This is a genomic window from Streptomyces sp. V4I2, assembly GCF_030817655.1.
Taxonomy (GTDB): Bacteria; Actinomycetota; Actinomycetes; order Streptomycetales; family Streptomycetaceae; genus Streptomyces; species Streptomyces plumbiresistens.
Genome location: NZ_JAUSZM010000003.1, coordinates 6,491,519 through 6,606,861, shown reverse-complemented (window position 1 = coordinate 6,606,861; position 115,343 = coordinate 6,491,519). Strand labels below are relative to the sequence as shown.

Below are 115,343 nucleotides of genomic sequence, written 5' to 3'. Positions count from 1 at the left end.
CGCCACCGCGTTCCCGGCGACCGGCTGGACCCCGTCGACGGCGGCGGTCGCCACGGGCGGGACGACCGCGGTCGCCGTCTGCCCGACAACCGCGGTGACCGTGCCGGGGACGCTCGCGACCGTGCCGACGACGTGCTGCTCGACGCCGCCGACCGTGCCTGTGATGTGGCTCGGGACGGAGGAGACGGTGGCGTCGGCGGCGGTCGTGACGGTGGTGGCCTCGCCGTGGGCGGTGGCGGCCGCGCCGGTGACCCGGCTCTCGGCGCCGGTGACCGTGGCGTGCGCGGCGTGGGTCACGCCTGCCGCGGTGCGGCCGGCACCGGCGACCGTGTGCTGCGCCTTCGTCCGGACGACGCCGTCGACGCCCTGCGCCTGGGAGCGCGCCGCGGACTGCACGCCCTGCAGCCGCGTCTGGGCCGCGGCCAGGGCCTGCTCCAGCTCGGGTGCGAACGCGGTGAGGGCGCCGAAGAGGTAGTCGATCTCGGGTTGGGGGGCGCTGGGGGCGCCGGGAGTGTTGGGAGCGCCTGCGTCGGAGACTGTGGCCCGGATGGTGGCGGCGGCGGTGGTGGCGGCGGTGGCCTGGGCCGCGCGAGCGGCCTTCGCGCCCTGGATGGCCGCGGCACCCTTGATCTTGGACGCCTTCGGGGCGGTGACCTTCGCGTCGACGTAGCGGCGGGCCTGGTCCGCGGTGTCCGCGGTGTCCGCGGTGTCCGCGGTGTCCGCGGTGTTATTGGCTTCGGCCGTGACACCGGAGACGGTGTTCTGCACGCCGGAGACGACGCCGTCGAGCGTGCCGGTGACGGTGCCGAGGGTGTCGGTGAGGCCGGTCGTCGCCTCGGTCGTGGCGTCCGTGGTGGCGTCCGCGGTGGCGTCCGGCGCGGAGAGGGCGGACGCGGGCAGTTCGTCCGCGCTGGCGACGGTGGAACCGAGCGCCCACGCGCCGGTGACGCCGGCGGCTATGACGATGGAACGGCGGATGTTCTTGTTCATGCGTACGTCAGATCCTTAGATCCTCGGGCGTGCCGAGGCGGGCGCGAGAGCTCGTTCGGAGAGCTCTCGGAGCCTCGGGACTTAGGGCAGGCGGCTTTGGGGACATTCCGGCGCCGGATGAGGCTTCCGGGGACTTCCGGGGCTTCCGTCAGGACATCGGAGGGGTGTCCGGACGGCCTGCTCTAGCCGGGGAATACGGGAATGTCCCGGTACCTGTCCCGAGTACCGTCCGCCACGGCGCGGGCGGCGACGCCGGCCACGAGCCGCAGCGGTGCCCGGCTGTTGTCGGTGACGGCGTGGGCGTCGCCGTGCCGCGGCGTGCCGTTGTCGACCGCCGACTTGTCGCTCAGGGCGCCGCCCGGATCGCCGGGGGGCGGCGCGTGATGCACGGGGGCCTGCCCGGTCTCTCCGAGCTGACCGGCCCGATGCGCCGAGGTGTGTGCCACTCCCGCACCGCCGCTCATGGCGGCGCCGACGTCGAACCGCGGTCCGTACGTCAGGGGCACCGCCGCCGCGGAACGCCCCTCCGTGCCCTGTCCGCTCGTCGCCGACGGCGTGCCCGGCGAGCCCGACTCCGGCGCGGACGTGACCGGCGCCGGCAAGGTCTGCCCCGGAAGCGCGGGCAGACCGGGCGGGCCGGGCAGCTCGGAGAGGCCGGGCAGGTCCGAGAGATCCGGGGGACTCGGCAGCTCGGAGGACTCGGGCGGCGACGGCAGCTTCGCCTCCGCCTCCGCCTCGGCCAGCCCTGTGACCACGGTGCCCACGAGCCGACCGACCGGCTGTGCGACGCGAACGTCCACGCTCCGGACGACCTGACTCTTCGCCAACGACCGGACGCCCTGCGCCGAATCCGACGACACGACGTCGTCCGAGGGCGCGGAGGTCGTCGAAGCCGCGGAAGCCGTCGGAGCCACGGAGGCGGTTGAGGCCGCCGAAGCCGGAGAAGCCGTCGAGGTCACGGACCGCGTCACGGAACTCGTCGATGTCGTCGACAGCACACCGTCCGCCGCATGCGCCTGCTCCCCGCAGAGGAGCCCGAGCGCGAACAACCCGCCCACCAGGAGGACCACTTGCAGCGCACGCCGCCCGGCCGCCGTACGCATCATGCGCAGGGCGGCACCAGGAAGAACGGCCGGCAAGGTCAAGAGGGGGAAGGTCCTCCCGTGCGGAACAAGCGGAGCGCGACGCACCGCCGACGGGCGCGTCGATACTCGCACGGGACTCCCGAGGTTGCGCAAGCCCCCTGTTACCGATGGACAGTCATGTCCGGTTTGCCTGTCCAAGTAACTCGACATTGCAGGTCAACGGGTCGACAAATCACCAGCGAGCCACCACGCTCCCCGCCCCCTCACGCACTCTCCGGTATCGGCAACGGCCGCTTCTCGATCGCCGCCGCCATCACCTCCGGGAACAGATCCGGTGTACAGGCGAAGGCCGGCGCCCCCAGCCCGGCGAGCGCGGCAGCGTGTTCCCGGTCGTACGCGGGCGCCCCCTCGTCCGACAGCGCCAGCAGCGTCACGAACTGCACCCCCGACGCCTTCATCGCCGCGACCCGCTTGAGCATCTCGTTCCGTATGCCCCCTTCGTAGAGGTCGCTGATCAGCACGACCACCGTCTCGGCGGGCCGCGTGATCTGCGACTGGCAGTACGCCAGCGCCCGGTTGATGTCGGTGCCGCCGCCGAGCTGGGTGCCGAAGAGGACGTCGACCGGGTCGTCGAGCTGGTCGGTGAGGTCGACGACCGCCGTGTCGAAGACGACGAGCCGCGTGCTGATCGACCGCATGGACGCCAGCACCGCCCCGAACACGGACGCGTAGACGACGGATGCCGCCATCGACCCCGACTGGTCGATGCAGAGGATGACTTCCTTCTTCACGGACTGGGACGCCCGCCCGTACCCGATGAGCCGCTCGGGCACGATCGTCCCGTACTCCGGCAGGTAGTGCTTGAGGTTGGCCGCGATCGTGCGGTTCCAGTCGATGTCGTGGTGGCGGGGCCGGTTGATCCGCGCACTGCGGTCGAGGGCGCCGGTGAGCGTGGCCCGGGTACGGCTGGCCAGCCGCTTCTCCAGGTCCTCGACGACCTTGCGCACGACCGCCCGTGCCGTCTCCTTCGTGGTCTCCGGCATCGCCTTGTTGAGGGAGAGCAGCGTGCCGACGAGGTGCACGTCGGCCTCCACCGCCTCCAGCATCTCCGGTTCCAGCAGCAGCGTGGACAGGCCGAGCCGGTCGATGGCGTCGCGCTGCATGATCTGTACGACGGAGGAGGGGAAGTACGTCCGGATGTCCCCGAGCCAGCGGGCCACGGCCGGCGCCGACGCCCCGAGCCCGGCCGAACGATCCCGCCCCGCGGGCCCCTTGTCCGCCTTGCCGTAGAGCGCGGCCAGCGCCCCGTCCATCGCGGCGTCCTGCCCGGACAGCGCGCATCCGGTGCCGTCGGCCGCGTCGCCCCCGAGGACGAGCCGCCAGCGCCGCAGCCGCTCCTGCGCCGAGTCGGTCAGCTCCGTCAGCTCCGTCAGCTCGGTCGTCATTCCGCCACTCCCCTGTGCTCGCAGACCCGTTCCACCGACCCGTTCGTCATCCGCGCGCTCCCGTACGAAGCCGTTCCCAGAGCGGCATCACCGGCACGGTCGTCGCCGGACGGCTCTCCCCCCGGCACCCGTGGCCGTCCCTGACGGCCTCCACCGCTTCGGCACTGTCCCTCGCCCTCGCCCTCGCCATCGTCATCGTCATCGTCGTCGGCTCGCTCAGCCGGTCGGTCGTCATGGTCGCCATCACGCCACCCTCACCAGGTCGTTGTCGTCGGCGCTCGCCGCGTCGCCGTCCAGCCCCAGCAGCAGCCGCACCACCGGCAGCACCGCGTCCGCGCGCTCGCTGTCGAGGTCGGCCGCGAAGCCGGGTATGCCGACCCCGGCAGCGGCCCCGCTCCCTCGCTGCCCCGGCCCGCGCCGGACCAGCTCGCCCAGGGTCCGACGCACTCCCGGTTCATACGCCGAGAAGGTCCGCCGCAGCAGGGGCAGCACGTCCGTGAACGCCTCCGCCGGCACGCCCGTCAGCCACGCGTCGACCAGCCCGAGCAGCCGCTCGTCGTGCACGAGCAGCATTCCGCCCCCGGAGCCCCCGCCGACGAAGCCCTCGATCCACGCGGCCGCGTCCCCCGGCGGCGTCCCCGGCGACAGCACGAGCCCCATGAGCCGAGCCGCCTCGTCCTGCGCCAACTTCCCCTCGTCCAGCAGCAACCGCACGGCCCGCCCCCGTACGACGCCCGGCACGGTGTCCCGCCCGGACAACACCCGAAGCACGCGGCACCAGCGCTCGCGCAGATCGCCGTGGGCGGGGGCGACCGCTGAGGCGGAGCCGGAGTCGTCAGCTCCACCGTCAGCCCGGGCGGCGCCCTGCGCGGACACCACCGCATCCCCCAGCAACCCCACCGCCCCGTGCACCGCGTCGACATGGCGTCGCATGTCCTCCGCCGCGTCGGCGTCGAGTGCGGCGCAGGCCGGGGGCAGGCCGACGAAGATCCGTTCGGCGAGGCCCGCGGCGACCTCCGTCAGCGCGCCGGTGTCCGTGCCGCGTACGTCGCCGTAGCGGAGGGAGCGGACCAGGGCCGGCAGGGCCTGGGCGAGGTGGCCGACGTCGGCGTCGAGCGCCGCACGGTCGGCGAGGACGCGCATCACCACGGGCAGCGCGTCCGGCAGTTCGGCCAGCAGGCAGCGCTCGGCCAGGGCGGTGACGTCGGCGAGGCCCTGCGCGGAGACGGCGTCGGTCTCGGCCTTGGCGGTCGCGGCGCCGAGCACGGTCGTACCCCACACCCCCGCCTCCGTGACCCGCACCGACAGCTCCGGCTCCCACCGCAGCCGCCACGTCTCCCGGAACGTGCCCGTGCTCCCGCGTGAGGCCATCGGCTCGCCCCACCCGATGCCCAGCAGCCGCAGCCGGTGCAGCAGCCTGCTGCGCTCCGCGTCGTTGTCCTTGCGGAGGTCGAGCTCCAACTCCCGCTCCAGCGCCTCCGGCTTGAGCCGCAGTCTGCGCTGGATCCGGTCGAGGTCCCGCTGCAACGGCACCGCGGGCGCCGCCCGCGGCACCTCCCCCAGCAGGTCCCCCACGACCAGCCGGTCGTGCACCAACGCCAATGGCACGTCCGAGCCCTCGCACATCACCGCCCGCACGGCGTCGGTCGTCTCGCTCAGGCCGGGCAGCGGGCGCCCACGCATCGCGGCGAGCGTTTCCGCCAGCCGCACCGCCTCGATGACGTGCGCCGAGGACACGAGCCGGTCCTCGGCCCGCAGCAGGCCCGCCACCTTCGTCAGCCACCGCTCGACCGGCCGGTCCGGCGCGCCGAACAGATGCCCGTACCAGCCCGGCGAGTCGATGCCCGCGCCGTACCCGCTGTGGCGCGACAACCTGCGGTACGTCCACGGCACCCACGTCATGTCCGCCTTGACCTTGGGCAGCCCCTTCAGCAGCGCCCGATCGGCGGCGACGGCGCTCTTCTGCCGCAGCGCCGGCACGTGCCAGGCCCCGCACACCACGGCCACACCGTCCCCGAACTCCCGCTGCGCCGCCCGTACCTGGAGCCGCATGTACGCCTCCCGCACGAGATCCCGGTCGTGGCCCCCGCTCCCGTAGGTCTCCCGCAGCGCCCCCATGGCCTCTTCGAGCGCGACGAAGGGTGCGAACGCGTCTCCCTCGCCCACCCCGCGGTGCTCGACGACGTCCTCCCACCAGCGCTCCGGATCGTCATAACCGGCAGCCTCGGCAAGCACCGCGAGCGGATCCACCCGAACGTCGACGCCGTCGGCAGCCTGACCGGCCGCGTCACTGCCGGAGTCACCGTCCCCTTCAGGCGGAAGCTCGCCGCCTCCCCCGGCCGAGAGCTCGCCGTCTCTCCCGGCCGGAAGCTCGTCCGCGTCCCCCTCCGAGGGCCTACCGCCTCCCCTGCCCGGCAACTCGCCGCCTCCCCCGACCGGAAGCTCGACCGCGTCCCCCTCCGGGGGCTTACCGTCTCCCCCGGCCGGCAACTCGCCCGCCGTCCCCTCCGAGGGCTCGTCCTCTTTCCCTCCCGAGGGCCCGCCGGACGCCCGTGCCGAGGGCTCACCGTCACCCCCGCCGACGGGCTCCTGCGCCCCCTCTCCCGGCTCGTCCCGCCCCCACGCCAAGGTGTGCGTGGCCGGCAGGTCGATGAAGCGGGCCGGGACGTCGTGCTCCAGGGCCCAGCGGATCGCGACCCACTCCGGGGAGAACTCGGCCAGCGGCCAGAACGCCGAGCGGCCGGGCTCGTCCACGGCGTGGGCGAGGAGCGCGACCGGCGGCCGCATGTCCTCGTCCGCGGCGAGCGGGATCAGCGCGTCGGCCTCGGGCGGCCCCTCGATCAGCACGACCCGCGGCCGGGCCGCGGCCAGCGCCGCCCGCACGGCCCGCGCGGACCCGGGCCCGTGATGCCGCACCCCGAGCAGCAACGGCCCCGCCCCGGGCCCCCTGCGCCCGTCCCCCTCAGTGCCTGTCACACCGTCCCCCTCGCCTCCGGGTCCACCCCGAATCGTCGTCGCCCCGGTGTCCTCGCCCCATGCCGCTCACGCGCTCACCTCCCGGCAGGCCCGGTAGAAGTCCTTCCAGCCGTCGCGCTCGCGGACGACCGCCTCCAGGTACTCCTGCCAGATGACCCGGTCGGCCGCGGGATCGCGGACGACGGCGCCGAGGATGCCCGCGGCGACGTCACCGGCCCGCAGCACGCCGTCGCCGAAGTGGGCGGCCAGCGCGAGGCCGTTGGTGACGACGGAGATCGCCTCGGCCGTCGAGAGGGTGCCGCTCGGCGACTTCAGCTTCGTACGGCCGTCGGCCGTGACGCCGTCGCGCAGTTCGCGGAAGACGGTCACGACGCGGCGGATCTCGTCCGTGCCGTCGGGTGCGGCGGGCAGGTCGAGGGAGCGGCCGAGCTGGTCGACGCGGCGCGAGACGATGTCGACCTCGGCCTCGACGCTCTCCGGCAGTGGCAGCACGACCGTGTTGAAGCGGCGGCGCAGGGCGCTGGACAGGTCGTTGACCCCGCGGTCGCGGTCGTTGGCGGTCGCGATCAGGTTGAAGCCGCGGACCGCCTGCACCTCCTGGCCCAGTTCCGGTATCGGCAGGGTCTTCTCCGACAGGATGGTGATGAGCGTGTCCTGCACGTCGGCCGGGATGCGGGTCAGTTCCTCGACCCGGGCCGTCATCCCCTCCGCCATGGCCCGCATGACCGGGCTGGGCACGAGGGCGTCGCGGCTGGGGCCGTGCGCGAGCAACTGCGCGTAGTTCCAGCCGTACCTGATCGCCTCCTCCGGTGTGCCGGCCGTGCCCTGGACCAGCAGCGTCGAGTCGCCGCTGACCGCCGCCGCCAGGTGCTCGGACACCCAGGTCTTGGCGGTTCCGGGCACGCCGAGCAGGAGCAGGGCACGGTCGGTGGCGAGGGTGGTGACGGCGACCTCGACGAGCCGGCGCGGGCCGACGTACTTCGGTGTGATCACCGTGCCGTCGGGCAGGGTGCCACCGAGCAGATACGTGGCGACGGCCCACGGCGACAGCTTCCAGCGGGTCGGGCGCGGCCGGTCGTCCTGTGCGGCGAGCGCGGCGAGTTCATGGGCGAAGGCGTCCTCGGCGTGCGGCCGCAACGCGACGGCAGGTGCCTCGCCAGATACTTCGACAGACATCGGTTCCACGGACACAGACATGGCTGAGGCCCCCTCCAGCTCGGCCGGTTCGGATCTGGTACCCACCGTGCACCACGGCACTGACAACGCGATCTGACCTGCGCAAACGTGCTGGCGAAGGCGCTCGCCGGACCGATTGTCAGTGGGGGGATCTACCTTCGATGTCATGACTCAGCAGGGGGTGCGCTGGAGCGCGGATCAGGTGCTGGCACTGGCGCCTGACGCCTCATCACGCAAAGCGGGAAGCAAACTCGGTGCGGCCGGGCCGTGGTCCGGGGCGGGGAGTTCCGGCGAGGGGATGGTGTGGGGGCTGTGCAAGGGCAGTGGCAGCAAGCCGTATCAGACGGTCGTCGACATCGCGGACGCGTCCGGCCCGGCGTACAAGTGCAGTTGTCCGAGCCGCAAGTTCCCGTGCAAGCACGCGCTCGGGCTGCTGCTGCTCTGGGCGGGCGAGGACGGCGTGGTGCCGCCCTCGCAGCCGCCGGACTGGGCCGGGGAGTGGATAGAGGGGAGAAGGCAGCGCGCGACGGAGAAGCGGGCGGCGGGTGCGGCCGGTTCCTCGTCGGGTTCCGCTGATCCGGAGGCGGCGCGGCGCAGGGCGGAGCGCCGGGCCGAGCGGATCACCGCGGGCGCCACGGAGTTGGAGCAGCGGCTGGCTGACCTGCTGCGCGACGGCCTCGCGGGCGCGGAGCAGGCGGGGTACGGGCTGTGGGAGGAGATGGCGGCCCGGATGGTGGACGCCCAGGCCTCCGGACTGGCCGCGCGGGTGCGGGAGTTGGGGGCGATCCCGTCGTCCGGTCCCGGCTGGCCGGTGCGGCTGCTGGAGGAGTGCGCTCTCCTCCACCTCCTCGACCAGGGCTGGCTGCGCCGGGAGCGGCTGCCGGACGGCCTGGCGGCGACGGTCCGTTCACGCATCGGCCTGCCCGCCTCGGCGGACGGCCCGCCGGTGCGGGACCGCTGGCTGGTCCTCGCGCAGTACGACACGGCGGATGCCCGTCTGACGACCCGCCGGATATGGCTGTACGGCGCCGAGTCGGCCCGTACGGCGCTGCTCCTCTCTTATGGTGCCGCCGGCCGCGCGCCCGAGCTCGCGCTGCCGGTGGGTCTGGCCCTGGATGCGGAGGTCTCCGCCTACCCGGGCGCCGGGCAGCTGCGAGCGGCCCTGGGCGAGCAGTTCACCCCGCCCGCTCCCGCGGCGACCCGGCCGCCGGGAGTGACACCGGCCCAGGCGGCCGACCGTTACGGCGAGGCCCTCAGGGACGATCCCTGGCTGGACTCGGTCCCGGTGACGCTGGACCGGGTCGTCCCGGCCCCGGACGGCGAATCCTGGCAGCTGGCGGACGCCGACGGGGACGAGGCGCTGCCGCTCACCCCCGCGGCGCGCTCCCGTCCGGGCCTGTGGCGCCTCGTCGCCCTCTCGGGCGGGGCACCCGTCAAGGTCTTCGGCGAGTGCGGCCACCGTGGCTTCACCCCGCTGACGGCCTGGCCGGAAAGGCCGGGCGAGGCGGTGTCCCTGTGCTGACCCGAAGGAACCACGACCGGCGGGCCCACGACCGACGGGACCACGACCGCCGCACGACACCCACCGTCACCGGTTGCACACTCGGCGCAACGACCTTCGCATCACCGCTCCCGGCAGACGCACACCACGCACCCGCCTCCGACAATCCACCCGTTCTCACCCGATCCAGGCATGCGGTCCGCCCCGTGGGACACCCGCATCAAGTGAGGCTTCAACCACTTCCAGGCACCGCACGGAAAGGAACCGAATGAACAGGACCTCCGCTCCTGCGGACTCGCCCGCGCCGGGCGCCTGGGAGGAACTCGTCACGGCGGCGCTGCTCGGCACGGAGCGGCGCACACCGCCGGGCTCGGCGCCGGGCCGCGAGGCGCCGGTGACGCTGCTGGACGCGGCGGCCGCGGAGACCGTGCGACGCCGGGCCGGCCTGCGGCCCGGCCGGGCGGCGCAGCGTCCTGAACCGGCGGCCCGGGACCCGCGTCCGCCCCTGCCCGCCCCGGCGGCCCGCAGGCTGGCGATGCTCCTGGCCGACCGCTCCGGTACCGGCGGCGGTGGCCGCAGAGGTACCGCACCGGACCTGATGGAGCTGCTGCCGCAGTGGCTGGCGGCGGCGGACACCCGCGGTTTCGCCGCACCCCCCGAGTTGCTACCCGCCCTCCTGGACGCGGCCCGGGGACGTACGGACCTGCGCCCGGCGGCGCTGGCCTTCGCGGGACCGCGTGCCATGTGGCTGGCCCGGCTGAACCCGGACTGGCGGTTCGCTCTGCGCGCGACACCGGGCGGAGGCATGGCACTGCCGGCCTCCGAGGACACCGACAAGATCCACCAGCTCTGGCAGGAGGGACTGTTCGCCGAGCGGGTCGCCCTCCTCTCCGCGATACGCGCCCGCGAGCCCGCCGCGGCACGCGAGCTGCTCGCGACGACCTGGGCGACGGAGCGGGCCGAGGACCGGCTGATGTTCCTCGACTCGCTGCGCACGGGCCTGGCCGCGGAGGACGAGCCGTTCCTGGAGCAGGCGCTGTCCGACCGGAGCCGCAATGTACGGGCCACGGCGGCCGAGTTGCTGTCGGCGCTGCCGGGTTCCGCGCTCGCGGCCCGGATGGCGGTGCGGGCCGGGGCCTGCGTGGCCGTCGATCACACGGGCGACGCACCGACCCTCGTGGTCGAGGCGCCGCACGAGTGCGACCCGAGCATGGAGCGCGACGGCGTCGTGGCCAAGGCTCCGGCGGGTCGGGGTGAACGGTCGTGGTGGTTCGGCCAGTTGGTGGAAGCGACGCCGCTCACCACGTGGTCGGCGCGACTGGGCGGCCGTACCCCCCGGGAGATCGTGGCGCTGCCGGTCGCGGACGACTGGCAGGCCGAGCTGCACGCGGCGTGGTGCCGGGCGGCGGTGCGGCAGCGGGACGCCGAGTGGGCACGGGCCCTGCTCGGGGCGCCCGCGGCACCCGAGGCCGGCGGCCCCGGCGCGGTGTCACTGGCCGAACGCGCCAAGCTGCTCGGCACGTTGGGCTCGGCGGAGCGGGCCGAGTGGGTGGCCGGATTCATCTCGACCCACGGTCTGACCGAGGCGTTCCAGCTGCTCGGGGTGTGCGCCGTGCCGTGGGCCGTGCCGCTGGGCCGGGCCGTGGTGGACGCGCTGAACATCGCACGGGATGCGGGGAGTTACCCATGGAGTTTCAGTGGAGTGATGGGGCTGGCGGAACGCTGCCTCGACCCCTCCGAGGCGAGCCGTCTCGACGGGCTGCTGGCGGTGCCGGACGAACCGGAGGACGCCAGTCCAGGGGCCGGTGGGTACTGGGCGGAAGCCTTCCAGCGACTGATGACCACCTTGCGGTTGCGGGCCGCGATGGCCGAGGAGCTGGGGGCGGCCTAGGGGACGGGCGACGTGAGGCCGACGGGGGTCTGGGGGCGAAGCCCCCAGAGAAGGTCACCCTGGACCACCCGCGGCGGAAACACGGCTCAGCCGCCGGAGGCCTACGCCCCTGCCGGCTGCCGCACGTTCGCCCGGACCCAGTCCACGATCGACTGCGTCGTCGCCCCCGGCGTGAAGATCTCCGCGACGCCCTTCTCCTTCAGCGGAGCGATGTCCGCCTCGGGGATGATCCCGCCGCCGAAGACCTGAATGTCCTCCGCCTCCCGCTCCTTGAGGAGCGCGATCACGGCCGCGAAGAGCGTGTTGTGCGCCCCGGACAGGATCGAGAGGCCGATCGCGTCGGCGTCCTCCTGGATCGCGGTGTCGACGATCTGCTCCGGGGTCTGGTGGAGCCCCGTGTAGATCACTTCCATTCCGGCGTCGCGCAACGCCCGCGCGATGACCTTGGCCCCACGATCGTGGCCGTCGAGCCCCGGCTTGGCCACCACCACGCGGATCGGACCGGCTGCCACACCCATCACTGCCTCCATGAAGCGACTACATCCATCCGTACCGATAAGTACCGCACCGGCCGGGAAAGTGAACGAACGTTATCGCCAGGATCCCGCAACCGGCGGTTTCGCGGTGGATACCGAGGGGGAAATCACATGGTGGGACACGTTCGGGAGCCGCGACGAGGTCGCCTCACCGTCGCGCCGCAGGCCGCGCGCCGCGGCGGTGAGGCGTTTCGGCGAGGGCACGAAGGGCACGCAGGGCAGGTAAGGCACGACAGCGGGGAGCCTCGTCGCCACACCGACAGGGAATCTCGTCAGGTCATCGGCGCAACATCAGCACCACCACCGGCAGCAGCCCCCTCGGCAACTCCGGAAACAGGCGCCGCGCACCATCCTCACCCCACGTGCCCCACTCGCGCTCCGTCGAGGACCTCCCCCGCGCCTCCCCATGAGGGCACACGGGGGACAGAGCCGTCCCCCTGCGTGCCGACAGGAGGTCGGCCATGAAGGTCACCAAGGCAGTGCTGCCCTTTCTTCCGCTCTGCCAGCGGCTCCTCCCGGACATGCTCCCGGGCAAGCTGGCGGGCCTCTCCCTGGCACTCCTGAAGGCGACCGCCCTGGAGATCGCGATCCTCGCGGGCCACCTGCTCCTCTATCCCTCCGGCATCGCCCAGGAGCGCCGGGCCGCCATGTCCCCGCTTCCGTCACCGGACGACGCCGGCACGCCCCAACTGCCCAGGGAGGCCAAGCCCCCGGTCGTCCTGCTGCACGGCTTCATAGACAACCGCTCGGTCTTCGTCCTGCTGCGCCGCAGTCTCGCCCAGCACGGCAGGCAGCAGATCGAGTCGCTCAACTACTCACCGCTGACCTGCGACATCCGCACCGCGGCGGAGCTGCTCGGCCGGCACATAGAGGAGATCTGCGAGCGCACGGGCAGCGAGCAGGTCGACATCGTCGGGCACAGCCTCGGCGGGCTGATCGGGCGGTACTACGTGCAGCGGCTCGGTGGCGACCTCCGCGTCCGGACGCTGGTGACACTCGGCACGCCGCACTCCGGCACCCGCGTGGTGCCACTGGCGAACGCGCACCCGATCGTGCGCCAGATGCGCCCCGGCTCGCAGCTGCTCGAGGAGCTGACCCGGCCCGCACCCGGCTGCCGTACGCACTTCGTCAGCTTCTGGAGCGACCTCGACCACCTGATGGACCCGCTGGAGACCGCCTGCATCGACCACCCCGACCTGACCGTGCAGAACGTCCGGGTGAGCGGCGTCGGGCATCTCGCCCTGCCCGTGCACCCCGCCGTCGCGAACGGAATACGGGATGTGCTCGACACGGCACGCACAGCGACCGAGACACAGGCGCACACCGGGGGCCTGACCGTGGCGTAAGGCGGCGGACACAGCCCGCGGACAGCCTCCCGACAAGCCGCGGACAGCCCGACCGGAGCCGGTCCCCGTCGAACACTCTTCGAACACAGGGCCAAACCCACGCCCGCCGTCCCCCGAAACACGGCCGAATGCCCGTTTCCTGCGTGCCCGAAACCAGACGAAGATTGTCGTGCCCGCATACCGCCGGGTACAGTCACCGCACTGCTCTGGCAGCCCCTGTTGTCGAGGCGAAAGAGAAGTTGGTGAACGACCGTCACCCGTCGGGGACCATGACCACCCCGGCTCTTGCTTCCGAAGCCGCCTCGGCGCCCTACGCGTCGTACGGCACTCAGGAAGCCCAGTACGGCGACTTCACCACGTACGGCACCTATGACGCCACCGGTTTCGACCCGGCGTCGGGCACCGCTTTCGACACCGGCGCCCACGCCACCGCGTCCTTCGAGGCCGACCCCCTCTTCGGCTGCATGCCCGGCGACTCCACCGGCTCGTACGACTCCTCGGCCTGGTCGACGGGCGGTCACCAGACCCTGAACTACGACGCGTACGCGGCCCAGCACCACGCCGCCTACGACACCGGCGGGTACGACACCACCGCCTGGAACACCGGCCACCAGCAGCTCTCCTCGATTCCGCCGCAGGCCACCAGCCCCGACGCCAGCGGTCAGTGGGACGCGAGCGCCTGGCTCCAGCCCGACCATTCCGGCACCCCGGCCGACCAGACCCAGCACTGGGAATGGGGCTCGCAGGCCTGCGACACGGGCGCGTACGACGCAACGCAGTGGAACTCCGACGGCGGCGCCTCCGCGACCGGCCACGAAGAGTACGAGCAGCACGCGACGGCCACCTTCGAGCAGGTCACGCACAACGAGACGCACAGCGAGAGCTACAACGAGTCGTACGACAAGCTCTACGACGAAACCGCCTCGCACGACGCCGAGTCGACCGCCACCGGCACCATGCCCGCCGCAGCCGACGCGCTTCTCCTCGACGACCAGGAAGAAGTCACCCCGGCAGCCGCGGCCGCACCGGCCGGGTCACCCGCCCCCTCCTCGCGTGCCGCCGCCCGCGGCGCCTCCCGCTCCCGCCGCCGCCCGCCCCCCAAGCGCTCCGCGCTGCTGACGGTGGCCGTGCCCTCGGCCTGTGTGATGGGCGTCGCGGGAATCGCCGCCGCGTCCGTCAGCGCCCTGGCCGACGACAGCAGCGACACCTCGACGACCGCGTCGGACGCGACGGCCGTCAAGCCGTCCGCCGCGAACAACAAGCTGGACACCCAGCTGAAGAGCCTTTCCGCCGGCGCCGACGACTTCGCCGACCGGGCCAGCCGTACGCAGGAACGTATCGACCTCAAGGCCCAGCAGCTCGCGGAGAAGAAGAAGGCGGCCGCGGAGGCCGCGCGCAAGGAGCGGCTGCGGCCCAAGTACGCGCTGCCGGTCGCCGAGCACGGGCTCAGCGCCTACTTCGGCCAGTCCGGCATCAACTGGATGTCCGTGCACACCGGCATCGACTTCCCGGTCTCCTACGGCACGACCGTGATGGCCGCGACCGACGGCACCGTGCGGACGCAGTGGAACAGCGCGTACGGCAACATGATGATCGTGACCGAGAAGGACGGCACGGAGACGTGGTACTGCCACCTCTCCAGCTACCGCGTCGCCTCCGGTACGACCGTCAAGGCCGGCGACCCGATCGCGTACTCCGGCAACTCCGGCAACTCGACCGGCCCGCACCTGCACTTCGAGGTACGGCCCGCGGGTGGCTCGGCCATCGACCCGCTGCCGTGGCTGCGCAGCCACGGGATCGACCCCACCTGACCACCCCGCCTGACCTCGGTGAGCCCCTGCCGAGCAGGGGCTCACGGCATCGTCAGAGCTTCTCCACCGGCGCGTAGCGCAACAGCAACCGCTTCGGCTTCTCATCCCCGAAGTCGATCGTCGCCTCGGCGTTGCCGCCCGTGCCCTTCACTCCCACGACCGTGCCGAGCCCGAACTGGTCGTGGGTCACCCGGTCCCCGACCGCCAGCGACACGGTCGGCTTATCCGAGGTCCGGCGCGTGGCGAAGCCGGACGCACCCGAGGCCGACGAGCGGGAGCGGGACGAGGACAGCGAGGCCGCCACCCCGGACGCCGGACCGGAGGACACGGGCGCCATCGCCCCCGTCCGCTTCCAGTCCACGTGCTGTGCCGGAATCTCCTCCAGGAACCGCGACGGCGGGTTGTACGACGGCTGCCCCCACGCACTGCGCATCGAGGACCGCGTCAGATACAGCCGTTCCCGCGCGCGCGTGATGCCGACGTACGCCAGGCGCCGCTCCTCCTCCAGCTCCTTGGCCTGGCCGAGGGCGCGCATGTGCGGGAAGACGCCGTCCTCCATGCCGGTCAGGAAGACGACCGGGAACTCGAGGCCCTTGGCGGTGTGCAGGGTCATCAGGGTGATGACCCCGGAGCCGTCCTCGTCCTCGTCGGGGATCTGGTCGGAGTCGGCGACCAGGGCCACGCGCTCCAGGAAGTCGGAGAGCGAGCCGGACGCCTCGCCCTCCCCCGTCTCCTGCTCGAACTCCAGGGCCACGGCAGCGAGTTCCTGGAGGTTCTCGATCCGGGTCTCGTCCTGCGGGTCGGTGGAAGCCTGCAACTCGGCGAGGTAGCCGGTCCGTTCGAGCACCGCCTCCAGGACGGTCGCCGGGCTCGCGCCGGACTCGGCGATGGTACGGAGGTCCTCCATCAGCGTGTTGAACCGCTTCACGGCGTTCGTGGAACGCGCGGCCATGCCGTACGCCTCGTCGACGCGCTTGAGCGCCTGCGGAAAGCTGATCTTCTCGCGCTGGGACAGGGCGTCGATCATCGCCTCGGCGCGGTCGCCGATGCCGCGCTTGGGCACGTTCAGGATCCGGCGCAGCGGTACCGAGTCCTCCGGGTTGGACAGCACCCGCAGGTAGGCCAGGACGTCCCGGACCTCCTTGCGCTCGTAGAAGCGGACGCCGCCGACGACCTTGTAGGGCAGGCCGACACGGATGAAGATCTCTTCGAAGACACGGGACTGGGCGTTCGTGCGGTAGAAGACGGCGACGTCTCCCGCCTTCGCGTCGCCCGCGTCCGTGAGTCGGTCTATCTCGTCGGCGACGAACTGCGCCTCGTCGTGCTCGGTGTCGGCGACATAGCCGGTGATGCGGGCGCCCGCGCCCGCGTTGGTCCACAGGTTCTTGGGGCGGCGGGACTCGTTGCGCTCGATGACGGCGTTGGCGACGGTGAGGATCGTCTGGGTGGAGCGGTAGTTCTGCTCCAGGAGGATCGTCGTCGCGTCCGGGTAGTCCTCCTCGAACTGGAGGATGTTGCGGATGGTCGCGCCGCGGAAGGCGTAGATCGACTGGTCGGCGTCACCCACCACGCACAGTTCGGCGGGCTGGAGGTCGTCCTCGCTGGGCGGGACGTCCACCGGGTGATCGGAGGTGCCGACGAGTTCCCGGACCAGGGCGTACTGGGCGTGGTTGGTGTCCTGGTACTCGTCGACGAGGACGTGCCGGAAGCGGCGGCGGTAGTGCTCGGCGACGTCCGGGAACGCGCGCAGCAGGTTGACCGTCGTCATGATCAGGTCGTCGAAGTCGAGGGCGTTCGCCTCGCGCAGTCGTGACTGGTACATGGCGTAGGCCTGGGCGAGGGTCTTCTCGAAGCCGTCGGTGGCCTGGGCGGCGAAGTCCTCCTCGTCGATCAGCTCGTTCTTCAGGTTGCTGATCTTCGCGCTGAAGGACTTCGGCGGGAAGCGCTTGGGGTCGAGGTCCAGGTCGCGGCAGACCAGGGCCATCAGGCGCTTGGAGTCGGCGGCGTCGTAGATCGAGAAGGACGAGGTGAAGCCGAGCTTCTTGCTCTCGCGCCGCAGGATGCGCACGCACGCGCTGTGGAAGGTCATCACCCACATCGCGTTCGCGCGCGGTCCGACGAGGTGCTCGACGCGCTCCTTCATCTCGCCCGCGGCTTTGTTGGTGAAGGTGATCGCGAGGATCTGGCCCGGATGCACGTGCCGCTCGCCGAGCAGGTGGGCGATGCGGTGGGTGAGCACGCGGGTCTTGCCGGAGCCGGCGCCGGCCACGATGAGCAGCGGGGTGCCGTGGTGCACGACCGCGGCGCGCTGGTTCTCGTTCAGCCCGTCCAGGAGCGCGGCGGGGTCCACCGCCGGGCGCGGGGCGCCGTCGCGGTAGTACGCGTCCCGCTCCGGCGGCACGTCGAACTTCCCGCCGAACAGATCGTCCGGAACGGGCTCCGGTGCGTGATCGTCGTCGGGCGGCGGGGGTTCTTCCTCGTGGGCCCGGGGGCCCTGGAGGTTCGCCAGGAAGCTGTCATCAAAGAGGCTGCTCATCGCTCTCCGAGTCTAGGACGCCCCACTGACAGCCCGCCGCCACCCCAAGAACTTCGCCCCGTTCGAAGGGTTCTCCGCATGGGCTCCGGAAGGGCTCAGAAGCCGAGGATCTTCCAGAGCTGGCCGCCCGGCGTCTTCCTGCCCTCCAGCATCGTGCCGTCGCGGTCCGCGATCGACCAGGCCGAGACGTAGACCTTGCCGTCGTACGGGTCGACGGCCACGCCCGCCGGGAACGGCACCTTCACGCTCGTACGTTTGCCGTGCGAGACCTTTGTCACCCGGCCGGCGAAGAGCTGGCTGACGTACAGGTCGCCCTTGTCGTTGACGGCGATGCCTCCGATGGAGCCGAAGCCGGACTTCCAGCCGAGGATCCTGCCGGTCCGGGGATCGACCTTCCACACCCGCGCGGTGGGCTTGGCGGCCTCGCCGTTCAGCTCGCCGACGTAGAGCGTGCCGTCGGGGCCGAGGGCGAGGGAGGTGGGGACGGACTCGTTGCCGTCGTGGTCCGGGAAGACCGTGAAGGGGCGGGCCCTGCCGCCGGGCGAGACGACGACCAGGTCGTTTCCGGCCGCGTCCGCGACGATCTTGCGGCCGTCGGGGAGGACGAGGACGGCGTACGGGTTGGACTCCAGCGACGCCTTGTGCGGGTTGTGCCGGAACTCGACGGCCGAGATGTCCGCGGCGATCCTCGCCTTGCCGTGCTCGAGGTCCAGCAGCTTGCCGAGGGTGTTCCAGGGCGGGGCCGTCGGAACTCCGGCCTCCGGCGGGGCGTACGTCTCGACGCCCCAGACCTTGCCGTGCAGGGCGGAGACACCGTCGAGGCCGGTCGCGAAGCCGCCGTCCGGGGCGGCGCCCGAGGGCAGCCCCTTCACCACCCTGTGGTGCTTCCACGCGCCCCCGTCCCAGTAGACCTTGGTGAGCGCGGAGGTGAGGCCGACGCAGGTCTCGCCCTCGGGCCCCTCCCCGATGCACTTCTTGCCGCCCCGGCCGGCCTCGGCGACGTACAGCCGGCCGTGGTCGTAGGAGAGCTGGCGCGGGTTGTCGAGGCCGGTCGCGATCACCCGGACGACCGGTTTGCCGCCCGCCTGACCTCCCTGGCCCGCACTGGCGGGCGCGACGCCCGCGGTGGCGGCGAGTGCGACTCCTGTCGCGAGTCCCGTGGCGACGAGTGTCCTGCGTTTCGTCATGGCCGTGCCCCTCTTCCCCAGCCACGGCACCGGACCGCGGCTGGGTGGAAGCTAGCGCCCCGAAGCGGGCGGACGTCATCAGTCCGGCGAAAATAGGCACAAGTCGTGGCAGATCACTCCGGATTGACCACTGGACGCGACGCCCTGACCAGAGGTCACGAAAATGTATCGGGCATATCGAACATCAACCTTCACAGGGGCCACACCAGTTGGCTACCGTGCCGGACAGGCCGTACGACACCCACCGGCGAACGTCGCCGGGCCGCACGGCCTCCGCCGAGTCCGACGCGCCGCCGTGCGCCCGGAGCCGGGGACCCACCGACCTTGGGGTGAATCGGCCCGAACTCCCTTTCAGGGAAGGGCCGTAGGGCAAACCTTCCTAACCACCCGCCCGAACCCGACAGCTAACTCGGTAGGCGGAACGTGGAAGGAGTCGCCTCCCTTGGCGTCGCACCGCAAGTCGCGCCCTTCGGGCACGCGCGTAGCAGGCATACGGACCCCGGCCCTTGCCACGGCCGCCCTCACCTCCGTGGCCCTGCTGTCCCAGACGGCCAACGCCGCCCCGTCGGCCGACGACAAACCGAGCCTCGAAGAGGTCGAGAAGAAGGTCGACGACCTGTACCGGCAGGCGGAGTCGGCGACCGACAAGTACAACGCGGCCCAGGAGAAGACCGCGAAGCAGCGCAAGCGCGTCGACACCCTCCTCGACGACGTCGCGCAGCGCACCCAGAGCCTCAATGAGGCGCGGGAGGAACTCGGTACCTTCGCCGCCGCCCAGTACCGGACCGGCGCCTCCGCCCCCGACACGGCGACCTTCCTGCTCGCGGACTCCCCGCAGGACTACTTCGACCAGAACCAGCTGATGGGCCGGCTGACCAACCGCCAGAAGGGCGCGGTCGACGACTACGTCACCGAGCAGTCCGCGACGATGAAGAAGCGCCAGGAGGCCACCGAGAGCCTTCAGACGCTCACCAAGTCACAGGGCGAGCTCAAGACCGCCAAGGCCACGGTGCAGACGAAGCTCGCCGACGCCCGCGCGCTGCTGTCGCAGCTGACGGCCGAGGAGAAGGCCCGGCTCGCGGCGATCGAGCGGAAGAAGCAGCAGGAGGCCGCGGCCAAGGCGGCCGAGCTGGCGCGGCAGCAGGCGGCGGAGCAGAAGGCCCGGGAGGAGGCGGCGGCTCAGCAGGAGACGAGCAGCGGCTCGTCGAGCTCTTCCTCCTCCACCGACTCGTCCACCGCCACCGACTCGTCCACCGCCACGGACGCCTCGTACGCCACCAAGGCCGAGAAGGCGCTCGCCTTCGCCCGCGCCCAGATCGGCAAGCCGTACGTCTGGGGCGCCACCGGCCCCGAGTCCTACGACTGCTCCGGCCTCACCCAGGCCGCCTGGAAGGCCGCCGGCGTCGACATCCCGCGCGTCACCTACGACCAGGTCAAGGCCGGCACCACGGTCTCCGTCTCCGCCGCCCAGCCCGGTGACCTGGTCTTCTTCTACGACGACATCAGCCACGTCGGCCTCTACATCGGCAACGGCATGATGATCCACGCCCCGAAGCCGGGGGCGTACGTCCGCGAGGAGTCCATTTTCTACGACGGCGAGTCGTCGATCCACAGCGTGGTGCGGCCGGCCTGACCGGACGCCGCCCCGGACGCGGGCGCGGGCCCTGGTCAGTGACCTCCCCGGTTCTCGACGCAGGGCCCCGCTCCCGGCTGGGGCTCGGCGTAGACGCCGTGCACCTCGCCGGTCAGCTCGTCCTTCGTCACCCGCCCGGACACGCACACGACGCCCGTGTAGACGGCGTAGTACCCGTTCCCGACAAAGACGCCATGCTCCTCGCCGCAGCCGACCCGCCGCAGTGCCGCCGCCACGCGCTGGTCACTGAAGCGGCCGAACTCCCCGGAGCCGCCTTCCTTCCGGACCTTCGCCAGCTCCGTGAGGATGAGCTCGGCCGACGCCTGCCCACTGGCCTGCTGCTCCGCGCTCAGGGACGCCTGCATGCGGTAGGCGTGGTTGTCGGCGTAGTTGGGGGGCGCGTCGACGGGCCCGTCCGGCCGGCCTCCGTCCGGGCTCGACGTGCTCGACGTGCTCGGAACGGGTGAGGAAGGGAGCGCGGCGGGTGTCTCGGTCGACTGCGCGCACTTCGGCGGAGGCGGGTAGGAAGGCGTCGGGCTGCCCGACTGCGCGGAGCCGGCCTCATCGGCTGCCCCGCCCTTTTGGCTGCCGCACGCGGTCATGGTGATCGCCATGAGGGAAGCGGCTGCGGCCATGGCGGCTGATCGTCTGAAGGGCATGGGCAGAGTTTCCCCGCTCGGAGCGCGGGTCGTCATGAGCGGAACTACTCAGGCCGTCGCCGCGAAGGCCGTGACCTCGGCCCGGGCCGGCCTCTGGTCCCTCAGGTCCACAGCACCGCGATGAAGATGTTCGCCGTGGTCAGCGCGCCGACCAGCCCGAACAGCCGCTTGTCCACCGTCTCCTCGTCCCGCTGGACGTAGACGAGCCCCAGGATCACGATCAGCAGGGCCAGCTTCACGCCGATCTTGATGTTGTTGACGGACTGGTCGTCGGCCTGGTTGAGGCCGACCAGGATGACGCCGGTGACCAGCATCGTCAGCGCGCCGTGCAGCATCGCCGGGACGAAGCGGGCGGTGCCCTGGCCCATCGCCTTCATCTGGGTGAGGAAGCCGCCGAGCAGCGAGGCGATGCCGATGATGTGCAGGCCGACGAAGAGATGGATGAGTACGTCCATGAGGCCGGAGCCTAATCAGACCCCCGGGCACCCTCCGACACCGCCCCGTCCCAACCGCCCCTCCCGACCTCTCCCGACCTCTCCCGACCCCGACGCCTGCCTCGCCTCCCCCACCTCGCCTCGCCGCGGCAGATCTTGCATATATGCGACCCATAGCACCCGACCGCCCTCACTGGGCCGGATTCGGCACATCGGTCATCGCTCTGCGTGAAGTCGACGGGGCCGACCGCGGATCACGGTCACATACGGTCACCCGGTGGTCAGCTCGGAGAACTTCCGCACATCGCGTTACCCCCCGTCACGGTCAGGCTTAGCGTCCTCCCTCAGGTGACCGGCTCCCCACCGCCGCCCGGACCAGGGGCGGCAGTCGGCCACCACCGCCGAGAAGGTCCGGCGGCGGTCCGCTCCCCCTGTGCGGGTCGTCGCCGGACGCGTGACCGCCCCCGGGTGGCCGTACGTCCGCTCCGCTTGGCGTTCGTACGGACAGGGCGGTCGTACGAGTCGTACGAAAGGACGTGCAGTCCACGTGGCAGCGCACCGCAAGCCCCGGCAACGCTCGGTCAGCGGCACCAAGGCCCGGACGGCGGCGACGATCGCCCTCGCGGGCGCGGCGACCGCGACCGGCTTCGACGGGACCGGACACGCCGAGCCTCAGCTCACGCCGGCGCAGGTCAAGGCGAAGGTGGACAAGCTGTACCAGGAGGCGGAGGTCGCCACCGAGAAGTACAACGGCGCGAAGGAGAAGGCGGAGGCCGCCGAGTCGCGGCTGTCCAACCTGCGGGACGAGGCGGCACGCAGGACGGAAACCCTCAACTCGGCCCGGGACGCGCTGGGTTCCATGGCCGCCGCCCAGTACCGCGACGGCGGCCTCGACCCCGCCCTGCAACTCGTCCTCTCCGACGACCCCGACCAGTACCTGGACGGCGCCGAGTTCGCCGAACGGGCCGGCAGCCGCCAGGCCTCGTCCGTGGCCCGCGTCCGCGAACAGCTCCGGGAGATCGAGCAGCTGCGCGGCGCCGCACACATCGAGCTCGCCTCTTTGCAGTCCCGCCAGGCGGAGCTCAAACGCCACAAGAAGACGATCAACGGCAAGCTGGGCGCGGCCCGACAGCTGCTGTCCCAGCTGCCCACGGAGCAGCGCGCAGGGCTCGGCGAGGGGAACGCGGCCCGCGCCTCCCGCTCGTCGACGACCGCCCGGGACGGCCTGACGGCCCCCGGCTCAGCCACCGCTCAGGCCCCGAACTCCCGCGCCGCGGCCGCCGTCTCGTACGCCTACTCCAAGCTCGGCAGCCCTTACGTCTGGGGCGCGACCGGCCCGGACGCCTTCGACTGCTCGGGCCTCATGCAAGCCGCGTACCGCTCCGCCGGCATCTCCCTCCCCCGCACCACCTACGCCCAGATCGACACCGGCACTCGCGTCTCCCGCTCCGAACTGCTCCCCGGCGACCTGGTGTTCTTCTACTCCGCCATCAGCCACGTCGGCATGTACATCGGCAACGGCCAGATGGTCCACGCGCCCAACCCGTCGGCGCCGGTGCGGGTCGCTCCGATCAGCGAGATGCCGTTCGCGGGGGCTACTCGGGTGGTGTGAGGGGGCGGCCGGCCGGAAGGCTGTCTCACTCTCGCGTCACGGGCAACACCGGGACCCCGAGCCCGTGATACTCCTCGGGTTCCGTCGTGGCCACCTCCCAACCGGTCGTCATGCTCACCACCGCGGCATGCAGAGCCGTCCACCCCTGGCCGGGGAAGAACGTCGCGCCGATCCGCCCCATGGTGTCGGCGACGAGCCGGTCGACCGACGCCACCTCCACCGCGGGAAGTTGGGCAAGGTGGACCGAGATGCCCGGGCGACTCCTCGTCGCCTCGGCCAGGCAGAGTGCCGGAACGGTCACCGAGTACAGCGGATCCTCGTGTGCCGCCACGATGAACCCGGACAGCACGCGATGCCCTCGCCCCAGGGCAAGCAGGCCATGGTGATCGAGGACGACCCCGTCGCTCACGCGGCGGCGCCCTTGCGGCGAGCGTTGGTACGAGCCTTGTTCGCGGCCAGCATGCCGCGCGCTTCGACGAGTTCCTCGTCCGTCAACGCCTGCCCGCGCAGCAGGTTCTCCTCGATGTACTCCCGGGCCTGCTCGGCTCGCTGTCGGCGCTCGACGCGGCTTCGCATGGTCTCGTTGACCAGCGCCGAGAGCGACGGGGCCTCGCCCGTTTCGACGAGCCGCTGCAACTCTTCGAGCACATCGGGATCGAGGGTCACTGAGATGGGCTTCTTGACCGCCATGATATGAGGGTATCGCATACGCATATGAGGCTCTCCTATCGCAGTACGCCACAGACATGCACTGGGCGGCGAAGGGGCGCCGCCTCTGAGTTGTGAGACGTCGACGTCTTCAGGCGCGCTGTGGTGCACGCATGGCGGCACGCACCTGTGCCGCCCTGGCACGCACCGCCCCGGCCTGCATTCCGGTCGGCTCCCGGCCCGCGCCCCCCTCCCGGCCGTCGCACGCCCGGCAGAGGCCGCCGGGCAGGGCTTCCGGACGACCGGGTACACCGCAGTCGGTGCACTCCATCAGGGTGCGAGACCCACGGCTCGGCAGAGCGACAGCGGGCAGCTCGGGCGGCATCTTGTCGACGAGCCTGCGCCTGACGAACGCCCGAGGCGAGTGCACCTGTTCCGGCAGCCCGGCGACGAGGATCCGGGACAGCTGGTCGGAAGTCACACCCCGGGCCAGCCAGTCGGCGGCCAGCGACTCAAGGGAGGCGCAGTCGGCGGAGGACAGCGCCAAGCGCGGGTCCTGGAGACCGAGTTGGGCGAGGACGACGTAGGCGGTGGAGGGCCGGGCGTCCGCGACGGGCGGCGACGGTACGGCCTTGGGTACGTCCACAGGTGCCGCTTCGGCAGGCGACTCGTACGTCACGTCACCTTCGAGGAAGCAGGCCCACCATTCGTCGTCACGTGCGGTACGGGACCAGTAGGTGAGGAAGACCCACCGCGTGCCGGTCTCGCCCTCGGCAGGCGGGATACGACGCCGTACGCGCCGCAGGTGCCCGGCCCGGCCGAGTTCGTTGAGCCCCGAGCGGACGGCCTGCTGACCGTAGAGGGGCTGCGCCTTGGCGATGGTCTTGGCGTCCATGGCCGCGTGTTCGCAGAGCTGGTCGAGGAAGCTCGCGAGGTACGCCTCGCGGGGTGGGAGATGCTTGAAGTCGCCGGGGCGGGGCGGCAGCTGGTCCGGGGCGGAGCGTTTGCCGTAGCCGGGCTTGGCCATGGGATGGGCTGCGGGCGCGAGCACGGCAGCGTTAGAGTTTTCGTAAGCCACAGGATCGCCTCTGGATCTTGGGGTGAGACCCCGGCGGGTGTTGGTAGCACCCGACCGGGGTTGTTTGTTCTCGCGAACGCTAGAGGGTCGCGACGGTGTGTCGCAAGCCGATCACGAAAAGTCATGTGCGCAGGTGTGCGCGGCAGTTGGCACACGGGGAGGGCGGGAGGGTGGGTTCAGTCTTCCCGCCCATTCCTTGAAAACGGGGCTCGGATCTCGGCCCCCGAAGCCCGGGGCTCAAGCCTCGCGGGATGCGTACGCGACGAAGGCGGCCCAGGCGTCGGCGGGGACGTCGAAGCGAGCGCTTCGAGCTCCGAGCTTCGAGTCACGGACGTGGATGGTGTGGGGGCAGGCGGCGACTTCGAGGCAGGCGCCGCCTTGATCGTCGCTGTGGCTGGACTTGCGCCAGGCGTAGGCGACTTCGAGGCATTCACCGCCCTGGGAGTCGCTGTAACTGGACTTGAACCATGCCAGCGGTTCGCTCATAGCTCTTCCGCCACCTTCCTGATGAATGCGGCCGACTCCTCAACTCCGAGAGCGTGCATGCGGATCATGCCATGCACCTGCGCCAGGTCACTGACCTTGTCGGCGTCGGCATGGAGAACACTCGTCTCCGGACCCTCAACATAGGCGAAGCGTTCGTGGTCGACGGCCTCCAGCAGGACGAACGGCCCGTCGAGCGCCAACCCGCATGCACCTCCCGAACGGCAGCACCTGGATGGAGACGTTCCGCAGCGCACCGACGTCCGGCAGCTTGAGCAATTGCTGCCGCATGACTTCCCGCCCTCCCACCTCTGTGCGCAGCGCAGCCTCGTGAATCACAAAGCCGTACACCGTCTTGGTACGACGAGTCGGTGACGGACGCGAACGACACGCTGCCGACGCCCCGGGAAGCGTCCCTGGACGAGGAGTCCGGCCGGGGCCTCGCGCTGGTGACCGCGCTCGCGGCCATCTGGGGTGCGGAACCCCGGCCCCACGGGATCGGAAAGACGGTCTGGTTCGAGCTCCCGGTTCAGGGGCCGCCGCCTAAACCAGCCTCCGCGCCGTCGCCCACCGAGTCAGCTCATGCCGGTTCGACAGCTGGAGCTTCCTCAGCACCGCCGAGACATGGGATTCCACTGTCTTCACCGAGATGAAGAGCTGCTTGGCGATCTCCTTGTACGCGTACCCGCGTGCAATCAGCCGCAGCACCTCGCGCTCCCGCTGGGTGAGGCGGTCCAGGTCCTCGTCGACCGGGGGCGCGTCCGTCGACGCGAAGGCGTCCAGGACGAAACCGGCGAGTCTCGGGGAGAAGACCGCGTCGCCCTCCTGGACTCGGAAGATGGAGTTGATCAGGTCGGCGCCTGTGATCGTCTTCGTGACGTAGCCTCGCGCGCCGCCGCGGATCACGCCGATCACGTCCTCCGCCGCGTCCGACACGGACAGCGCGAGGAAGCGGACGGGCTGCTCGGCGTCGGACATCAACGGGGCGCAGCGGCGCAGGACTTCGACGCCGCCGCCGCCCGGGAGGTGGACGTCGAGGAGGACCACCTCGGGCCGGGTCGCGGTGATGACGGTGACCGCCTGGTCGACGTCCGCGGCCTCGCCGACGACCTCCACGCCGGTCTGCTCGGTCTGGCCGATCTCGGCCTGGACGCCCGTACGGAACATGCGGTGGTCGTCGACGAGGACCACGCGTACGTGGCGCCCGCCCTCACCACCGGAAGTCTCCGCCGTGCCGGTTCCCTCGGTCGGGTCGCTCATGACGTCTTCTCCGCCCTCTCCATCTCCAGCTCGACCTCCGTGCCGCCGTCCGGCACCGCGCGCAGTCGCGCCGTGCCGCCGTTGCGCTCCATGCGGCCGATGATCGATTCTCTGACGCCCATGCGGTCGGCGGGTATCGAGTCGAGGTCGAAGCCGGGGCCGCGGTCCCGGACGGACACGAAGACCGTCTTTCCCTCGACTTCGGCGAAGACCTGGACTGCGCCGCCCTCGCCACCGTACTTGGCGGCGTTCACCATCGCTTCGCGTGCGGCCTGCATCTGTGGCCCGATTCTCTCGTCGAGGGGGCAGTCGCCGACGACGACCACCTCTATGGGGACGCCGTGTTTGTCCTCGACCTCGGCGGCGTTGCGCCGCACCGCGTCGGCGAGGGTGGTGGGCTCGTCGGCCTCGTCCTTGCCGGTGCCCTCGGGCTTGTACAGCCAGGTGCGCAGGTCGCGCTCCTGGGCGCGGGCGAGGCGGCGCACCTCGGCCGCGCTCTCCGCGTTGCGCTGGATCAGGGTGAGGGTGTGCAGCACCGAGTCGTGGACATGGGCGGCGACTTCGGCGCGCTCCTGGGCACGGATGCGCATCAGGCGCTCCTCGGAGAGGTCCTGGGTCATGCGCACGAGGTAGGGACCGGCCAGGAGCGTTATGCCGACGAGGACCGCGAGGGCCGCCTGCAGGACCGAGCCGAGGTGGGCGGCGGAGCCCTGGAGGACGAAGATGCCGGAGACACCGGCGGTGACCAGCAGGACGCCGGCCACGGCACGCAGCAGGGTAAGTGTGCGCCGGCGGCGGCCGGCCTCGACCCAGCGGGCCCGGCGGGCGTTGTCCGCCTGGCGCCAGACGAGGGCGACGCCCGCGCCGACGAGGACGACCGGCCAGAGGTAGGCCTTGGCGCCGTTGCCGAGGTTCACATTGCCGACGAAGACCATGGCCACGACGACCATGAGGAGCAGGGCCACGATCTGGCCCTTGTCCGGCCGGCGCGTGACGAGTCTGCGGCGGCCGTCCGCCGAGGTCTCGGTGGCGACGAGGGACGGGGGCTTCTGGCCGCCGACGCCGCCGACGCCGAGCGGAACGAAGAACCAGAACGCGGCGTACAGCAGGGCGCCGAGGCCGTCCGCCAGGAACAGGCCGACGAACATGAGCCGCACCCAGATCACGGGCAGGCCGAGATGTCCGGCGAGCCCCCGCGCCACGCCACCGAGCCAGCGTCCGTCACTGCTGCGGTAGAGCTTGCGCGGCGGCCGCGGTTCGACGAGTGGCGCTGCTGCGGCTTCCGGCATGCCATCGATGTTCACACGGCGGCACGGCGCGGGCATCAGGGTTGTCCCCCAAGACTCCCCTGATCTTCGACGGGCGGGTCCGTCGAACGCTTCCCCGGCGCCGGCTCAGGGCAGATATCAGGGTCCGGCCAGGGTCGTTCCGACTGCCGCGGCGGCGGCGCGGCAGTCACCATGGAGCCATGACAGATCACGACCACGCCGCGACGGGTCCGGGACCCGGCTCCGGCCCGCGCCCCCGACCGGGCGCCGGGCCGCAGGATGCCGTGCCCGCCGCGGGGGCGGAGCCGCACGCGGGCGCCCAGGCCGGCCCGGGCGCGGCCTCGCGCGCGCATGTGCGGGCGGGCGCGGAGGGAGAAGGAGAGGCGGCCGCGGCGGAGGCGGGCGCGGCCGAGCTGCCCCACAAGTACCGGCGCGACCGGCAGTACAAGATGCTCGCCGGGGTGTGTGCCGGGCTGGGGCGGCAGTGCGACATGGATCCGGTGATCTTCCGGATCACCCTCGCGGTGCTGTCCGCGACCGGCGGCATAGGCCTCATCTTCTACGGCTTCGCGTGGCTCTTCGTCCCGTATGCCGACGAGGACGAGAACGAGGTGCGCAAGCTGCTGACGGGCCGCGTGGACGGCCAGGCGCTGACGGCCGTGCTGTTCGCGCTGGTCGGCTGCGGGGTGTTCCTGACGCTGCTGAACAACGGCGGGGTGCTGGCCTTCGCCGTCGTCCTCTCCCTGCTCCTCGCGGGCGCCGGGTACTGGTCGCGGCACCGCGGCGCCCCCGACACCGACCCACTGGCCGCCCAGGCCGTCGCCGACGCCCCGCCGGAGGCCCAGGCACCGCCGGTCCCCATCGCCTACCCGTCCTGGTGGCGCGACCCCATCGTCAAGGACGGCACACATGTGGGCGGCACCGGTTATCTCTGGGGCCCGGAGGACTCCCGGGTCCGGGACATCTCGGCGGCGGTCAACATCGGCCTGGGCGCCTCCTGGCGCGGCCGCGAGAGCATACGCACGCCGTACACCCCGCCGCCCAAGCCACGCGGCCCCCGCTGGATCGGCGGGTGGGTGTTCCTGCTCGCTCTGCTCGCGGGCGGTCTCGGCACCCGCCTGACGTGGGAGGAGCGCACCCTCGGCACCAGCCTGCAGACCGGGCTGGCCTGCGCGCTCATCGTCCTCGGCTTTGGGATAACGGTCAGCGCGTTCCTGGGACGCACGGGCGCGGGGTCGATCTTCCTGGCGATCGTCACGGCGGGGCTGCTCGCCGGGTCGGCGGCCCTGCCTGCGGACATCAACACCCACTGGGAGCGCAGGGACTGGCGGCCCGCCACGGTGGCGGGCGTCCAGCAGAACTACAACGTCGGCACCGGCGTCGGCACCCTGGACCTGAGCCGGCTGGACCTGAAGAAGGGGCAGACGGTGGCCACCGAGGCGGACGTGGGCATGGGCCGGCTGCTGATCATCGTGCCCGCGGACGTGACCGTGAAGCTGAGCATCGACGTGGGGGTGGGCGACATCCAGTTGCCGGGCGACGACGAGAAGGACGTGGACGTGGCACCGGGCAAGCACAAGGTACTGACCCTGGCACCGACGACCGGAGGCACCGGCACGCTGGACCTCGATCTCAGGGTCGGCATCGGACAGGCGGAGGTGAGCCGTGCTGCGTCATGAGTTCCAGCCGGGGAAGCTGGTCGCCGGGTCCTTCCTGATCCTCGCGGGCGTCATCTACGCCGGTGACGCGGGCGACGCCTGGGAGACCCCGTGGTTCGTGGTCATCCCGGTCGTCGTCGGCGGCCTCTGTCTGGCGGGTGCGGTCGGGGCCCTGACCCGGGCCATACGCAGACGCCGCGCGGTGGGCCGTACGAAGCCCGCCGGGCCGCAACCGGTGGAACGGGTGGAACGGGTGGAACGGGTGGAACCGAGCTGACGGGGGCCGCGCGGCAAGCGCCCCGCCCGCGTCCCCGCCCCGCCCCGCCCCGCCCGTCAGCAACAGCGCCCCGCGCCTGCCGGGGCTACCGGTACCTCACGACCCCACGCGCCGTACGGGGGGCTACCGGTAGTCCCCGAACCGCCGTCGTCGCCGTGCCCGTAGGGCCGCGTCCAGGGAGTAGACGGGGGCGCCGGCGAGGACGAGGGGGATCCAGGCCATGAGGTAGGCGAGGTCGTTGCCGTAGTAGTACGGGTCGCTGGCCCAGCTCACCGTGAGCCACAGGCTGAGCGAGATCAGTGCGCCGCCGACCGCGGCCAGCCGGGCGAGGAGCCCGATGAGGATGCCGATACCGACGGCGAGTTCACCGAAGGCGATGGCGTAGCCGAAGCCCACGGGGTTCTTCAGGGACAGGTCGACCAGTTCCGGGATGGCCGAGGAGTCGCGCACGGTGCGCATCAGGTCGCCGACCGAGCCGGAGCCGGAGTCCCTCATGAAGGCGCTGTCGGTGAGTTTGTCCAGGCCGGCGTAGATGAAGGTGACGCCGAGGAAGACGCGGAGCGGAATGAGTGCGTAGCGGGTGGCGGTGTCGCGCCAGTCCGGGCCGCCGTTCGCATAAGGGGAGTGCATGTCCGTACGAATGCCGTGAGTCATAGCTGCTAGCCGCCTCTCGCCCGCCGTGCCTGACCCCTCAGGTGACGATACGTACGACAGGGAGGCCCCGCTCAATCCCGACGCGACCGGTTGCGTCCCTGTCGCGACCAGTTTCTCCGACTTGACCGGCTTCGGCCATGCCCACGACACCGCCATGCTCGCGACACCGACACCGACACCGACACCGACACCGAAAGGACCACGGATGGCACACCCGCACGGATCAGTCCGTGACGTCGATCGCGTACCGGTTCGTCTCGACGCCCGCCGCCGTCACCACCTGCACCTCCACCCGGCCCGGCTCCACATCGGCCGGGACCGGCACGGTCAGTACGGCATCCGTGGGGTTGCTGAAGCCGCCGGTCACCGGGACCAGGGGGACGTGCACGTTGACCGGGCCGATGCGTACGACCATCCGGGACAGCCGGTCCGCGCCCTGCGCCCCCGGCGGCACGAAGCCGGCGCCCCGGATCTCGATGTCGTCGCCGGTGCGGATCGGCCCGTCCAGGTCGCCGGCCTCCCGGGCGCGCACGACGGAGAGGATCACCGGCCGCCCGCCCTCGGCGTACTTCCCGGCGACGTAGGTCGCGGCGGACACGAGGACCAGCACCGCGAGACCCCAGGGCAGGTCCGGCAGCTGGTCGGGGCGCCGGGCCAGCCGTACGGCGGCGAACAGGAGGGCGACGGTGCTGATGACGACGTACTGGGTGTCGGCGAAGGTGCCCCGACCCGCGTCGTCCGTGAGCAGGTCGGCCGCCCTCGGCCGGTCGGCCCGTACCTTCTGCAGCCGCTGGCCCAGCACCCGCAGCCCGACCACGCGCCGTACCAGGACGGCGATCCCGCACACCACGGCGAGGACGGTCACCACGCCCGCCGCCCGGGCGAGTTCGAACCCGGAGAGCAGCGCGTCGCGCTCCGTCTGCTCGGACGCCGCCGCGAGGCGGCCCACGAGCACGAGCACGGCGTAGGCGACGAACAGCACCCAGCCGACCGCGACCGCCCGGGAGGTGGACAGGCGGTTGTCCTCGCCGATCAGCGGCGCCAGCGCGCCGCCGCGTGCCCGGTGGAACCACGAGGCCGCCGTCAGCGCGCCGGCCACGACCAGGGCGGCGAGCAGTCCTGCGGTGCGGGCGGAGGTCCAGCCCGCGCCGATGGCCGTGAGCGACTGCACGAGGAGGAGCAGGACGACCAGCGCCCACACCACCACCGCCGTACGGCGCCACAGTCGCGCCAGCCAGGCCTCGCCCTCGGCCCGGCCGCGTTCGGCGACGAGGTCCGCGGACTGGGTCAGTTCCTCCGAGACCCACTGGCGGGAGGCGGAGGCCGAGTGGGCCACCGCCGCCGGCAGCCCCTGCCCGGCCGCGAACTCGTCCCGCTTCAGCAGGAATTCGGCGACCGCCCTACGGTGTCCCGCCCGCGCCCCGTGGGGACAGTCTCCGCAGGTGCAGCCACCTCCGTGGGTGCTCCCGTGCGCGCCCGAGTCCGCGCCCTGTCTCGCCTCCTGCACCGCCACGCCCGACGCCCGCCTTCCCCGCTTTTTTGTGCCTCACAACTCACGTGCGATGACAGCGAATTGTGCCCTACGCAACACGCCCCGTGCGGGGCAGGTCCGGTCAGGGCGGTGGAAGGCCGGTTCGCCGTGTTGACCCGGCTGCGAGAATTTCCCCATGGCCGAGATCATCCAGCGCGACGGGACCTGGGCCTTCGACGGGAGCACGGTCAGGATCACGCCGGGACTCCACCGCTCCGTGCCGCTGTTCCGGCAGACGTACGGCGAGATCGCCGTGCCCCTGGAGGCCATCTCGGGCGTCGCCTTCGAGCCCGAACGCAAGCGCGGCCGGCTGCGTATGCGGCTGCGCGAGGGCGCCGACCCGCTCCTGCACGCGACGGGCGGCCGCCTGCCCGACCCGGCCGATCCGTACCGGCTGCTGGTGGAGGTGGACCGGGCGGGAGTCGCGGAGTACGTGGCCGAGGAGATCCGCCGCTCGCTGCTCCTGGACCAGATCCCCACGGAGCCGACCAAGGCCTACCTCCTGCCCGGCCCGCCGGTCCCGGTCTCGGTCCGCTCCTCGGACGGCACGGTCTCCTTCGACGGCACCCGGGTGCGGATCGACTGGGCGGACACCTCGGACCGGGTCAAGCGGGCGACCGGCCCCCGCATCATCGGCCTCGGCGATCTCGTCCAGGTCGAGTGGTTGCCCAACTCCGGTTACGAGGACGGCTTCCTGCGCTTCGTGACCCGCGAGACGACCTTCTCCAAGCTGCCGCCCGAGAAGGACCCGTACGCCCTGGACCTGTGGGGCAGCGCCCGCCGCGACCTGCTCACGGCCCTCGTCGCCACCGCGGTCACGGCCCGCCTGCCGCACCCCTCCACCCGCGTCGCCGTCGAGAACGGCGAGCAGGCCGCCCGGCGCCCGCTGACGGCGGCCGTACCGCCCCAGGCCGACCATCACGACGTCCTCCTGAGGCGGCTGCGGGAGCTGGGCGAGCTGCACCGGGACGGGGTGCTCACGGACGAGGAGTTCGCGATGACGAAGGCCGCCGTCCTACGAGGATTCTGAGAGGTTTCCGGGAGGGTTCTGAGGCGTCAGCTCAGCAGATCGGGCTCGCTGCGGCTGATGTCCTGCCACATCGGCTGGTAGTTGATCCACGCCACCAGGTCGCCGCCCAGCTGCTCCCGGGTGGCCACGGCCGCCTTGTGGTCGATCAGGACAGGCCGTCCGGCCGCCTTCGCGGCGAGCTGGACCTGGCAGGACCGTTCCAGGGACAGGAACCACCAGGCCGCCGCGTCCACCGAGTCGCCGACCGTCAGCAGCCCGTGGTTGCGCAGCACGAGCGCCTTGCGGGTACCGAGGGCGGTGGCGATGCGCCGGCCCTCGTCGGCGTCGACGGCGACGCCGGTGTAGGCGTCGTAGAGAGCGTGGTCCTCGTAGAACGCGCAGCTCTCCTGCGTGATCGGGTCCAGGAAGTCGCCCAGGGCCGACAGGGCCCGGCCGTGCACCGAATGGCAGTGGGCGACCGCGACGACGTCGGGGCGGGCGGCGTGCACCTGGACGTGCACGGTGAAGGCCGCCTGGTTGACGTGGTAGCGGCCCTCGATCACCTGGCCCTCGGAGTTGGCGAGGACCAGGTCACTCACCGTGACGTGCTTGAACGGCATTCCGAACGGGTTGACCCAGAAACAGTCGCTGTACTCCGGATCACGGGCGGTGATGTGCCCCGAGACCCCGTCCTCGAAGCCGAGCCGCCCGAAGATCCGCAGCGCGCCCGCGAGCCGTTCCTTGCGGTGCCGGCGTTCGTCGTCGACCGATTCGTGCATCGGCGGCATGGCGAACCGGAGCCGGTCGGTGGGGAGCGGCTGGGGTGGAGTGGGCCCGGCTTCGGGCGTCCCGTGCATGTGTCGTCCTCCAGCACTGGGTGGGTGTACGGGGCGGAAGTTACCGTCGGTCAGCGCAGGAGAACAGCGCTGGTGGGTAAAGATGACGCACCCGGCCGATACTCGACAGAAGATGTCGGGTATCGGCGGAAGACTGGCTGATATGAACTGGGCAGCTTTCTCCTCCGCGGAACCCGACCTGGCGAAAACCGTCGAAGAACGCTTCGGCGCCTATACCCACCACATCCTCGCGACCCTCCGCAAGGACGGTTCGCCGCGCACCACCGGCCTCGAGGTGCGTTTCCTGAACGGTGAGCTGTGGCTGGGCATGATGCCGGATTCGCTCAAGGCGCTCGACCTGCGCCGCGACCCGCGGTTCGCACTTCAGGCGAACCCCGGGGACGGCACCGGCATGGGCGGCGGCGACGTCCGGATCAGCGGACGGGCGATCGAGGTGGACGATCCGGAAACCAAGGCCAGGTACGTCGAAGAGGTGGAACCGCCGGAGCCGCTCCACCTCTTCCGCACCGAGCTGACGGAGGTCGTACGGACCTACGTCGAGGACGACAGGTACCTGGTCGTCCAGGTCTGGAAGCCGGGAGCGCCGGTGCGCACGCTCAAGCGGACCTGACCTTCAAGAACGGGAGACTCACTCCCACTCGATGGTGCCCGGCGGCTTGCTCGTCACATCGAGCACGACGCGGTTGACGTCCGCGACCTCGTTCGTGATCCGCGTCGAGATCTTCGCGAGGACGTCGTACGGCAGTCGCGACCAGTCGGCCGTCATGGCGTCCTCGGAGGAGACGGGCCGCAGGACGATCGGGTGGCCGTAGGTACGGCCGTCGCCCTGGACGCCGACGCTGCGGACGTCCGCGAGCAGGACCACCGGGCACTGCCAGATGTCCCGGTCGAGGCCGGCCGCGGTGAGCTCCTCGCGGGCGATGGCGTCGGCGTCACGGAGCAGGTCGAGCCGCTCCTTGGTGACCTCGCCGACGATGCGGATGCCCAGGCCGGGGCCGGGGAACGGCTGGCGCTGGACGATCTCGTCGGGCAGGCCGAGCTCCTGGCCGACCATCCGGACCTCGTCCTTGAACAGCTTGCGCAGCGGCTCGATCAGCTGGAACTCGAGGTCCTCCGGCAGCCCGCCCACGTTGTGGTGGGACTTGATGTTGGCGGTGCCCGTACCGCCACCGGACTCGACCACGTCGGGGTAGAGCGTCCCCTGGACGAGGAACTCGACCGCCGGACCCTCGTCGGCGATGATCTCCGCCTGCGCCTGCTCGAAGACCCGGATGAACTCCCGGCCGATGATCTTCCGCTTCTCCTCGGGGTCGGAGACTCCCTTCAGAGCGGACAGGAACCGCTCCTCCGCGTCCACGACCTTCAGCTGGACGCCGGTCGCGGCCACGAAGTCCTTCTCGACCTGCTCGGTCTCGCCCCTGCGCATCAGGCCGTGGTCGACGTACACGCAGGTCAGCTGGGAGCCGATGGCCTTCTGGACGAGGGCGGCGGCGACGGCGGAGTCCACGCCGCCGGACAGACCGCAGATGGCACGCCGGTCGCCGACCTGCTCGCGGATGGCGGCGACCTGCTCCTCGATCACGTTGCCCGTGGTCCAGTTCGGAGTCAGGCCGGCGCCCCGGTACAGGAAGTGCTCCAGCACCAGCTGGCCGTGCGTGGAGTGCATGACCTCGGGGTGGTACTGGACGCCGTACAGCTTCTTCTCGTCGTTCTCGAAGGCCGCGACCGGGACGACGTCCGTGGAGGCCGTGACGGAGAAGCCCTCGGGGGCGGCGGAGCAGGCGTCGCCGTGCGACATCCACACCGACTGCTCGTCCGGGGTGCCCTCGAAGAGGGTGGAGGACGACCTGGAGACGTGCAGCTCCGTACGGCCGTACTCGCGGGCGCCGGTGTTGTCGACGGTGCCGCCGAGGGTCTGCGCCATCAGCTGGAAGCCGTAGCACATGCCGAAGACGGGGACGCCGGCCTCGAAGATCTCGCGGTCGAGGCGGGGGGCCTCGTCGGCGTACACCGAGGAGGGGCCGCCGGAGAGGACGATCGCCGCCGGGTTCTTGGCGAGCATCTCCGCCACCGGCATGGTGCTCGGCACGATCTCGCTGTAGACCCGGGCCTCGCGGACGCGACGGGCGATGAGCTGGGCGTACTGCGCGCCGAAGTCGACGACCAGGACGGTGTCGGGGACGGTGGCAGCGGGGGTCGCTGATGACACGGGGTGCCTTCCGGCGGTCGGGCGGGGTCTGTGGTTACCGATTCTAACGGGGTGGACGTGGGACCTCGGTCAGAGGAAAAGAAGCCGTGGCATACTGGGCCCATGCTCACGCACCCGACCTTCCTCTTTACCTATGGCACCCGGCCCGCCGGCTGCCATGGTCGTGCTGCTTGAGCTACTGACAAGCGACTTCCCAGGCGCCCCGGGCCGACAAGGCCCGGGGCGCCTGTCGTTTCCCGGGTCCTGTCGCTCCGGGGCACCTCGACCCGTCCCCACGCCATCCCACCGAATGAGGAGCCCCGACATGACCGCCACCGACGTGACCGGCGCCCGTACCCCCGAGGCCGCCGATGTGATCTCCGGCGCGCGTGAGCGCATCGACGCGCTGGACGACCGGATCATCGGTCTGATCCAGGAACGGATGGCCGTGTCCGCCGTCATCCAGGAGGCGCGGATCTCCTCCGGCGGCCGGCGCGTGAACCTCTCCCGCGAGATGGACGTCCTCAGCCACTACAGGGACGCGCTGGGAAAGCCCGGTACGTCCCTCGCGATGACGCTCCTCGAACTGTGCCGGGGTCGTATCTGAGTTCGGGCCACCTCTCACCCGTACGGCGCGTGACCGGGACGCGAAGCCCTTCGTTGGTGGTGGTGTCCGTGCCAGCCAGGGGCGGGCCCGAAAGAACCACGCGTGGCTCGCTGGAGCGATGAGACGTACGGATCGTGCTGTGCGTCGTGGGACCTCGTTCCGGACAAGTGACCGGACGGCAGGGGACAGCTGGTCCGGTCACCCAAGAGAACGGTCGGCTCCGGGGACGCCCGGAGCCGACCGGCGGGACGTCCACATCAAAATGTCCGAGTCAAAATGTCCAAGTCTGAGTCAAACGGTTGCGGCGGCGGCATCCATCCAGCACGATGCCTGAAAAGCCCCCAAGTCCCCCCGTAGACAACTGCATTACGTGCACTGCCGTACTGCCAAAGGTCGAGACCAACCGTGCGCCCCGCATGCGCCGGGGCGCCGACCCGGAGCACACAGGCAAGCGGCGCAACCCCCCGGCGCCGCTCCCCAGGCACCGACGCTGCCCTGACGTCGGTGCTGACGAGAGAAGGGCCCCGCGGCTTCGGCCTGCGGGGCCCTTCGCATGCCCGGCGCCGAGCGGACCGCCGTCGAGCGGACCGCCGTCGGCGCCCGGTGTCAGGTGCGGGACACCGTCCCGCACCCCCCGCCGGCCCCGATTTCGCGGCTGCGGTCGTACGGGTCCACCAGCGGCCCGTTCGACGGGTCGTCCGAGACGGCGTCCGAGGAGAACTGCGGGTGCAGATAGCCGTCGTGGATCTCGCAGGCCGTGTTGCCGACGTCCCGGTCGTAGCGCAGGACGTTCAGGCGGTCGGGGGTGGACACATAGCGGGTGGGGTCGAGGAGCTCGACTTCGAGGACGCGGCGCACGATGGTGCGGGTGACCTCGGTGGAACCGTCGGTGCGGACGACCGGGTAGACGAAGGTGTAGTCGGCGCGCACAGCCACCCCGTCCTGGTCGCCCTTCTCGAACGTCATCCGGCCGCGCGTCTTGATCACGTCGCCGACGAGTCGTACCTCGGCGGGGTCGAAGCGGGTGAGCAGGTCCAGCGGGTCGTGCTCCTGGTCGGGCGCGCGCAGGGACCGGTTCAGGTCGTCGACGAACTCCGGCTGCTTGGGGTCGAGGACCGCGAGGGCGGCGTCGGGGCGTTCGCCACGTACGGTCTTCGGGTCCAGGTTGGCTCCGACCAGCAGTTTCTTGGTCAGCCGGAGCGCTGTCCCGACCCGGTCCTTCGACATCCCGCCGACGGCCTTCGCCTCCGGCAGGACGATGCCGGCGGCCCCGTCGGCCCACTCCAGGGCCGGGGAACCGGCGAACGGCTCGTCCAGAGTGGGGATTTCGGCGTCCGCGGCGGCCGGGGGTGCGGTCGGGGCCGCGGTCTCCTCGCCCAGGGGTGAAGCGGCGGCGGTGTCCGGTGTCCCCGTGCCGAAGGGGTCGCCCGGGAGCAGGGACGGCTTCATCGCCACGACGGCCACCGCGACGGCGACGGGTATGCCGATGACCGCCCACAGCCGGCGGCGCCGGATGGTACGACCGTTCGTCTCCTGCCAGGCCGGACCCGTGCGCCAGCCCTCGGGCAGCTCACCCCGCGCCTCCTGCTGCCGCAGCCGCTCGGTCACCATGCGGGCGCGGGCGGACGGCTCCTTCGGGGCCTCGGCACGTATGCCGCGTTCGCTGTCCTGGACGAACTTCTCCCACACCTCGTCGGGTACGGAGGAGGAGTGGGTGGAGGCGTCATTGGAGTCGCCCCCCTCACCCGAACCGGATCTCGGCTCTTCGGACGATCTGTCGGCCACGGTGCCGGACGCCTTTCTGCGAGTGGAATTCCGAGCAGCTGAGCGTACGTCAGCTCCGATTCCGCCCGTCCGGTGATCCAGGTCACATAAAAATCCTGTGAGGGTGAGGGCAACCATTCACAGGCTTCGCGGATCACACCATGCGAACCAAGGGCCACACCCGCGCCCCACACGCGGAGGCCTCCCAAGCGTGTTGCCGCCCGCGGCACACCGGATTTTCGAGGTCTTCATGAAGCTTCGCCGCGCCATGGCCGCAGCGGCCGCGACGGCCGTCATAGCCCCGCTCGCCCTGCTCTCCGCCCCCACCGCGTTCGCGACGGACGGCGAGACCCCGGGCACGACGACGAGCAGCCCGGCCACGGACACCAGCAGCCCCGCTGCCGACACCAGCAGCCCGGCCACGGACACCAGCTCCCCCGCCGCGGACACCAGCAGCCCGGCCGCCGACACCAGCAGCCCGGCCGCGGACACCAGCTCCCCCGCCGCGGACACGAGCACCCCGGCCGGCAGCGAGAGCTCCCCGGCCGCCTCCCCCTCGCCGAGCGCCAGCGCCAGCGCGCCCGAGGACCCGGCGCTCTGTGTCGACGAGGACGGCAACAGCACCGCCGAGCTCAGCGAGGACGTCCGCAGCGGCCTGTCCGGGCTGCCCGAGACGATCGTCGCCGGCAGCGGGTGGACCGGCTTCGCGTTCAACGTGTCCAACCGCGGTGACGACGAGATCAAGGACATCAAGCCGCTCATCGGCGTCGCCGCGTTCGGCTGGGACGACGCGGCGGACTACTCCGGCGAGATCAAGGTCCAGGTCTTCAACAAGTCCACCGGTTCCTGGGACACGATCGCGGACGCCGCGGGCGAGGGCGGCACGTTCCCCTCGTTCTCGCTCGGCGCGGGCCAGTCGATCTCGTACAAGCTGCGGCTCAGTGTCAGCGGCAAGGTGCCGGACTCGCTCGGCCTGACCGGCGGTCTCGCCGAGTACGCGGACGACGAGGGCTGCTGGGTCGCCGACGACCCGAACGGCTGGGTCTACGTCTTCGACATCCTCGCCGCCGGCTCCGACGCCGGTGACCCGAACGACGCCAAGCCGCAGGGTGGCAAGACGGACCTCACGGACGTCAACGAGGTCTCCGCCACCGGCACCCTCGCCGAGACCGGTTCCAGCTCCACGCTGCCGATGATCGGCCTCCTGGGCGGCGTCGCGGTCGTCGCCGGTGCGGGCGCGGTGTTCGTGGTGCGCCGCCGGAAGGCCGGCGTCGAGGCGTAACCGCCCCACAGGGCCCAGCGAGGCTCATCACAAGAACAGAGAAGGACCTGCACTCGGAGGGGGGTGCAGGTCCTTCTCTTTGTGTACGGCGGTCCGCTCGGCGTTACTTCTTCGGCGGCACCGCCGGTATCCCCAGGAACGGCAGCTTCAGCGCGCCGAAGGCGTCCGCCGGGACCGCCGGGGACTTGGGCTCGACCGGCTTGAGGCGTTCGTACGTCTCGCCCTGCGCCGGACGCGGGTCCGCCTCGCCCTTGTTGGGCCAGTACGACATCGCGCGCTCGGCCTGGGCGGTGATGGTGAGCGAGGGGTTCACTCCCAGGTTGGCGGAGACCGCGGAGCCGTCGACGACCGAGATGCCGGGGTGGCCGTAGAGGCGGTGGTACGGGTCGATGACGCCGGTGTCGCGGGAGGCGCCGATCGGGCAGCCGCCGAGGAAGTGCGCGGTGAGCGGGGTGCCCATCAGTTCGCCCACGTTGGAGCCGGCGAAGCCGTTGATCTCGGCGGCGATCGCCGACGCGCCCTCCGAGGCGGCCCTGATCTGCTTGGGGTTCGGGGAGCCGTGACCCTGGCGGGCCGTGAGCAGGCCCTTCCCCACGCCGTCCGGTTTCAGGTACGTCGTCAGGGAGTTGTCCAGCGACTGCATCACCAGGCCGATGATGGTCTTCTCCGACCAGCGGCGGTTGGAGAGGGAACGCAGCACCAGGCCGGGGTGGCGGGCCGCGTTCCGCAGCCAGGCCAGGACCCGGGAGGAGCCCTCGGCGTACGGGACCTGGAGGATCGACAGGCCGCCCATCGAGTTGGAGCCCTTGCCGTAGCGGACCGGCTCGATGTGGGTGTTCTCGTCCGGGTGGATGGACGAGGTGATGGCCACCCCGCGCGTGAAGTCGACCTTCCGCTCGCCCGTCACCTTGCGGTAGCGGCGGTCGCTGGTCTGCGCGCCGACCAGCGCCTCGGAGTTGGTACGGGTCAGCTCGCCCAGCTTCTCGGACAGGTACGGCAGTTGGCCGCCCGCCTTCATCCGGTGCAGCAGGGTCTGCGTGCCGTAGGTGCCGGCCGCGAGGACCATCCGGCGGGCCCTGAAGGTCCGGCCCTTCGCCTTGCGGCGCGCGTCGGTCGGCAGGGTGGCTATCGCGTAGCCGCCCCGCGAGTCGTCCGTGACCGAGACGACCGTCGTCAGCGGGTGCACGACCGCGCCCGCCTTCTCGGCGAGGTACAGGTAGTTCTCGTTGAGGGTGTTCTTCGCGCCGTGCCGGCAGCCGGTCATGCACTCGCCGCACTCGTTGCAGGCCTTGCGGGCCGGTCCCGCGCCGCCGAAGTAGGGGTCGTCCACCTGCTCACCGGGTTTGGCCTTTGTGGCGCCGTCCGCGTCCTCACCGTCCCCGAAGAACACGCCGACCGGCGCCATGTGGAAGCTGTCGCCCACGCCCATCCGCTCGGCGGCCGCCTTGAGGTGGACGTCGGACGGGGTCATCGTCGGGTTGAGGCGTACGCCGAGCATGCGCCGCGCCTGGTCGTAGTACGGCGCCAGCTCCTCCTGCCAGTCGGTGATGTCCCGCCACTGCGCGTCCTCGAAGAACGGCTTCGGCGGTACGTAGAGGGTGTTGGCGTAGTTGAGGGAGCCACCGCCGACGCCTGCGCCCGCCAGGACCATGACGTTGCCCAGCAGGTGGATGCGCTGGATGCCGTACATGTTGAGCTTGGGCGCCCACAGGTAGTTCTTCAGGTCCCAGGAGTTCCTGGGGAGGGTTTCGCGGGTGAAGCGGCGGCCGGCCTCCAGGACGCCTACGGTGTAGCCCTTTTCCGTCAGGCGCAGGGCGGTCACCGAACCGCCGAAGCCGGATCCGACGACGATGACGTCGTAGTCGTAGGCGTCCTGGGGCACGTGCTCTCCTCGTTGAGAACGGGTGGTGTCTAGCGGAAGCGGAACGCCTTCATCAGGCGGAGGCTCCTGCTCATGAACTGCGCGTACTGCTCGTCGTCCATCCCCAGCGAGGGGGCCAGCGGCAGCAGCCGCTGCTGGGCCACCGTCTGGGCCTCGGTGTACTTGAGGAGGCCCTCGGAGCCGTGGCGGCGGCCGAGGCCGGAGTCCTTCATGCCGCCCATCGGGGACTGGAGGCTGCCGTAGGCGGCGGCGTAGCCCTCGTTGACGTTGACGGTGCCGGTGCGCAGGCGGGCGGCGATGGCGCGGCCGCGGCGGCCGTCCTTGGTCCAGACGGCGGAATTCAGGCCGTACGGCGTGGAGTTGGCGTGCTCGACCGCCTCGTCCTCCGTCTTGAAGCGGTAGATGGAGACGACCGGGCCGAAGGTCTCCTCCGCGCAGACGGCCATCGGGGCCTCGACGCCGTCGAGGATGGTCGGCTCGAAGAAGTACGGGCCGATGTCCGGGCGGGCCACCCCGCCGGCGACGACCTTCGCGCCCTTGGCGACGGCCTCCTCGACGTGCCGGGTGACGGTCTCCAACTGCCGGTCCCCGACCAGGGAGCCCATGTCGGCGCCGTACGCGAGGGACGTGCCGAGCCGCATCGCCTTCGTGCGGGCGGCGAAGCGCTCCAGGAAGGCGTCGGCGATCGACTCGTGGACGTACAGCCGCTCGATGGAGACGCAGAGTTGGCCGGCGGAGGAGAAGCAGGCGCGGACCGCGCCCGCGGCCGCCTTCTCGATGTCGGCGTCCTCCAGGACCAGCATGGCGTTCTTGCCGCCGAGTTCGAGGGAGACGCCGACCAGGCGGGCGGCGGCGGCCTGGGCGACCTCGCGGCCGGTGCGGGTGGAGCCGGTGAAGGAGACGTAGTCGGCGTGCTTGACGACCTCGGGGCCGACGACCGGGCCCTCTCCGAGGACGACCTGGAAGACCTCGGCGGGCAGACCGGCCTCGATGAGCAGGTCGCGGGCCCACAGCGCGGTGAGGCACGTCTCCGTGTCGGGCTTCATCACGACCGCGTTGCCCGCGACGAAGGCGGGCAGCGCGTCGCCGACGGAGAGTTCGAGGGGGTAGTTCCACGGGGCGATCTGGCCGACGACACCGCGCGGGTGACGCAGTTCGGTGACCTTGGTGAGGGTCGGGACGGCGCCGGTGTGCCGCTTCGGCTTCAGATACGCGGTGGCCCGGCGGCCGTAGTGCCGAGCCGCGACGGCTACGGCCTGCACCTCCTCGTGGGCGTGCAGCCGGGCCTTGCCGGTCTCCAGCTGGATCAGGTCGAGGACCTCGGCCTGGCGTTCGAGGACCAGGTCGTGGAAGCGGAGCAGAACGGCGGCACGCTGCCGTATCGGCGTCTGCGCCCACACCGCCTGCGCCCTGCGCGCGGCCTCGAAGGCCTTCTGTACGTCCTCGGGCGTGGACTCGGGCAGGTCCGCCAGCTTCTCGCCGGTGAACGGGGTGTGGTTCGCGGTCCGGCCGGAGCCGGCCACGCCCTTGGTGAGCTGGGCGACCAGCTCCGGGGTGACCACGTCCGCTGCGGTGCGGGCGCCCTCGGGGGCGGGGGCGATGGGGTTCGTACCGGTCTTGGCCGGGGCCTGCGCGTCGGTCATGAGCCGCAGAGTATGACGTGGGGAAGGCTTTGTGTACCCGTCGGTAATAGTGATTCACCGAGCGCTCACACGGTGCCAGTGGCCGCTGGCAGGGAATGCGCTGATCAGGGCGTTGGCCGGTGGCTGCCGCCGGGAGGTCAGCTGCTTCCGCCGCTTCCGTCGTTTCCGATCTCGAGACGGCCACGGGCCGACTTGAACACCGCCGTGCCCTTCTTCTCGTCCGCCGTTCCCTTGGGCATGTCCACGCGCAGCTCGTACATCCGGCTGTCGGGGGTGCGGATCATCAGCTGCATGACCCGGGTGGGGCGACCGTCCCGGTCGTACGTGGTGTCCGCGAGCGCCGCCTCGTAGCCGTGGAAGCTGGTGCGGGTCTTCTGCGTGCTCGCGTCCCCGTTGCGGCTGCCCCAGGTGTCCTGTGCCGCCTGCGCCTGGGCCATCGGGGAGCGGGGGGCCTTGTCCCACTGGGTGAGGCGGAGCTGGATGGTGTCGTCGAGGTCGTAGACGACGAAGCGGGAAGGGTCCTCGGCGCCGCCTTCGCGGGCGGTCTCCTCGTAGGCGGCGGGGAGGGCGAGGGTGGCGTTCATGGCCGGCTCGCGGTGGGTTGTCCAGGAGGCGGTGGGAGTGGGAGTGGGGGTGGGGGTGGAGATTGGAGTGCTTGGGCTGTGGCGGGGGGTCAGTTCAGCGGCTGAGCCGCTCTCGGTCTCCGTGAAGTAGGTGGACGTTCCCAGCCATATGCCGCCGACGAGGAGGGCGGCGAGCAGGGCGGCGGGGGCCGGGCGGCGGAGGAAGCGGCGCTTGGACTTCGAGGCCGGCTTCGGGGCAGCGGTGGTTTCCGGTGCGGGTGCGGGAGTTGTGAGAGCGGATACGGATGCGGGGGTTTCGGGTGCCGGTGGTTCGGGCGTCGGGTCGGGCGGCCGTACGGCCATCCCCAGCCCCATCGTCCCGGTGTCCTCCGCCAGCTCCCTGAGCCCCGACGCGTCCTGCTCCCCCACCCCGGAGGGACCCGGCACCGGCCACCCCTCCGCCACCGCCTCCAGCGCCACGGCGACCTCCGCCGCGCCCGGGCGCCGCTCGGGCTCCCTGTCCAGCAGCCGCACGATGAGCGGACCGAGCGGACCGGCCTGCTTGGGCTCAGGCGTGTCGGCGGCGAGGATCGCGGCGAGGGTGGACTCCAGGGTCGTACGGCGGAAGGGGGACCAGCCCTCCACGGCGGCGTACAGCAGTACGCCCAGCGACCACAGGTCGGAGGCGGGGCCGGCGGGGCCACCCCGGCCGGACATCCGCTCGGGTGCGATGAACTCCAGCGAGCCGACGAACTCGCCGCTGACGGTGAGGGATTCCTCGCCCTGGATGTGGGCGATGCCGAAGTCCGTGAGGACGACCCGGTGGTGCGGGCCGAGCAGGACGTTCGCGGGCTTGACGTCCCGGTGCACGATGCCGACGGAGTGCGCGGCGCGCAGGGCGCCGAGGACGGCGAGGCCGATGCGGGCGGACTCGGCAGGTTCGAGCGGCCCGCGCTGGAGCACTTCGTGGAGGGACTCGCCGCGGACCAACTCCATGACAATCCACGGGAGTCCGTCCTCTTCCTCCGCGACGACGTCATGAATGGTGACGGCGGAGGGATGGTCGACCCGGGCGGCGGCGCGGGCCTCGCGGTAGAGCCGGTGGGCCGCCCTCTGATGACTCTCGTCCTCGGGATCCCCGGGCAGCCGCGGCTGCTTGACGGCGACCTCCCGCCCGACCAGCTCGTCGACGGCCCGCCACACGGTGCCCATCCCACCGGATCCGATCCGCTCGACCAGCCGGTAACGCCCCCCGACTATCCGGCCCTTGCCGCCTCCGGAGTCACCGTCGTTGCTCATGCCCCATGAGTACCTTGCGGGGTGGCCGCTTGTCGACGTGGGTCAGGGGTGGGCGGACGCGGTGGGCTTTGGTGGAGCACACACCGCTACCGGAGCGTGAACACTCCTTGCACATCCACCTGCGCGTAGGGTTTCACATGATCCGGATGAACGGTCTCCGGTATGAACTCGACCAACTTTCGAACCGATGCAGCAATGTTTCGCATGAACTCCGACAGGTGCTGAATCTCAGTTGGGTCCGAGATGAGGTGCGGGCTGCACTGAAAATCAATCAGGTCCACCCCCACGAAATCCGTCGTCCACACCTGCGCGCCTACGGCAACCTCGAGCGAGTAGACACTGTCGAAGCTCTTACCGAAAGTGTCTGCGCCGAGATTGAGTGCGGCCGGTTTTCCATGAACCGAAAACTTCATGGGGTAGCCGGATGCGAGCAACCCGTCAACTGCCGCCTGCCAATCTCGGAGCGTAGTCGATTTCACACAAATTTCGACTACACCCCCTTCCTGGCCGAGTCGCTGAAGGAGTGCCGATTCCTTGTCCACGTCAAACACCTCCTCGAAGCAGTCCCGCTATCTGTAACTCGGATGATCAATGAACCCGATGAAGTCCCCACCGCTACTCCATCGCGCGCCCACATCGGGCAACGAAATCTCGATGACATCGCCATGGTCCGAGTGCGTATAGTCCCTCCTGGCCGACTTCGGATTGGTGAGAATATCCTCCACCAGATATTCGGACATATCCTTGCGGTCTTTACCGGAGTTCAGCGGAAGGAGCGTTGAATCGTCGCGGCCCGTCGCCTTCGTATGCTTCTGATAGGAACGGGAAGCCTCATGATCGCCTCCCGGTTTCCGGAAGGGCTTCAGGGCGCTGTTGTAAAGGTCGTCGCTGCTCGGACTGCAATTGTGTACAAGCAGTGGCGTGGCCCCCGCCAGCACATAGTACGTATGAACCTCGTCGACCGTGAGGTCATGCGTCCGCTGCCGCTTCGTGTAGTGCGCGACCGCCGTGATCTGGACGTGCGTGCCAGCGCTGGTGCGCAGGTACTGGCCGGGCTTCAGGTCGCCGGCGTTGACCCACTTCTTCAGGTCCGGGACCCAGAAGGGGTGGTGGTCCGTGGCCGTGAGGGTGGACGGGCCGTTCTTGGCCGCGACCGTGAGGGTGGTGAAGTGCTTGTCGTCCTCCGTGCTGATGGTGCGGACGATCTTGCGCTTGACCGTCCTGCCCGTCTCGGGGTCGGTGACGAGGACAACGTCACCCGTTTTCACGTCCTCGATGTTCTTGGTCGTGCCGTCGGCCAGCAGGACCTTCGTGCCCGGCAGGAAGCTGTGCTTGACCTCGCAGGACGCCGCCGATTCGAGGATGTCGTCGGCCCACTTCTGCTCCTTGCGCCACTTCTTCACCGCCCTGGCGATCTTCCACGCGCCCTTGATGAACTGGGCGCCCTTCTTGAACATCGCGGTGAACGGGATGGCCCCGATGAGCAGGTTGGCGCAGGACGAGATGCTGCCGCCCATGCAGCCCTTCGCGTCGTTCCAACCGATGTAGTCCTTGAACAGCTCCCAGCCGACCTTCTTGACGACCTCGATGACGGGCGTCTGCTTGATCGCGCGCGCCTTGCCGACGTTGACGGTCTGCTGGCTGGCGGTCGCCTGCTTGGTGACCGGGTTGTAGCCGACCGACTCCTGGACCTCCTTGGAGCAGTTGTCCAGGGAGTACTGACAGGAGTTGGGCCGGGAGCCGATCTCGGTTCCGGCGGGGTCGCTCAGGGTGACCGGGTTGTTGTTGCTGTAGGCGTAGCCGTTGAGGGACTGCGGGTCGTTCGTGTTCAGGAGCGGGTCGACGGACAGGAAGCGGCCCGCCGCCGGGTCGTACTCCCGCGCCCCGAGGTGGGTCAGGCCGGTCGTCGTGTCCTGGGTGCCGCCTACGAAGCCCTCTCACCGGGCCAGCCGGTCGGCGGGCTGCCACGGGTGCCGCCGAAGGGGGTGGAGCGGCGCTGCTGCATCGTCAAGTCGGTGGCGTTGACGGCGATCTCGGAGGTGGCGTGGTGGTCGCCGATGAGGAAGGCGAGCTTGTTGTCGTCGGTGCGGATGGCCTGGTTGCCGCCGCCGAGGTCGTAGTAGCGGGTGGCCTTGTCGGCGGTGGCGCCCTTGGTGAGGGTGAGCTCGGTGGCGCCGAGGTAGACGGTGGTCTCCGCGTCCGTACGGCGGATCAGGCGCTCGCCCTCGGCGTCGTACACGTACGACGTCGTCTTCGTGCCACCGCCGGCGGCCGGTTCGGTGACCTTGGCGAGGTGGCCCTCGGCGTCCCATTCGAGAGTCTGCTTGTTGCCGCCGATGGTGCGGGTCTCGGTGTCACCGGTGGCCGTGTAGGTGAAGCTGTCGGTCGCCGTGCCCGTGGGGCCGGTGGTGTCGATGCCGGTGACCGCGTGCGGGCGGGTGCCGCCGGCCGCCGGGTAGCGGTAGGTGCGCTTGACGTCCTTGGTGGTGTCGCCGGCCGTGTCGTGCCGGGTCTCGCCGGTGCGGTTGCCGCTCTTGTCGTAGGTGTACGAGTGCCAGTACGCGGCCGGGCCGCCGAGCACCGAGGCGCTCGGGGTGGCGGAGCAACTCGTCGTGCCCTGGGTCCACGCCTCCGTGAGGCGGGTCAGGTGGTCGTACTGGAAGCACTGGGTGTCGGTGCCCGAGCGGGACACGTCCGAGATGGAGGTGACGTTGCCGGCCTCGTCGTAGGCGTAGGTCGCGGACCGGTCGGTGCCGGCCACGTCCTCCCGGTCGAGACGGCTGTTGGACAGCCGCTGGGTGCCCCACTGGTAGTCGTTGGTGACCTGCGTCTTCTTCGCGCCGACCGCCTGGTAGGTGAACTGGAGCGGCTTGCCCGTGTAGCTGTAGGTGGTGTCGGTGACGTAAGTGACTCCACCGGCCGCACCCAGGGTCTTGGGACGCTGGATCTCGTCGTAGGTCGGGGTGAGGATCTCGGAGGCCAGGGAGCCGGCCGCCGGGTAGCTCTTGGACTGGACGGTGCCGTCGAGGTTGTAGGCGGTGCTCGACAGGTAGGTGCCCGCCAGGGCCTCCTCCCCCGTCACGGAGGGGATGGCGACCGCGGTGCGCTGGGGCCGGTACAGGTTGTCGTACATGCTGTACGTGGTCTTGTACGCGAGCCCGCCGGCACCGCCGACGAAGCGGGTGGAGGTGGCGAGCTGCCCCTCGAATCCGGTGGGGTCCCACACCTGCTGGGTCAGCAGCGGCCCGGTGGCCTCCCCGTCGTGGGTCTCGAGCTCGCGGCCGAGACCGTCGTAGACGTGGGTGATCTTCCGGCCACGGTGGTCGGTGGTGGAGACCAGCTGGCTGCGGTCGTCGTACACGGACTTGGTGTCGCCCTTGTCCGGGTCCGTGGCCAGCGTCTGGTTGCCGCGCTGGTCGTAGGTGTAGCTCCAGCTGTTGCCCGAGGGGTCCGTGAGCTTGGACAGCTTTCCGGTGGGCGTGTAGTCGTAGTGGGTCTGGTCGTACGCGCCCGTCGGGGTGGCGGCCTGGTACTGCAGCAGGTCGGTGACGTTGCCACGGGCGTCCGTGACGCTCGTGGTGGCAGTGGCGCCCTTCGGCGGGGTCACCGAGACCCGGTCGCCGCCGTAGTCGGTCGTCGTCGTCCCCAGGACCGTGCCGTGGTCGCCGTTGCCGGCGATCTGCTGGGACTTGGTGACGCGGCCCAGGCCGTCGAAGGTGTTCCAGGTCTGGGTCTCCACGGAGAGCGCGTTGTCCAGCTGGAGCAGGCCCGCGGAGGGTGCGGCGGTGTTGAAGTAGGGCGCGAACTGCTTGGCGACGAGACCGCGTTCGTCGTAGAAGATGTCCGCGACCAGGCGACCGCCGGACGGTCCGGGGGCCTGGGTCTGGCGCTCGCGCAGGAAGCCGTCGAGGAGCTGGTACGTCGTCTGCTGGGTGCCGTCCTTCCTCAGGGTCCGAGTGCCGACCGCGACCGGGCCGCTGCCGTCCATGGTGTACGTGAACTGGTAGTTCGGGGTGTCGTCGTTGGCCTTGGAGCGGTTGGGCAGCCAGATCTTCTGGTTGCGGCCCAGGGCGTCGAACGTGGTGTCGGTGCGCTTGTTGTTGGTGTCGAGCACGGTGGTCGGCAGGCCGCGCAGACCGTCGTAGGTGGTCGTGGTGATCTGCGCGGTGGACGCCGTGCCCGCGGTGGCAGGCGGGGTGGTGACCGTCGACGTGTTCGGGAAGCCGGTGGCGGGCGAGTAGACGGTGGTGGTGGTACGGCCGTCCGTGCGCGCGGTGCGGGCCGGTGCCGTGGTCTGGGTGGCCGTGACGGTGGCCGAGATGTCCTTGTCGGTCAGCTGCCGCCCGTAGGTGTCGTACGTGGACTCGGACTCCAGGTAGGTGGCGGTCGTGCCGTCGTGCTTGGTGAGGGTCGCCGTGCGGGTGGCGTCACCCTTGGTGGGCGCCGTGCCGTAGCCCTGGCCGTCGTAGGCGGTGCGGACGTCCGAGATGACGGCCTTGGTGCGGTCGGGGGTGTCGGCGCACTTGACCGCGACCGTCTCCGCGCGGGACGGGGCGTCGAGGATCCAGTCGGTGGTGTTGTCGACGTAGGTCGTGCGGGTGCACTGGTTGTCCTGCGAGGTGGTCTCGTCGCCGAAGTCGTCGGTCTGGGTGACCCGGCCGATGGTGGTCTCGAAGGTGTTGGTCTTGTACGTCGTACGCCACTTGCTGCCCGCCCCGTCGTCCAGGGAAGTCCAGGTGCGGGTGGCGGCGGTGCCGGTCAGGTTGGCGGTGGTGGTGCCCCAGGAGCGGACGCGCGACGCGGTCTGGTGGTGCCAGGGCGTGTTGACGGTCTTTTCCAGGACCTTGCCGCCGGGACCGCTGTAGCTCGCCGTCTTGTACTTGAAGCCGGCCGCGGAGGCGTGGTCGGTGATGGTGCCGCCGTTGTCGTCGGAGACGGTCACCGACTTGGTGCCGCCGGACGGGCCGGCCCGGTCGCCGTCCATGCCGCGCAGGAAGTAGTGGTCGGTCTGCGACTTCATGCCGACCGGGTCCTGGCCGCCGGTCTGCACGCGGACGTGGGCGTAGCCGCGCCAGGCGGACCAGGTCTTGTGCTTCTCCTTGGTCAGGCCGTCATCGTCGTCGTAGTGCCAGGCCGCCCCGTCGAGATAGCTGTAGCGGGTGACCATGTCCGGGGAGGACTTGGTGCGGTCGGACTGGGTGACCGCGTCGACGACGTACTTGTTGAACCACTGCCGGGTCGGGTTCTCGTCGCCCTCCTTCGTGAAGAACACCGGGAAGCAGCGCGTGGTGTTCGTCTCGGGGGTCGGCGGGTTCGACGCGTCGCAGACGGCCGTGGAGTAGGTGACGTCGGTCTGTCCGCCGGACTCGTCGGCGATCGTCGCCAGGCGTTCCTTGATGAAGGGAGCCGTGTCGTCGCCGGCGATGTCGAGGCGGTTGGAGCGCTGGTCGTAGCCGAAGGTGACCTTCGGCAGGGTGATCTCGGGGGTGACGGCCCTGCCGGTGTGCTCGACGGAGGTGAGCAGCAGCTGGTAGGCGATGTCGGCCTGGCCCCAGCGGTGGTCCATCTTCCAGGTGTCGACCGGCGCGTAGGTACCATCCGCCTTCAGGGTACTCGCGGTGACGCCGGTCAGCCGCTTGCGGGTCCAGAACGACGGCGAGGGCGAACTGGTGCAGTCCGTACCGGACTTGCAGTTCAGGTCCCAGGGAGTGTCGTACCAGTAGAAGGACTTGTCGTCGATCGTGGAGGCCGCGCAGGTCACGCCCGTCTCGGGCAGACACCGCTCGGCGGAGGTGAAGTCCACCCGGCCCAGCGCCTTGGCCGAGTAGGCGGTGGAGTTGCGCAGGCCGTAGTCGATGTGGTTCAGGGAGCCGCCGCGGACGTACGGAGTCTCGTCCTCCGGCTTGAGGTTGCGGCCGTAGTAGTTGGTTTCCTTGTCGTAGTAGTACGCGATGGAGTTGCCGCGCACGTCGACCGCGTAGTCGAGGTTCCAGCGCCAGCCCTGCTGGCACCACGAGTCGGCGAACGCGGACGCGTTGCACGGCTCGCCGCTGTTGTTGCCGAAGACCGGCGCGGTCCAGGCCGAGTTGGTCTCCGCGTTGCCGGAGGCCCAGCCCGGGAGGCGGTTGTAGCCGAAGTAGTAGCGGGTGCCGTCGGTGGTGGTGACGCGCCAGTACTCGTCGTTACGGGCGCCGTTGGCACGGACGTTGGTGTCGGAGCCGTAGATGCGGTCGACCTTGGTGCCGTCGTCGCCCTTGATCCGGAAGCTGTTCGTGCCGGTGGAGATCAGTTCCCCGGAGTGCCCGTTGAACGACAGCGTCGCGTTGTCGTACGCCCAGCACAGGTCGCCCACCTTGATGCCGGCGGAGTTCTTCACGCCTTCGTCGGCGCACGGCTTGTAGCTGCGCTCGATGAAGCCGGGCCACAGGTCGAAGCCGTCACCGGTCCAGGATGCCTGGTTGTTGCTGTTCGCGGTGCGGCCGTCGACGCCGCCGGACGAGTAGGCCAGGCCCAGCTGCGGGGTGAAGGAGCCGGGCACGTCGGGCACGGGCATGCCGTACGACCAGCTGAAGTCGCCCGTGTTCAGGTTGGTGTTCCACGTCGAGGACGCGGACAGCTGGGTGGCCTTGTAGTCGCCGTGGTCGCTGGAGGCGGCGGCGGTGGCCGCCAGGACCATGGGGGCGCTGTCGGTCGCGGGAAGCGCGAGGGAGGACGCGGTGAGGGTCTGCGCCTTGGGGTCGTTGTCCGTCGCGACCGGGACCGGGGTGGAGCACTTCGCGGCGCCGGGGTCGGTGGCCGCGCAGGCCGGCAGGCGGACCAGTTTCAGACGGGACGCGTAGGCGCCGCCGTACGCCTGGGCGAACTGGGAGTAGTCCACGCTGACGCCGACCCGGTCGCCGGTGGCTCCCGCCTGGCGCCGGACGGAGAAGAGCATGCCGTCGACGCCCGCGCGCTCGGCGGTCCGCTGGTCGAGGACCTGTACGACGGCCTTGCCGGTCAGCGGAGTCGAGGCGGCCTTGTTCTGCTGCGGCGCCGCGGTGAGGGAGACCGGCAGGTCACCCGCGCGCACCGGGGCGGACTTGGCCCCGGCCTTCGCACCGGACTTCGCATCGGCCTTCGCCGCGGCGGGCACGGTCACGGTCGCCGAACCAGCGCCCGGCCAGGCCTTCTTGGGCGCCTGCTCGGGAACCCTCGGCTCGCCGTCGCCCTTGCGGGGCAGCATCTTCACGCCGTGCCCGGACACCGGCTTCTCGGAGGCCGGCACCTTCGGGAGGCTGCCCGACGGCTCCGCGGCCTGGGTGACGGTCGCCTCCACCGTGGTGGCGACCATCACCGCGGCCACCACCAGGGCGATTCTCGCCCGTATGTATCTGCCCCGCCTGCGTGCTGTGGCCGTCATTCCCCGCCCTCACCCCGAAAACCACTGACTGAAACCACTGACTGAAACCATTGGCCCGAACCGCTGATGGAAACCGCCGGCTGAAACGCTGAACCGAATGCCGCTGGTGGGACCGCTGCTCACGGGCCGGGGATCGTGGGCAGGCCCGTGTCCCGGCTCGCGAGGGCAGCGATCTGCGTGTCGCTCGCCGCGCCCTGCAGGGCCCAGACGTCGTCGATGGCGCCGCTCCAGTACTCGCCCCACGAACTGGTGCCGGTCTTGGTGCGGCCCAGCTGGAGCCCCTTGCCCGCCGCGAACGGCAGCACCGCGGAGTCCCACGACACCTGCTCCGTGCAGTTCGGGTCGTCGGCGTCCCCGTCGTCGTTGTCGTCCGCGCATGGCCGGACCTGGGTGAGGCCGTTGATGTACAGCCGCATCTGACCTTCGAACGCGTCGTAGACGACGGCGATGTGGTCCCAGGCGTCCGTGCCCTGGAAGACGGAGTGCTCGGCCGTCGAGACCGTCGCCGACGTCGCGTCGGCGCCGGCCATGACCAGCTGCCAGCGGCCCGCGTTCGCGGGGTCGGAGGCGTCGGGCACGTACCGCACAGCGAACCCGTTGGCGTTCGTACCGGCCATGCTCATCACCGTGACGGCCTTCTGCGGCCGGGCGGGTGTGGTGACCCAGGCGGACACCGTGAAGCTCTTGGCGGTGTCGACGGGCGAGGCGCCGGTGGCGGCGTAGCCGGTGGCGGCGCCTTTCAGCAGCAGTCCGCCGTCGCCGACCATGTTGCTGCTGCCGGACTGGTCGATGCTCGCCCCGTCGCCCAGGGTCAGCGGGTGCGCGGTGTGGTCCTCGCGGACCAGGTCGTCCGGTGAGGCGGCCGGGCTACCCGAGGCGGCGTCCAGCTTCCAGCGACCCTCCACCGTCGGCCGGCTGTCGAACATCGCGGCGATCTCGGGGGCGGACAGGGCACGGTCGTACAGCTGGACGTCCGAGATCTGGCCGGGGAAGAAGCTGGTCGCGCCGGCACCGGAGCTGCTGGCCCCGATCCGCAGCGCGCCGCCGGCGTAGAACGGCGCTGTGACCTTGGTGGTCGCGACCCCCTTGCCCTGTACGTACAGCCGCAGGTCGTCGCTGACGCCGTCGTAGGAGCCCACGACGTACGTCCATTCACCGCCCGGGGCGAGCGCGATGTCGCCCTGGGTGGCCCGGAGGGGGGTGCCGTCAGCGGTGTCCGCGGAGTACTGGTTGAACGTCCAGCCGTAGGCCGCCGAGTAGTACAGCTCGAAGCCCGGTTTCACGGTGCCGGCCTGGCTCGCGATCACGGCGGCCTTCGTGGGTTTGGTCTTGGGCAGCTTCGCCCAGGCCGCCACGGAGAAGCTCCGCTGGTTGTTGAGGATCGGGCCGGCCGTGGCCGCGTGGTCGTCCACGCCGTCCAGGGTCAGCGCGGTGCCCGTGCGGCCCGGCTGGCCCGGCTTCGCCCCGCCCTTGAACACCGCGGGGTGCACGTCCGCGCGACCCGTCACCCGGGTCGTCGCGGCGCCGTCGACGCCGGTGGCCGGCTCGTCCAGCGGGAACACCGCGCGGGCCGGGCGGCCGTTGCCGATGTTGTTGGTGCTGTAGAGGCCGCTCACCTCGTTGGCCGACAGGGACTTCTCGAAGATGCGGACCTCGTCGATCGTGCCCGGGAAGTGGGTGATCACGGCGCCGTCCAGGTTGCCCGCCCCGATCTGCAGGCCGCGCCGGGCGTCCCACGGAGTGGAGTAGGTGGTCGACCCGGCCAGCGCGCCGTTGACGTAGAGGGACAGCAGGTCCGAGGTGGGGCTGTAGGTGCCGACCAGGTGCGCCCACTCACCCGCCTTGACTCCGCCGGCGGCCGCCTGCATCGCCCGTACCGGAGTGGCCGTGGTGGTGTCCGCCGAGTACTGGTTGAACACCCAGCGGTCGTACCCCTTCGAGTAGTACAGCTCGAACCCCGGCGAGTTGTTGCCCGGCTGGGACGCGATCACCGCCGCGTCGTCCGGCATCCGGTCCAGCTTCACCCAGGCCGCCACCGAGAAGCTGGCCGACGTGTCCACGGTCGGGATGTCCGACACCAGGTAGTCGTCCACGCCGTCGAACGACGCCGCGGTGCCCAGTTTGCCGGGGGCGCCGAGGGTCGCGCCGCCCATCACGTCCACGGTCCGGGTGCCGGCGCCGCCCTCGGCCTGGGTGGCGGTGGAGGCCTCGTCCAGGTTCCACTCGGCGCGGGTCGGCTGGCCCGACTTCACGCGGAACGCGTAGCGCGAGGGCTCGCTGACCCGGCCGGCCGAGTCGACGGCCTGCACGTACAGGAAGTTGGTGCCGGAGCGGGTGGGCCGGAAGCTGACCGTTCTGGCCGCGCCCGCGGAGGTGGCCACCTCGTTGGCCGAGGAGGCGTCCGCGTTGACGCCGTACCAGTACTTCACGACGTCCGTGTCCGGGGTGTCCACGGTGAAGGTGCCGTAGCGGCCCACTCCGTCGTAGACGGGATCGTTCGGGTCGGTGTCGTCGGCTGCGGGGTAGTCGCCCGAAGCGATGGAGGGGCCGACCGGCACGGTGGTGTCCCAGACGAAGTAGCAGCTCGTCGCCGATCCCGTGCTCGACCACGGCGAGGAGGCGTAGAACTTGCCCTCGTCGTGGTCGACGGCCCGGGCGACCCAGGCCACCGTCTTGTTCTTAGGGATCTTCTTGCCGTTGGGCAGCGTCTCGACCAGGGTCGTGCTGAAGTCCGATCCGGACGCCTTCGGTGTCATCCGCGCCGAGGTCCACTGGGCCTTGAGCCCGCTGCCCGCGTCCCACAGCACCTGCCACTGCACGCTGACCCGGTCGCCGTCGGGGTCCTTCACGTCATTGGCGGTGATCTTCGGGAGCGAACGGATCGACACCTTGTCCGCGGGCTTCTTGCAGAGGCCGCCGGGCTGCATCGACAGCTGCTTCATGGCGATCTGCTTCGGTGCCTGGTTGTACTTCACCCGCAGATAGGCGTCATCCGTGAACCGCTTCCAGGCGGACTTGTCGTCCTCGTTGGCGGCCCGCAGCCCGAACGAGGTGTACGCCGAGTCGTGCGAGGACGCGTACTTCACGGCGGCCGTGGCGTCGAACTCCACGTCCCCGCCGGGGCACGTGGAGTTGAAGCCCTTGGCCACGTCCCGGGAGTCGAGGTGGTCCAGCCAGTTGTCGTCCGAGCTGTTCCAGGTGGTGTCCGAGTTGAAGGACTTCGTCCGCCACAGCTGGACCGACCGCCCGTCGCAGGACCCGGACCACGTCTCACGCGCCACGAACGTCGCGCTGAGAATCGACTTGCCCGAGAACTTCGAGGTCGGGAACTTGTAGAACAGCCGCTTCACGTCGTACGGGGCGCAGTAGTCCCAGCCGCAGTAGCCCATGCCGGCGTCGGAGTCCCCGTTGAACCGCCACTGCGGCGAGGATGCCCAGTAGCGCGAGACCATCGTCCACTCCCCCGCCTTCGGGGTATAGGTCTGCGGGTCGATGTAGACCGGGAACGTGGTGTCCGGGTCGGTCAACATGCCCTGGTCGGGAGTCAGTCGCAGCTGACTGCCGTCCGCGGTGACGTCCACGTCGATGGGGGCGACCTTGGCGGCGTCGCCCGGGCCTTCGGCGTCGTCGTCCGTGGAGGGGGATGTGGCCGTAGATGCGGACGTCGACGCGGATGTGGACATGGCCGTGAGCGTGCGGGCGGTGGTGGACGAGGTCGTGGAATCCGGGGCCGTGGAAATCGCAGCCGTCGAGCTCGAAGCCGTGGAAGCCGAGGTCGTCGAGCCCGCCGCCGTCGAATCCGAGGCCGTCGAACCCGGCGCCGTGGAACCCGAGGCCGTGGAATTCGCGGCCAGCGAACCCGGCGCCGTGGAACCCGCAGCCGTCGAGTCCGCAGCCGTCGAACCCGGCGCCGTGGTACCCGAGGCCGTAGAGCCCGCCGCCGTCGAACCCGCGGCTGTGGATCCCTCAGCCGTGGATCCCTCAGCCGTCGCCGCCCGCGTCCCGGAGTCCCACATGACAGGCTGCGGCGCCTGGAACACCACCCCGCCCATGGCCTCGTCGACCGCCTCCAGGCCGCCGGAGCCCGTGGCCCGCAGATCCAGCCCCGGGGAGTCGACGGCCAGTTTCAGCTCGGCGAGCGCCGGGTTCTTCGCCGCTTCCGGTGTGTTCACCACCAGCAGCTGCGCGAACCCGTCCGCAGTCGCGCGCATCCTCAGGTCCACGTCCGGGAGGACATCGGCGTACGTCGCGGTGTCGCCGTCCAGCGTCGGGGCGGGCAGCGAGGCCGGCCAGGAGAACGACAGCTCCTTGCCGGTGCGTTCGAGGGTGACCAGCGGTCCCGCGCCCCCGCCGGAGAACGCGATGCCGACCGCGGAGGCGTTCGGCGTCACCGTGCCGTCGGACCGCTCGGCGAGGTTGTTGTCGATCGCCTTCCACTGCCCGTCGCTCCGGGTACGGACCGGCCTGAGGTGCTGCACCTCCTCCAACTGCCCGTCCGAGTGGCGTACACCTCGCCCGACTCGCTGCGCAGGGACGTGATCTCCACGTTCGAGCCACCGGCCTCGGCGGCCTCCTGCGCCGCCTGCGGCGTGGCGGCCGACCTGGGTGCGCCCTTGTCGGCCGGCACCGCGTCCTTGGCCGCCGCCACTCGGGCCGTCGGCTGCGCGGCGGCCGCGGACGGTGCGAAGGCGGCAGGCTGTACGACGCCTGCCAGCACGGCTCCTGCGACGGCCGCCAGCAACGGTCTGCGCGTCCGGCTCGATCTGCCGGAACGCCCCTTGGACGCACTCATTTCCCCCGCCCCCCGACTCCACAGTCCCCACCCAGGAGTCACACCCGTCACAGAAAGTGCGAGGGCCTTAAGCCGCCCTTAGCCGTACACGTCAAGAGTGGCTTGATCGCCGGGGGGGCCTGAGAGTGCTCGGTGGTACTGAATCAGCCACACACGGTGAGTAATTGAAGAACCGATCAAATCGGCACTCATCGGCAGCCGGTGAAGCGATGGTCGACGGAACGTGTACGCGGGGTGAACCCTCCCCGGCACCGATCACCGGCGGCCGGGGCGGGCTCTTGGCGCAAACGGCTTACAGGCCTACAGCTTGCCGACGTCCAGGTTGGCGATCGCCGTCTCGGCCACTTCGCGCCCGCGCTCCGTGAAGTCACCCCTGCCCGGGTAGCCGACGGAGAGCTTGTACATGTCGCCGGCGGTGGTCTTGTAGTAGAAGATCCGCAGCTCGCGCGGGCGGGGGTTCTGGGTGTCGTCGGTGGTGTAGACGACGGTGTTCTCCGCGGCCTTCTTGCCCTGGTACGTCGTCTCGTCGGGCTTGGTCTTCAGCTTCTCGGCGGGCATGTCCAGCGCGTAGCTGCCCGTCTGCTTGAACTCGCCGTCGTCGTCGTACATCTCGGCGGCCGCGGAGCCCGCGATCTCGCTGCTCGTGTCCTCGGCCTTCTTCTGGAGACTCAGGCTGATCCAGATGGCACCGCTCGCATCGGTGTACGTCACCCAGTGGCCCTTGTCGGTCTCCCGGTCGGGCACGGACTTCTTGTAGCCCTTGGGCACGGACAGCGTCGCGGCCACGTCCTTGACCTGCTCCGTCCTCCAGCCGTCCGGCAGCGGCCCGGCGAAGGGATCCGCGATCACCAGGTACGCCGCCACCGCCGCCGCGACGACCGCGGCACCGAGGCCGAGCAGGGTCTTGCGGCCGAGCCGGATGCCGCCCGCCGCCGTGGCCACGCCACCGGTGACCTGGACGACCTGAGTGGGAGCGGGAGCGGGCGGGTTCGCGGTGCGTTCCAGCAGGTCGCGGACCTGCGCGGCGGTCGGGCGGCGGGCCGGGTCCTTCTGGAGCAGGCCGTTGATGGCCTCGGCGAGCGGACCCTGCGCCGAGGCGGGCGGCGCGGGTGTCGCGTTGAGGACGGACTGCAGGGTCGCCGGGGTGTTGCTGCGGCGGAACGGGGAGACGCCCTCGGTCGCCGCGTACAGGACCACACCGAGGGACCACAGGTCACTGGACGGACCGGGGCGCTGGCCCAGCACCCGCTCCGGCGCGATGTATTCGGGCGAACCGACGAAGCCGCCGGTGTCGGTCAGATTGGTCTCGCCCTCGATCTGGGCGATGCCGAAGTCGGTGAGGACGACCCGGTCGTGCCGGCCGAGCAGGACGTTGTCGGGCTTGACGTCACGGTGCAGGATGCCGGCGGCGTGCGCGGCCTCCAGTGCGCCCAGCACCTCGAGGCCGATTCTCGCCGCGTCCCGGGCCCCGAGGGTGCCCTCCTGCAACGCGTCGCCCAGCGAACGGCCCCGCACCAGTTCCATGACGATCCACGGCTGGCCGTCCACCACCGCGACATCGTGCACATTCACGACAGAGGGGTGATCGAGCCGGGCCGCCGCACGCGCCTCCCTGCGCATCCGCTCGAAGGCGTTGGCGCGTTCGCGTTCGGGAAGATGGTCCGGAATTCGGGGCTCCTTGACGGCGACCTCGCGGTCCACCGTCTCGTCCTTGGCCCGCCACACCGTCCCCATGCCACCGTGCCCCAGCTTGGCGAGCAAACGGTAACGACCGGCGATCAGGCGACCGGTGCCGGGATCCTGGGCAGGCGAGGCCTGCGGCGGCACGACCTGCGTGGGTGCCGCGTACGGGTTGCCGGGGTGCGGCACCGCCGCCTGCGGGTTCGGCGGTTGCAGACCAAAACTCGTTGGCTCTTCGGACCCGTAAGGGGCTCCCCCGTTGCTGCTCATGGGTCCATCCATATCGCGCCAAGCGCTTCCGCTTCCACCTCTGATGCTTTCCGGTCACAGACCCGTGACGCAGATTGCTACTTATCTCCCCTTTATCCACGGTTCGTGGGCGTGGAGACGGTTGCGGAGACGGTTGCGGAGACGTCGGCGGAGCCGGAGCCGGAACGAGAGACGGAAGGGCTGGGCGAGAGGGACCTGCTACGCGTACCGCCAGAGGCCCCGGGCCCCTCCGGCGCCGAACTCGTAGGCACCACACCCCCGTCACCGCCCCCCTCCATCAGCAGCGCCGCCGCCGACACGCCCGCTCCCGCCATCGCGGTGACCAGCATCGCCGTGACCAGGACGCGGCGTATGGAGTACGCGGGGCGCTCCCCCGCGCCGCCCCCTTCCGGCGTACGGCCCGTGTCCAGGAAGTCCCGCAGCATCCGCTCCGCCTCTCCCGCACCGAGCCGCCGCCGGGGATCCCGCTCCAGCAGCCCTCGTACGACGGGCAGGATCGGCGCGGCCTGCGCGGGCGGCCGTATCTCCGCGGAGACCACGGCGTGCAGGATGCCGCCCAACGAGTCGCGCCGGAACGGCGATTCACCGCTGAGGGCGGTGCACAGCAGCGCGCCCAGCGACCACAGGTCGGACGCGGGCCCGGTCCCCGCCCCGGAGATCCGCTCGGGCGCGGTGTACTCGGGCGAGCCGACGAAGGTCCCGGTCTCGGTGAGCGTGCTGGCGCCGGCGACCTGGGCGACGCCGAAGTCGGTGAGGACGACCCGGCCGGGACGGGCGCGTCCGCTGCCGTCCTGCGCGAGGCCGTCCCGGGCCAGGCCGTCCTCCAGCAGGACGTTGGCCGGCTTGAGGTCACGGTGCAGGACCCCCGCCGCGTGCGCGGCGCGCAGCGCACCCAGCAGCGCGATGCCGATCCGGGCGGCCTCGGCGACGTCGACCGGGCCGTGCTCCGCGATCCGGTCGGCGAGCGAGACGCCGTCGATCAACTCCATGACGATGTACGGGCGTTGGTCGTCCTCGACCACGTCGTGGACGACGATGATGTGCGGGTGGCCCAGCCGCGCGACCGCACGCGCCTCGCGCAGGGTGCCTTCGCGCTGCCGACGGGCTTGGTCCTGGGAGAGCGTGTCGTCCAGAGGGAGTTCCTTGACCGCCACCTGCCGGCCGAGCAACCGGTCGGTCGCCCGCCAGACGACCCCCATGCCACCGCGCCCGAGCCGCTCCTCGAGCCGGTAACGGCCCGCGATCACACGGACGTTGTCCCCCTCGGTCCCCATGCGCCTCATGATGCCGCACCGGACGGGCCCCTTCCGGGTCGGCGACCGGCCATTCCTCAGGGGCGCACGTCAGCCGGTCCCCGGCCGCCACCCCTGCAGCACCGTCGTGAACTGCTTGCGTGTCTTCGCCCAATTCTTGGCCGGCGACGACATGTAGATGGCGTACTCGACGCCGTCCCGAGCGAAGTACGTCTCCTCGATCGCGCGGCGCGGCCCGGGGAACGGCGTGTCCTTGGCCTGCGCGGTCCACATGTACTCCCACAGGGAGCCGTCGCGGTCGCGGTAGAGGTTCCTCTCCAGCGTCACCCGCTTGTAGTCGACCAGATCCAGGAGCTGCTCCTCCAGGTCGATCTGGTGCGCGTACGGGTCGCTGAAGTCCGGCGACTCGTCGACGGCGATGCGGACGAAGTGCTTGCCGCCGTCGGGTGAGTAGTCGATCTGCTCGATGCCGCCCTTGGTGCTGAAGACCGACCGCTTCCAGCCCTTGGGCAGGGAGAGACTGAACCCCGCGGGGTCGTCGACGGTGACCCAGGTCTCCGGAACAGAGCCCTCCGGGGCTGTCGTACCCGTGCCGGTGTCGACGGGGCTCGGCACGGCGCTCGCCCCGACGTCGGCCGCCTGCTGCCGCCCCTCGTCCCACCGCTGCACCCACACCGCCGCGCTCCCGCCGATGATCGCGGCGAGGGCGACGACCAGGGCGAGGGTGCGCAGCCGACGGCGCTTGGACGGGGCCGGCGGCGCGGCGGCGGCAGGGTGCGCCGGTCCGCCGACGGGCGTCACACTGGTCGCCCCGGTAGCGGGGGGATACGGCGTCCCGGTGACCGGCGTGCTCGTCCCACCGTGCACACCACTGTGCGTGCCACCGTGCGCGCCACCTTGGGCACCACCGTGCGCGCCACCTTGGGCACCATCGTGCGTCCCGCCGTACGCCCCACCGTGCGTCCCGCCGTACTCCCCGACGCCCGCTCCGGTGTGGGGCCCCGTCCCGTACGGGGACCCGGACCCGACCCCCACGTGCTGCGTCGGCACGTACGCCTGCGCCGCGCTCGGCCGCCGCCCCTCCGCCGCCTCCGCCAGCATCTGCTCGGCCTCGGCCATGTCGGGCCGCAGGGCGGGTTCCTTGTGCAGCAGAGCGGCGATGACCGGCCCGAGCGGACCGGCGTGGTGCGGCTCGGTCGGCTCCTCGTCGACGACCGCCTGCATGGTGGTCAGGGGCGTCGTGCGGCGGAACGGCGATCTGCCCTCGACCGCCGTGTACAGCGTGGCGCCGAGCGCCCACAGGTCGGAGGACGCTCCCGGGTCGTGGCCGCGGATCCGCTCGGGGGCGAGGTAGTCGACCGAGCCGACGATCTCTCCCGTACGGGTGATCGCGGTGTCGCCCTCCATCTGCGCGATGCCGAAGTCGGTGAGCAGGACGCGGCCGTCCCGGCCGAGCAGGACGTTGCCGGGCTTCACGTCGCGGTGCAGGACGCCGGCCGCGTGCGCGGCGCGCAGCGCCCGCAGCACCCACAGTCCGATCCGGGCGGCCTCCCGCGGCTCGACCCGTCCCTGCTCCTGGACCGCGTCGGCCAGCGAGTGGCCCTCGACCAGCTCCATCACGATCCACGGCCGGCCGTCGTGGTCGAGCACGTCGTGCACGGTGACGACGGCGGAGTGGTTGATCCGGGCGGCCGCGCGCGCCTCCGCACGGGTGCGGGCGAGGAGGACGGTCCGGTCGCTCTCCGACACGTAGAGCGCGGCGGTCAGCTCCTTGATCGCGACGGCCCGGTGGAGCACCTCGTCGTGGGCACGCCAGACCCGGCCCATGCCGCCCTTGCCTATCGGGTCGGCGAGCCGGTAACGCCCCGCGAGGAGCTGGCCCTGCATCTGATTCACGTTGCCCCGCAATGCTCTTGACAGGGTCAGACTAAGGACCCGTCAGCACCGAAAGGAACCAGGATCGCGTCAAGGTGACCGCACTGTGACGGTTGTCGCTTCGAGAGGCGAAAGTAAACCAACGGGTAGCCGGAGGCGTCCGTCAGTCGTCCCCTCGTGGCCCGGAGTTCAGCCGGTGACCTGATACGTCTCCGCCGCCTGCTCGTACAGCCGCGTCACCTCGTCCCGCTCGGCCTCCGGTCCGCGCACCTGCACCACGTGGTACTTCCCGTCGACCAGCATCGCGAGATTGCGCACGAACAGCTCGCGCCCGTCGTCGCCGGTCCAGGTGAACTGCCCCTCGGCCATGGTCCGTCCGCCCACCTGAATCGTCTTCAGCCCGGTCGCGGTGGCCCAGCTGGAGTCCCGGTACGGCTGCAGCTCGGGCTCCTTCTCCCGCTGGTACACCATGGGATCGCTGCCGTCCTCGGCCGCGCTGTCCCGCCCCGGTACGACGATCAGCTCGAAGTTCCCGTGCGCGTACACCACCTGCCCGCGCCCGTTCTCCGCCGTGCGCTCCCAGCCGTTGGCCACGGCGACCTGGAAGCCCGCCGTGTCCTTGCGCAGGGTGAAGCCGTCGGCGACCTCGGGCCCGCCGGTCTGCGTCCCGGTGGCACCGGCGGACGTCGAGGGACTGCTCTGGGGCGACCCGGGCGAGGTCTGGTCGGGCCGCGGCTCGCTGCTCGCCTCCGGAGACTGCTCGGGCGCGTTGCTCACCTCACCGGCGGTCCCGGTCCGGTCCCCGGCACTCTGGTCGCTCGGGTCGGCCTTCGGCATGAAGAACATGGCGTACGCGACCCCCGCGGCCAGCACCAGCAGGATCACCAGAAGCAGGTTCCGCCCGAGACTCCTCGGTGAACGGGCCTCCTCCCGCGCCCGCTTGTGCCGCCCGTGCGCACCCGTCGCGGGCAGCCCGGCCCGCCGCCTGCGCACCAGCTCACCCCGACGGCGTACGACGGGCAGCCGGCTGGTGCCGACGGGCGGCGCGGCGACGACGTGCGCGCCGGCCTCCGGCTCGGGCGCCGAACGCACCAACGAACGCAGCCAGCCCCGCAGTTCCTCGAAGTCCAGCCGCTCGGTCGGGTCCTGCCGCAGCAGCGACTCGACGACCGGCCTCAGCGGCCCGCACTCCTCGGCGAAGGCGGGCGGCTCCGCGCACACCAACTGCACCAGCTCGGCCGTCGACTCCTCCGGATACGGCGCATGCCCCTGTACGGCCCGGAACAGCAGCGCCCCGAGCGCCCACAGGTCGGTGGCGGGCCCGATCGGCGCCGCCAGCTGCCAGTTCTCATGCACGGGCCCGGCCTGCTCCGGCGCCCACCGCTCCGTCACGGGCCCCACCACGGCCATCCGCGCGTGCCGAGCCCGCTCGGCGGCCAACGCGGTGGCCGGCCCCCGCCGCACGGGAGCCCCCGCGGCCGGCTCGTCCCAACGGCCGGGCGGCGGCGCGGAGGCACCGGACAGCGCGGGAGCGGGAGAACCGTGAGAGACCGGCGCCGCGGCGCCGTAGGGCGACGGGGCCGGGATCCCGGGCGCGGTCGCCCCGAGCCCCGCGGACGGGGCGGTGGGCGTCGCTCCGGGCGGCGCGGTGACCCCGCCGACGCCACCCCGGGGCGCGGCCCCGTGCCAGGACGTGGCACGCACACCGTAGGGATCGGCTATCTGCCCCGGAGCAACGCGCCCGGCCGGATCCTGCACACCGTTCGCGCCGGGGTACGGAGCTTGCTGCTGACCACCGTTCGCCGTCGGGTACGGAGGCTGCGCACCGTTGCCGCCGCCGTACGGCGACCCCGCCGCCCCGTTGGCGTGTGCGGCCGGGTCACCCTCGGGTGCGGGGCGGGCTCCGGGCAGTGCCGCCCGTCCGCTCTGCTGGGCCTCCTGGACCCGGGCAGCGGCCCGAGCCCCCGCGCGATACGCGGCGATCGCCCCGGCCCGCGCCGCCCGGATGTCCGTACCGCCGTCGACGTCCCTACGGGCAACCGCGGACGAGGCTCCCACCCCGTTCGCGCTTCCCGGCTCCGCGCCGGGAGCCGGCAGCCCCCCGGCCTCCCGTGCCTCGATGGCGGCCCGCCGAGCAGCCTCGGGATCGCCCCCGCCGAAGCCTCCGCCACCACCGACTCCAGGGGCTCCACCGGGCCCGATCGGCACACCCCCGCCAACTCCACGCGCACCCGGCCCGACCGGCACCCCGCCGCCAACTCCACGGGCACCACCAGCACTACCGCCACCAGCAGGTCCGCCGGCACCGCCGGCTCCCCCAGCAGCAGCCGGGGCGGCTGCCGGGTCACCGAACTCCTCGCCCCCGGCGCCCCATTCGGCCGCCTCGGCCGGCACCGGGTCGTATCCGCACAGCGCTTCCTCGGCCGCGCCGACCGCGAGGCCGGTCAGCATCACGCGGCCGTCGTCGCAGACGAGCACCGTGCGAGCGGTGACGTTCCGGTGCACCCAGCCGTGCGCGTGCAGCACCCGCAGCGCCATGAGGACGTCGGAGGCCACTTCGGCCGCCCGGTACGGCGAGAGCGGCTTCTCCGCGAGCAGCGCCGCCAGCGGCCGCGCGGGCACCAACTCGCTGACTATCCACAGCGACCCGCCGTCGGCGAACACGTCGAAGACCTGGTCGAGCCGAGGGTGGTCGGGAATCCGGGCCGCGGCCTGCGCGGCCTCGACGGCCCGCCGTACGGCCGGATCGGTCGGCCGCCGGGCCGCCGCACCCGCCGGAGCGCGCCGCGCTCCCCGCTCCCGGGCCGCCCGCGGATCCCGCGCCGTGAACCCCTCCGGCAACCCCTCCGCGTCGAGCACTTCGGCCTCGACGACCTCGGGCAACGGGACCTGCCTGACCAGGACTTCCTGCCCGCTGTAGGTGTCGAAGGCGCGGCTCTCGGTGAGTTCGTACTCGTCGGAGGGCGGCAGCGGCAGGCGGTAGCGGTCGGCGAGTACCCGTCCCGCATAGTCGTCCACGTTGCCTCCCCCGGCCGCCCGGCTGGTCAATTCCGTTCGCCTCACGGCCCGTTCTGTACCCATACCTGGATGCGTACGGTCCGCAAGCACTCACGATACGTGCCGGAGGCAACTCGCAAAGAGGGGATTCCAGATCTCAGGTCTCAATCAAGAAACCGAACAGGGTGTCGATCACACCCCGCCCCGCCCCACGCCGCCTCACGACTTCGGTTCGAACGTCTCCGCCAGCGTCTGCCAGGTCCCCTCGCGCAGCTCGCTGCCCCACTGGGCGTCCTTCGCCGTGTACATCAGCGCATATCCGAGTTGGCCGTTGACGACGAACCCCCGGTCGATCGTCCGGTACTTCGTGCCGCTCTCCGAGTAGGTGAACTCCCAGTCGGCCGTGTTCCAGCCGCGGTAGTCCACCTCCTCTATTCGGATCCTCTCGTACTGAGAGCGCGTCATGTAGCGCTCCTGGCTCTTCCAGTCCGCCACCGGGTCGCCCTTCGGCGTGGACGTCCAGGCCACGAGCAGCTTCTGTCCGTCGGGCCCGGTGAAACGGTCCCCCGCCGACCCCGCCGACTGGTACTTCCATCCCTCGGGCAGCCCGATCGAGTACCCCTGGCTCCCCTGGTGCGTCGTCTTCACCGCGGCGCCGCCGCCGGAACCGGAAGAGCCTTCGGCCGAGCCACTGCCGCCGGACGCGCTCGCGTCGGCGCTCGCCGTGCTCCCGGCGCCCGCGGACTCGGTCGCCGAGCCGTCCGTACCCGTACCGCCGTTCTCGTCCTCCTTGGTGTCGGCACTCGCGCTCGCACTGGCCGACACCTTGCTGCCACTGCCCTTCGCCCCGTCCGAGCCGCCGTCGTCACCGAGGGTGAGGGCCAGCACGGTGCCGATCACGGCGAGCGCCAGGACCACCGCGATGATCACCAGCGTCCGTCGCGGCACCACATCGGTGAGCGGCGCCCTCGGCACGGGCCGCGGCGGCAGATCCGGCGGCGTCATCACGGGCCAGCCGGAACTACGCCCACCCGTCGACGCGTTGGCCCCCGCGCCACCCGCGGCCGTACCAGCTTCCCGCGCACCCGGGTCACGAGGGCCGGGCACCCCACCGGAAGCCGAGCCCGAGCCCGCGGCCCCGCTCGACGCGGCCTTCCCCGAGGAGCCGGCCGCACCGGCACCCGAGGCGCCCGTACCACCGCCGGCCGCGGAGTCCGCCGTACGTCCACCCGCTCCGGATCCCGACGTACCCGACGCAGCACCACCGGCCCCAGAGACAGCGGTACCGCTGTCCCCCGAACCGGAACCGGAATCCGAACCCGATCCCGAACCGGCGCCCGAATCCGAACCCGAATCGGTCGTACCTTCCCTGGACTTGGTCCGGGACGCGGCCGCGGAGGACGCCACGGCACCCGCCGCCCCGGCGGCCTTCCGCACGGAACGCAGGGCTCCGCGGAACCGCTCGCCGGCCTCCTCGCCCCGCTTGCCCCGGTCCGCCCGCTCGTCGGGCTGCGGGGGCAGCGGCACGACCTTCGTCGCGTCCGGCTCCGGCTCCGGCTCGGCCGCCTTCGGCTCGGGTGCGTGGATCACGGCGTTGAGCATCGCCCGCGCGCCCGCGTCGTCGAGCCGCTTGGCGGGATCCTTGTTGAGCAGGCCGTAGATGACGTCCTTCAGCGGCCCGGCGTTCTTCGGCTCCTCCAGCGGCTCGGTCATCACCGCGGTGAGGGTCGCGATCGCCGACCCCTTGTCGTACGGCGGCGCCCCCTCGACCGACGCGTACAGCAGCCCGCCCAGCGACCACAGGTCGGCCGCCGGTCCCGGCTTGTGCCCACGGGCCCGCTCCGGGGAGATGTAGGAGGGCGCGCCGACGAGCATGCCGGTCGAGGTGATGGACGGGTCGCCCTCGACCTGGGCGATGCCGAAGTCGGTGAGCACGACCCGGCCGTCGTCGGAGATCAGCACGTTCGACGGCTTCACGTCACGGTGCAGGATGCCCTCGCGGTGCGCGGACCGCAGGACGTCGAGGACCGCCAGACCGACCTCCGCGGCGCGCCTGGGCTCCAGCAGGCCGTCCTCCCGGATGACCTCGGCGAGCGACTTGCCCTCGACGAGCTCCATCACGATCCACGGCCGGTCGTCCTCGTCGACCACGTCGAAGACCGTCACCGCGCTGTTGTTGCGGATCCGCGCGATCGCCTTGGCCTCGCGCAGCGTGCGCGTGATCAGCCGTCGCTTCTCGTCCTCGTCGATGTTCGACGGGAACCGCAGCTCCTTGACGGCGACCGTCCGACCCAGGGTCTCGTCCTCGGCGCGCCACACCGTGCCCATGCCACCGCGGCCGAGCACCCCTCCCAGCCGGTACCGCCCTGCGAGGAGACGCTCGTGGTTGTCCTGACGAGTCTCCTGACGGGATGTCCCCGCCCGCTCCGCCTCCGACATGCGTCCCCTCATGCAACCCGCCCTGACAGAGCCTCCATTGTCCCTCACCCGACAAGTGCCCAACGCCCAGGGTGCCCCTGACCGCACCTGTGGCCCTTCACACGGTGCCCCGGTGAACCTCCCGTTCCACCGCCCTGCATGATGGGCCGCGACAAGGGAGGACACGCGCGATGCCACCGCTACGGACGCTGTCGGCCCTGCCCGTGTGCCTGGTCCTGCTCGCCCTGGGTTCCGCAGCCTCCTCGGCACCCACCGCCCCGCCCACGGACGCCGTCCTTCCGCTGCTGGTCACGCGGGGTGGCGCCCCCGCCGCGGCCCTGCTGGCCCGCGAAGAGACAGGCACCCGCTATGTCCAGAGCGGTCCGGGCATCGCCCGCGCCCAGCACTTCCGGGCCGGCAGCATCACGAAGACCTTCATCGCGACGGTCGTCCTGCAACTGGCCGCCGAACACCGGCTGAAACTGTCCGACACCGTGGAGCAGCACCTGCCCGGTCTGGTGCGGGGAGCGGGCAACGACGGCCGCGCGCTGACCCTGCGTGCCCTGCTCACCCACACCAGCGGCCTGTACGACTTCACCGCGGACACCGGCGGCGTCGTCCCCGTTGCCCCTCTTCAAGCCGTACGCATCGCACTCACCCACCCCCCGGCCGACCCCGGCCGCTACTCCTACTCGAACACCAACTACGTCCTGCTCGGCCTGGTCGTCAAGCAGGTCACCGGTCGCTCGTACGCCGCCGAGGCCGAGCGCCGGGTCATCGCTCCGCTGGGTCTGACGGGCACCTCCTTCCCTGGCTCTCGCCCGACTCTCCCCTCCCCGCACGGCCGCGCCTACGCCGCCGACGGAACCGACGTCACCGAACTCGACCCGCGGGTGGCCGGCGCCGCGGGCGAGCTGGTGACCACGCTCGCCGACCTGGACCGCTTCTACGCCGCCCTGCTCGGCGGACGGCTCCTGCCCCCGCACTGGCTGCGCGAGATGCTCGACACCCGCACCGCACACGGCTCGTACGGCATGGGCCTCTACCCGGTGAAGCTGCCGTGCGGCACGACGGTGTGGGGGCACAACGGCCGCATCACCGGCAGCTACGTGCGCACCGCAGCCACGGTGGACGGCCGCCGTGTCCTCACCTTCCGCGTGAACACGACGGCGCTGGCAGATCCCGGCCTCGAACGCCGGCTGCTCGCCGCCGAGTTCTGCCCCCGCACCTCGTAGAACGGCCGGGTTCCGAACGAAGATCCCGGTTCACGACACCCGTTCGGGTGACATGGGCGCGGTGGGCCGGGGCTCGGTCACCCCAGCCGGAAGCCCTACAGCGGCACGATGTCCGGCGCCCCCAGCCGCGCCGCGTCCGCCGTCAGGTCGTCCGGCTGGCGCTGCGACTCCCGCTCTGCCTCCACCCGCTTCTCGTAGTGCTCGACCTCGCGCTCGATCTGGTCCTTGTCCCAGCCCAGCACCGGCGCCATCAGCTCGGCGGCCTCACGGGCGCTGCGGGTGCCCCGGTCGAAGGTCTCGATGGAGATGCGGGTGCGCCGGGTCAGCACGTCGTCCAGGTGCCGCGCACCCTCGTGCGAGGCGGCGTACACGATCTCGGCGCGCAGATAGTCGTCGGCCGCATGAAGGGGTTCGCCGAGCGAGGTGTCCGAGGCGATGAGGTCGAGCACCTCCTCCGCCAGCGCGCCGTACCGATTCAGCAGGTGTTCCACGCGCACCGTGTGAAGCCCCGTCCGCGCGGCGATCCGCGCTCGCGCGTTCCACAGCGCCCGATACCCCTCGGCGCCGAGCAGCGGTACGTCCTCCGTCACGCACTCGGCGACGCGCATGTCGAGCCCGTGCACCGCCTCGTCCACCGCGTCCTTGGCCATCACCCGGTACGTCGTGTACTTGCCGCCTGCCACCACCACGAGCCCGGGTGCCGGATGCGCCACGGTGTGTTCGCGCGACAGCTTGCTGGTGGCGTCCGACTCGCCGGCCAGCAGGGGCCTCAGGCCCGCGTACACACCCTGGACGTCGTCCCTGGTCAGCGGCACCGAGAGCACCGAGTTGACGTGCTCGAGGAGATAGTCGATGTCGGCGCTGGACGCGGCCGGGTGCGCCTTGTCGAGGTCCCAGCCGGTGTCCGTCGTACCGATGATCCAGTGGCGGCCCCACGGGATGACGAACAGGACGGACTTCTCGGTGCGCAGGATCAGGCCGCTCGAGGAGGTGATGCGGTCCTTGGGCACGACCAGGTGGATGCCCTTGGACGCCCGGACGTGGAACTGCCCGCGCTCTCCCACCATCGCCTGGGTGTCGTCGGTCCACACACCGGTCGCGTTCACGACCTGCTTGGCGCGGACCTCGTACTCCCCGCCCGCCTCGACGTCCTGCACCCGGGCGCCGACCACGCGCTCGCCCTCGCGCAGGAATCCGGTCACGCGCGCGCGGTTGGCGACCTTCGCGCCGTAGGCCGCCGACGTACGCACCAGGGTCGCCACGAAGCGGGCGTCGTCCATCTGGGCGTCGTAGTACTGCAAGGCGCCGACCAGCGCGTCCTTCTTCAAGGCGGGAGCGATCCGGAGGGCGTGACGGCGGCTCAGATGCCGGTGAACGGGCAGGCCCCGGCCGTGTCCGCGGGCCATCGACATGCCGTCGTAGAGAGCGACGCCCGACCCGGCGTACAGCCGCTCCCAGCCCCGGTGCTGAAGCGGGTACAGGAAGGGCACCGGCTTGACCAGATGCGGCGCGAGCCGCTCCAGCAGCAGGCCGCGCTCCTTCAGCGCCTCGCGGACCAGCGCGAAGTCGAGCATCTCCAGATAGCGCAGGCCGCCGTGGATCAGCTTGCTGGACCTGCTCGACGTGCCCGACGCCCAGTCACGCGCTTCGACCAGGCCGACGGACAGGCCCCGGGTCACGGCGTCGAGCGCGGTGCCCGCGCCGACCACTCCCGCGCCCACCACCAGCACGTCCAGCTCGCGCTCGGCCATTGATGCGAGTGACTCGGCGCGTTGCGCCGGGCCCAGTGTCGCTGTCCTCACCGCTGCCTCCCGCTGTCGGTCGTGCCGGTGTCACCCTTGAGGAGTGGCCCGGTTCATTTCCCCCATGCCCAAATTCTGACCGGCTTGCCCGAGTTCAGCCACCAGGGGCCCCCAGCCTGTGGACAACTTTCACGGACCCGCGGAACAACACTCACCGACCGACGCGAAGACACACGTCATCAATCCAGCATATCGGTCATATTTACTCCTAGTCTGACATTGCACTCGCCCATCCTGTCCACAGGGCTTGCGCACCTGTCCCGCTTCGGTTACTGGGAAGGACGGCCCACGCCATGCCCGCAGATCTCGCCGTGATCGGACTCGGCCCCTACGGACTGCCCCTGGCCCAGGCCGCCGTCGCCGCCGGCATCCCCACGATCGGCTACCGCACCGGCCCCGAGGCCGGCTCCCTCAGCCCCGCCGAACTGCGCCGGATGCTCTCGGGGGGCTTCCGGCCGACCACCTCGCCCGCCGAACTCGGCCGGGTACGCACCGCCGTCATCTGCTCCCCCACCCCACGGGGAGCGGACGGCGGACTCGACCTCACTCAGGTGGAGGCGGCCGCCCGCACCCTGGCCGCACACCTGCGCCCGCACACCACGGTCATCCTGGAGTCGCCCGTCCAGCCGGGCACCACGGAGGACTTCCTGCGCCCCCTCCTCGAAGAGGGCTCCGGGCTGCGCGCGGGCCGCGACTTCCACCTCGCCTACTCCCCCAGCCGCGTCGACCCCGGCAACCGCGACTTCACCCCCGCCACCACCCCCAAGGTGATCGGCGGCCTCACCCCCGCCTGCACCGAGTCCGCCGCCGCCTTCTACGGCCGTCTCACCGACAAGGTGGTACGCGCGCGTGGACCGCGCGAAGCGGAGACCGTGCAGCTCCTGGAGACCAACTACCGGCACGTCAACATCGCCCTCGTCAACGAAATGGCCGTCCTGTGCCACGACTTGGGCGTCGACCTCTGGGACGTCATCCGCTGCGCGGAGACCAAACCATTCGGCTTCCAGGCCTTCCGCCCCGGCCCCGGCGTCGGCGGCCACGCCGTCCCCCAGGACCTCACCGCCCAGGCCGGCCGCACCCTGCGCATGGTCGAACTCGCCCAGCAGGTCAACCACCAGATGCCGCGTTACGTCATCCAGCGCGCCGCCGCCCTCCTCAACGAACACGGCAAGTCGGCGCGCGGCGCCCGCGTCCTCCTCCTCGGCGTCACCTACAAGCCCGACCTCGCCGACCAGCAGTCCACGCCCGCCCAGGAGATCGCGACCCGCCTGATGGAGCTCGGCGCCTCCGTCAGCTACCACGACCCGCACGTCCCGTCCTGGAACGTCCTGGACCGCCCCGTCCCCCGCGCGGACTCCCTCTACGAGGCCGCCGCCGACGCCGACCTCACGATCCTCCTCCAGAACCACCGCACGTACGACCTCCAGGGCCTGTCGGTGAAGGCGCAGTTGCTGCTGGACACGCGAGGGGCGACGCCGACCGGGGCGGCCCACCGGATCTGAGGGCGAATTTCCGGGTGAACCGGGCAGGGCTGCCTGCTAGTCTTCGGCGACTCGTCGCACATGCGTACCCGAGTCCGTCGCACGTTCGTGCGCGCACCACACCGCTCGTTCACCGGTCCCGCGAGGGACATGGGGGGATTTCTGTCATGACCCAGTCAACGCCGCCGCCGCAGCCGGCCGAGGGCAACCCGTACGCGCAGCAGCCGGCCGAGGGCAACCCGTACGCCCAGCAGCCGGGAGCCATGCCGCCTCCCCCGGCACCGTTCGCCCCGGCGCCGCCCGCCCCGGCCCGCGGCAATGTCGCCCTCGGCCTGGTCGTCGCCGTCGTCGCAGCCCTGGTCACCGCCGGCATCTACGGCGCCATCGTCGGCGCCACCGAGTACGAGATCGGCTACGCGGCCGTCGGCGTCGGCTTCCTCATCGGCCTCGCCGCGGGCAAGCTCGGCGGCCCCCACCCGGTGCTGCCCGTGGTGAGCGCGGTCTTGTCGCTCGGGGCCGTCTACGCGGGCCAGCTCATCGGCATCGCCATGATTGGCGCCGACGCGAGCGGCATGTCCGTGATGACGATCCTCACGGACCACTTCGACGTGGTGACCAAGAGCTGGAGCGACGAGGCCGACCTGCTGACCTTCGTGTTCCTCGGCGTCGGCGCGTTCGCCGCGTTCTCCGGCGCCAAGAAGGCCGCCGCGTAACGACGCACCCGGTACGCACCCGCCGCGTACGGAAGGGGCCGCCCACCTGATGGTGGGCGGCCCCTTCACGTCGTGCCGACTAGCGCCGGTGCACGGAGTCCGCCACCGTCACCTCGACGCGCTGGAACTCCTTCAGCTCGCTGTACCCGGTCGTGGCCATCGCCCGCCGCAGCGCCCCGAAGAAGTTCATCGAGCCGTCCGGCGTGTGGGACGGGCCGGCGAGGACCTCCTCGATCGTGCCGACCGTGCCGAGGTCGACCTTCTTGCCGCGCGGCAGCTCCTCGTTCACCGCCTCCATGCCCCAGTGGTGGCCCTTGCCCGGCGCGTCGGTGGCGCGGGCCAGCGGGGAGCCCATCATCACCGCGTCGGCGCCGCAGGCGATGGCCTTGGGAAGGTCGCCGGACCAGCCGACGCCGCCGTCGGCGATCACGTGCACGTACCGGCCGCCGGACTCGTCCATGTAGTCACGGCGGGCAGCGGCCACGTCGGCCACCGCCGTCGCCATCGGGACCTGGATGCCCAGCACGTTGCGCGTGGTGTGCGCCGCGCCGCCGCCGAAGCCGACCAGGACGCCGGCCGCACCGGTGCGCATCAGGTGCAGGGCCGCGGTGTACGTGGCGCAGCCGCCGACGATCACCGGGACGTCGAGCTCGTAGATGAACTGCTTCAGGTTCAGCGGCTCGTGCGAGCCGGAGACGTGCTCCGCCGAGACCGTCGTACCGCGGATGACGAAGATGTCCACGCCCGCGTCCACGACCGCCTTGGAGAACTGGGCGGTGCGCTGCGGGGAGAGCGCGGCGGCGGTGACCACGCCCGAGTCGCGCACCTCCTTGAGGCGCTGCCCGATCAGCTCCTCCTTGATGGGAGCGGCGTAGATCTCCTGGAGGCGGCGGGTCGCGGCCTCGACCGGCAGGCCGACGATCTCGTCCAGCAGCGGCTGCGGGTCCTCGTGCCGCGTCCACAGGCCCTCGAGGTTCAGCACGCCGAGGCCGCCGAGCTCACCGATACGGATCGCGGTGGCCGGGGAGACGACCGAGTCCATGGGGGCGGCCAGGAACGGCAGCTCGAATCGGTAGGCGTCGATCTGCCAGGCGATCGAGACCTCCTTCGGGTCCCGCGTACGGCGGCTGGGGACGACGGCGATGTCGTCGAAGGCGTACGCCCGGCGGCCGCGCTTGCCGCGCCCGATCTCGATCTCAGTCACGTGTGTGGCCTTTCCCTGATGCGTTTCAGCGTCTTCCAGTATCGCCGACAGGTACGACAAGGGCGGCCCCGGATGCTCCGGAGCCGCCCTCGGCCTGCTTCACGCGCGCGTGCGGGTCACTTGCTGCGGCTGTAGTTGGGCGCCTCGACGGTCATCTGGATGTCGTGCGGGTGGCTCTCCTTGAGACCCGCCGAGGTGATCCGGACGAACCGGCCGTTGTCCTGGAGCTCGGGGACGGTCCGGCCGCCGACGTAGAACATCGACTGGCGCAGGCCGCCGACCAGCTGGTGGACGACCGAGGAGAGCGGGCCGCGGTAGGGCACCTGGCCCTCGATGCCCTCGGGGACGAGCTGCTCGTCGGAGGCGACGCCCTCCTGGAAGTAGCGGTCCTTGGAGAAGGACTTGCGGTCGCCGCGGGACTGCATGGCGCCGAGCGACCCCATGCCGCGGTACGACTTGAACTGCTTGCCGTTGATGAACATCAGCTCGCCCGGCGACTCCTCGCAGCCCGCGAGCAGCGAGCCCAGCATCACCGTGTCGGCACCCGCGACCAGGGCCTTGGCGATGTCGCCGGAGTACTGGAGGCCGCCGTCGCCGATGACCGGGACGCCGGCCTCCTTGGCGGCGAGGGCCGCCTCGTAGATGGCGGTGACCTGCGGGACGCCGATGCCGGCGACGACCCGGGTCGTACAGATGGAGCCGGGGCCGACGCCGACCTTGATGCCGTCGACACCGGCGTCGATGAGCGCCTTGGCGCCGTCACGGGTGGCGATGTTGCCGCCGATGACGTCGATGCCCGTCGAGTTCGACTTGATCTTGGCGACCATGTCGCCGACCAGGCGGGAGTGGCCGTGCGCGGTGTCGACGACGATGAAGTCGGCGCCCGCCTCGATCAGGGCCTGGGCTCGCTCGAAGGCGTCACCGGCCACGCCGACCGCGGCGCCGACCAGCAGGCGGCCCTCGCCGTCCTTCGCGGCGTTCGGGTACTTCTCCGCCTTCACGAAGTCCTTGACCGTGATCAGGCCCTTGAGGACACCGCCCTCGTCGACCAGCGGAAGCTTCTCGATCTTGTGCTTGCGCAGCAGCTCCATGGCCTCGACACCGGAGATGCCGACCTTGCCGGTGACCAGCGGCATCGGCGTCATGACCTCGCGCACCCGGCGCGCCCGGTCGGTCTCGAAGGCCATGTCGCGGTTGGTGACGATGCCGAGCAGCTTCTTGTTGCCGTCGGTCACCGGGACGCCGCTGATGCGGAACTTGGCGCACAGGGCGTCGGCCTCGCCGAGCGTGGCGTCCGGGTGGATCGTGATCGGGTCGGCCACCATGCCGGACTCGGAGCGCTTCACCAGGTCGACCTGGTTGGCCTGGTCCTCGATGGAGAGGTTGCGGTGCAGAACGCCGACGCCGCCCTGGCGGGCCATCGCGATCGCCATGCGCGACTCGGTGACCTTGTCCATGGCGGCGGACAGCAGCGGGATGTTGACCCGCACGTTCTTGGAGACGTACGAGGCGGTGTCGATCTCGTCGGGTGCCATGTCCGACGGGCCCGGCAGCAGCAGCACGTCGTCGTAGGTCAGCCCGAGTGTCGCGAATTTTCCGGGCACTCCGTCGACGTTGGCAGTCATGACACCTTCCCCAAATGGCCTTGATCGGTGCGGATGTCCATGCTAACGGGAAGCTCACCTCCCGAATTCCACGGTGCCGGGTGACTCCGGGCTTCGTATGTTCGTACGGACTCCGGTGGACGCCCGTTCATCAGGGGCGGCGCCCAGCGGACGCCTACTGCTCGGCCAGCGCCCGCAGCCTGCTCAGTGCGCGGTGCTGGGCGACCCGGACCGCTCCGGGTGACATTCCCAACATCTGGCCGGTCTCCTCGGCCGTGAGGCCCACCGCGATCCGCAGCAGCAACAGCTCCCGCTGGTTCTCGGGCAGGTTGGCCAGGAGCTTCTTGGCCCATTCGGCGTCGCTGCTGAGCAGCGCCCGCTCTTCCGGGCCGAGCGAGTCGTCCGGCCGTTCCGGCATCTCGTTCGAGGGGACGGCCGTCGAGCCGGGGTGCCGCATCGCCGCCCGTTGCAGGTCGGCGACCTTGTGCGCGGCGATGGCGAAGACGAACGCCTCGAAGGGGCGGCCGGTGTCCCGGTAGCGCGGCAGAGCGAGGAGGACCGCCACGCAGACTTCCTGGGCGAGGTCCTCGACGAAGTGCCGGGCGTCGCCCGGGAGACGGGACAGACGGGTACGGCAGTAGCGCAGCGCCAAGGGGTGGACATGGGCGAGCAGGTCATGCGTGGCCTGCTCGTCCCCGTCTACGGCGCGGTGGACGAGCGCACCGATCGCCCCTCGGGCAGTGCCCGCCTCGTCGTCGCGCATCGGTCCATGGTGCCTTGGCGGCGTCCGATGCGTGGCATCGCCCTGGTCGTTGTGCACCGAAGCGTTATGAGCAGGTGCGCCGGAACTCATCCCTTGCGCCCTCCCCTCCCGCTCGATCGACTCGTCCCCGAGGAACTCCACACCCTCAAGGATGCGGCATCCGCGCCGAAACGGGCAGCGGGCACCCGGCGGGCCCCGTTGTCACCCCCGCCCACCATGAGGTAGGCGGGGATTTCCGCACCCCCGCTACAACCCACGCGGGGGACCTAGCGCACCAGGCCCCAGCGGAAACCGAGCGCCACGGCGTGCGCGCGGTCCGAGGCGCCGAGCTTCTTGAAGAGCCGTCGGGCGTGGGTCTTGACGGTGTCCTCGGAGAGGAACAGCTCGCGGCCGATCTCGGCGTTCGAGCGGCCGTGGCTCATGCCTTCGAGGACCTGGATCTCGCGCGCGGTGAGCGTCGGCGCGGCGCCCATCTCGGCGGAGCGCAGCCGGCGCGGGGCCAGCCGCCAGGTCGGGTCGGCGAGGGCCTGCGTCACGGTGGCGCGCAACTCGGCGCGCGAGGCGTCCTTGTGCAGGTAGCCGCGGGCGCCGGCGGCGACCGCGAGCGCCACGCCGTCCAGATCCTCGGCGACGGTGAGCATGATGATGCGCGCTCCGGGGTCGGCGGACAGCAGCCGCCGGACCGTCTCGACGCCGCCCAGTCCGGGCATGCGTACGTCCATCAGAATCAGGTCCGAGCGGTCGGCGCCCCAGCGGCGGAGGACTTCCTCGCCGTTGGCCGCGGTCGTCACGCGCTCGACGCCGGGCACGGTCGCGACCGCGCGGCGGAGCGCCTCTCGGGCAAGCGGGGAGTCGTCGCAGACGAGGACGGATGTCATGGCCGTCCTCCGCAGCTGATGCACGTCACCTTGAGCCTCCAGGCTGGTACGAAATCGTCACCTGTGCGGTCGACCGTCTCGGACGCCTGCCCGAGCTCTTGTTGCTTCAACCGCCTCCGCCCTCTCAACGACGGTCACTCGAAAGAGTTACGGGGCCGTGTGCCATCTTCGGCACTCTACGTGAGGGCGCGGACACGGTGCAGACATGTGCGGCGGGCCCACAACGTTTCGCCACAAGCCGTGCCCCATTCAGACCCATTTCTTCCCATTCGCTGGTGTCTGAGGCTAGATTCGCAATGAGTCATATTTTCATCTCCTTAGATCGTAGATGTACGGTCGTGGACACCGTATCCGCCCAGAACGGCTACAAGGGGTCACGCAATGGCAGATTTCTCCCGCCTTCCCGGACCGAACGCGGACCTGTGGGACTGGCAGCTCCTGGCCGCCTGTCGCGGGGTGGACAGCTCGCTCTTCTTCCATCCGGAGGGTGAGCGTGGCGCGGCCCGGAGCGCTCGCGAGAACTCGGCCAAGGAGGTCTGCATGAGGTGCCCGGTCCGCGCGCAGTGCGCGGCGCACGCGCTGGCGGTGAGAGAACCGTACGGCGTCTGGGGCGGGCTGACCGAGGACGAGCGCGAGGAGCTCATGGGGCGGGCCCGCCACCGGCTGGTGTCGGCGTCGGCGGCAGCCGGGGACGACCCTTCGAGCAACTGACCAACTGAAGGAACGTTTCTGCAGGATGGGCACGCGCAGGCGTGCCCCTATTTTTGCCCCGTCAACGGTCGGCCGCGCGCGCCAGCTGGTCGAGCGTCGCCGCCACCGCCGGCACCTGGGCCAGGTCGGGCAGCGTGAGCGCGACGATCTCCCGCCGGACCGCCGGTTCCAGCGTCACCGTGCGCGCACCCCGCGGCCGTACGGACTCGACGGCGAGCTGGGGCAGGACGGCGACGCCGAGACCGGCGCCCACCAGGCCCACCACCGCCGGATAGTCGTCGGTCGCGAAGTCGATGCGAGGGGTGAAACCCGCGCTCTCGCACACCTCGACGAGCTGGCCGCGGCAGCGCGGGCAGCCCGCGATCCACGGTTCCGTGGCGAGTTCGCCGATGGCGACGGATTCCGCGCGCGCGAGCCGGTGCCGCTCGGGTACGAGGGCGACGAGCCGGTCGGTCAGCAGCGGCCGTACGACGAGGTCGTCCCACTCCTCGGCGCCCGCCGCCCCCTCGTACCGGAAGGCGAGTGCCAGGTCGCAGTCGCCCTCGCGCAACAGGGCGACGGACTGCGGCGGTTCGGCCTCCTCCAGCGAGACACGAGTCCCCGGGTGTGCGGCGCGCAGGGCCGCCAGCGCCGTCGGTACGAGGGTGGAGCTGCCGCTGGGAAAGGAGACGAGCCGGACCCGCCCGGCGCGCAGGCCCGCGATGGCGGCGACCTCCTCCTCGGCTGCGGTGAGCCCGGCGAGGACCCCGGCGGCATGCCGCACCAGCGCCTCGCCGGCCTGGGTCAGCCGCATCTCGCGTCCGCTGCGGATCAGCAGGGGCGTGCCGACGGACGCCTCCAGGGCCTTCATCTGCTGGCTGACGGCGGGCTGGGTGCAGCCCAGTTCGCGCCCCGCCGCCGAGAAGGAGCCGGTGGCGGCGACGGCGCGCAGCACGCGGAGATGACGGGCCTCGATCACCCCGTGAGCATAAGCGGAACTTGGGGCTCTCGCAGAAAACTCTGTCGACACTTTGGGGAGGGTTCGCCTACCGTGCGCTCATGAAGCTTCTCTCGGTGAATCTCGGCCGCGCGAAGGCCGTGCCGTACACGGACCAGCCGGAGGGTCTGACCGGCATAGACAAGCGGCCGACCGACGCGCCCGTGAAGGTGGCCGCGCCCGGGCCCAAAGGCGTCGGGGCGAGCGGGCTGGCCGGGGACACCGTGTGCGACACCCGGCACCACGGCGGCAACGACCAGGCCGTGTACGCGGTGGCCCGCGAGGACCTGGACGACTGGGAACGCGAACTGGGGCGCACGCTCGCGAACGGCGCCTTCGGGGAGAACCTCACGACGGAGGGCATCGACGTCTCCGGCGCGCTGATCGGCGAGCGCTGGCGCGTCGGGTCGCAGGTGGTGCTGGAGGTCAGCAGCGGGCGGATCCCGTGCCTCACCTTCCAGGGGCACATGGGTGAGCAGCGGTGGGTGAAGCGGTTCACGCAGAAGGGCGCCTCGGGTGCGTACCTGCGGGTGATCGAGCCGGGCGAGATCCGTGCCGGGGACCCCGTCGAGATCGTCCACCGGCCCGACCACGACGTGACGGTGGCCCTGGTGTTCCGGGCGATCACCACCGAGCGGCAGCTGCAGCCGCGGCTGCTGGCGGCGGGCGAGGCGCTGCACTCCGAGGCGCGGGAGTGGGCGCGGAAGTACGTAGAGAAGCGCGGAGCCTGACGAACACTCGACGGGGCTGCCGCTCGCCCGCCCGTCACACACCAAAAGGCCCTTTCCAGGGAGCGGACGCGCGCACTCCGGGTCATTAACCTTGCGCCATGACAACGGCTCTCATCACGGGTTCCACCGCGGGCATCGGTGCCGCCTTCGCGCGACGGCTGGCGGCGGACGGGCACAACCTCGTCCTGGTCGCCCGCGACACCAGGCGGCTGCGGGAACAGGCGACCGAACTGCACGACCGGCACGGCATCGAGGCGGAGGTCGTCACGGCCGACCTGGCCACCGACGACGGCATCGAGACGGTCGCCGCCCGGCTCGCCGACCGCAGAAACCCCGTCGACCTGCTGGTCAACAACGCGGGCTTCGGCAACAAGGGCCGCTATCTCGACGTATCCATGGCCGACGAGCTGATGATGCTCAAGGTGCACTGCGAGGCGGTACTCCGACTGACCTCGGCGGCGACCGAGGCGATGCGCGAGCGCGGCCGCGGAGGCGTCGTCAACGTCGCGTCGGTGGCCGCCTTCGTGCCCCGCGGAACGTACGGCGCGTCCAAGGCGTGGGTCGTGCAGTTCACCCAGGGGGCGGCGAAGGATCTGGCGGGAAGCGGGGTGCGGTTGATGGCGCTGTGCCCGGGCTTCGTGCGGACGGAATTCCACCAGCGGGCCGGGATGGGGACGGACAACATCCCGGGATGGATGTGGCTGGACGCGGACAAGCTGGTGGCGGCGGCGCTCAACGACCTCGCACGGGGGAAGAGCGTGTCGATTCCGGATCCTCGGTACAAGGTGATGATGGGAGTGGTGAAGGTGGTGCCTCGGGGGTTGCTCGGAGGGCTCAGCTCCAGGACGGGGCGGAAGTACGGGCCGCAGTAGGGTCGCGCAGGGCCTCGACGACCCAGGAAACCGATCGCGCTTCCAGGCGTACGACGGCCGGGAGGGCGTCGAGCCACGAGCCCTCACCGAGGAGGAGACGTACCGCGAGTTCGCAGCCGACGGCCGGGGCGACGACGGGGGCGAGGGCCACGGCCGCGGACGGGCCGACCCGGAGCGGGTCGTCGTCGAGGCGGGCCAGCCGTGCGGCGCGGGTGTGCCGGCCGGCGGCGGCGAGGCAGGCGATCAGGGTGTCCATGGCCTCTTCGGGCAGTTGCTCGACCAGTTCCTCGGCGTAGTCGTCCCAACCGGTGTCGACCAGCGCGGCGATCACCCCCTCCGGGGCATCACGCCCGTCCGTCACGATGTCCACGGCGGTCCGGAGCGCGGCGCGTGCCGAGTCGTCGTCGCCCGCGGCTCGCCACGCGCGGTACAGCCGGGTGGATGCCAGGACGACGTCCGAGGCGACGTCCCTGGGCCTGACGTCCATCGCCTGCTGGAGTTCGTGGAGCAGTTCCAGGGCCTGTTCCTGGTCGCCCGTGACGGCCATCGCCTCCGCGACGGCCGCGAACGCCGCGGTCCGCAGGTGCGGACCCTCGATGTCCTGGGCGATCTCCGACGCCTTGGCCGTCCGACCTGCCTCGGCCAGTTTCCAGGCCGTCTCCGCACGCAGCAGGTCGACCAGCTGCCGGTCCGGCGCCACCAGCGACATCAGGACCTTGGCATCCCCGTACCGTGCGGCCTCGGCCAGGCCGCGCAGAATCGCCCGCCACGCCTCTTCGCACTGGTACGGCTCGAAGGTCGTGAGAAGCAGCGCCTCGGCTCGCCTCAACTCGCCCACCGTGGCCAGCCCTTCGGCGACCCGGGCGGTGACGGAGTCGTACGCGAGCCGGTCCTTGTCGGAGGCGTCCGCCGCGGGACGGGGTGGCAGGACCCGCTCGACGCCGTCGAGCACCGCGCGGGCCGCTGACGCGTACCCGGCGTCCCAGAGGTCCTCGGCGACCTCGGTGAGCTCCCACGCCTGGTGACCCGTCGGGATCTCGTCACGCATCGTGGTCTCGAGGCGCGCGATGAGACTCGTGGCCGCTTGGACATGCCCGGCCTTCGCATGGACCACCGCACCACGGATCAGCGCGTCCGTGGCCGCCCACGGACTCGCCAGGCCCGCCGCGGCGGCCTCGGCCTCGTCGTACCGCCCTGTCGCGGCCAGCGCTTCGACAACGGCTACGGCGACCTCTGTGCGGGCACCGCTCGATGCCGGAATGCGCGCGGCACACGCCTGGGCCTCAGCGATCCTGCCGTCGCGCACCAGCGCGCGGGCCAGCTCCGCTTCCGCGTCGCGCCGGAGCCACTCGTTGTCGATTCTGCCCGCCCAGGCCTCGGCCCGGCCGAGCTCCCCCTTCCCGGCGCACAACGTGACCATGAGCCTGAGCAGGTTCGGGTCCTTGGGACGCTCCGCGAGGGCGGCATCGACCAGCGCCTCGGCTCTGGCGAACGCACCGGCCCGGCTGAGCATCCTCGCCACCGGCGAAGCGGTCTCCTCGGCGATGACGAGCCTGCGGACCTCGTCGAACAAGGCGTCCGCCCGGGCATGTTCGCCGGTGCCCGCCAGGGCCAGCGCAACGCGGGCGAGCGCGGTGGCCCGCCGCGATCCGCTCGTCTCCGAACGGGCCAGCTCCTCCGCCTGTGCGGCCCGTGCGGTGTCCGCCCAGAAACCCACCACGTCGACGACCAGATACGTCTCGTTGTCCCGCACCTCCTCGGCGATGCGATCGGCGAGCCGGTCCGCACGGTGGCGGGCCTGCGGACCGCACGCGACAAGGGCCTCGAGTACGGCGGCCAGGGCCTCCGGTCCGTCCTGGAGGTTGGTGCCGTACAGCTGTGTCTCCGCGTCGGCCAGGGCTGCGAGGGCCTGTCGATGTTCGCCGCCCGTCAGCAGGACCCGGGCGACCTCGGCCAGTGCGCGCACGCGCAGATGGGAGTACGGAACGGCGTGCGCGAGCGCCACCGCCTTCTCCGGCTGCCCCAGCTCGGCCCATGCCCGGCACAGCGTCGCCGATATGCGGGTGTTCCGGTCGCGCAGCCTCGTCCGCCGCACCGCGAGCCGCAGCAGCCACAACAGATCGGCGGACGCGTCCTGGGCCACCCGCTCCCCCGCGTTCCGTATCTCCGTCAGCGCCGCCGCGTCCGAGCCCGTGACCTCCAGCATCCGGTCATGACGTGCCTCGTCGACGGCCAGCTCCACCAGCCGGCCCGCGTCTTCGGCGGCGCGCACCAGCCGGAAATACCCGCGCAGCAGATACTCCGGCGTGTCCGGCGGCCAGCCGCACTCCCGCCACTGCTCCGCCCAGGAGTGCAACTTGGCGCGGTAGCGGTCGAGTTCGGGGCCCCCGAGCATCTGCTCGGCCTGGCTCTGGAGTTCTTCGTGGCCCAGGAGGTACACCCGCACCCGCACGCCGAAGGTCCGCCCGGCCCGCGTCCGCAGCACGTCCCGCACCCGGTACGGCACCGCCCCGGTCAGCGCCGCCAGGTCCTCGGCCGTCAGACCGCCGCCCGCGGCCGTCACCAGGGCCAGCAGGTCGTACTCCAGACCGCCGGCCTCGATCAGCTCCTTCAGTTCGCGTTCCGCCTCGGTGCGGATCGCCTCGGCGTACGGGGAGTGCGGCAGCGTGCGGACGATCCCCGGGTCGCGCAGGGGATGGTCCGCCGGTACGTCACCGGGCAGCGGAGGGTTGAGCCGGCCCGCGACCAGGACCCGCGTCCCGGCTCGCGGGTGAGCCGGCAGCAGGCTGGCGATGCTGTGCGCCTCGGGGCCGGTCGTGACGCCCCGGTCCTCGTCCAGGCCGTCGACCAGCAGGACGAGGCGTTCGCCGCGCTGCTCGCAGGCGTGGGCCGCCGCGCCGTACAGATACAGGAGATGCGCCTCGCGGGTGGACTCGGTCAGGTGGGCGGGCAGGCTCTCGCCGGCCAGCTCGGCCAGCTGTTCCAGTACGACGTCGACGTACGCGACCACATCGTTCTGCGCGCCCAGCCGCGCCGTCACGAAGAACGGGACGATCCGCACACCCGGTGGCGGATGCAGCGCGAACCACGACATCAGGGCCGTCTTTCCCGCCCATGCCTCGGCACGCCACCAGGCGTACGCCGGGCCGGACTCCGCGGTGCAGAAGACGGCCAGGTCGGCCAACTCCCGCTCACGGCCCACCAGTTCGGGCGGAGAGATGCGGCGGACCTGCTCCCAGTACGACGAGCGCACCCGCGGGGCCAGCAGGACGCGGTTGTGGTCGCCTGTGACGGCCACCTCGATGTCACCGCCCGCGGCCACCGACCGCTGCTTCCCCCACCAGCGCATGGCGTCATGATGCCAAACGGACAGGAGGCGCCGGGGCGTCACGGTGGGAGAATGGTGCTGTTCGGCCGGGCCCAGGGGGGTCTGGAGGTGGTGTCATGACCTTTGTGCAGCTCATCGACTGCAGGACCAGCCGGTTCGACGAGATGAACCGGCTGATGGACCGGTGGGTCGAGCAGACCCGGGGGAAACGGACCGCGACGCACGCGGTGGTCGGGAAGGATCTGTCGGACGCGTCGCACTTCGTCGAGATCGTGGAGTTTCCGTCGTACGAGGAGGCGATGCGGAACTCCAATCTGCCCGAGACCGAGCGGATCTTCCGGGAGCTGGTCGCCCTGTGCGACGGGATGCCGACCTTCACCGATCTGGACGTGGTGCGGGACGAGCAGCTCAACCGTGGGGTGGCGCGGGAGTTCTTCGAGGAGGCCGGGCGGGGCGAGCCGGAGGCCATGTTCGAACGGTTCACGGACGACTACGTGGATCATGATCCCGCCAATCCGCAGGACCTCGGCCTGCGCGGAACGCGGGAGGAGTACGCCGGCTGGCGGCGTTCCTTCGACTTCTCGTTCCGGGTGGACGACCAGGTCGCCGAGGCGGACCGGGTGTGCACGCGGTGGACGTGGACCGGGCGGCACACGGGCGAGTTCCTGGGGATCGCGGCCACCGAGCAGGAGGTCACGATGACCGGGACGACCTGGCACCGGTTCCGGGACGGGAGCATCTGCGAGGGGTGGTGGCAGTACGACCGGGCCGGGCTGCTGGAGCAGTTGGGGGCAGTCGCCCAGACCCCGTGAATCCCCAGCACTTCACTTCCCATGACCCGCGCATCACACCCCGTGACCCGCGAAGGGGAAAGCCCCCGCTCCCTCAGAGGGAGCGGGGGCTTCTTCGTGCGTGCTCTTGGTGCCTTGCCTCAGTGGGAGTGGCCGTGGCCGTGACCACCGGCGGCCGGCTCCTCTTCTTCCTTCTTCTCGACGACCAGGGTCTCGGTCGTGAGGAGGAGGGAGGCGATGGAGGCGGCGTTCTCCAGGGCGGAGCGGGTGACCTTGACCGGGTCGATGACGCCGGCCTTGACCAGGTCGCCGTACTCGCCGGTCGCGGCGTTGAAGCCCTGGCCCTTGTCGAGCTCGGCGACCTTGGCGGTGATGACGTAGCCCTCGAGGCCCGCGTTCTCCGCGATCCAGCGCAGCGGCTCGACGACCGCGCGGCGGACGACGGCGACACCGGTGGCCTCGTCGCCGGTCTTGCCGAGGCCGCCCTCCAGCACCTTGGCGGCGTGGACCAGCGCGGAGCCACCACCGGAGACGATGCCCTCCTCGACCGCGGCGCGGGTCGCGGAGATGGCGTCCTCCAGGCGGTGCTTCTTCTCCTTCAGCTCCACCTCGGTGGCGGCGCCGACCTTGATCACGCACACGCCGCCGGCCAGCTTCGCGAGGCGCTCCTGGAGCTTCTCGCGGTCCCAGTCGGAGTCGGTGTTCTCGATCTCGGCCTTGATCTGGTTGACGCGGCCCGTGACGTCCGCCGAGTTGCCGGCGCCGTCGACGACGGTCGTGTCGTCCTTGGTGACCGTGACGCGGCGGGCGGAGCCCAGCACGTCCAGGCCGACCTGGTCGAGCTTGAGGCCGACCTCCTCGGAGATGACCGTGGCGCCGGTGAGGACCGCCAGGTCCTGCAGCATCGCCTTGCGGCGGTCACCGAAGCCGGGGGCCTTGACCGCGACCGCGTTGAAGGTGCCGCGGATCTTGTTCACGACCAGGGTCGACAGGGCCTCGCCGTCGACGTCCTCGGCGATGATCAGCAGCGGCTTGGAGGCACCCGCCTGGATGACCTTCTCGAGCAGCGGCAGCAGATCCTGGATGGAGGAGATCTTGCCCTGGTTGATGAGGATGTACGGGTCGTCGAGGACGGCCTCCATGCGCTCCTGGTCGGACACCATGTACGGAGACAGGTAGCCCTTGTCGAAGGCCATGCCCTCGGTGAAGTCCAGCTCCAGACCGAAGGTGTTGGACTCCTCGACGGTGATGACACCGTCCTTGCCGACCTTGTCCATCGCCTCGGCGATGAGCTCGCCGACCTGGCTGTCCTGGGCGGACAGACCGGCGACGGCGGCGATGTCGGACTTCTCGTCGATGGGGCGGGCGGTCGCGAGGAGCTCCTCGGAGATCGCCTGGACCGCGGCGTCGATGCCCTTCTTCAGGGCGGCCGGGGAGGCACCCGCGGCGACGTTCCGCAGGCCCTCGCGGACCAGCGCCTGGGCCAGCACGGTGGCGGTGGTCGTACCGTCACCCGCTACGTCGTTGGTCTTGGTCGCCACCTCCTTCACCAGCTGGACACCGAGGTTCTCGTACGGGTCGTCGACCTCGACCTCGCGGGCGATGGTGACGCCGTCGTTGGTGATGGTGGGGGCGCCGAACTTCTTGTCGATGACGACGTTGCGGCCCTTGGGGCCGATCGTCACCTTGACCGTGTCAGCGAGCTTGTTGACGCCGCGCTCGAGGGCGCGACGGGCGTCCTCGTCGAACTTCAGGATCTTCGCCATGGGAGCGTGAGCCCTCTCGGAAATCTAGGTGAAATTAGCCGCGCCCCCGGCGCCCGGCTCATGTGATCGCGGGGGGCCAGGGGCGCAGCTCAAGCAGTGTGCTTCGCGGTGAGGCGAAGCGAGGTGAATTACTTCTCGATGATCGCGAGAACGTCGCGAGCCGAGAGGACGAGGTATTCCTCGCCGTTGTACTTCACTTCGGTGCCGCCGTACTTGCTGTACAGCACGATGTCGCCGACGGCGACGTCGAGCGGAAGACGGTTACCGTCCTCGAAACGGCCCGGGCCCACGGCCAGGACGACGCCCTCCTGGGGCTTCTCCTTGGCAGTGTCCGGGATGACCAGGCCAGAGGCCGTGGTCTGCTCGGCGTCGAGCGGCTGGACCACAATGCGGTCCTCGAGCGGCTTGATGGCAACCTTGGAGCTGGTGGTCGTCACGATCCGACCTCCCCCTTCGGAGATCTCACGGGGTTAACTGTCTGAGGTGGCGACCAGGTCGATCCGTCGTCGCGGGTGCCGGACCTGCCCGTCGCTAGTTGGCACTCTCCAGGGGGGAGTGCCAGACCCGAGACTATGACTGTGGTTAGCACTCGGTCAAGCGGAGTGCCAATGCGGTGCGGCGCGGCGGCGAGGTTTTCAGCTGGCGTTCACGCACGGAGGCCGACCTGGGCCGACCTAGAGGTAGTCCTCCAGCCTGCCCACCGTCAGCCCTCTGCCCTGGATCTCCCGCAGCAGCCGTGTCGTCCGTTCGGCGAGCGTGGCGCCGGCCGGCTCGCGCGAGGGCACCGAGACGATGTCGCCGGGGCGCAGGCGGCTCTCGCCCTCGGTGAAGGTCAGGTCGCCGTTCTCCGCCGAGGCCCGCCACAGGACGACCGCCGAGAGGCCGCAGTCGGCGGCGGCGCGCAGGGTGGTGGTGTCGTACGTGCCGTAGGGCGGGCGGAAGAGGCGGGGGCGGATGCCGAAGCGGGAGCGGAGTTTGTCCTGCTGACCGCAGATCTCGGCGCGCTGGCCGGCGTACGGCAGTCCGCGCAGGGCGGGATGGTCGAGCGTGTGGTTCTGGATGCTCGCGCCGACCGACTGGAGGCGCGCGAAGTGGCCGTATCCCGGCCCGACGACGCTGTCCGTGAGGAACATGCTGACCGGAAGCCGCAGTTCACGCACCATGTCGACGAACCGAGGGTCCTTCTCGGCGCCGTCGTCGTAGGTGAGGAAGACGACCCGGTCGCGGGTGCGGACGTGGTGGATGACAGGCGGCAGGCCCGGGCGCGCGGCGGGGGGCCTGGCGGCCGGTTTCGGAGCCGGGGCCAGTGGGGCCGCGAGCCCCCAGCGGCGGTACGGCCGCCCACCCGCGCCTTCCGGGCCGTACGAGCTCGCGCCTTCCGGACCGTAGGAATTCGCGCCCTCCAGGCCGTTGGAGCCCGCGCCCTCCAGACCGTAGGAGCCCGTGCCCTTCGGACCGTTCGAGCTCGCACCCTCCGGACCGTAGGAGCCCGCGCCCTCCGGACCGTACGACCCCGCCCCGCTCGGACCGTACGACCCCGCCCCGCTCGGACCGTACGACCCCGCCCCGCTCGGACCGTACGACCCCGCCCCGCTCGGACCGTACGACCCCGTCCCGCTCGGTCCGTACGCCCCCACGCCCTCGGTGGCCTTCTCGCCCGGCCGTTCGGCGGGATCGACGGACTGGGCGGTGCAGCCGGCGAGGAGGGCGGCTGTGAGGGCTCCGGACGCCAGTGCCCGCCACCTCACAGGTAGTCCTCCAGGCGGGCCACGGCGTACCCCTCCCGCGTGACCTTGTTCAGGAAGCGGCGGATCATGTCGGGCATCGTGCCCTTCCAGTCCTGTCGGCCCCGGAAGTGGCTGAGGACGATGTCGCCGGGGCGGATCTTCCGGTCCCACTCGCGGTACGCCCAGCGGTCGACGAAGACCTCCTCGTTCCACAGGGGCGCGTACTTGATGCCGCAGGACTTGGCGGCGCGCAGGGTGGCCTCGTTGTAGCTGCCGTAGGGCGGGCGGAAGAGGGTGGGGCGCTTGCCGTAGCGCTTCTCGATGACCTTCTGCATGCCGCAGATCTCGCGCTTCTGGCGGGCGTACGACAGCCCGGGCAGGTAGGGGTGACGGAGGGTGTGGTTGTTGAGGACGACCCCGCCGGCCTGCATCTTCCTGAAGTAGCCGTAGTCCCCCTTGACCAGGTAGTCGCTGAGGAAGGCGGTGTACGGGATCTTCAGCTCGCTCATCATCCGCAGGAACGCCGGGTCCTTCTCGGCACCGTCGTCGATGGTGAGGAACACGACCTTGTGCTGGGTGGGGACGGTGGTGAAGACCGGCGGGAGCCTGTCGTAGCCGTGGCCGTCCACCTCGAAGCCCTTGCGGGTGGTGATCGTCGGCTTGGCGGCAGGCGGGCGCGGCGGTGTGAGCGGGACCTTCTTCAGGCCCCAGCGTTTCGCCGCCGCCACTCTGGCCTGGTGCGCGGCGCGCAGCTCGGCCGCGTGTCCCTCCTTCGCGCCTTGCTGGCCGGCGGCGGGCCCGACGTCGGAGCCGTCACCGCCCTGCGCACAGCCGGAGACGAGGGCGGCCATGGCGAGCACGGCGATGCCGCCCCTCAGCGTCACACATGACCGACTTTTGTCATTTTGTCCTACCGTTCGCATGGTGCGGGATCCTCGCAGGACGCCCCCGCGAACCCGGAGCGACACCTCCACCGCGGGCAGACCATCCACCGACTGGCCCACAATGAGCCGGTGAACGACCTCGCTCCCCTCCTCACCCCCGAGGGCCGCGCCCTCCTCGACGCGGTGCGCGGCACCGCCCCCGCCGACGAACTCGCCGTCGCCACCCGGCTGCGCCGCGAGCACCCCGCCGACCTGGTGTCGGCGGCGCTCGGACAGGCGCGGCTGCGGCAGCGGGCGGAGGCGAAGTTCGGGGCCGAGGACGCCGGGCGGATGTTCTTCACGCCGAACGGGGTCGAGCAGTCGACCCGGGCGAGCGTGGCGTCGTACCGGGCGGAGCGCTTCCGGGCTCTGGGGGTGCGGTCGGTCGCCGATCTGTGCTGCGGGATCGGCGGGGACGCGATCGCGCTCGCGCGGGCCGGGGTCAGGGTGCTCGCCGTCGACCGGGACCCGGCGACCGTGGCGGTGGCGCGGGCGAACGCCGACGTGCTCGGCCTCGCCGACCTCATCGAGGTGCGGGAGGCGGACGTGACGGAGGTGGACACCGCCGGCCACGACGCCGTGTTCGTCGACCCGGCGAGGCGCGGCGGGCGCGGCCGGATCTTCGACCCCGAGGCGTACTCACCACCGCTGTCCTGGGCGATCGGGACCGCCCTCAAGGCACCGCACGCCGCCCTGAAGGTCGCCCCCGGCATCCCGCACGAGGCCGTGCCCGCCGACGCGGAGGCCGAGTGGATCTCGGACGGCGGGGACGTGAAGGAGGCGGTGCTGTGGTTCGGGGCCGGGGCGGGCGCCGTACGGGCGACCCTGCTGCCGGGTCCGCGCACGCTCCTCGGCCGGGGCCTGCCGAACCCCCGGGTCCGGTCCGTCGGCCGGTACCTGTACGAGCCCGACGGCGCCGTCATCCGCGCCCATCTGGTCGCCGAGGTCGCCGAGGACCTCGACGGCGGGCTGGTCGACGAGACCATCGCGTACATCACGGCCGACGAGCTGCGGCCGACCCCGTACGCCTCCGCGTACGAGATCACCGACCGACTCCCCTTCAACGTCAAGAAGTTGAAGGCCCTGCTGCGGGAGCGGGAGGTCGGCATCCTGACCGTGAAGAAGCGGGGGTCGGCGGTGGAGCCGGAGGAACTGCGCCGCAAGGCCCTCCCCAAGCAGCACGGGCGGAACGCGGCGACCGTGTTCCTGACGCGGGTGGCGGGGGCGCCGACCATGCTGCTCGGGCACCCCGTCTGATCAGGACGCCTCTGCGTCGGCCGCCCGCCTCAGCAGCAGCTCCCGTTCCCGCGTGTTGTGCGTCAGCTCCGCCGCCCGTACGAACTCGGCCCGCGCCTCCGCCGTACGGCCGAGACGCAGCAGCAGATCGCCCCGCACGCTCTGGAGCAGGTGATAGTCGCGCAGCGCCGGTTCGGCGGCCAGGGCGTCGACGATCTCCAGCGCCGGGGCCGGACCGTCCGCCATCGACAGGGCGACCGCGCGGTTGAGTTCGACGACCGGGGAGGGGGCGCGGGCGGCGAGCAGGGTGTACAGGGTGGTGATGGTCCGCCAGTCGGTCTCCTCGTAGGAGTACGCCATCGCGTGGCAGGCGGCGATGGCGGCCTGGAGGGCGTACGGGCCCGGGGCGCCGGTGGAGGTGGCGTCGGCGCGGCCGAGGGCGGTGATGCCGCGGGCGATGAGCATGCGGTTCCAGCGGCGGCGGTTCTGGTCCTTGAGGAGGACGGGTTCGCCGGACGGGCCGGTGCGGGCCGCCGACCGGGAGGTCTGGAACTCCAGCAGCGCGGTCAGGGCGTGGACTTCCGGTTCCTTCGGCATCAGGCCGGACAGGACGCGGGCCAGGCGCAGGGCGTCCTCGCACAGGCCCGGGCGCAGCCAGTCGTCGCCGGCGGTGGCGGCGTAACCCTCGTTGTGGATCAGGTAGATGACGTCGAGGACGGAGCCGAGGCGGGCCTCGCGGTCGGGGCCGTACGGCACCTCGAAGGCGATGTTCTTCGTGGCGAGGGTGCGCTTGGCGCGGACGATGCGTTGCGCGACCGTCGGTTCCGGGACGAGGAACGCGCGGGCGATCTCGGCCGTGGTCAGGCCGCCGAGCAGGCGAAGGGTGAGGGCTGTGCGGGCCTCGGCGGACAGGACCGGGTGGCAGGCGGTGAAGACCAGGCGGAGCAGGTCGTCGTCGATGTCCTCGGGGTCGGCGGGCTCCTCCGGCGGGGCCGCGTCCGACAGGTCCCGGCCGATCTCGGCGAGTTTGCGGGCGTAGTTCTCCCGGCGCCGGATCAGGTCGACGGCGCGGTGCCGGGCGGTGGCCATGAGCCAGGCGCCCGGGTTGTCGGGCACGCCGTCGCGCGGCCACTGTTCCAGGGCCGCGACCAGCGCGTCCTGGGCCAGCTCCTCGGCGATGCCGACGTCCCGGACGATGCGGGCGACGCCGGCGATGATCCGGGGCGACTCGATTCGGAAGACGGTTTCGACGGCTCCGCGCGGGTCGGCGGTGGGCTGTGGTGTCACAGCCCACCATCAGACACCTGGGGAGGCCTGCCGCCAAGGAGCGCTCGGCCGGCAGGCCCTAGCCCTCGGCGATCTCCCGCACCTCACAGGTCACCGTCCAGTGCTCCTCGTGCACCTTCAGGAAGCGCTTGGTCCACTCGATCGCCTCGGCCTTGTCCTTGGCCTGGATGATCGCGTAACCGCCGACGACCTCCTTGGACTCCGTGAACGGCCCGTCCGTGACGGACAGCTGCCCGCCCTCCCAGCGCACGCGGTTGCCCTGCTCGGTCGGTGTCAGCCCGGCGGTGTCCAGCAGGACGCCGGCCTTCGTCATCTCCTCGATCAGCTCCCCCATCCGCTGCATCAGCTCGGGGCTCGGCCCCTCGGCGGGGGCGGTGCTCTCGTCGACCTTCACCAGCGACAGGTATCGGGGCATGGTGGCTCCTCGTGCCGTGCGGGCCGGGTCCTTCCCGGCCTCTCACCCCAGCGTCGAACGGGAGCCACCCGGATCGACATGCTCGACGGACTTCCTCGAAGAATTTTCCTCCGTCTGCATGCCGGTCGACGGGTTGGTGGCGCGCGGCACCATGGCGGTGGGAAGGGGGCCGAACCGTGCCGGAGGATGTCGGGAACTCAGGGAACTCAGGGGACTCACGGGACTCACGGGACTTCGAGGACGAGGTCGTCACGCGCCTGGAACAGGAACCCGGATCGAGGCTGTGGACCCTCACGGCACCCGCGGACAGCCTGTCGCGCCCCGTGGTCGCGGGGGACCGGGTGTACGTGTCGGTCGGCGGGCGGATCACCGCGTTCGACCTGGACACCGGCGAGGAACGGTGGCGCAGCCCGTACTGCGACACCGTGCCGCGCCGCGAGTGGACGTTCACCGTGGCGGGCGGCTGTGTCGTGGTGCCGTGGGAGTGGACACCGCGACCGTCCCTGCCCGAGGGGGTCACGATCACCGTCCTGGAGACCGAGTCGGGCACCGTACTGCGCCACATCGCCGTACCGAGGATGATCGGCTGCGTGAGCGACGGGCGGACCGTGATCGCGGCGCACTTCACGGACCCGGACTGGGCGCTGAGCGGCTACGACGTCCTCGGCGGGGACGCGCTGTGGACGCGCCCGATGCCGCCCGACACCCAGTACCTGCGGCTGGTGGACGGCGCGCTCGTCGTGCACAGCGACACGCTCCCGCAGGTCGAAATGGCCATCGAGAAACTGCGCTTTCACGCGTACGACCTCCGCACGGGCCGTCCCCTCTGGCACCGGGAGTTCCCCATGGCGGGCCTCCCCCAGCCGCCGCGCGGAAGCGGTGTACCGGAGCGGCTGATCTTCGTCTGGAACCCTCGGCGGTTGACCTGGCTGTACGGCGCCACGGGGGAGGAAGCCGGCCGTCTCAGGCTCCGGGACGGGCATCTGTTCAGCTCGTGGCCGCAGATCTTCGACGACGGGGAGAGCGTGTGGTGCGTACCCGAGCGAGGGCGTTGGGTGCGCCGCTTCCCGACCCCGCGTCGCGGCCCCGGGCGCCGCTTCCTTCTCCCGATCAACCTCCCCGTCTCCGGTTCCTTCGACCGGGGCACCCTGGCCACGGCGGGAGGCCGGCTGTACGCGGTCGACGACCGGCAGCGGGTCTGGACCCACCGCACCGGCATCCGCCGTCTGCCCCGTGTGCCACACCCGCTGTTCCGGGCGGGCGCGCTGGAGGCGGCACGGCCCGACTGGCGGACCATGCGCCGCGAACCCCGGCTCGTGGCGGGGGACGACCATGTGTACGCCCGCGTCGAGAACGACCGGGAGCGGACGCTCGTCGCCCTGGCCCAGGGACGGGTGCTGTGGCGGCGGCCGCACTGCTCGCCGGTGCCGGTGACGCCTTGCGGGGACCGGGTTCTGCTGATGGAGAGCACCTATTGCGTCGTACGGAACCACACGGAGGAGTCGGACCGGGCCACGCCCAGTCCCTGTCCCCAACAGCACGACCACGACCGGCTGTTGATGGTGGATGCCGGAACCGGGGCGACGGTCAGGTGATGTTCCAGAGGCGGATGGTGCCATCGGCGCCGGCGCCGGCCAGGCGGGTGCCGTCGGCGTTGAAGCTCAGGAATCTGACCAGGGCCATGTGGCCACGCAGGGTCCGCCAGAGGTGCGGGTCCCGGTCGATGTGCCAGAGCTCGATGACGCCGTCGGAGGACCGGGCGCCGTCGGCATAAGCGGACACTGCGGCGATGGGCTTCTTGGGATGGAGCGCGACATAACTGCTCGGGAATTCAGGCCCTACTGCTCGCCATGGGCCGGAACTCCCGGACGGACGCCAGAAATGCCCGCGCATCTCGTCGTCGTACTCGAGATAGAAGCACTCGTCATATGGGCTGGCGATCATGTAACCACCGCCTCCTTCATAGCCTTTCGACGCAACCTCAAGAACAACCGCGAGTTCTTCCCCCTCGTCGAAGTTCGGCAGCCGGATCCGCCCGATCCGCCCCCGCGAGTCGAGGAATACCAGCCTGTCACCCTTCATGACGTCATAGGTCCAGAAATCGCCTGCCGACGACGTGGGTTCACTCGGAACAGACCGGCTCCCTTTCCCGAAATCCCACAGGAGAGGCGTCGACCTTCGAGGTGGACCCTCAGCACCCGGCCGCCGGTGGCCGGGTCACGGAGTTCGGCCGCGACCGGCCGGTCCGTCGGCGCCCAGGCGAGCGGCAGGACCTGCGGGTCGCGCTGCCGCCGCGCCTGGGCCTCCTCCAGCCACTGGGGCATGAGGGTGCGGCATGCACACGGCCAGCCCGAAGGACACCGTCGCCACGGCGGTGAGGACGGCGCCACGGATCAGCCTGCGGCGCGGACGCCTTACTGGGCGTAGAAGCACAACTGCGTTGTTCCCGAGGCCCGTTCGGCACGAAACTGAACGCGCTCCTTACGCCCCCTCGGCGCAACACGCTCCTCAGCGCAACGACTCCCACAGTTCGCGCGCCTCCGGCTCGTCCGCCACCACCCGGTACTGGTTCGAGGGTGCCGTCACCACCGGCATCGTCACCGTCGTCACCCGGTCCGCCGACAGGCCGTGCAGGCTCTCGCCGAGGCGCATCAGTTCGGTCAGGGAGTTCAGGCCGGTGTCCGTGGTGAGGCTGCCGGTGACGGCGTCGGCGACCCGGTAGAGCTTGGCGGGGTCGGTCAGCAGGTTCGTCGAGGAGATCTGTTCCAGCAGGGCCTTCACCAGCTTCTGCTGGAGGCCTATGCGGCCGAGGTCGCTGCCGTCGCCTATGCCGTGCCGGGTGCGGGCGAAGGCGAGGGCCTGCTCGCCGTCGAGCTCGTGGGTGCCGGCGTCCAGCTCGAGGTGGCTGTCGTCGTCGTCGATGTCCTCGTCCGTGGTGACGGTGACCCCGCCGAGCGCGTCCACGAGCTTCGCGAAGCCGGCGAAGTCGATCTCGATGTAGTGGTCCATGCGGACGTCGGTGATCGACTCGACCGTCTTGACCGCGCACACCGGACCGCCCACCGAGTAGGCGCTGTTGAACATCGAGTTGTACGCCACCGCCGTCGACCCCCCGGAGGACAGCGGGCAGGACGGCCGGGTGACGAGCGTGTCGCGCGGGATGCTGACCACGGTCGCCGTCGTACGGCCCGCGGCGAGGTGCACCACCATCGCCGTGTCGGACCGGGCGCCGGAGCTGTCGCCGCCGCCGAGCGCCTGGTTCTCCTCGCCGCTGCGCGAGTCCGAGCCGAGGACCAGGATGTTCAGGGCCTTGGTGGGCAGCGGGGCGGCGGACGCCGAGGCGGTACCGGACGGGGTGGGCGTCGTCACCGCCTGCGCCGGGCGGTCGTCGCCGAGCGCGCTGTTGATGTCGACGCTCTTGATGTTGCTGTTGAGGTGCCAGTAGGCCCACCCCGCCGCGGCGGCGCCCAGCACCAGTGCGCCCGCGAGGGTGAGACCGACGGCCTTGAGCGCTCCAGACCGCCGGCCTCTTCGTCTGCCCTCGTCGCCGTTCTCTTCACGTCCGGTCACGGGTAGGAACGTAAGTCCGAATTATTAGGAGAATGTTAGGGACGGGGGTGGGAGACGGTTTTCTTCGGAAATTCTCACCTTCTCAGGATCGCCTCACCCCAGTGTCACCACCGGCACCGGATTGCTCCCGCCCCACGACGCGTTGAACCCGAAGGTCACCGACCCGCCGTCCGCCACCGTCCCGTTGTAGGAGGCGTTGGAGCAGCTGACCGCCGTCCCCGTCTGGGCGCAGGTCGCGTTCCAGGCCTGCGTGATCCGCTGCCCCGCGCCGTACGTCCAGTCGGCCTTCCACGACGACAGCGCGGCCCCGGAGCAGGCGATCCGCACCTGCCCCGTGAAGCCGGTGCTCCACTGACTGGTCACGCTGTACGTCGCCGTACAACCCTCCGTGGACTGGCTGCCGCCGAGCGCCTGCGCGATCGCCTCGTACGCCGGTTTCGGCGCGTAGTTCTCGTCGTACGGCGTCGCCGCGCCCTGCCCCGGGAAGGTGTCCGGGATCCAGGAGTCGGAGTCGGTGAAGCCCCACACCGTGACGCCGACGCACCGGGCCACCGCCACGCAGGCGCCGACGACTGCCTTGTAGTCGGCGGCCTGCTGGGTCAGCTTGGCGCTGTCCGACGGCAGCTGCATCCGGATGTCCAGCTCGGTGATCGCCACGTCCACGCCGAGGTCGGCGAAGCGCTGGATGTTCTGCCGGAGGGTGGACGGCACCTGGCCGACGATGAGGTGGGCCTGGAGCCCGACCCCGTCGATCGGGACGCCGCGCTCCTTGAGGGACTTGACCAGGTTGTACAGGGCGGTGCTCTTCGCGTTGACGCCCTCGACGTTGTAGTCGTTGATGTACAGCTTGGCGGCCGGGTCGGCGGCGCGGGCCGCGGTCAGGGCCTGGGCGATGTAGTCGGCGCCGAGGCCGTTGTACCAGAGGGTCTGGCGGTAGGTGCCGTCCTCGTTGAACGGCTCGTTGACGACGTCCCAGGTGGCCAGCCGGCCCTTGTAGCGACCGACCTCCAACGCGATGTGGTCGTTCATCAGCTGGCTCAGCTGGGCCGGCGTCCAGGTGCCGTTCGTCAGCCAGCCCGGGTTCTGGCTGTGCCAGACCAGGGTGTGACCGCGCACCTGCTGCCCGTTGGCCTCCGCGAAGTCGACGATCCGGTCGGCCTCGGCCCAGTCGAAGCTGCCCCGGGCCGGCTCGACCGAGCCCCACTTCATGGCGTTGCCGGGGGTCAGCGCGTTGAACTCGCGGGCGGCGGTCTCGCCGTACGTCCCGGTCAGCTTGGACCCGGTGACCGCCGTGCCCATGACCTTGCTCTTGGCGGCGGCGAGGTCGCGCAGGGGCGCGTCGGCGGCGTGCGCGGCGGGGACGGTGACCAGCAGCGCGCCGAGCATCGCGACGCCACTCACCAGGGAGGTCAGGGATGCGAGGGATAAGCCTGTTCTCAGAGATCTCATTGCGGGTGCCTCCGAAAGTTTCGGTTGTGCAACCGATTGGCTTCGGAGCAGTGTGAGGGGCCTCACCACACCCGTCAACGCAGAAACACGACTAACTCGGCGGCGCCCCCGTACTCGCCCGCACCACCAGGCTGGTCGCCAGCTCGACCCTGGTGGCGGCCAGGGTCCCTTCCGCCCGCCCGAGGTCGAGCACCAGCTTGGCGGCCGCCTCGGCCATCTCGGTCAGGGGCTGTCGTACGGTCGTCAGCGGCGGCCCCACCCAGGGCGCCACCGGCAGATCGTCGAACCCGACCACGCTCAGGTCCTCCGGGATGCGCAGTCCCAGCTCGCGCGCGGCCTCGTACAGCCCGAGCGCCTGGAGGTCGTTGCCGGCGAAGACGGCGGTGGGCCGGTCCGGGCGGCGCAGCAGTTCCAGGCCCCGCCGGTAGCCGGCCTCGTGGTGGAAGTCGCCGGCCGCGATCAGCTCGGGGTCGACCGGCAGCCCGGCGGTCTCCAGGGCGGCCCGGTAGCCGTCGACGCGGGCGCGGCTGCACATCATCCGGGACGGTCCGGTGATCGCGCCGATGCGGGTGTGGCCGAGCTCGACCAGATGCCGGGTCGCGGCGAGGCCGCCCTGCCAGTTGGTGGCGCCGATCGAGGGCACGTCGGCGCCCGGGTTGCCGGCCGGGTCCATCACCACGAACGGGATGGACCGGCTGTTGAGCAGGGCGCGCTGGGACTCGTCGAGCCCGGACAGCACGAGGACCACACCGTGCGGACGGCGGGCGGCGACCTGGTCGGCCCAGGTCCGCCCGGGGGTGAGCCGCCCGGCGCTCTCGCTCAGCACCACACTCAGCCCGGCGTCCCGCGCCACGTTCTCCACACCCCGGATGACCTCCATCGCCCAGGCGCTCTCCAGCTCATGGAAGACCAGGTCGATCAGGGGCGAGCGGCTCGCCTCGGCACGCCGGCGCCGATAGCCGTGCGCGCGCAGCAGGTCCTCCACGCGGCTGCGGGTCGCCGGGGCGACGTCGGCACGTCCGTTCAGGACCTTCGAAACTGTCGGCGCCGAAACGCCGGCCTCGCGGGCGATCTCGGCGAGCGTCGCGGTCTGTGCGGACCGTCCGGCCGTCGGGGTTGTCGTCCGGGTTTCTGCGGGCTCCGGGGGTGTCATGGCGGCGATCGTATCCCTGCGCGACCTCTTGACGAACCCCTCTCACCGGCCTAGGTTCCCAAAACATTCGACTTACATCTCGAAACATTCGCGAGAGGGCCATTCACCCCGACAGGAGTTTCATGACCACCGCGCCCTGGCGTGACCCCGCCCTGCCCGCCGCCGCCCGCGTCGACGACCTCCTCTCCCGGATGACCCTGGAGGAGAAGACCGCCCAGCTCTACGGCGTGTGGGTGGGCGCCACTGCGACGGACGGCGGCGAAGTCGCGCCCCTCCAGCGCGAAATGACCGCGGACTACGAGTGGGACGAGCTGATCACCCACGGCCTGGGCCAGCTCACCCGCCCCTTCGGCACGGCCCCCGTGGACCCGGTGCTGGGCGCGCGGGCGCTGGCCCGCGCCCAGCGCCGTATCGCCGGGGCCGGCCGCTTCGGCATCCCCGCGATCGCCCACGAGGAGTGCCTGGCCGGTTTCACGGCCTGGCAGGCCACCGCCTACCCCGTCCCGCTGGCCTGGGGTGCGACCTTCGACCCTGAGCTGGTCGAGGAGATGGCCCGCCGCATCGGCCAGGACCTCCGCTCGGTCGGCGTCCACCAGGGCCTCGCCCCGGTCCTGGACGTCGTACGGGATCTGCGCTGGGGCCGGGTGGAGGAGACCATCGGCGAGGACCCGTATCTGGTCGGCACGGTCGGCGCCGCCTACGTCCGCGGCCTCGAATCGGCCGGGATCATCGCCACGCTCAAGCACTTCGCCGGGTACGCCTCCTCGGCCGGCGCCCGCAATCAGGCCCCGGTGCGGGCCGGGATCCGGGAGTTCGCCGATGTGACGCTCCCGCCGTTCGAGCTGGCCCTGCGCGAGGGCGGCGCCCGCTCGGTGATGGCCGCGTACAACGACACGGACGGCGTCCCGGCCCACGCGGACACCGGCCTGCTGACCGAACTCCTGCGGGAGCAGTGGGGGTTCACCGGCACGGTGGTCTCCGACTACTTCGGCATCGGCTTCCTGCAGACCCTGCACCGGGTGGCGGGGACCGAGGCGGAGGCGGCGCACGCGGCGCTGGCGGCGGGCGTCGACGTGGAACTGCCGACGCTCAAGTGCTACGGCACACCACTGCTGGAGGCGGTCAGGGCGGGCTCGGTCCCCGAGTCCCTGATCGACCGCGCGGCCCGCCGGGTGCTGCTCCAGAAGTGCGAACTGGGCCTGCTGGACGAGGACTGGGACCCGGAGCCGGCCGGGCGGATCACCCTCGACTCGGCGGCGAACCGCGCCCTGGCCCGCCGTCTGGCCGAGGAGTCGGTGGTCCTGCTGGACAACCCGGACGGACTGCTGCCGCTGGCCCCGGACACCCGCATCGCGGTGGTCGGCCCGCGAGCCGACGACGCCCTGGCGATGCTCGGCTGCTACTCCTTCCCGTCCCACGTCCTCACGCACCATCCCGAGGTGCCGACGGGTGTCGAGATCCCGACCCTGCTGGAGTCGCTGCGGGCCGAACTCCCCGACGCGAAGGTCACGTTCGCGGAGGGCTGCGGGGTCTCGGACCCGGACACCTCGGGCTTCGAGGAGGCGGTGGCCCGGACGGCCGAGGCGGACGTCTGCGTGGCCGTGCTCGGCGACCGGGCGGGCCTGTTCGGCCGGGGCACCTCGGGCGAGGGCTGCGACGCGTCGGACCTGCACATCCCCGGCGCCCAGGGCGAGTTGCTGGACGCACTGGTGGCGACGGGCGTCCCGGTGGTCCTGATCCTGCTGACCGGCCGCCCCTACGCGCTCGGCCGCTGGGACGGCCGGCTCGCCGCCGTCGTCCAGGCCTTCTTCCCGGGGGAGGAGGGCGGCCCGGCGGTGGCGGGAGTGCTGTCGGGCCGCGTGAACCCCTCGGGCCGCCTCCCGGTGAGCGTCCCGCGCGTCCCCGGCGGCCAGCCGTGGACGTACCTCCAGCCGCCGCTGGGCCTGAAGGCCGGCGTCACCAACCTGGACCCGACGCCGCTGTACCCGTTCGGGCACGGGCGCGCGTACACCGCGTTCACCTGGGAGGACTTCACGGGCGGCCCGCAGACGGAAGTGGACACGGACGGTTCGTACGACGTGTCGGTCACGGTCCGCAACACCGGCGAGCGCGCCGGCGCCGAGGTCGTCCAGCTGTATCTGCACGACCCGGTGGCGAGCGTCACGCGACCGGACGTACGGCTGATCGGCTACCGGCGGCTGGAGCTGGAGCCCGGCGAGGCGAGCCGCGTGACCTTCCGCTTCGACGCCGACCTGTCGGCGTTCACCGACCGCCAAGGGCGTCGCGTGGTCGAACCGGGAGCACTGGAGCTGCGGTTGGGGGCGTCCAGCACGGAGGTACGGCATGTGGCACGACTGACGCTGACCGGGCCGGTGCGGGAACTGGGCGTGGAACGCCGGCTGCGGTGCGAGACGGAGTCGGCCAAGGTGTCGGCGGCCGTCCCGGGTGACTGACGCGCGGCTGCGGGGTGCCGGTACGCCACAGGCCCCCGGCACCCCGGGCGCGCGAGCGACGGGAGCGAGCCGACTCCGCAGGCGTAGGGCCGTTGTCAGTGGCTGGCCGTAGATTCCGGCCATGGACCCATCGTTGCCGGAATCCCTGCCGCCGGGCCGGATCATCGACTCGTACGGCCGATCAGGCCGCCTGGTGTGGATGAGCGACGGCAGGCTGCCGGACGCGGACGTGTGGTGGAGACGCCTCTGCGCCGAGCGGGGCCGGACCGGCCTGTACCCCGTCCTCCTCGAGTACTGCGAGGACTGGCACGGCCACGGGGCCGACGGGGGCGCTCCGGTGGACGCCACCGAGTACCTCCGGGGCCGGTGGGAGCCCGGCTCCTGGCCGGACTTCCCGCAGTGGCCGGGCCTCGCGACACCGGCTACGACGGGGCGCGACCCCGACACGTGCGCGGCCGAGGTGGCGACCACCGTCGTGCGGGAGAACCTGGCCCACTGCCTCGCACTGGTCCAGGTCGAACGGGCCTCCGACGCACCGGCCGCGCTCCACTGGACGGGCGGGGCGAACCACATCGGCGCGGACGAGCTGTCGGCGGTACTCCGCTCCTGGGAGGACCGCTTCGGCGCCCGGGTCGTGGCCTTCGGACACGGCAGCCTGCACCTCTCGGCCGCCACGCCCCCGCGAGACCTGCATGAGGCCCAGATCCTGGCCGCCGAGCACTACCTCGCCTGCCCCGACGTGACTGAACGTCACGGCTCACCTGGCTCCGGCGTCCACGCCTCGCGCGCCCCGATCAGTCGTCCACCGGCTCGAACCGCCAGCGATGCACCGCCCGGGTGATCAACTCGCCGTCCGGTTCCGGCAGTTCGGGCAACTCGGCGTCGTACGCGGCATCCCACCACGTGATGACCAGCACCCGGTCCCCCGGCGCCCGGAAGGTCTCCCGCCGCAGCGGGGCCTCGGCCAGGTCCTGCGCCCGCGCCCAGGCGAGCAGTTCCCCGCCCCGCCCCTCGGCCGCCTTCGCCTCCCACATCAACGTGACCGTCACGAGTACAGGTTCTCCTTGCTGACCTCGTGAACGTGGTCGTGCCCCGGCACATGAGGCTCCGTCACCGGGAGCGATGAGTCCGCCGACAGGTCCCAGCTCGACGCGGCCCGGCCCCGCGCCATCATCTCCGCGCCCAGCGCCGCCACCATCGCCCCGTTGTCCGTGCACAGCTTGGGCCGCGGCACCCGCAGCCGGATCCCGGCCGCCTCGCAGCGTTCCTGGGCCAGCACCCGCAGCCGGGAGTTGGCGGCGACGCCGCCGCCGATCATCAGGTGGTCGACGCCCTCGTCGCGACAGGCCCGGACCGCCTTCCGGGTCAGCACGTCCACCACCGCCTCCTGGAAGGACGCCGCCACATCCCGCACCGGCACCTCCTCCCCCGCCGCCCGCTTCGCCTCGATCCAGCGGGCCACGGCCGTCTTCAGCCCGGAGAAGGAGAAGTCGTACGCCGGGTCGCGCGGCCCGGTCAGACCGCGCGGGAACGCGATGGCCGACGGGTCGCCCTCCTTGGCGTACCGGTCGATGACCGGACCGCCCGGGAAGCCGAGGTTGAGCACCCGCGCGATCTTGTCGAAGGCCTCGCCCGCCGCGTCGTCGATGGTCGCGCCCATCGGCCGTACGTCGGAGGTGATGTCCGAGGAGAGCAGCAGGGACGAGTGGCCGCCGCTCACCAGCAGCGCCATCGTCGGCTCCGGCAGCGCCCCGTGCTCCAGCTGGTCCACGCAGATGTGCGAGGCCAGGTGGTTGACGCCGTACAGCGGTTTGCCGAGCGCGTAGGCGTACGCCTTCGCCGCCGAGACCCCGACGAGCAGGGCACCGGCGAGACCCGGACCGGCCGTCACGGCGATGCCGTCCAGGTCCTTCGCACTCACCCCCGCTTCCTTCAGCGCGCGGTCGATGGTCGGCACCATCGCCTCGAGGTGGGCCCGGGAGGCCACCTCCGGCACGACCCCGCCGAAGCGGGCGTGCTCGTCGACGCTGGAGGCGATGGCGTCGGCCAGCAGGGTGGTGCCCTGGACGATGCCGACGCCGGTCTCGTCACAGGAGGTCTCGATGCCGAGGACGAGCGGTTCGTCAGCCATGGATCTCGGTTCCTTGCAGGGAAGTCGAAGGGTCGGTCAGTTTCATCACCAGGGCGTCCACATTGCCCGGCTGGTAGTAGCCGCGCCGGAAACCGATGGGCTCGAACCCGAAGCGCTGGTAGAGCTTCTGGGCGCGAAGGTTGTCCACCCGGCACTCCAGCATCACTTCGGCGCACTCGAAGGTGGTCGCGGCCCGCAGCAGGTCGGTCAGCAGCCGTCCGCCGAGACCGGTGCCCTGGTGGTCGCGGGCGACGGCGATCGTCTGTACGTCGGCCAGGTCTCCGGAGGCGGCCAGTCCCGCGTACCCGACGAGCCGCCCGCCGGCGTCCTCGGCGACGACGTACCGCCGGGTCGCCTCGGACCCTCTGGAGTGGGCCAGCTCCGACCAGAACATCCCCCGGGACCAGGTGTCCTCGGGGAAAAGGTCCCGCTCCAGTTCGAGCACGGGGTCGATGTCCCACCAGCGCATCTCGCGCAGTCGAGGAGTCATGGTGCGGGTCACGGTGTCGGTCACTTGGGGGTGACCACCTTGTAGTTCTTGGGGACCTGGGCGTCGGGGCGGCGCAGGTACAGCGGCCGCGGAGCGGGCAGTTCCTCGCCCGCCGCCAGTCTCTCGGCGGCCAGCCGCGCGAGCGCCGCGGCGGACACGTGCTCGGGCTCGTGCGCGACCGGGAAGGTGTCCGGGTAGAGCAGCGCGCCCGCGCCGACGGCCGGCAGTCCGGCGACCCGGTCGGCGATGTCGGCGGGCCGGTCGACCGCGGGGTCGGTGAGGCGGGTGCGGGAGTCGGCGTACTTCGCCCAGTAGACCTCCTTGCGCCGGGCGTCGGTCGCCACGACGAAGGGGCCCTTCTCGATGTCGGCCGCGTACGCGAGGCCGTCGAGCGTGCACACACCGTGCACGGGCACACCGAGGGCGAGCCCGAAGGTGTCCGCGGTCATCAGGCCGACGCGCAGCCCGGTGTAGGGGCCGGGGCCGATGCCGACGACGACACCGGTGACGGCGTCCAGCGTGAGACCGGCCTCGACGAGCAGACGGTCGACGGCCGGCAGCAGCAGCTCACCGTGCCGGCGCGCGTCCACCTGACTCGACGAGGCGATGACGTCCGTGCCGTCGTACAACGCGACGGTGACGGCGGGGGTGGCGGTATCCAGAGCGAGCAAGAGCACGCAAACAGCCTACGGCTCCTGCGCCGCGGGCACGGCCGTACAGATCGGGCCGTCACCTGCTGCTACCGTCGCGGCAAAGCGGGACGTACTACACAAGACTGAGGTGGACGACGGTGGCAGGCAGCAGCTCGGGAATCGTGGCCGGGCTCACCGTGACGGCGCTGGCGACGGTCGGCTTCCTCGCCTACCAGGCCTCGGCGGGCGTCCCCGCGGACCTCGGCAGCCCCGACGCCGACGGCGCGCTCGCGGCGGCCGCCTCGAAGGCGCCCCGGGACGTGCCGGACCCGGCCGCGCCGCCCGAGCGCTCCGGTACGGGTGAACGGGTCGTGTACTCGGTGGACGACGACCGGGTGTGGCTGGTCGGCCGGGGCGACAGGGTCAGCCGCACCTTCAAGGTCACCCCGGGCACCGTCGACCCGGCCCCGGGCACCTACGCGGTCACGTCCCGCTCGAACCGGATCACCGGCACCGACGGCATCCCCGTCGAACACGTCGTGCGCTTCACCACCGTGAACGGCGTGCCGGTCGGCTTCAGCGCGGCGGTGGACGGCTCCACGCCGGCGCCCGCACCGACGGTCAAGGCGGGCGGTGTCCGGGAGTCCCGGGCGGACGGCGACGCGCTGTGGAAGTTCGCGACGATCGGCGTGAGGGTCGTCGTGATCCGCTAGGCGGCCTTACGGTGCTCCGACGGCGCCCGCAGCGTTTCGGGATCGGGCAGGCGCGGCGGCGTGGACACGGCACTCGCGGCCGCGCAGGACGCCAGCAGATCGCGCATGGACACGCCGGCGACGACCGCGTAGGGCCGCGGCTCCGGCTTGTTCTCGGTGGCCGACATGGACGCCTCCTGAAGTTCGGGGGCGGGCGTAGTTAGGTAGACCTAACTACGGACTGGGTACCATGTGACCACGCCGAAGACGCGCAACGCAACATCTTGCCGACGTCTTGTCGGAACATTCATCAACCGTGCGGTCAGGCGGCGAGCACGCTCAGATCCACCGCCGCCCACCGCTCCCCCAGCCCGGTCAGCGTCACGTGCCGCACCTCGTCCGTCGTATCGCCGACGGCCCGGTGGATGACGACCTCCAGCCGGTCGTCGGTCAGCTCCTCGACCTTGCCCTCGCCCCACTCCACGACGATCACGGACTCGGGCAGCGAGACGTCGAGGTCGAGGTCCTCCATCTCGTCGAGCCCGCCGCCCAGGCGGTACGCGTCGACGTGGACGAGCGGCGGCCCGCCCCCGAGGGACGGATGCACACGGGCGATCACGAAGGTCGGGGACGTCACGGCCCCGCGGACGCCGAGCCCCTCGCCGAGCCCCCGGCTCAGCGTCGTCTTGCCCGCGCCCAGCTCCCCGGTGAGCATCACGAGGTCGCCGGCACGCAGCAGTTTGGCGAGGCGGCGCCCCAACTCGCGCATCTGGTCGGGGGAGGTGACGGTCAGCTCGGTGTCAGCCGGGTCGTGCGGCGCTGCTGGTGCTTCCATAACCATTCACGGTAGCGCCTGCGGGTACGGCACCCGCCCGGGTGAGCAGGTCGGCGAGGCGGTCGGTGACCACTTCCGGGTGTTCCAGCATGACCAGGTGCCCGGCGTCCGGCACGAGCACCAGCTCGGCGTCCGGCAGCAGGTCGGCGATGGCCTCGCTGTGCTCGCTGGGCGTGACGAGGTCCCCCACTCCGGCCAGCACGAGCACCGGCATGTCCGTGAAGAGGGCGAGGGCCTCGGTCTTGTCGTGGTCGTTGAACGCCGGGTAGTACTCGGCGACCACGTCGATGGGCGTGCCCTCGATCATCCGCTCGGCGAACCGGACGACGGCCGGGTCGACGTCCCGGGAGGCGAAGGAGTACCGCTTGATGACCCCGGCGAACAGGTCGGCGGTGGCCCGGCGGCCCTTCTCCACCAGGGCGGCCTGCTGCCCCAGCGCCCTCAGTACGCCGGGCAGCACCCGCCGTACGGCGTTCACGCCGGCGACGGGCAGACCGAAGTTCACCTCGCCGAGCCGCCCGGACGACGTGCCGACCAGGGCGGCCGCCACCACCCGCTCGCGGATCAGCTCGGGGTACTGGTCGGCGAGGGCCATGACGGTCATGCCGCCCATGGAGTGCCCGACCAGCACGATCGGTCCCTCCGGCACGGCGGCGTCGATGACGGCCTTCAGGTCGCGGCCGAGCTGCTCGATGCTGACCGGCACGTCGTCCTGCATCTGGGCCACGCCCCGCGCGGACCGGCCGTGGCTGCGCTGGTCCCAGTGCACGGTCCGTACGACGCCCCGCAGGGCGGCGCGCTGGAAGTGCCAGGAGTCCTGGCTGAGGCAGTAGCCGTGGCTGAAGACGACGGTGACGGGCAGGGGCGCCTTGCGGCCGAAGAGCCGCCGGCGCCGGGGCGCCGAGCCGCCTTCCGGTTCCACGTCGTCGACCTCGTAGTACAGCTCGGTGCCGTCGTCGGCGTACGCCTTGCCGGGCATGCCGCGCAACGCGCCGTACGGCCCGGTCGAGTCGAGCGCGAGCCGTGCCTTCTTGCGCATGCCGCGGCCGACGGTGAGCCGCTCTATGGCGACTCCGGCGGCCGCGCCCGCGGCGACCACTCCTATGGCGGCGCCCGCGATGCCGGTCGCCCGGCGCCACCCGGCGGCCGCCCCCGTGGCGGAGGCGACGGCCGCGGCGGCGTCCGCGACGACCTCCGCACTGCTCTCGCTCACGTACCGCTCCTCTTCGCCGGACTGGCTGGTGGTTCGCTGCGCCGGATGACACAGGAGTTGCCGGATGGTGCTGGATGTTGCCGGGCTTGCTGTGCTTCCGCGCTCTTGCGGTTACCCGGCTCGTTCCTCATTCCTCATTCACATAGACGCGGGGAACGCGCGTTCCGATCCGGGTGACGATCTCATACGCGATGGTCCCCGCCGCCTGGGCCCAGTCCTCGGCGGTGGGCTCCCCACGGTCGCCGGGCCCGAACAGCACGGCCTCCGCGCCCGGTTCGGGCTCGTCACCACCCAGATCAACAACGAACTGGTCCATCGCGACCCGCCCGGCGACCGTGCGCCACTTGCCGCCGACCAGGACCGGGCCGGTCCCGGAGGCGTGCCGTGGGATGCCGTCCGCGTAGCCGACGGGCACCAGTCCGAGGGTGGTCTGGCCCGGCGTGACGTAGTGATGCCCGTAACTGACGCCGTGGCCGCCCGGCACCTGCTTGACGAGTGCGACGGACGCCGACAGCGTCATCACGGGCCGCAGCCCGAAGTCGGCCGGGCCGCCGATCTCGGCGCTCGGCGAGATGCCGTAGATCGCGATCCCGGTCCGTACGAGGTCGAAGCGGGCCTCGGGAAGCGTGAGCGTGGCCGGTGAGTTGGCGATGTGCCGCACCTCGGGCCGCACCCCCTGCCCCTCCGCATACGCCAGCATGTCCCGGAACCGGGTGAGCTGGGCGGCGATGGAGGGATGCCCGGGTTCGTCGGCGCAGGCGAAGTGCGACCAGAGCCCGGTGATCCGGACCAGCCCCTCGCCCTCAGCCTTCAGCGCCTCCCCGACGAGCTCGGCCCAGTCCTCCCCCGGCTGACAGCCGTTCCGCCCCAGCCCGGTGTCGGCCTTGAGCTGCACGCGTGCGGGAGTACGAGCGCGGCGAGCCGCCTCGGTGACCTCCCTGAGGGCCCACATCCCGCTGACCGACACGTCCAGGTCGGCCTCGACGGCCGCCTGCCAGGGCCCGCCGGGCGTCCAGAGCCAGCACATGATGCGCCCGGTCAGCCCGGCTGCCCGCAGCTGGAGGGCCTCCTCGGGCGTCGCCGTACCCAGCCAGGTCGCCCCCGCCTGCACGGCCGCGCGAGCGCACGGCACGGCCCCGTGCCCGTACCCGTCGGACTTCACCACGGCCATGACGGCCGCCCCTGCCGCGCGGGCACGCAGGGTCCGCACGTTGGCCCGCAGCGCGGCCAGGTCGATCTCGGCGCGGGCACGCAGCGGTGCGGTCGGGGCAGGTGCTGTCTCATTCATCGCGCCCCCAGTGTCTCAGAGGGGTCCGACAGGACCGCCGGACGCCTACGTCCCCGGCCTGTGCCCCCACACGTACACCCGGTCGCCCTTCTTCAGCACTCCCCACAGCTTGCGGGCGTCGCCCAGGCGCAGATTGACGCAGCCCATGGAGCCGACCGTGGTGAAGATGCTGCCGTAGACGGCGTGGAAGGCCTGCCCACCGCTGAAGAACTGGGAGTACGGCATGGGCTGGTTGTACAGCGTCGACACATGGTTCTTGTGCCGCCAGTAGACCGTGTGCCACCCGGCCCGGGTCCGGTACCCCGCCCGCCCGCTCCTCATCGGCACCGGCCCGTACACGACTTTCTCGCCCTGCTGCACCCAGGTCAGCTGCCGCGTGAGATCGACACAGGCGACCCGGTACGACCGCACCGGACACTTCTTGGCGGCGTTCGGGTTCTTCCTCGCGGAGAGGAGCTGCATCCGCGCCCAGGTGACGGGTCCGGCGAACCCGATCGCCGGCTTGATCTTCTCCTTGACCTGGAAGGCCCGGATCGCCTTGCAGTCCCCCGCCGACTGCTTCCCGTCCACCGTCCGCTTCAGCCACCGCTCGACCTGCCGTTGATGGGGCCCGGCGGACCTGGTGCACGCAACCCGAGCGACAGCATCGGCGAGCGGCACGAACTCGACGAGGTCGTACGTCCCCGCCACCGCACCCCGAGGCTCCACCGCGTCCTCCTCTTCGCCGGGCTCATACACCCGCGGCGGCAACGCCTGATCAGGCGTGTCGATCTGCCACGGCTGATACCCAGGCCCCGGCGCAACCCCGGGCACCAGCTCGGCCTCGGCCCCGGAAGCGGGCGGCACCGGCTCGGCGGAGGCGGTAGCGACGGGGAGGACGGCGGCTGCGGCTGCGGCGAGGACCACGGCAAGACATCGAGGCGCGATACGTCTGCTGATCATGCGATCAGAGAATCGCGGGGGTGTGATGCAAGGGGGTTGCCGCGCGGTGGGGTCACCCTTATTGCCGAGCAGCCGCGTATCTCAGCCCGCCCGCATCTTTCAGCCCGTCCGGCGCTTGAGGACGAGGCCCTTAGGGCCGAAGCGGAGGTCTGGGGGCGGCAGCCCCCAGGGACGGGACGGGAAGGGGCGGAGGGGGCGAAACCACCCCGACGCCCACCCCCACCGCCGAGCACCCCTTCAGCCCCGTACGACTTCAGCCCCGTACGACTTCAGCCCCGCACGACATCCCGCCACGCCCGAGGCACGGCCGCCGCCACATCATGCGCCCCCACCGGCGCCCCGTCCGCCGCCAACCTCCCCGCCAGCCCATGCAGATACGCCCCCACACTCCCCGCATCGACCGCCGACAACCCCGCCGCCAGCAAAGACCCCGTCAGCCCCGACAGCACATCCCCACTACCGGCCGTGGCCAGCCAGGACGTCCCCGTCGCATTCACCCGCACCACCGCCGCCGCCCCGCTCCCCGGCCCGGCCACCAACGTCGTCGACCCCTTCAGCAGCACGGTCGCCCCGTACCGCCCCGCCAACTCCCGCACAGAGTCCAGCCGAGCCCTCTCGACCTCCTCCCGAGCAACCCCCAGCAGCGCAGCGGCCTCCCCGGCATGCGGAGTCATCAGCGTCGGCGCGTCACGCCCCCGCACCGCATCCACGTCCGCCAACCGAAGCCCGTCCGCGTCGATCAGCACGGGCACGTCCGCCGCCAGCACCTCCGCCACCGCCGACGCGTCGTCCCCGGCCCCGGGCCCGACGACCCACGCCTGCACCCGCCCGGCCTTCCGAGGCCCCCGGTCCGACACCAACGTCTCGGGAAAGCGCGCGATGACGGCATCCGCCGCGGGCCCGACGTACCGCACGGCCCCGGCCCCGCCCCGCAGCGCCCCCGACACCGCGAGCACCGCGGCCCCCGGATACCGCGCGGAACCGGCGGCGATCCCGACGACCCCCCGCCGGTACTTGTCGCTCTCGACCCCCGGCACCGGCAGCAACCGCGCCACGTCCGCGTGCTGCAAGGCCTCCAACGCGGCCTCATCGGGCAGCGACAGCCCGATGTCGACGAGCCGGACCGAACCGGCGTACTCCCGCCCGGGATCGACCAGCAGCCCCGGCTTGTGGGTCCCGAAGGTGACCGTGAGGTCGGCCCGGATCGCCTCGCCGTCGACCTCGCCGGTGTCGGGGTCGACGCCGCTCGGCAGGTCGACGGCGACGACGGCGGCCCGGGCCTGCGAGGCCAGCGCGGCGAGGGGCGCCGCGTCCGGCCGCAACGGCCCCTTGGCGCCGATGCCGACGATCCCGTCGAGGACGAGGTCGGCCCGGTCGATCAGGTCGGCGGCGGCACGCAGGAAGGCCGGGATGCCGTCCGCCTGCCTGCTCGGCGCCACGCTGCCACCGGCCCGCCGCAGCGCGGCAAGTCCACCGGCGTGGGTCCGTTCGGGCGCCAGCAGCACCGCCGTGACGCCGGCTCCGCGACGCGCCAGCCGGGCCCCGGCGTACAGCGCGTCGCCGCCGTTGTCGCCGCTGCCGACCAGCAGCACGACCCGGCTGCCGTAGACCCGCCCCAGCAAGTCCGCGCAGGCGGCGGCGAGTCCGGCCGCCGCCCGCTGCATCAACGCCCCGTCGGGGAGCCGTGCCATCAGCTCCCGTTCGGCCGTCCTGACCGTCTCCACGCTGTACGCAGTACGCATGCCGTCGAGTCTCCCCCGTACCGCAGGAACCTCGTCACAGGCATTGACCCTTTGCCACCCCTTTGCCAAACTCACCGGCCCCCACCGGATGAATCGATTCAGTCGAATCGATTCGACGAGAGCCACGAGAGCTCCAGAAACGTCACGAGCTCGACGAGCTCCACGAGAGGACGCACTCCCATGGGACGCAGAGCCGCACTCATCGCCGCCGCCGGTACAGCCGCCCTCCTGACCGCCGTCGGCACCCTCACGGCACCGGCCATCGCCGCCCCCGCACCGGCCGCGGCCGCCGCCTGCGGCGAAGGCTCCTACCAGGCCGAGGCCGTCCTCAACGGCAGCACCTGGACGGCCCGCCGCGGCAGCTCGACCGTCTACACCGGCACCGACCTGCGCGCGGCGGTCCAGGCGGCGGTCAACAGCCTCACGGCCGGCCGCACCGCCAAGGAGCGGGTCGTCGTGCGCGGCTCGGGCTCCATGTCCGCGGGCTCACGCATCTCGCTCCCGAGCTACACCGCCCTCGACGTCTGCGGCACCATCAACGTCACCGGCACCGGCTCCGGCGACCAGGCCCCGGTGTACTCCCGCGGCACCCGCGACATCGAGGTCCAGCACCTCAACCTCACCGGCAGCCCGCTCTACGGCATCTTCCTGCGCAACGTCCAGAACGTGGTCCTCGGCCAGCTCGACATGCGCCTGTCGGCGGGCCTCGGCGTACGCATCGACAACCGCGGCGACACCTCCCAATGGACCCGCAACGTCCGCATCGACAACGCGTACGTCTCCGGCGCCTCCAGCCACGCGGTCGAGACGTACGGCGTGGACGGCCTGACCGTCGGTACGGTCACCGCCCGCAACGTCGGCGAGTCGGGCCTGCTGCTGAACCAGACCATCAACGCGACGGTCACGAAGGTCGACGCGGACAACGCGGGCGCGGGCACCGGTTACGCGGCCTTCCGCATGGCCAACCGCAACGGCCGGGTCGGCAGCGGCTACCCCACCAACATCCGCGTCGGCGAGGTCGTCGCACGCGGCGGCGGACGCGGTGTGTTCTGCGTGTCGGAGAGCGGCGGCGCGGTCATCGACAAGGTGACCCTCTCCAACACCGGCAACAACGCGGTCCTGATCGAGAACTGCTACAACGTGAACCTCGCCGCCCAGAGCGGCACGGTCACCGGCGGCGGCGAGATCCGCCTCGCGGCCCGCTCCGAGTTCCCCAACAACTCGGACATCCTCATCCAGAACCTGACGGTGACCAACTCCGCGATCAGGGAAAGCCCCTGCGGCACGAACACCACGTTCCGCAACAACACCCTGGTCAACAGCAGCCAGTCGATCTGCTGACGGCCCGTACGGCAGGAGGCCCCGGCGGTCGTCACCCCTCCGCGACGACGACCGCCGAGGCCACCCCCGCGTCATGGCTCAGCGACACATGCCAGGACCGCACGCCGAGTTCCGCCGCCCGGGCCGCCACCGTCCCCGTCACCCGAAGCCGCGGCTGCCCGCTGTCCTCGACGTAGACCTCGGCGTCGGTCCAGTGCAGCCCCGCCGGGGCGCCCAGCGCCTTGGCGAGCGCCTCCTTCGCCGCGAACCGCGCCGCGAGCGAGGCGACACCCCGTCGCTCACCGCTCGGCAGCAGCAACTCGCTCTGCAGGAACAGACGCTGGGCCATGTGGGGCGTACGCTCCAGCGCCGCCGCGAAGCGGTCGATCTCGGCCACGTCGATCCCGACCCCGATGATGCTCATGCCGAGCACCCTACGACCGGCGCCTCGGCCGACACGCGCGTCACTGCCAACGGTCGGCGGTCACCGACGCGAACGTTGACACACGTCAGGGCCCCCTCACCCCTCGCAACAGCACCACCCCTCCCGGAACAGCCGTTCAGCTCCTACGCTGGAACCGCATTGCGGACGCGATACGTCCATTGATACAGATGCTCAAGTCGACGACGTCTGGGATTAACGGGGGGCGAGGGCCGGCGTGCTCAAACCGGGGGAGATACCGCAGTTCACTGGCAATCTGCCGCAGCTGGAGACCGACTACGCGGAGCTGAAGAAGGACGCGGGCAACGTCCGCAAGACCGGCGGGGACGTGCACTCCCAGTTCCAGGGCCTGTCGGCGTACTACACCGCCCCGGAGGCGGAGCAGCTCTTCGCGACGACGAAGCCGGTGCAGGACCGGTCGGACGCGTTCGCCGACGACCTGGAGACGGTGTCCTCCGCCCTGTCGTCGTACGCCACCGAGATCCGGCCTCTCGTCGACAAGCTGGAGCAACTGAAGACCCAGGCCACGACGTTCGTCGACTCCGTCAAGGACGACGACGAGTGGGAGTACGACGGCGACAAGGTCGAGGAGCACAACCAGCTCCGGGACGACATCACCGCGACGGTGGCGGCGTTCTGGGCTGCCGAGCGGAACGCCCACAACAAGATCACCGCGTTGTGGGGCGGCACCCAGATGGTCGCCGGTGACGGCTCCGAGCGCACGGACCAGTACGGGTTCAACGCCGAGGACATGAAGAACGCCCAGGTGCCGTGGGGCGATCCGGTCGAGGAGAAGCATCACTGGTACGAGGTCGGCCACTGGGTGAAGTCCTTTGTGTGGGACGGCCTGATCGTGGACGGCATCTGGGGCACCATCAAGGGCCTGGGCACGCTGGTGGGCTTCGGCGGCTGGGACGCGATGGGCCAGGCCTGGAAGGGCCTCGCTCAGCTCGCGACCGGTCTGGTGATCTCCTCGATCCCGGGTGCGGGCGCGCTGTTCTGGACGCTTCCGGACGACAAGCTGCCGTCGTGGATCCGTGATTCGCGCACCGCGATGAAGGAGACGGGCAAGGCGCTGGTGGCGTGGGACGAGTGGGGGAAGAACCCCGGTCGTGCGGCCGGTGCGGTCACCTTCAACGTGCTGACGACCGTGTTCACGGGCGGCGCCGGTGCCGGTGTGTCGGGCGCGGGCAAGGCGGGCGCGGTCGCGAAGGTGCTGTCGGCGGCGGGCAAGGCGGGGAAGGTCATCGACCCGATGACCTACATCGCCAAGGGCGCCGGCGCGGGCCTGTCGAAGATCGGCGACATCAGCGCGGCGTTGAAGGGTGTCGGCAACATCGACATCCCCGCCCTCCCGGAGAACGCGATCACCCTCCCCGAGGGCGCGCTCAGGCTCCCGGACGGCACGGTGCGACTCCCCGAGGGCGCCGCCATCCCGGAGGGCGCGACCCGGCTCCCGGACGGCAACGTCAAACTCCCGGACGACACCCCGGTCCTGCCGGCGGGCGCGGAGCGGCTGAACACGCCCGAGGGCGAGCCGATGCTGTTCGCCGACCGCGACGGCAACATCCTGGACGAGCGCGGCAACATCCAGCTGGACGCCAAGGCGCCCGGCCCGACGGACATCGTCGACCGACCGGCTTCCGGCGACCCGGCCCCGACCGCGGGCGCGGACGTCCCGCGCGTGGACTCCCCGGTCAGGGAACCGGCCCTGGTCGGCGCCGCCACCAACGCCGCCGAAGGGGCCGGCCAGCACATCCGCCTGGGCAACAGCCTCGACACCAACCTCGGCGACGTCGGCCGCGTGGGCGACGACCTGCCCACGGGCCGCCCGGACACCACCCCGGACACCACTCCGGGCGGCACGGCGGGCCAGACGCCCGGCGGCACCGCGGGCGACAACATGCCCAGGAACGACCTGAACGACCCGCTCCGCCAAGGCAACGGGGACACTCCGTCCACGGGCAACAGCCACCCGGACACCACCCCGTCGTCCGCCGCCGACAACGCAGGCGGCGCCAACCACGCGGACGGTCCGGGCTCGGGCGGCACCCACACCGACGGCCCGGGCACCGGCGGCGGCCCTCTCGATCCCCCGTCGACGGGCGGCGTCCACCCCGGCGGCCTGGACGACGCGGCCCGTGGCGCGGACGACGCGGCGCGGCAGACGGACGACGCGGCCCAGCGCGCGGAGTACGAGGCCGCCCGCGAGAAGCCGGCCGACGAGCGGACGCCGGCCGAGCGAGCGGCCATCAGCGACGAGCACGTCCGGCTGGCCAACGAGGATCCGGCCTGGCGCGCACAGCACTACGACAAGTGGGGGCCCGGCTACCGCAACAGTGCCGAGGCCATGGTGGACGGCCAGCTCCTGCCGAAGCTCGTCGAGAAGCCGGGCGGCGGCTGGATGGCCGCCGACAACCTGCCGTACGCGAACTCGGAGCGGTTCCACCTCAATCCCCTGGAGCGGGGCCGGGACACCGTCGCCCCCAATGAGCTCAACCACCTCGACGACGTCTCGGCCAGGCGCGTGGCAGGCATGGACCTGTCCAACGCCGAGCGGGCCTACCTGGCCAATCCGACCGATGACACCGCGAGGGCACTCGCCGACGCGCAGGACCACTTCCACGCGACGGTCGGTGAGGGCGTCTCCAACAACAGCAAGCTCGGCGAGGCCCTCGGCGAGGAGGCCGCACGCCGGCACATGCTCCAGCAGCAGGAGTTCGCGGGAGCCCGCGAGGTCACCGACCTTCCGCAGACGGCCAACGGCTCGAAGAGGTTCGACCAGCTCTGGCGCGACAAGGACGGCAACCTCATCATCGTCGAGGCCAAGGGCCCCAACGCCAGGCTGGACTGGCGCCAGGGCAACGGTGCGCAGGACAGCGGCACCATGGTGAAGCAGGGCACCATCGAGTACGTCCGCACGATCCTGGCCGACATGGACGAGCGGGCCGTCTTCTCGCCGAAGGACGCCCAGTACGCCAAGGAGATCCGCACGGCCATCGACAACAAAACCCTGCAGTACGTGCTCGTCCAGGCCACCGAAAACACCGGTAAGTATGCTGGTGCCGAGCTCAAGCACCTCAAGCTCTTCTAAG

General features: G+C 71.4%; 89 protein-coding genes, 2 pseudogenes and 1 riboswitch (1 of these 92 cut by a window edge). Of the genes and pseudogenes, 26 read left to right on the top strand and 65 right to left on the bottom strand.

Features of this window, described 5'->3' with window-relative positions:
- The 6 genes from QFZ76_RS31380 to QFZ76_RS31355 all read right to left on the bottom strand — a co-directional run.
- A protein-coding gene (locus tag QFZ76_RS31380; RefSeq protein ID WP_307676844.1) for a hypothetical protein crosses the window boundary here: on the bottom strand, window positions 1–990 show its 5' end (the start). Its footprint begins 1,029 nt before the window's first position; only the first 990 of its 2,019 coding nucleotides appear in the window; its start codon is at window positions 988–990; its stop codon lies beyond the left edge, outside the window.
- Window positions 991–1,172: 182 nt separating this feature from the next.
- Window positions 1,173–2,135: a hypothetical protein gene (locus QFZ76_RS31375; protein WP_307676843.1), complete on the bottom strand. Its 963-nt coding sequence runs from the start codon at window positions 2,133–2,135 to the stop codon at window positions 1,173–1,175.
- A 203-nt stretch (window positions 2,136–2,338) separates the two neighbouring features.
- Window positions 2,339–3,520 (bottom strand): VWA domain-containing protein, encoded by a 1,182-nt coding sequence (locus QFZ76_RS31370; RefSeq protein WP_307676842.1) that lies wholly within the window; start codon window positions 3,518–3,520, stop codon window positions 2,339–2,341.
- A 46-nt stretch (window positions 3,521–3,566) separates the two neighbouring features.
- Window positions 3,567–3,764 (bottom strand): hypothetical protein, encoded by a 198-nt coding sequence (locus QFZ76_RS31365; RefSeq protein WP_307676841.1) that lies wholly within the window; start codon window positions 3,762–3,764, stop codon window positions 3,567–3,569.
- The gene (locus QFZ76_RS31360; RefSeq protein ID WP_307676840.1) at window positions 3,764–6,496 is read right to left on the bottom strand and encodes a DUF5682 family protein; all 2,733 of its coding nucleotides are present in this window, start codon (window positions 6,494–6,496) and stop codon (window positions 3,764–3,766) included. Before QFZ76_RS31360 ends, QFZ76_RS31365 begins: the two co-directional genes overlap by 1 nt.
- 66 nt (window positions 6,497–6,562) lie before the next feature.
- Window positions 6,563–7,693, bottom strand: coding sequence for an AAA family ATPase (locus tag QFZ76_RS31355; RefSeq protein ID WP_307676839.1), 1,131 nt, complete (start codon window positions 7,691–7,693; stop codon window positions 6,563–6,565).
- 145 nt (window positions 7,694–7,838) lie between these two features.
- Between QFZ76_RS31355 and QFZ76_RS31350 the strand changes: the two genes are divergently transcribed.
- Complete coding sequence (locus QFZ76_RS31350; RefSeq protein ID WP_307676838.1) at window positions 7,839–9,194, top strand: SWIM zinc finger family protein; 1,356 nt, start codon at window positions 7,839–7,841, stop codon at window positions 9,192–9,194.
- Window positions 9,195–9,441: 247 nt separating this feature from the next.
- Window positions 9,442–11,064 (top strand): DUF5691 domain-containing protein, encoded by a 1,623-nt coding sequence (locus QFZ76_RS31345; protein WP_307676837.1) that lies wholly within the window; start codon window positions 9,442–9,444, stop codon window positions 11,062–11,064.
- A 101-nt stretch (window positions 11,065–11,165) separates the two neighbouring features.
- On the opposite strand, the gene QFZ76_RS31340 is transcribed toward QFZ76_RS31345, so the two are convergent.
- A complete protein-coding gene (locus QFZ76_RS31340) occupies window positions 11,166–11,582 on the bottom strand; it encodes a cobalamin B12-binding domain-containing protein (protein ID WP_307676836.1) in 417 nt (138 codons plus the stop codon).
- A 479-nt stretch (window positions 11,583–12,061) separates the two neighbouring features.
- Here QFZ76_RS31340 and QFZ76_RS31335 point away from each other — a divergent pair, with 479 nt between their 5' ends.
- Together QFZ76_RS31335 and QFZ76_RS31330 are read left to right on the top strand one after the other, a co-directional pair.
- Window positions 12,062–12,946, top strand: coding sequence for an alpha/beta fold hydrolase (locus QFZ76_RS31335; protein ID WP_307676835.1), 885 nt, complete (start codon window positions 12,062–12,064; stop codon window positions 12,944–12,946).
- A 269-nt stretch (window positions 12,947–13,215) separates the two neighbouring features.
- The gene (locus QFZ76_RS31330) at window positions 13,216–14,757 is read left to right on the top strand and encodes a M23 family metallopeptidase (protein WP_307680180.1); all 1,542 of its coding nucleotides are present in this window, start codon (window positions 13,216–13,218) and stop codon (window positions 14,755–14,757) included.
- 52 nt (window positions 14,758–14,809) lie between these two features.
- Here QFZ76_RS31330 and pcrA read toward each other — a convergent pair whose 3' ends face one another.
- Window positions 14,810–17,293, bottom strand: coding sequence for a DNA helicase PcrA (gene pcrA / locus QFZ76_RS31325; RefSeq protein ID WP_307676834.1), 2,484 nt, complete (start codon window positions 17,291–17,293; stop codon window positions 14,810–14,812).
- A 95-nt stretch (window positions 17,294–17,388) separates the two neighbouring features.
- Window positions 17,389–18,480, bottom strand: coding sequence for a ScyD/ScyE family protein (locus QFZ76_RS31320; protein ID WP_307676833.1), 1,092 nt, complete (start codon window positions 18,478–18,480; stop codon window positions 17,389–17,391).
- Window positions 18,481–18,744: 264 nt separating this feature from the next.
- Window positions 18,745–18,915, top strand: a riboswitch (cyclic di-AMP (ydaO/yuaA leader).
- Between the two features lie 7 nt (window positions 18,916–18,922).
- Here QFZ76_RS31320 and QFZ76_RS31315 point away from each other — a divergent pair.
- Entirely contained in the window at window positions 18,923–20,113 is a 1,191-nt protein-coding gene (locus QFZ76_RS31315) for a C40 family peptidase (protein WP_307676832.1), read from the top strand.
- A gap of 35 nt (window positions 20,114–20,148) precedes the next feature.
- Here the strand turns inward: QFZ76_RS31315 and QFZ76_RS31310 are convergent, their stop codons facing one another.
- Together QFZ76_RS31310 and QFZ76_RS31305 are read right to left on the bottom strand one after the other, a co-directional pair.
- A complete protein-coding gene (locus QFZ76_RS31310; RefSeq protein ID WP_307676831.1) occupies window positions 20,149–20,748 on the bottom strand; it encodes a hypothetical protein in 600 nt (199 codons plus the stop codon).
- 125 nt (window positions 20,749–20,873) lie between these two features.
- On the bottom strand, window positions 20,874–21,227 hold the full coding sequence (locus QFZ76_RS31305) for a hypothetical protein (RefSeq protein WP_307676830.1): 354 nt from the start codon (window positions 21,225–21,227) through the stop codon (window positions 20,874–20,876).
- Window positions 21,228–21,753: 526 nt separating this feature from the next.
- Between QFZ76_RS31305 and QFZ76_RS31300 the strand changes: the two genes are divergently transcribed.
- The gene (locus tag QFZ76_RS31300) at window positions 21,754–22,818 is read left to right on the top strand and encodes a C40 family peptidase (RefSeq protein WP_307676829.1); all 1,065 of its coding nucleotides are present in this window, start codon (window positions 21,754–21,756) and stop codon (window positions 22,816–22,818) included.
- A gap of 25 nt (window positions 22,819–22,843) precedes the next feature.
- Here the strand turns inward: QFZ76_RS31300 and QFZ76_RS31295 are convergent, their stop codons facing one another.
- The 8 genes from QFZ76_RS31295 to QFZ76_RS31255 all read right to left on the bottom strand — a co-directional run bounded on the left by QFZ76_RS31295 (window position 22,844) and on the right by QFZ76_RS31255 (window position 27,576).
- The gene (locus tag QFZ76_RS31295; protein WP_307676828.1) at window positions 22,844–23,227 is read right to left on the bottom strand and encodes a hypothetical protein; all 384 of its coding nucleotides are present in this window, start codon (window positions 23,225–23,227) and stop codon (window positions 22,844–22,846) included.
- Entirely contained in the window at window positions 23,224–23,508 is a 285-nt protein-coding gene (locus tag QFZ76_RS31290; protein ID WP_307676827.1) for a ribbon-helix-helix protein, CopG family, read from the bottom strand. Before QFZ76_RS31290 ends, QFZ76_RS31295 begins: the two co-directional genes overlap by 4 nt.
- A 109-nt stretch (window positions 23,509–23,617) precedes the next feature.
- Window positions 23,618–24,517 (bottom strand): hypothetical protein, encoded by a 900-nt coding sequence (locus tag QFZ76_RS31285; protein WP_307676826.1) that lies wholly within the window; start codon window positions 24,515–24,517, stop codon window positions 23,618–23,620.
- 264 nt (window positions 24,518–24,781) lie between these two features.
- Window positions 24,782–25,030, bottom strand: coding sequence for a DUF397 domain-containing protein (locus QFZ76_RS31280; protein ID WP_307676825.1), 249 nt, complete (start codon window positions 25,028–25,030; stop codon window positions 24,782–24,784).
- A complete protein-coding gene (locus QFZ76_RS31275) occupies window positions 25,027–25,230 on the bottom strand; it encodes a Scr1 family TA system antitoxin-like transcriptional regulator (RefSeq protein WP_307676824.1) in 204 nt (67 codons plus the stop codon). Before QFZ76_RS31275 ends, QFZ76_RS31280 begins: the two co-directional genes overlap by 4 nt.
- Window positions 25,166–25,336, bottom strand: a complete 171-nt coding sequence (locus QFZ76_RS31270) for a Scr1 family TA system antitoxin-like transcriptional regulator (RefSeq protein WP_307680179.1) — start codon at window positions 25,334–25,336, stop codon at window positions 25,166–25,168. Before QFZ76_RS31270 ends, QFZ76_RS31275 begins: the two co-directional genes overlap by 65 nt.
- Window positions 25,337–25,570: 234 nt before the next feature.
- Window positions 25,571–26,287: a response regulator transcription factor gene (locus QFZ76_RS31260; RefSeq protein WP_307676823.1), complete on the bottom strand. Its 717-nt coding sequence runs from the start codon at window positions 26,285–26,287 to the stop codon at window positions 25,571–25,573.
- On the bottom strand, window positions 26,284–27,576 hold the full coding sequence (locus tag QFZ76_RS31255) for an ATP-binding protein (protein ID WP_266434846.1): 1,293 nt from the start codon (window positions 27,574–27,576) through the stop codon (window positions 26,284–26,286). The genes QFZ76_RS31260 and QFZ76_RS31255 overlap by 4 nt, the downstream gene beginning before the upstream one ends.
- A 179-nt stretch (window positions 27,577–27,755) precedes the next feature.
- On the opposite strand from QFZ76_RS31255, the gene QFZ76_RS31250 reads away from it, so the two are divergent.
- Entirely contained in the window at window positions 27,756–29,234 is a 1,479-nt protein-coding gene (locus QFZ76_RS31250) for a PspC domain-containing protein (RefSeq protein ID WP_307676822.1), read from the top strand.
- Entirely contained in the window at window positions 29,221–29,490 is a 270-nt protein-coding gene (locus tag QFZ76_RS31245; RefSeq protein WP_307676821.1) for a hypothetical protein, read from the top strand. Before QFZ76_RS31250 ends, QFZ76_RS31245 begins: the two co-directional genes overlap by 14 nt.
- A 123-nt stretch (window positions 29,491–29,613) precedes the next feature.
- On the opposite strand, the gene QFZ76_RS31240 is transcribed toward QFZ76_RS31245, so the two are convergent.
- Together QFZ76_RS31240 and QFZ76_RS31235 are read right to left on the bottom strand one after the other, a co-directional pair.
- The gene (locus tag QFZ76_RS31240) at window positions 29,614–30,144 is read right to left on the bottom strand and encodes a DoxX family protein (protein ID WP_307676820.1); all 531 of its coding nucleotides are present in this window, start codon (window positions 30,142–30,144) and stop codon (window positions 29,614–29,616) included.
- A 223-nt stretch (window positions 30,145–30,367) separates the two neighbouring features.
- Window positions 30,368–31,657 carry a hypothetical protein gene (locus tag QFZ76_RS31235; protein WP_307676819.1) on the bottom strand — a complete coding sequence of 430 codons (1,290 nt, stop codon included), beginning with the start codon at window positions 31,655–31,657 and terminating at the stop codon, window positions 30,368–30,370.
- A gap of 154 nt (window positions 31,658–31,811) precedes the next feature.
- On the opposite strand from QFZ76_RS31235, the gene QFZ76_RS31230 reads away from it, so the two are divergent.
- Window positions 31,812–32,705, top strand: a complete 894-nt coding sequence (locus QFZ76_RS31230) for a DUF4429 domain-containing protein (protein ID WP_307676818.1) — start codon at window positions 31,812–31,814, stop codon at window positions 32,703–32,705.
- 26 nt (window positions 32,706–32,731) lie between these two features.
- Here the strand turns inward: QFZ76_RS31230 and QFZ76_RS31225 are convergent, their stop codons facing one another.
- Complete coding sequence (locus QFZ76_RS31225; protein WP_307676817.1) at window positions 32,732–33,541, bottom strand: class II aldolase/adducin family protein; 810 nt, start codon at window positions 33,539–33,541, stop codon at window positions 32,732–32,734.
- 142 nt (window positions 33,542–33,683) lie between these two features.
- Here QFZ76_RS31225 and QFZ76_RS31220 point away from each other — a divergent pair, with 142 nt between their 5' ends.
- Window positions 33,684–34,151 carry a pyridoxamine 5'-phosphate oxidase family protein gene (locus QFZ76_RS31220; protein WP_307676816.1) on the top strand — a complete coding sequence of 156 codons (468 nt, stop codon included), beginning with the start codon at window positions 33,684–33,686 and terminating at the stop codon, window positions 34,149–34,151.
- An 18-nt stretch (window positions 34,152–34,169) separates the two neighbouring features.
- On the opposite strand, the gene guaA is transcribed toward QFZ76_RS31220, so the two are convergent.
- A complete protein-coding gene (gene guaA, locus QFZ76_RS31215; RefSeq protein ID WP_307676815.1) occupies window positions 34,170–35,750 on the bottom strand; it encodes a glutamine-hydrolyzing GMP synthase in 1,581 nt (526 codons plus the stop codon).
- Between the two features lie 304 nt (window positions 35,751–36,054).
- On the opposite strand from guaA, the gene QFZ76_RS31210 reads away from it, so the two are divergent.
- A complete protein-coding gene (locus QFZ76_RS31210) occupies window positions 36,055–36,336 on the top strand; it encodes a chorismate mutase (RefSeq protein WP_307676814.1) in 282 nt (93 codons plus the stop codon).
- 606 nt (window positions 36,337–36,942) lie between these two features.
- On the opposite strand, the gene QFZ76_RS31205 is transcribed toward QFZ76_RS31210, so the two are convergent.
- Window positions 36,943–38,121, bottom strand: a complete 1,179-nt coding sequence (locus QFZ76_RS31205) for a hypothetical protein (RefSeq protein ID WP_307676813.1) — start codon at window positions 38,119–38,121, stop codon at window positions 36,943–36,945.
- 229 nt (window positions 38,122–38,350) lie between these two features.
- Between QFZ76_RS31205 and QFZ76_RS31200 the strand changes: the two genes are divergently transcribed.
- On the top strand, window positions 38,351–39,382 hold the full coding sequence (locus tag QFZ76_RS31200; protein WP_307676812.1) for an LAETG motif-containing sortase-dependent surface protein: 1,032 nt from the start codon (window positions 38,351–38,353) through the stop codon (window positions 39,380–39,382).
- A gap of 103 nt (window positions 39,383–39,485) precedes the next feature.
- Here QFZ76_RS31200 and QFZ76_RS31195 read toward each other — a convergent pair whose 3' ends face one another.
- The 13 genes and pseudogenes from QFZ76_RS31195 to QFZ76_RS31140 form a co-directional block, all read right to left on the bottom strand.
- Window positions 39,486–41,264, bottom strand: a complete 1,779-nt coding sequence (locus tag QFZ76_RS31195) for a GMC oxidoreductase (RefSeq protein ID WP_307676811.1) — start codon at window positions 41,262–41,264, stop codon at window positions 39,486–39,488.
- Between the two features lie 29 nt (window positions 41,265–41,293).
- Window positions 41,294–42,907, bottom strand: a complete 1,614-nt coding sequence (locus QFZ76_RS31190) for a succinic semialdehyde dehydrogenase (RefSeq protein ID WP_307676810.1) — start codon at window positions 42,905–42,907, stop codon at window positions 41,294–41,296.
- A gap of 137 nt (window positions 42,908–43,044) precedes the next feature.
- Entirely contained in the window at window positions 43,045–44,769 is a 1,725-nt protein-coding gene (locus QFZ76_RS31185) for a serine/threonine-protein kinase (protein ID WP_307676809.1), read from the bottom strand.
- A gap of 86 nt (window positions 44,770–44,855) precedes the next feature.
- Window positions 44,856–45,311, bottom strand: coding sequence for a hypothetical protein (locus tag QFZ76_RS31180; RefSeq protein WP_307676808.1), 456 nt, complete (start codon window positions 45,309–45,311; stop codon window positions 44,856–44,858).
- A 27-nt stretch (window positions 45,312–45,338) separates the two neighbouring features.
- Window positions 45,339–46,286 (bottom strand): Hint domain-containing protein, encoded by a 948-nt coding sequence (locus QFZ76_RS31175; protein ID WP_307676807.1) that lies wholly within the window; start codon window positions 46,284–46,286, stop codon window positions 45,339–45,341.
- 294 nt (window positions 46,287–46,580) lie between these two features.
- A pseudogene (locus QFZ76_RS51880) lies at window positions 46,581–46,667 on the bottom strand (hypothetical protein); the annotation flags it as partial.
- A 26-nt stretch (window positions 46,668–46,693) separates the two neighbouring features.
- Complete coding sequence (locus tag QFZ76_RS31170) at window positions 46,694–52,168, bottom strand: sugar-binding protein (RefSeq protein ID WP_307676806.1); 5,475 nt, start codon at window positions 52,166–52,168, stop codon at window positions 46,694–46,696.
- Window positions 52,169–52,287: 119 nt separating this feature from the next.
- Window positions 52,288–56,646: a LamG-like jellyroll fold domain-containing protein gene (locus tag QFZ76_RS31165; RefSeq protein WP_307676805.1), complete on the bottom strand. Its 4,359-nt coding sequence runs from the start codon at window positions 56,644–56,646 to the stop codon at window positions 52,288–52,290.
- A gap of 614 nt (window positions 56,647–57,260) precedes the next feature.
- The gene (locus QFZ76_RS31160) at window positions 57,261–58,910 is read right to left on the bottom strand and encodes a serine/threonine-protein kinase (RefSeq protein ID WP_307676804.1); all 1,650 of its coding nucleotides are present in this window, start codon (window positions 58,908–58,910) and stop codon (window positions 57,261–57,263) included.
- A 104-nt stretch (window positions 58,911–59,014) separates the two neighbouring features.
- Window positions 59,015–60,184 (bottom strand): annotated as a pseudogene (locus QFZ76_RS31155) (serine/threonine-protein kinase); the annotation flags it as partial.
- Window positions 60,185–60,253: 69 nt separating this feature from the next.
- Complete coding sequence (locus QFZ76_RS31150) at window positions 60,254–62,050, bottom strand: serine/threonine-protein kinase (RefSeq protein ID WP_307676803.1); 1,797 nt, start codon at window positions 62,048–62,050, stop codon at window positions 60,254–60,256.
- 177 nt (window positions 62,051–62,227) lie between these two features.
- Window positions 62,228–65,056, bottom strand: coding sequence for a protein kinase (locus QFZ76_RS31145; RefSeq protein ID WP_307676802.1), 2,829 nt, complete (start codon window positions 65,054–65,056; stop codon window positions 62,228–62,230).
- Between the two features lie 198 nt (window positions 65,057–65,254).
- The gene (locus QFZ76_RS31140) at window positions 65,255–67,474 is read right to left on the bottom strand and encodes a serine/threonine-protein kinase (RefSeq protein WP_307676801.1); all 2,220 of its coding nucleotides are present in this window, start codon (window positions 67,472–67,474) and stop codon (window positions 65,255–65,257) included.
- A gap of 170 nt (window positions 67,475–67,644) precedes the next feature.
- Between QFZ76_RS31140 and QFZ76_RS31135 the strand changes: the two genes are divergently transcribed.
- On the top strand, window positions 67,645–68,688 hold the full coding sequence (locus QFZ76_RS31135; protein ID WP_307676800.1) for a serine hydrolase: 1,044 nt from the start codon (window positions 67,645–67,647) through the stop codon (window positions 68,686–68,688).
- A gap of 95 nt (window positions 68,689–68,783) precedes the next feature.
- On the opposite strand, the gene QFZ76_RS31130 is transcribed toward QFZ76_RS31135, so the two are convergent.
- A complete protein-coding gene (locus QFZ76_RS31130; RefSeq protein WP_307676799.1) occupies window positions 68,784–70,490 on the bottom strand; it encodes a glycerol-3-phosphate dehydrogenase/oxidase in 1,707 nt (568 codons plus the stop codon).
- Window positions 70,491–70,783: 293 nt separating this feature from the next.
- Between QFZ76_RS31130 and QFZ76_RS31125 the strand changes: the two genes are divergently transcribed.
- Window positions 70,784–71,992: a nucleotide sugar dehydrogenase gene (locus QFZ76_RS31125; RefSeq protein WP_307676798.1), complete on the top strand. Its 1,209-nt coding sequence runs from the start codon at window positions 70,784–70,786 to the stop codon at window positions 71,990–71,992.
- 146 nt (window positions 71,993–72,138) lie between these two features.
- A complete protein-coding gene (locus QFZ76_RS31120) occupies window positions 72,139–72,684 on the top strand; it encodes a hypothetical protein (protein WP_307676797.1) in 546 nt (181 codons plus the stop codon).
- 79 nt (window positions 72,685–72,763) lie between these two features.
- Here QFZ76_RS31120 and QFZ76_RS31115 read toward each other — a convergent pair whose 3' ends face one another.
- The 4 genes from QFZ76_RS31115 to QFZ76_RS31100 all read right to left on the bottom strand — a co-directional run bounded on the left by QFZ76_RS31115 (window position 72,764) and on the right by QFZ76_RS31100 (window position 77,133).
- Window positions 72,764–73,888 (bottom strand): GuaB3 family IMP dehydrogenase-related protein, encoded by a 1,125-nt coding sequence (locus tag QFZ76_RS31115; protein WP_307676796.1) that lies wholly within the window; start codon window positions 73,886–73,888, stop codon window positions 72,764–72,766.
- A 116-nt stretch (window positions 73,889–74,004) separates the two neighbouring features.
- Window positions 74,005–75,513 carry an IMP dehydrogenase gene (gene guaB, locus QFZ76_RS31110; protein WP_307676795.1) on the bottom strand — a complete coding sequence of 503 codons (1,509 nt, stop codon included), beginning with the start codon at window positions 75,511–75,513 and terminating at the stop codon, window positions 74,005–74,007.
- A 154-nt stretch (window positions 75,514–75,667) separates the two neighbouring features.
- The gene (locus QFZ76_RS31105; RefSeq protein ID WP_307676794.1) at window positions 75,668–76,255 is read right to left on the bottom strand and encodes a sigma-70 family RNA polymerase sigma factor; all 588 of its coding nucleotides are present in this window, start codon (window positions 76,253–76,255) and stop codon (window positions 75,668–75,670) included.
- 266 nt (window positions 76,256–76,521) lie between these two features.
- Window positions 76,522–77,133, bottom strand: a complete 612-nt coding sequence (locus QFZ76_RS31100; RefSeq protein WP_003948568.1) for a response regulator transcription factor — start codon at window positions 77,131–77,133, stop codon at window positions 76,522–76,524.
- A gap of 381 nt (window positions 77,134–77,514) precedes the next feature.
- Between QFZ76_RS31100 and QFZ76_RS31095 the strand changes: the two genes are divergently transcribed.
- Complete coding sequence (locus tag QFZ76_RS31095) at window positions 77,515–77,844, top strand: WhiB family transcriptional regulator (protein ID WP_307676793.1); 330 nt, start codon at window positions 77,515–77,517, stop codon at window positions 77,842–77,844.
- 61 nt (window positions 77,845–77,905) lie between these two features.
- Here the strand turns inward: QFZ76_RS31095 and QFZ76_RS31090 are convergent, their stop codons facing one another.
- Window positions 77,906–78,802 (bottom strand): LysR family transcriptional regulator, encoded by an 897-nt coding sequence (locus QFZ76_RS31090; protein WP_307676791.1) that lies wholly within the window; start codon window positions 78,800–78,802, stop codon window positions 77,906–77,908.
- Window positions 78,803–78,882: 80 nt separating this feature from the next.
- Here QFZ76_RS31090 and QFZ76_RS31085 point away from each other — a divergent pair, with 80 nt between their 5' ends.
- Both QFZ76_RS31085 and QFZ76_RS31080 read left to right on the top strand, forming a co-directional pair.
- On the top strand, window positions 78,883–79,551 hold the full coding sequence (locus tag QFZ76_RS31085) for an MOSC domain-containing protein (protein ID WP_307676790.1): 669 nt from the start codon (window positions 78,883–78,885) through the stop codon (window positions 79,549–79,551).
- 98 nt (window positions 79,552–79,649) lie between these two features.
- The gene (locus QFZ76_RS31080; RefSeq protein ID WP_307676789.1) at window positions 79,650–80,423 is read left to right on the top strand and encodes an SDR family oxidoreductase; all 774 of its coding nucleotides are present in this window, start codon (window positions 79,650–79,652) and stop codon (window positions 80,421–80,423) included.
- On the opposite strand, the gene QFZ76_RS31075 is transcribed toward QFZ76_RS31080, so the two are convergent.
- A complete protein-coding gene (locus tag QFZ76_RS31075) occupies window positions 80,386–83,772 on the bottom strand; it encodes a hypothetical protein (protein ID WP_307676788.1) in 3,387 nt (1,128 codons plus the stop codon). The two genes, QFZ76_RS31080 and QFZ76_RS31075, sit on opposite strands and share 38 nt — an antisense overlap.
- A gap of 95 nt (window positions 83,773–83,867) precedes the next feature.
- Here QFZ76_RS31075 and QFZ76_RS31070 point away from each other — a divergent pair, with 95 nt between their 5' ends.
- Window positions 83,868–84,563 carry an ester cyclase gene (locus tag QFZ76_RS31070; RefSeq protein WP_307676787.1) on the top strand — a complete coding sequence of 232 codons (696 nt, stop codon included), beginning with the start codon at window positions 83,868–83,870 and terminating at the stop codon, window positions 84,561–84,563.
- A 119-nt stretch (window positions 84,564–84,682) separates the two neighbouring features.
- Here the strand turns inward: QFZ76_RS31070 and groL are convergent, their stop codons facing one another.
- The 4 genes from groL to QFZ76_RS31050 all read right to left on the bottom strand — a co-directional run bounded on the left by groL (window position 84,683) and on the right by QFZ76_RS31050 (window position 88,958).
- On the bottom strand, window positions 84,683–86,308 hold the full coding sequence (gene groL, locus QFZ76_RS31065; protein ID WP_307676786.1) for a chaperonin GroEL: 1,626 nt from the start codon (window positions 86,306–86,308) through the stop codon (window positions 84,683–84,685).
- A 128-nt stretch (window positions 86,309–86,436) separates the two neighbouring features.
- Window positions 86,437–86,745, bottom strand: coding sequence for a co-chaperone GroES (groES, locus tag QFZ76_RS31060; protein ID WP_171145943.1), 309 nt, complete (start codon window positions 86,743–86,745; stop codon window positions 86,437–86,439).
- Between the two features lie 237 nt (window positions 86,746–86,982).
- On the bottom strand, window positions 86,983–87,714 hold the full coding sequence (locus tag QFZ76_RS31055; protein ID WP_307680178.1) for a polysaccharide deacetylase family protein: 732 nt from the start codon (window positions 87,712–87,714) through the stop codon (window positions 86,983–86,985).
- A 338-nt stretch (window positions 87,715–88,052) separates the two neighbouring features.
- Window positions 88,053–88,958: a polysaccharide deacetylase family protein gene (locus QFZ76_RS31050; protein ID WP_307676785.1), complete on the bottom strand. Its 906-nt coding sequence runs from the start codon at window positions 88,956–88,958 to the stop codon at window positions 88,053–88,055.
- 90 nt (window positions 88,959–89,048) lie between these two features.
- Here QFZ76_RS31050 and QFZ76_RS31045 point away from each other — a divergent pair, with 90 nt between their 5' ends.
- Window positions 89,049–90,215 carry a methyltransferase domain-containing protein gene (locus tag QFZ76_RS31045; RefSeq protein WP_307676784.1) on the top strand — a complete coding sequence of 389 codons (1,167 nt, stop codon included), beginning with the start codon at window positions 89,049–89,051 and terminating at the stop codon, window positions 90,213–90,215.
- On the opposite strand, the gene QFZ76_RS31040 is transcribed toward QFZ76_RS31045, so the two are convergent.
- Window positions 90,216–91,481, bottom strand: coding sequence for an RNA polymerase sigma factor (locus QFZ76_RS31040; protein ID WP_307676783.1), 1,266 nt, complete (start codon window positions 91,479–91,481; stop codon window positions 90,216–90,218).
- 58 nt (window positions 91,482–91,539) lie between these two features.
- Window positions 91,540–91,896, bottom strand: a complete 357-nt coding sequence (locus QFZ76_RS31035) for a YciI family protein (protein WP_307676782.1) — start codon at window positions 91,894–91,896, stop codon at window positions 91,540–91,542.
- A gap of 176 nt (window positions 91,897–92,072) precedes the next feature.
- Here QFZ76_RS31035 and QFZ76_RS31030 point away from each other — a divergent pair, with 176 nt between their 5' ends.
- Window positions 92,073–93,491 (top strand): PQQ-binding-like beta-propeller repeat protein, encoded by a 1,419-nt coding sequence (locus QFZ76_RS31030; RefSeq protein WP_307676781.1) that lies wholly within the window; start codon window positions 92,073–92,075, stop codon window positions 93,489–93,491.
- Here the strand turns inward: QFZ76_RS31030 and QFZ76_RS31025 are convergent.
- From QFZ76_RS31025 to QFZ76_RS31010, 4 genes are all read right to left on the bottom strand, one after another.
- A complete protein-coding gene (locus QFZ76_RS31025) occupies window positions 93,484–93,978 on the bottom strand; it encodes a WD40 repeat domain-containing protein (protein ID WP_307676780.1) in 495 nt (164 codons plus the stop codon). The two genes, QFZ76_RS31030 and QFZ76_RS31025, sit on opposite strands and share 8 nt — an antisense overlap.
- Window positions 93,979–94,404: 426 nt before the next feature.
- A complete protein-coding gene (locus tag QFZ76_RS31020; protein ID WP_307676779.1) occupies window positions 94,405–95,466 on the bottom strand; it encodes an LCP family protein in 1,062 nt (353 codons plus the stop codon).
- Between the two features lie 93 nt (window positions 95,467–95,559).
- Complete coding sequence (locus QFZ76_RS31015) at window positions 95,560–96,915, bottom strand: endo-1,4-beta-xylanase (RefSeq protein ID WP_307676778.1); 1,356 nt, start codon at window positions 96,913–96,915, stop codon at window positions 95,560–95,562.
- A gap of 91 nt (window positions 96,916–97,006) precedes the next feature.
- Window positions 97,007–98,068 (bottom strand): LacI family DNA-binding transcriptional regulator, encoded by a 1,062-nt coding sequence (locus tag QFZ76_RS31010; protein ID WP_307676777.1) that lies wholly within the window; start codon window positions 98,066–98,068, stop codon window positions 97,007–97,009.
- A 122-nt stretch (window positions 98,069–98,190) separates the two neighbouring features.
- On the opposite strand from QFZ76_RS31010, the gene QFZ76_RS31005 reads away from it, so the two are divergent.
- Both QFZ76_RS31005 and QFZ76_RS31000 read left to right on the top strand, forming a co-directional pair.
- Complete coding sequence (locus tag QFZ76_RS31005; protein WP_307676776.1) at window positions 98,191–100,521, top strand: glycoside hydrolase family 3 N-terminal domain-containing protein; 2,331 nt, start codon at window positions 98,191–98,193, stop codon at window positions 100,519–100,521.
- Between the two features lie 121 nt (window positions 100,522–100,642).
- Window positions 100,643–101,362 (top strand): DUF4253 domain-containing protein, encoded by a 720-nt coding sequence (locus QFZ76_RS31000; RefSeq protein WP_307676775.1) that lies wholly within the window; start codon window positions 100,643–100,645, stop codon window positions 101,360–101,362.
- Here QFZ76_RS31000 and QFZ76_RS30995 read toward each other — a convergent pair.
- The 4 genes from QFZ76_RS30995 to tsaB are packed head-to-tail and all read right to left on the bottom strand — an operon-like array spanning window position 101,316 to window position 103,819.
- Window positions 101,316–101,570 carry a hypothetical protein gene (locus QFZ76_RS30995; protein WP_307676774.1) on the bottom strand — a complete coding sequence of 85 codons (255 nt, stop codon included), beginning with the start codon at window positions 101,568–101,570 and terminating at the stop codon, window positions 101,316–101,318. The genes QFZ76_RS31000 and QFZ76_RS30995 overlap by 47 nt on opposite strands.
- A complete protein-coding gene (gene tsaD / locus QFZ76_RS30990) occupies window positions 101,567–102,652 on the bottom strand; it encodes a tRNA (adenosine(37)-N6)-threonylcarbamoyltransferase complex transferase subunit TsaD (RefSeq protein ID WP_307676772.1) in 1,086 nt (361 codons plus the stop codon). Before tsaD ends, QFZ76_RS30995 begins: the two co-directional genes overlap by 4 nt.
- Window positions 102,645–103,142, bottom strand: a complete 498-nt coding sequence (gene rimI, locus QFZ76_RS30985) for a ribosomal protein S18-alanine N-acetyltransferase (RefSeq protein WP_307680177.1) — start codon at window positions 103,140–103,142, stop codon at window positions 102,645–102,647. The genes tsaD and rimI overlap by 8 nt, the downstream gene beginning before the upstream one ends.
- A gap of 20 nt (window positions 103,143–103,162) precedes the next feature.
- Entirely contained in the window at window positions 103,163–103,819 is a 657-nt protein-coding gene (gene tsaB, locus QFZ76_RS30980) for a tRNA (adenosine(37)-N6)-threonylcarbamoyltransferase complex dimerization subunit type 1 TsaB (protein ID WP_307676770.1), read from the bottom strand.
- A 113-nt stretch (window positions 103,820–103,932) separates the two neighbouring features.
- On the opposite strand from tsaB, the gene QFZ76_RS30975 reads away from it, so the two are divergent.
- Window positions 103,933–104,487 carry a hypothetical protein gene (locus QFZ76_RS30975; protein ID WP_307676769.1) on the top strand — a complete coding sequence of 185 codons (555 nt, stop codon included), beginning with the start codon at window positions 103,933–103,935 and terminating at the stop codon, window positions 104,485–104,487.
- Here the strand turns inward: QFZ76_RS30975 and QFZ76_RS30970 are convergent.
- The 6 genes from QFZ76_RS30970 to QFZ76_RS30945 all read right to left on the bottom strand — a co-directional run bounded on the left by QFZ76_RS30970 (window position 104,484) and on the right by QFZ76_RS30945 (window position 110,486).
- A complete protein-coding gene (locus QFZ76_RS30970) occupies window positions 104,484–104,654 on the bottom strand; it encodes a hypothetical protein (protein WP_307676768.1) in 171 nt (56 codons plus the stop codon). The genes QFZ76_RS30975 and QFZ76_RS30970 overlap by 4 nt on opposite strands.
- Window positions 104,655–104,788: 134 nt before the next feature.
- Window positions 104,789–105,301 (bottom strand): tRNA (adenosine(37)-N6)-threonylcarbamoyltransferase complex ATPase subunit type 1 TsaE, encoded by a 513-nt coding sequence (tsaE, locus tag QFZ76_RS30965; protein ID WP_307676767.1) that lies wholly within the window; start codon window positions 105,299–105,301, stop codon window positions 104,789–104,791.
- Window positions 105,267–106,514 (bottom strand): alpha/beta fold hydrolase, encoded by a 1,248-nt coding sequence (locus QFZ76_RS30960; RefSeq protein ID WP_307676766.1) that lies wholly within the window; start codon window positions 106,512–106,514, stop codon window positions 105,267–105,269. The genes tsaE and QFZ76_RS30960 overlap by 35 nt, the downstream gene beginning before the upstream one ends.
- A 127-nt stretch (window positions 106,515–106,641) precedes the next feature.
- Window positions 106,642–107,802 carry an alanine racemase gene (alr, locus tag QFZ76_RS30955; RefSeq protein ID WP_307676765.1) on the bottom strand — a complete coding sequence of 387 codons (1,161 nt, stop codon included), beginning with the start codon at window positions 107,800–107,802 and terminating at the stop codon, window positions 106,642–106,644.
- Window positions 107,803–107,847: 45 nt separating this feature from the next.
- Window positions 107,848–108,744, bottom strand: coding sequence for a L,D-transpeptidase family protein (locus QFZ76_RS30950; protein WP_307676764.1), 897 nt, complete (start codon window positions 108,742–108,744; stop codon window positions 107,848–107,850).
- Between the two features lie 269 nt (window positions 108,745–109,013).
- Window positions 109,014–110,486, bottom strand: coding sequence for an NAD(P)H-hydrate dehydratase (locus tag QFZ76_RS30945; protein WP_307676763.1), 1,473 nt, complete (start codon window positions 110,484–110,486; stop codon window positions 109,014–109,016).
- Window positions 110,487–110,666: 180 nt separating this feature from the next.
- Between QFZ76_RS30945 and QFZ76_RS30940 the strand changes: the two genes are divergently transcribed.
- Window positions 110,667–111,827 carry a hypothetical protein gene (locus QFZ76_RS30940; protein WP_307676762.1) on the top strand — a complete coding sequence of 387 codons (1,161 nt, stop codon included), beginning with the start codon at window positions 110,667–110,669 and terminating at the stop codon, window positions 111,825–111,827.
- A 31-nt stretch (window positions 111,828–111,858) separates the two neighbouring features.
- Here the strand turns inward: QFZ76_RS30940 and QFZ76_RS30935 are convergent, their stop codons facing one another.
- Window positions 111,859–112,230, bottom strand: a complete 372-nt coding sequence (locus tag QFZ76_RS30935) for a holo-ACP synthase (RefSeq protein WP_266434963.1) — start codon at window positions 112,228–112,230, stop codon at window positions 111,859–111,861.
- A 235-nt stretch (window positions 112,231–112,465) separates the two neighbouring features.
- On the opposite strand from QFZ76_RS30935, the gene QFZ76_RS30930 reads away from it, so the two are divergent.
- Complete coding sequence (locus QFZ76_RS30930; RefSeq protein WP_307676761.1) at window positions 112,466–115,342, top strand: hypothetical protein; 2,877 nt, start codon at window positions 112,466–112,468, stop codon at window positions 115,340–115,342.
- Window position 115,343: the final 1 nt, after the last annotated feature.

Coding starts and splice junctions, on each gene's coding strand:
- QFZ76_RS31370 (WP_307676842.1), bottom strand. CDS start 3,520: ATGACGACCGAGCTGACGGAGCTGACGGAGCTGACCGACTCGGCGCAG.
- QFZ76_RS31365 (WP_307676841.1), bottom strand. CDS start 3,764: ATGGCGACCATGACGACCGACCGGCTGAGCGAGCCGACGACGATGACG.
- QFZ76_RS31355 (WP_307676839.1), bottom strand. CDS start 7,693: ATGTCTGTGTCCGTGGAACCGATGTCTGTCGAAGTATCTGGCGAGGCA.
- QFZ76_RS31350 (WP_307676838.1), top strand. CDS start 7,839: ATGACTCAGCAGGGGGTGCGCTGGAGCGCGGATCAGGTGCTGGCACTG.
- QFZ76_RS31345 (WP_307676837.1), top strand. CDS start 9,442: ATGAACAGGACCTCCGCTCCTGCGGACTCGCCCGCGCCGGGCGCCTGG.
- QFZ76_RS31340 (WP_307676836.1), bottom strand. CDS start 11,582: ATGGGTGTGGCAGCCGGTCCGATCCGCGTGGTGGTGGCCAAGCCGGGG.
- QFZ76_RS31335 (WP_307676835.1), top strand. CDS start 12,062: ATGAAGGTCACCAAGGCAGTGCTGCCCTTTCTTCCGCTCTGCCAGCGG.
- QFZ76_RS31330 (WP_307680180.1), top strand. CDS start 13,216: ATGACCACCCCGGCTCTTGCTTCCGAAGCCGCCTCGGCGCCCTACGCG.
- pcrA (WP_307676834.1), bottom strand. CDS start 17,293: ATGAGCAGCCTCTTTGATGACAGCTTCCTGGCGAACCTCCAGGGCCCC.
- QFZ76_RS31320 (WP_307676833.1), bottom strand. CDS start 18,480: ATGACGAAACGCAGGACACTCGTCGCCACGGGACTCGCGACAGGAGTC.
- QFZ76_RS31310 (WP_307676831.1), bottom strand. CDS start 20,748: ATGGCCGCAGCCGCTTCCCTCATGGCGATCACCATGACCGCGTGCGGC.
- QFZ76_RS31305 (WP_307676830.1), bottom strand. CDS start 21,227: ATGGACGTACTCATCCATCTCTTCGTCGGCCTGCACATCATCGGCATC.
- QFZ76_RS31290 (WP_307676827.1), bottom strand. CDS start 23,508: ATGGCGGTCAAGAAGCCCATCTCAGTGACCCTCGATCCCGATGTGCTC.
- QFZ76_RS31280 (WP_307676825.1), bottom strand. CDS start 25,030: ATGAGCGAACCGCTGGCATGGTTCAAGTCCAGTTACAGCGACTCCCAG.
- QFZ76_RS31260 (WP_307676823.1), bottom strand. CDS start 26,287: ATGAGCGACCCGACCGAGGGAACCGGCACGGCGGAGACTTCCGGTGGT.
- QFZ76_RS31255 (WP_266434846.1), bottom strand. CDS start 27,576: ATGCCGGAAGCCGCAGCAGCGCCACTCGTCGAACCGCGGCCGCCGCGC.
- QFZ76_RS31250 (WP_307676822.1), top strand. CDS start 27,756: ATGACAGATCACGACCACGCCGCGACGGGTCCGGGACCCGGCTCCGGC.
- QFZ76_RS31240 (WP_307676820.1), bottom strand. CDS start 30,144: ATGACTCACGGCATTCGTACGGACATGCACTCCCCTTATGCGAACGGC.
- QFZ76_RS31230 (WP_307676818.1), top strand. CDS start 31,812: ATGGCCGAGATCATCCAGCGCGACGGGACCTGGGCCTTCGACGGGAGC.
- QFZ76_RS31225 (WP_307676817.1), bottom strand. CDS start 33,541: ATGCACGGGACGCCCGAAGCCGGGCCCACTCCACCCCAGCCGCTCCCC.
- QFZ76_RS31220 (WP_307676816.1), top strand. CDS start 33,684: ATGAACTGGGCAGCTTTCTCCTCCGCGGAACCCGACCTGGCGAAAACC.
- QFZ76_RS31210 (WP_307676814.1), top strand. CDS start 36,055: ATGACCGCCACCGACGTGACCGGCGCCCGTACCCCCGAGGCCGCCGAT.
- QFZ76_RS31200 (WP_307676812.1), top strand. CDS start 38,351: ATGAAGCTTCGCCGCGCCATGGCCGCAGCGGCCGCGACGGCCGTCATA.
- QFZ76_RS31190 (WP_307676810.1), bottom strand. CDS start 42,907: ATGACCGACGCGCAGGCCCCGGCCAAGACCGGTACGAACCCCATCGCC.
- QFZ76_RS31185 (WP_307676809.1), bottom strand. CDS start 44,769: ATGAGCAACGACGGTGACTCCGGAGGCGGCAAGGGCCGGATAGTCGGG.
- QFZ76_RS31175 (WP_307676807.1), bottom strand. CDS start 46,286: ATGGGCGGCAGCATCTCGTCCTGCGCCAACCTGCTCATCGGGGCCATC.
- QFZ76_RS31170 (WP_307676806.1), bottom strand. CDS start 52,168: ATGACGGCCACAGCACGCAGGCGGGGCAGATACATACGGGCGAGAATC.
- QFZ76_RS31160 (WP_307676804.1), bottom strand. CDS start 58,910: ATGAGCAGCAACGGGGGAGCCCCTTACGGGTCCGAAGAGCCAACGAGT.
- QFZ76_RS31150 (WP_307676803.1), bottom strand. CDS start 62,050: ATGCAGGGCCAGCTCCTCGCGGGGCGTTACCGGCTCGCCGACCCGATA.
- QFZ76_RS31140 (WP_307676801.1), bottom strand. CDS start 67,474: ATGTCGGAGGCGGAGCGGGCGGGGACATCCCGTCAGGAGACTCGTCAG.
- QFZ76_RS31135 (WP_307676800.1), top strand. CDS start 67,645: ATGCCACCGCTACGGACGCTGTCGGCCCTGCCCGTGTGCCTGGTCCTG.
- QFZ76_RS31125 (WP_307676798.1), top strand. CDS start 70,784: ATGCCCGCAGATCTCGCCGTGATCGGACTCGGCCCCTACGGACTGCCC.
- QFZ76_RS31120 (WP_307676797.1), top strand. CDS start 72,139: ATGACCCAGTCAACGCCGCCGCCGCAGCCGGCCGAGGGCAACCCGTAC.
- guaB (WP_307676795.1), bottom strand. CDS start 75,513: ATGACTGCCAACGTCGACGGAGTGCCCGGAAAATTCGCGACACTCGGG.
- QFZ76_RS31105 (WP_307676794.1), bottom strand. CDS start 76,255: ATGCGCGACGACGAGGCGGGCACTGCCCGAGGGGCGATCGGTGCGCTC.
- QFZ76_RS31100 (WP_003948568.1), bottom strand. CDS start 77,133: ATGACATCCGTCCTCGTCTGCGACGACTCCCCGCTTGCCCGAGAGGCG.
- QFZ76_RS31095 (WP_307676793.1), top strand. CDS start 77,515: ATGGCAGATTTCTCCCGCCTTCCCGGACCGAACGCGGACCTGTGGGAC.
- QFZ76_RS31085 (WP_307676790.1), top strand. CDS start 78,883: ATGAAGCTTCTCTCGGTGAATCTCGGCCGCGCGAAGGCCGTGCCGTAC.
- QFZ76_RS31080 (WP_307676789.1), top strand. CDS start 79,650: ATGACAACGGCTCTCATCACGGGTTCCACCGCGGGCATCGGTGCCGCC.
- QFZ76_RS31075 (WP_307676788.1), bottom strand. CDS start 83,772: ATGCGCTGGTGGGGGAAGCAGCGGTCGGTGGCCGCGGGCGGTGACATC.
- QFZ76_RS31070 (WP_307676787.1), top strand. CDS start 83,868: ATGACCTTTGTGCAGCTCATCGACTGCAGGACCAGCCGGTTCGACGAG.
- groL (WP_307676786.1), bottom strand. CDS start 86,308: ATGGCGAAGATCCTGAAGTTCGACGAGGACGCCCGTCGCGCCCTCGAG.
- QFZ76_RS31050 (WP_307676785.1), bottom strand. CDS start 88,958: ATGCGAACGGTAGGACAAAATGACAAAAGTCGGTCATGTGTGACGCTG.
- QFZ76_RS31035 (WP_307676782.1), bottom strand. CDS start 91,896: ATGCCCCGATACCTGTCGCTGGTGAAGGTCGACGAGAGCACCGCCCCC.
- QFZ76_RS31025 (WP_307676780.1), bottom strand. CDS start 93,978: ATGAAGGGTGACAGGCTGGTATTCCTCGACTCGCGGGGGCGGATCGGG.
- QFZ76_RS31015 (WP_307676778.1), bottom strand. CDS start 96,915: ATGAGATCTCTGAGAACAGGCTTATCCCTCGCATCCCTGACCTCCCTG.
- QFZ76_RS31010 (WP_307676777.1), bottom strand. CDS start 98,068: ATGACACCCCCGGAGCCCGCAGAAACCCGGACGACAACCCCGACGGCC.
- QFZ76_RS31005 (WP_307676776.1), top strand. CDS start 98,191: ATGACCACCGCGCCCTGGCGTGACCCCGCCCTGCCCGCCGCCGCCCGC.
- QFZ76_RS31000 (WP_307676775.1), top strand. CDS start 100,643: ATGGACCCATCGTTGCCGGAATCCCTGCCGCCGGGCCGGATCATCGAC.
- tsaD (WP_307676772.1), bottom strand. CDS start 102,652: ATGGCTGACGAACCGCTCGTCCTCGGCATCGAGACCTCCTGTGACGAG.
- rimI (WP_307680177.1), bottom strand. CDS start 103,142: ATGACTCCTCGACTGCGCGAGATGCGCTGGTGGGACATCGACCCCGTG.
- QFZ76_RS30970 (WP_307676768.1), bottom strand. CDS start 104,654: ATGTCGGCCACCGAGAACAAGCCGGAGCCGCGGCCCTACGCGGTCGTC.
- tsaE (WP_307676767.1), bottom strand. CDS start 105,301: ATGGAAGCACCAGCAGCGCCGCACGACCCGGCTGACACCGAGCTGACC.
- alr (WP_307676765.1), bottom strand. CDS start 107,802: ATGAATGAGACAGCACCTGCCCCGACCGCACCGCTGCGTGCCCGCGCC.
- QFZ76_RS30950 (WP_307676764.1), bottom strand. CDS start 108,744: ATGATCAGCAGACGTATCGCGCCTCGATGTCTTGCCGTGGTCCTCGCC.
- QFZ76_RS30945 (WP_307676763.1), bottom strand. CDS start 110,486: ATGCGTACTGCGTACAGCGTGGAGACGGTCAGGACGGCCGAACGGGAG.
- QFZ76_RS30940 (WP_307676762.1), top strand. CDS start 110,667: ATGGGACGCAGAGCCGCACTCATCGCCGCCGCCGGTACAGCCGCCCTC.
- QFZ76_RS30935 (WP_266434963.1), bottom strand. CDS start 112,230: ATGAGCATCATCGGGGTCGGGATCGACGTGGCCGAGATCGACCGCTTC.